This window comes from Acinetobacter sp. ASP199 (assembly GCF_022700675.1).
Classification (GTDB): Bacteria; Pseudomonadota; Gammaproteobacteria; order Pseudomonadales; family Moraxellaceae; genus Acinetobacter.
The window spans coordinates 2133310-2248652 of record NZ_CP062182.1 but is presented as its reverse complement, the minus strand read 5'-3'; the positions used below and the strand labels follow the sequence as shown (position 1 = coordinate 2248652).

The 115343-nt window shown below is 43.8% G+C and carries 110 protein-coding genes, 8 tRNA genes, 1 other RNA gene and 1 riboswitch (2 of these 120 only partly in view); of the genes, 54 read left to right on the top strand and 65 right to left on the bottom strand.

Going from position 1 to position 115343, the window contains the following annotated elements:
• The 6 genes from IHE35_RS10705 to sdsA all read right to left on the bottom strand — a co-directional run.
• Positions 1–90 carry the 5' end (the start) of a YbjQ family protein gene (locus tag IHE35_RS10705; protein ID WP_242787356.1) on the bottom strand. It extends 267 nt beyond the left edge of the window, so the window shows 90 of its 357 coding nt (coding positions 1–90); the start codon lies at positions 88–90; its stop codon lies off the left edge, out of view.
• A 110-nt stretch (positions 91–200) separates the two neighbouring features.
• A complete protein-coding gene (gene adeK / locus IHE35_RS10700; RefSeq protein ID WP_242789997.1) occupies positions 201–1661 on the bottom strand; it encodes a multidrug efflux RND transporter AdeIJK outer membrane channel subunit AdeK in 1461 nt (486 codons plus the stop codon).
• Entirely contained in the window at positions 1661–4840 is a 3180-nt protein-coding gene (locus IHE35_RS10695) for an efflux RND transporter permease subunit (RefSeq protein WP_242787355.1), read from the bottom strand. Before IHE35_RS10695 ends, adeK begins: the two co-directional genes overlap by 1 nt.
• A 12-nt stretch (positions 4841–4852) precedes the next feature.
• The gene (locus IHE35_RS10690) at positions 4853–6121 is read right to left on the bottom strand and encodes an efflux RND transporter periplasmic adaptor subunit (protein ID WP_242787354.1); all 1269 of its coding nucleotides are present in this window, start codon (positions 6119–6121) and stop codon (positions 4853–4855) included.
• Positions 6122–6864: 743 nt separating this feature from the next.
• On the bottom strand, positions 6865–8907 hold the full coding sequence (locus tag IHE35_RS10685; protein WP_242787353.1) for a site-specific recombinase: 2043 nt from the start codon (positions 8905–8907) through the stop codon (positions 6865–6867).
• Positions 8908–8922: 15 nt separating this feature from the next.
• Positions 8923–9900 carry an All-trans-nonaprenyl-diphosphate synthase gene (gene sdsA, locus IHE35_RS10680; RefSeq protein WP_242787352.1) on the bottom strand — a complete coding sequence of 326 codons (978 nt, stop codon included), beginning with the start codon at positions 9898–9900 and terminating at the stop codon, positions 8923–8925.
• Positions 9901–10356: 456 nt separating this feature from the next.
• Between sdsA and rplU the strand changes: the two genes are divergently transcribed.
• The 8 genes from rplU (at position 10357) to IHE35_RS10640 (ending at position 16694) form a co-directional block, all read left to right on the top strand.
• Positions 10357–10668 carry a 50S ribosomal protein L21 gene (gene rplU, locus IHE35_RS10675; protein ID WP_004814860.1) on the top strand — a complete coding sequence of 104 codons (312 nt, stop codon included), beginning with the start codon at positions 10357–10359 and terminating at the stop codon, positions 10666–10668.
• Between the two features lie 19 nt (positions 10669–10687).
• Positions 10688–10942, top strand: a complete 255-nt coding sequence (gene rpmA, locus IHE35_RS10670; RefSeq protein WP_004814861.1) for a 50S ribosomal protein L27 — start codon at positions 10688–10690, stop codon at positions 10940–10942.
• 240 nt (positions 10943–11182) lie between these two features.
• Entirely contained in the window at positions 11183–11878 is a 696-nt protein-coding gene (lolA, locus tag IHE35_RS10665) for an outer membrane lipoprotein chaperone LolA (protein ID WP_242787351.1), read from the top strand.
• 167 nt (positions 11879–12045) lie between these two features.
• Entirely contained in the window at positions 12046–12801 is a 756-nt protein-coding gene (locus IHE35_RS10660; RefSeq protein ID WP_242787350.1) for a DUF3298 domain-containing protein, read from the top strand.
• A 100-nt stretch (positions 12802–12901) separates the two neighbouring features.
• The gene (gene serS / locus IHE35_RS10655; RefSeq protein ID WP_242787349.1) at positions 12902–14173 is read left to right on the top strand and encodes a serine--tRNA ligase; all 1272 of its coding nucleotides are present in this window, start codon (positions 12902–12904) and stop codon (positions 14171–14173) included.
• 71 nt (positions 14174–14244) lie between these two features.
• Entirely contained in the window at positions 14245–15618 is a 1374-nt protein-coding gene (gene cysG, locus IHE35_RS10650) for a siroheme synthase CysG (RefSeq protein WP_242787348.1), read from the top strand.
• Between the two features lie 34 nt (positions 15619–15652).
• Positions 15653–16129, top strand: a complete 477-nt coding sequence (locus IHE35_RS10645) for a tRNA (cytidine(34)-2'-O)-methyltransferase (RefSeq protein ID WP_242787347.1) — start codon at positions 15653–15655, stop codon at positions 16127–16129.
• 133 nt (positions 16130–16262) lie between these two features.
• Complete coding sequence (locus IHE35_RS10640; protein WP_242787346.1) at positions 16263–16694, top strand: hypothetical protein; 432 nt, start codon at positions 16263–16265, stop codon at positions 16692–16694.
• An 81-nt stretch (positions 16695–16775) separates the two neighbouring features.
• Here the strand turns inward: IHE35_RS10640 and IHE35_RS10635 are convergent, their stop codons facing one another.
• The 6 genes from IHE35_RS10635 to rpoD form a co-directional block, all read right to left on the bottom strand.
• Positions 16776–18170 (bottom strand): APC family permease, encoded by a 1395-nt coding sequence (locus tag IHE35_RS10635; protein WP_242787344.1) that lies wholly within the window; start codon positions 18168–18170, stop codon positions 16776–16778.
• Between the two features lie 272 nt (positions 18171–18442).
• Positions 18443–19627, bottom strand: coding sequence for an iron-containing alcohol dehydrogenase (locus IHE35_RS10630; protein ID WP_242787342.1), 1185 nt, complete (start codon positions 19625–19627; stop codon positions 18443–18445).
• A 1-nt stretch (position 19628) separates the two neighbouring features.
• Complete coding sequence (locus tag IHE35_RS10625) at positions 19629–20162, bottom strand: hypothetical protein (RefSeq protein ID WP_242787341.1); 534 nt, start codon at positions 20160–20162, stop codon at positions 19629–19631.
• 75 nt (positions 20163–20237) lie between these two features.
• The gene (gene lipB / locus IHE35_RS10620) at positions 20238–20897 is read right to left on the bottom strand and encodes a lipoyl(octanoyl) transferase LipB (RefSeq protein WP_242787339.1); all 660 of its coding nucleotides are present in this window, start codon (positions 20895–20897) and stop codon (positions 20238–20240) included.
• 156 nt (positions 20898–21053) lie between these two features.
• The gene (locus IHE35_RS10615; RefSeq protein ID WP_180184736.1) at positions 21054–21341 is read right to left on the bottom strand and encodes a DUF493 domain-containing protein; all 288 of its coding nucleotides are present in this window, start codon (positions 21339–21341) and stop codon (positions 21054–21056) included.
• A gap of 110 nt (positions 21342–21451) precedes the next feature.
• Complete coding sequence (rpoD, locus tag IHE35_RS10610) at positions 21452–23338, bottom strand: RNA polymerase sigma factor RpoD (protein WP_242787337.1); 1887 nt, start codon at positions 23336–23338, stop codon at positions 21452–21454.
• 399 nt (positions 23339–23737) lie between these two features.
• Here rpoD and IHE35_RS10605 point away from each other — a divergent pair, with 399 nt between their 5' ends.
• Positions 23738–23944: a hypothetical protein gene (locus IHE35_RS10605; RefSeq protein ID WP_004814888.1), complete on the top strand. Its 207-nt coding sequence runs from the start codon at positions 23738–23740 to the stop codon at positions 23942–23944.
• A gap of 72 nt (positions 23945–24016) precedes the next feature.
• Positions 24017–24541, top strand: a complete 525-nt coding sequence (locus IHE35_RS10600; protein ID WP_004814890.1) for a YecA family protein — start codon at positions 24017–24019, stop codon at positions 24539–24541.
• 91 nt (positions 24542–24632) lie between these two features.
• Here the strand turns inward: IHE35_RS10600 and IHE35_RS10595 are convergent, their stop codons facing one another.
• The 5 genes from IHE35_RS10595 to IHE35_RS10575 all read right to left on the bottom strand — a co-directional run bounded on the left by IHE35_RS10595 (position 24633) and on the right by IHE35_RS10575 (position 27837).
• Positions 24633–25073 (bottom strand): ABZJ_00895 family protein, encoded by a 441-nt coding sequence (locus IHE35_RS10595; protein ID WP_242787336.1) that lies wholly within the window; start codon positions 25071–25073, stop codon positions 24633–24635.
• A 185-nt stretch (positions 25074–25258) separates the two neighbouring features.
• Entirely contained in the window at positions 25259–25681 is a 423-nt protein-coding gene (locus IHE35_RS10590) for an ABZJ_00895 family protein (protein ID WP_242787334.1), read from the bottom strand.
• 29 nt (positions 25682–25710) lie between these two features.
• Entirely contained in the window at positions 25711–26328 is a 618-nt protein-coding gene (locus tag IHE35_RS10585) for a DedA family protein (protein ID WP_242787333.1), read from the bottom strand.
• 92 nt (positions 26329–26420) lie between these two features.
• Positions 26421–26699 carry an FUSC family protein gene (locus tag IHE35_RS10580; protein WP_242787332.1) on the bottom strand — a complete coding sequence of 93 codons (279 nt, stop codon included), beginning with the start codon at positions 26697–26699 and terminating at the stop codon, positions 26421–26423.
• A 205-nt stretch (positions 26700–26904) separates the two neighbouring features.
• On the bottom strand, positions 26905–27837 hold the full coding sequence (locus IHE35_RS10575; RefSeq protein WP_242787331.1) for a rhodanese-related sulfurtransferase: 933 nt from the start codon (positions 27835–27837) through the stop codon (positions 26905–26907).
• A 188-nt stretch (positions 27838–28025) separates the two neighbouring features.
• Here IHE35_RS10575 and IHE35_RS10570 point away from each other — a divergent pair, with 188 nt between their 5' ends.
• Both IHE35_RS10570 and IHE35_RS10565 read left to right on the top strand, forming a co-directional pair.
• Positions 28026–28514 carry a DUF1289 domain-containing protein gene (locus tag IHE35_RS10570; RefSeq protein WP_242787330.1) on the top strand — a complete coding sequence of 163 codons (489 nt, stop codon included), beginning with the start codon at positions 28026–28028 and terminating at the stop codon, positions 28512–28514.
• A gap of 43 nt (positions 28515–28557) precedes the next feature.
• Complete coding sequence (locus tag IHE35_RS10565; RefSeq protein ID WP_242787329.1) at positions 28558–29169, top strand: LysE family translocator; 612 nt, start codon at positions 28558–28560, stop codon at positions 29167–29169.
• Between the two features lie 65 nt (positions 29170–29234).
• Here the strand turns inward: IHE35_RS10565 and ribB are convergent, their stop codons facing one another.
• Positions 29235–29894 carry a 3,4-dihydroxy-2-butanone-4-phosphate synthase gene (gene ribB, locus IHE35_RS10560; RefSeq protein WP_242787328.1) on the bottom strand — a complete coding sequence of 220 codons (660 nt, stop codon included), beginning with the start codon at positions 29892–29894 and terminating at the stop codon, positions 29235–29237.
• 106 nt (positions 29895–30000) lie between these two features.
• Positions 30001–30155, bottom strand: a riboswitch (FMN riboswitch).
• A gap of 170 nt (positions 30156–30325) precedes the next feature.
• Between ribB and IHE35_RS10555 the strand changes: the two genes are divergently transcribed.
• Together IHE35_RS10555 and IHE35_RS10550 are read left to right on the top strand one after the other, a co-directional pair.
• Entirely contained in the window at positions 30326–32131 is a 1806-nt protein-coding gene (locus tag IHE35_RS10555; protein WP_242787327.1) for a DUF2157 domain-containing protein, read from the top strand.
• Positions 32128–32712, top strand: a complete 585-nt coding sequence (locus tag IHE35_RS10550; protein ID WP_242787326.1) for a GDYXXLXY domain-containing protein — start codon at positions 32128–32130, stop codon at positions 32710–32712. Before IHE35_RS10555 ends, IHE35_RS10550 begins: the two co-directional genes overlap by 4 nt.
• Before the next feature lie 72 nt (positions 32713–32784).
• On the opposite strand, the gene panD is transcribed toward IHE35_RS10550, so the two are convergent.
• The 11 genes from panD to IHE35_RS10495 all read right to left on the bottom strand — a co-directional run bounded on the left by panD (position 32785) and on the right by IHE35_RS10495 (position 38883).
• Complete coding sequence (gene panD / locus IHE35_RS10545; protein ID WP_099338479.1) at positions 32785–33165, bottom strand: aspartate 1-decarboxylase; 381 nt, start codon at positions 33163–33165, stop codon at positions 32785–32787.
• Positions 33166–33308: 143 nt separating this feature from the next.
• Complete coding sequence (pth, locus tag IHE35_RS10540) at positions 33309–33890, bottom strand: aminoacyl-tRNA hydrolase (protein ID WP_242787325.1); 582 nt, start codon at positions 33888–33890, stop codon at positions 33309–33311.
• Positions 33891–33909: 19 nt separating this feature from the next.
• Positions 33910–34206 carry a 50S ribosomal protein L25 gene (gene rplY, locus IHE35_RS10535; protein WP_004891957.1) on the bottom strand — a complete coding sequence of 99 codons (297 nt, stop codon included), beginning with the start codon at positions 34204–34206 and terminating at the stop codon, positions 33910–33912.
• A gap of 98 nt (positions 34207–34304) precedes the next feature.
• Positions 34305–35258: a ribose-phosphate pyrophosphokinase gene (locus IHE35_RS10530; RefSeq protein ID WP_242787324.1), complete on the bottom strand. Its 954-nt coding sequence runs from the start codon at positions 35256–35258 to the stop codon at positions 34305–34307.
• Between the two features lie 36 nt (positions 35259–35294).
• Positions 35295–35369: transfer RNA gene (locus IHE35_RS10525), tRNA-Gln, on the bottom strand.
• A gap of 92 nt (positions 35370–35461) precedes the next feature.
• Positions 35462–35536, bottom strand: a tRNA-Gln gene (locus IHE35_RS10520).
• A gap of 18 nt (positions 35537–35554) precedes the next feature.
• Positions 35555–35629, bottom strand: a tRNA-Gln gene (locus IHE35_RS10515).
• Positions 35630–35655: 26 nt separating this feature from the next.
• Positions 35656–35730: transfer RNA gene (locus IHE35_RS10510), tRNA-Gln, on the bottom strand.
• Complete coding sequence (gene ispE / locus IHE35_RS10505) at positions 35729–36559, bottom strand: 4-(cytidine 5'-diphospho)-2-C-methyl-D-erythritol kinase (protein ID WP_242787323.1); 831 nt, start codon at positions 36557–36559, stop codon at positions 35729–35731. Before ispE ends, IHE35_RS10510 begins: the two co-directional genes overlap by 2 nt.
• Positions 36560–36581: 22 nt before the next feature.
• Complete coding sequence (gene lolB / locus IHE35_RS10500) at positions 36582–37163, bottom strand: lipoprotein insertase outer membrane protein LolB (protein ID WP_242787322.1); 582 nt, start codon at positions 37161–37163, stop codon at positions 36582–36584.
• A 7-nt stretch (positions 37164–37170) separates the two neighbouring features.
• Positions 37171–38883: a tetratricopeptide repeat protein gene (locus IHE35_RS10495; RefSeq protein WP_242787321.1), complete on the bottom strand. Its 1713-nt coding sequence runs from the start codon at positions 38881–38883 to the stop codon at positions 37171–37173.
• Positions 38884–38962: 79 nt separating this feature from the next.
• Here IHE35_RS10495 and hemA point away from each other — a divergent pair, with 79 nt between their 5' ends.
• Positions 38963–40246, top strand: coding sequence for a glutamyl-tRNA reductase (gene hemA, locus IHE35_RS10490; protein WP_242787320.1), 1284 nt, complete (start codon positions 38963–38965; stop codon positions 40244–40246).
• Between the two features lie 70 nt (positions 40247–40316).
• Here the strand turns inward: hemA and IHE35_RS10485 are convergent, their stop codons facing one another.
• The gene (locus tag IHE35_RS10485) at positions 40317–42251 is read right to left on the bottom strand and encodes a CHC2 zinc finger domain-containing protein (RefSeq protein WP_242787319.1); all 1935 of its coding nucleotides are present in this window, start codon (positions 42249–42251) and stop codon (positions 40317–40319) included.
• Between the two features lie 190 nt (positions 42252–42441).
• Positions 42442–43431, bottom strand: coding sequence for an outer membrane protein assembly factor BamD (locus IHE35_RS10480; protein WP_242787318.1), 990 nt, complete (start codon positions 43429–43431; stop codon positions 42442–42444).
• Positions 43432–43502: 71 nt separating this feature from the next.
• Between IHE35_RS10480 and rluD the strand changes: the two genes are divergently transcribed.
• Genes rluD through IHE35_RS10465 form a run of 3 tightly spaced genes read left to right on the top strand, consistent with a single transcriptional unit; the run spans position 43503 to position 45928 of the window.
• The gene (gene rluD / locus IHE35_RS10475) at positions 43503–44555 is read left to right on the top strand and encodes a 23S rRNA pseudouridine(1911/1915/1917) synthase RluD (protein ID WP_242787317.1); all 1053 of its coding nucleotides are present in this window, start codon (positions 43503–43505) and stop codon (positions 44553–44555) included.
• 40 nt (positions 44556–44595) lie between these two features.
• Positions 44596–45336: a peptidoglycan editing factor PgeF gene (gene pgeF / locus IHE35_RS10470; RefSeq protein ID WP_242787316.1), complete on the top strand. Its 741-nt coding sequence runs from the start codon at positions 44596–44598 to the stop codon at positions 45334–45336.
• 40 nt (positions 45337–45376) lie between these two features.
• The gene (locus IHE35_RS10465; protein WP_242787315.1) at positions 45377–45928 is read left to right on the top strand and encodes a flavodoxin family protein; all 552 of its coding nucleotides are present in this window, start codon (positions 45377–45379) and stop codon (positions 45926–45928) included.
• 58 nt (positions 45929–45986) lie between these two features.
• Here IHE35_RS10465 and smpB read toward each other — a convergent pair whose 3' ends face one another.
• Positions 45987–46466: an SsrA-binding protein SmpB gene (smpB, locus tag IHE35_RS10460; RefSeq protein WP_242787314.1), complete on the bottom strand. Its 480-nt coding sequence runs from the start codon at positions 46464–46466 to the stop codon at positions 45987–45989.
• 138 nt (positions 46467–46604) lie between these two features.
• Between smpB and coaD the strand changes: the two genes are divergently transcribed.
• The 4 genes from coaD to IHE35_RS10440 all read left to right on the top strand — a co-directional run bounded on the left by coaD (position 46605) and on the right by IHE35_RS10440 (position 47914).
• Positions 46605–47096 (top strand): pantetheine-phosphate adenylyltransferase, encoded by a 492-nt coding sequence (coaD, locus tag IHE35_RS10455; protein ID WP_004814921.1) that lies wholly within the window; start codon positions 46605–46607, stop codon positions 47094–47096.
• A 1-nt stretch (position 47097) separates the two neighbouring features.
• Positions 47098–47361 (top strand): YfhL family 4Fe-4S dicluster ferredoxin, encoded by a 264-nt coding sequence (locus tag IHE35_RS10450; RefSeq protein WP_034434081.1) that lies wholly within the window; start codon positions 47098–47100, stop codon positions 47359–47361.
• Positions 47362–47387: 26 nt separating this feature from the next.
• An RNA gene (rnpB, locus tag IHE35_RS10445) (RNase P RNA component class A) lies at positions 47388–47765 on the top strand.
• Between the two features lie 72 nt (positions 47766–47837).
• Positions 47838–47914 (top strand) — tRNA-Met (locus IHE35_RS10440).
• Positions 47915–47951: 37 nt separating this feature from the next.
• Here IHE35_RS10440 and IHE35_RS10435 read toward each other — a convergent pair.
• The 3 genes from IHE35_RS10435 to IHE35_RS10425 form a co-directional block, all read right to left on the bottom strand.
• On the bottom strand, positions 47952–48824 hold the full coding sequence (locus IHE35_RS10435; protein ID WP_242787313.1) for a hypothetical protein: 873 nt from the start codon (positions 48822–48824) through the stop codon (positions 47952–47954).
• Positions 48825–48861: 37 nt separating this feature from the next.
• A complete protein-coding gene (locus tag IHE35_RS10430) occupies positions 48862–49488 on the bottom strand; it encodes a CatB-related O-acetyltransferase (protein ID WP_242787312.1) in 627 nt (208 codons plus the stop codon).
• 100 nt (positions 49489–49588) lie between these two features.
• Positions 49589–49993, bottom strand: a complete 405-nt coding sequence (locus IHE35_RS10425; protein WP_242787311.1) for a RidA family protein — start codon at positions 49991–49993, stop codon at positions 49589–49591.
• 140 nt (positions 49994–50133) lie between these two features.
• On the opposite strand from IHE35_RS10425, the gene IHE35_RS10420 reads away from it, so the two are divergent.
• Positions 50134–50715 (top strand): TetR/AcrR family transcriptional regulator, encoded by a 582-nt coding sequence (locus IHE35_RS10420; RefSeq protein ID WP_242787310.1) that lies wholly within the window; start codon positions 50134–50136, stop codon positions 50713–50715.
• Between the two features lie 78 nt (positions 50716–50793).
• Here the strand turns inward: IHE35_RS10420 and greA are convergent, their stop codons facing one another.
• The 3 genes from greA to carA form a co-directional block, all read right to left on the bottom strand.
• Complete coding sequence (gene greA, locus IHE35_RS10415) at positions 50794–51270, bottom strand: transcription elongation factor GreA (RefSeq protein ID WP_242787309.1); 477 nt, start codon at positions 51268–51270, stop codon at positions 50794–50796.
• A gap of 97 nt (positions 51271–51367) precedes the next feature.
• Positions 51368–54598: a carbamoyl-phosphate synthase large subunit gene (gene carB, locus IHE35_RS10410; RefSeq protein ID WP_242787308.1), complete on the bottom strand. Its 3231-nt coding sequence runs from the start codon at positions 54596–54598 to the stop codon at positions 51368–51370.
• Between the two features lie 13 nt (positions 54599–54611).
• A complete protein-coding gene (carA, locus tag IHE35_RS10405; RefSeq protein ID WP_242787307.1) occupies positions 54612–55754 on the bottom strand; it encodes a glutamine-hydrolyzing carbamoyl-phosphate synthase small subunit in 1143 nt (380 codons plus the stop codon).
• Positions 55755–56062: 308 nt separating this feature from the next.
• On the opposite strand from carA, the gene IHE35_RS10400 reads away from it, so the two are divergent.
• Entirely contained in the window at positions 56063–56554 is a 492-nt protein-coding gene (locus tag IHE35_RS10400) for a hypothetical protein (RefSeq protein ID WP_242787306.1), read from the top strand.
• 424 nt (positions 56555–56978) lie between these two features.
• On the opposite strand, the gene IHE35_RS10395 is transcribed toward IHE35_RS10400, so the two are convergent.
• Positions 56979–57518: a DOMON-like domain-containing protein gene (locus IHE35_RS10395; protein WP_242787305.1), complete on the bottom strand. Its 540-nt coding sequence runs from the start codon at positions 57516–57518 to the stop codon at positions 56979–56981.
• A gap of 11 nt (positions 57519–57529) precedes the next feature.
• On the bottom strand, positions 57530–57853 hold the full coding sequence (yhbY, locus tag IHE35_RS10390) for a ribosome assembly RNA-binding protein YhbY (RefSeq protein ID WP_004814942.1): 324 nt from the start codon (positions 57851–57853) through the stop codon (positions 57530–57532).
• Positions 57854–58049: 196 nt separating this feature from the next.
• On the opposite strand from yhbY, the gene rlmE reads away from it, so the two are divergent.
• The 5 genes from rlmE to IHE35_RS10365 all read left to right on the top strand — a co-directional run bounded on the left by rlmE (position 58050) and on the right by IHE35_RS10365 (position 62792).
• Positions 58050–58700 carry a 23S rRNA (uridine(2552)-2'-O)-methyltransferase RlmE gene (gene rlmE / locus IHE35_RS10385; protein WP_048882412.1) on the top strand — a complete coding sequence of 217 codons (651 nt, stop codon included), beginning with the start codon at positions 58050–58052 and terminating at the stop codon, positions 58698–58700.
• 129 nt (positions 58701–58829) lie between these two features.
• Positions 58830–60719: an ATP-dependent zinc metalloprotease FtsH gene (ftsH, locus tag IHE35_RS10380; RefSeq protein WP_242787304.1), complete on the top strand. Its 1890-nt coding sequence runs from the start codon at positions 58830–58832 to the stop codon at positions 60717–60719.
• 110 nt (positions 60720–60829) lie between these two features.
• Positions 60830–61444 (top strand): GNAT family protein, encoded by a 615-nt coding sequence (locus tag IHE35_RS10375; protein WP_242787303.1) that lies wholly within the window; start codon positions 60830–60832, stop codon positions 61442–61444.
• 76 nt (positions 61445–61520) lie between these two features.
• Complete coding sequence (gene folP, locus IHE35_RS10370; RefSeq protein ID WP_242787302.1) at positions 61521–62375, top strand: dihydropteroate synthase; 855 nt, start codon at positions 61521–61523, stop codon at positions 62373–62375.
• 102 nt (positions 62376–62477) lie between these two features.
• Positions 62478–62792, top strand: a complete 315-nt coding sequence (locus IHE35_RS10365) for a DUF5713 family protein (protein WP_242787301.1) — start codon at positions 62478–62480, stop codon at positions 62790–62792.
• Between the two features lie 30 nt (positions 62793–62822).
• Here IHE35_RS10365 and IHE35_RS10360 read toward each other — a convergent pair whose 3' ends face one another.
• From IHE35_RS10360 to IHE35_RS10350, 3 genes are all read right to left on the bottom strand, one after another.
• Positions 62823–63512 (bottom strand): hypothetical protein, encoded by a 690-nt coding sequence (locus tag IHE35_RS10360; protein WP_242787300.1) that lies wholly within the window; start codon positions 63510–63512, stop codon positions 62823–62825.
• Positions 63513–63604: 92 nt separating this feature from the next.
• Positions 63605–63690, bottom strand: a tRNA-Leu gene (locus tag IHE35_RS10355).
• A gap of 146 nt (positions 63691–63836) precedes the next feature.
• Entirely contained in the window at positions 63837–64565 is a 729-nt protein-coding gene (locus tag IHE35_RS10350) for a hypothetical protein (RefSeq protein ID WP_242787299.1), read from the bottom strand.
• Between the two features lie 174 nt (positions 64566–64739).
• On the opposite strand from IHE35_RS10350, the gene IHE35_RS10345 reads away from it, so the two are divergent.
• The gene (locus IHE35_RS10345; RefSeq protein ID WP_242787298.1) at positions 64740–65246 is read left to right on the top strand and encodes a hypothetical protein; all 507 of its coding nucleotides are present in this window, start codon (positions 64740–64742) and stop codon (positions 65244–65246) included.
• A 31-nt stretch (positions 65247–65277) separates the two neighbouring features.
• Here the strand turns inward: IHE35_RS10345 and IHE35_RS10340 are convergent, their stop codons facing one another.
• The 3 genes from IHE35_RS10340 to IHE35_RS10330 form a co-directional block, all read right to left on the bottom strand.
• Complete coding sequence (locus IHE35_RS10340) at positions 65278–65559, bottom strand: hypothetical protein (protein ID WP_242787297.1); 282 nt, start codon at positions 65557–65559, stop codon at positions 65278–65280.
• A 43-nt stretch (positions 65560–65602) separates the two neighbouring features.
• Complete coding sequence (locus IHE35_RS10335) at positions 65603–66928, bottom strand: hemolysin family protein (protein ID WP_242787296.1); 1326 nt, start codon at positions 66926–66928, stop codon at positions 65603–65605.
• A 127-nt stretch (positions 66929–67055) separates the two neighbouring features.
• Entirely contained in the window at positions 67056–68045 is a 990-nt protein-coding gene (locus tag IHE35_RS10330; RefSeq protein ID WP_004814962.1) for a LysR family transcriptional regulator, read from the bottom strand.
• A 675-nt stretch (positions 68046–68720) separates the two neighbouring features.
• On the opposite strand from IHE35_RS10330, the gene IHE35_RS10325 reads away from it, so the two are divergent.
• Positions 68721–70322 (top strand): isocitrate lyase, encoded by a 1602-nt coding sequence (locus tag IHE35_RS10325; protein WP_099338511.1) that lies wholly within the window; start codon positions 68721–68723, stop codon positions 70320–70322.
• 59 nt (positions 70323–70381) lie between these two features.
• On the opposite strand, the gene IHE35_RS10320 is transcribed toward IHE35_RS10325, so the two are convergent.
• The gene (locus IHE35_RS10320; protein WP_242787295.1) at positions 70382–70762 is read right to left on the bottom strand and encodes a diacylglycerol kinase; all 381 of its coding nucleotides are present in this window, start codon (positions 70760–70762) and stop codon (positions 70382–70384) included.
• Between the two features lie 274 nt (positions 70763–71036).
• Here IHE35_RS10320 and IHE35_RS10315 point away from each other — a divergent pair, with 274 nt between their 5' ends.
• From IHE35_RS10315 to IHE35_RS10305, 3 genes are all read left to right on the top strand, one after another.
• Positions 71037–74138 (top strand): multidrug efflux RND transporter permease subunit, encoded by a 3102-nt coding sequence (locus tag IHE35_RS10315; protein ID WP_242787294.1) that lies wholly within the window; start codon positions 71037–71039, stop codon positions 74136–74138.
• Positions 74139–74264: 126 nt separating this feature from the next.
• A complete protein-coding gene (mgtE, locus tag IHE35_RS10310) occupies positions 74265–75593 on the top strand; it encodes a magnesium transporter (RefSeq protein WP_242787293.1) in 1329 nt (442 codons plus the stop codon).
• A 79-nt stretch (positions 75594–75672) separates the two neighbouring features.
• Positions 75673–76266, top strand: a complete 594-nt coding sequence (locus IHE35_RS10305; RefSeq protein WP_242787292.1) for a DUF4112 domain-containing protein — start codon at positions 75673–75675, stop codon at positions 76264–76266.
• 69 nt (positions 76267–76335) lie between these two features.
• On the opposite strand, the gene htpX is transcribed toward IHE35_RS10305, so the two are convergent.
• Both htpX and IHE35_RS10295 read right to left on the bottom strand, forming a co-directional pair.
• A complete protein-coding gene (htpX, locus tag IHE35_RS10300; protein WP_004814968.1) occupies positions 76336–77241 on the bottom strand; it encodes a protease HtpX in 906 nt (301 codons plus the stop codon).
• 172 nt (positions 77242–77413) lie between these two features.
• Entirely contained in the window at positions 77414–78220 is an 807-nt protein-coding gene (locus IHE35_RS10295) for a lytic transglycosylase domain-containing protein (protein ID WP_242789996.1), read from the bottom strand.
• 559 nt (positions 78221–78779) lie between these two features.
• Between IHE35_RS10295 and ttcA the strand changes: the two genes are divergently transcribed.
• Both ttcA and IHE35_RS10285 read left to right on the top strand, forming a co-directional pair.
• Positions 78780–79706, top strand: coding sequence for a tRNA 2-thiocytidine(32) synthetase TtcA (gene ttcA, locus IHE35_RS10290; RefSeq protein WP_242787291.1), 927 nt, complete (start codon positions 78780–78782; stop codon positions 79704–79706).
• 227 nt (positions 79707–79933) lie between these two features.
• Positions 79934–80317 carry an SCP2 sterol-binding domain-containing protein gene (locus IHE35_RS10285; RefSeq protein WP_004814972.1) on the top strand — a complete coding sequence of 128 codons (384 nt, stop codon included), beginning with the start codon at positions 79934–79936 and terminating at the stop codon, positions 80315–80317.
• A 62-nt stretch (positions 80318–80379) separates the two neighbouring features.
• Here the strand turns inward: IHE35_RS10285 and IHE35_RS10280 are convergent, their stop codons facing one another.
• Complete coding sequence (locus tag IHE35_RS10280; protein WP_242787290.1) at positions 80380–81495, bottom strand: transglycosylase SLT domain-containing protein; 1116 nt, start codon at positions 81493–81495, stop codon at positions 80380–80382.
• 367 nt (positions 81496–81862) lie between these two features.
• Between IHE35_RS10280 and greB the strand changes: the two genes are divergently transcribed.
• The 5 genes from greB to epmA all read left to right on the top strand — a co-directional run bounded on the left by greB (position 81863) and on the right by epmA (position 85224).
• On the top strand, positions 81863–82357 hold the full coding sequence (gene greB / locus IHE35_RS10275) for a transcription elongation factor GreB (RefSeq protein ID WP_242787289.1): 495 nt from the start codon (positions 81863–81865) through the stop codon (positions 82355–82357).
• An 88-nt stretch (positions 82358–82445) separates the two neighbouring features.
• Positions 82446–82536: transfer RNA gene (locus IHE35_RS10270), tRNA-Ser, on the top strand.
• Between the two features lie 241 nt (positions 82537–82777).
• Positions 82778–82868, top strand: a tRNA-Ser gene (locus tag IHE35_RS10265).
• Between the two features lie 317 nt (positions 82869–83185).
• Complete coding sequence (locus IHE35_RS10260; protein WP_242787288.1) at positions 83186–84253, top strand: 4-phosphoerythronate dehydrogenase; 1068 nt, start codon at positions 83186–83188, stop codon at positions 84251–84253.
• Positions 84250–85224 carry an EF-P lysine aminoacylase EpmA gene (gene epmA, locus IHE35_RS10255; RefSeq protein WP_242787287.1) on the top strand — a complete coding sequence of 325 codons (975 nt, stop codon included), beginning with the start codon at positions 84250–84252 and terminating at the stop codon, positions 85222–85224. Before IHE35_RS10260 ends, epmA begins: the two co-directional genes overlap by 4 nt.
• A 41-nt stretch (positions 85225–85265) precedes the next feature.
• On the opposite strand, the gene IHE35_RS10250 is transcribed toward epmA, so the two are convergent.
• From IHE35_RS10250 to ahcY, 7 genes are all read right to left on the bottom strand, one after another.
• Complete coding sequence (locus IHE35_RS10250) at positions 85266–85520, bottom strand: GNAT family N-acetyltransferase (RefSeq protein ID WP_242787286.1); 255 nt, start codon at positions 85518–85520, stop codon at positions 85266–85268.
• Between the two features lie 343 nt (positions 85521–85863).
• Positions 85864–87096, bottom strand: coding sequence for a multifunctional CCA addition/repair protein (locus IHE35_RS10245; protein WP_242787285.1), 1233 nt, complete (start codon positions 87094–87096; stop codon positions 85864–85866).
• 83 nt (positions 87097–87179) lie between these two features.
• Positions 87180–89459 carry an NADP-dependent malic enzyme gene (locus tag IHE35_RS10240; protein WP_242787284.1) on the bottom strand — a complete coding sequence of 760 codons (2280 nt, stop codon included), beginning with the start codon at positions 89457–89459 and terminating at the stop codon, positions 87180–87182.
• A gap of 138 nt (positions 89460–89597) precedes the next feature.
• A complete protein-coding gene (locus tag IHE35_RS10235; RefSeq protein WP_242787283.1) occupies positions 89598–92471 on the bottom strand; it encodes an EAL domain-containing protein in 2874 nt (957 codons plus the stop codon).
• A gap of 195 nt (positions 92472–92666) precedes the next feature.
• Positions 92667–93377: a 16S rRNA (uracil(1498)-N(3))-methyltransferase gene (locus IHE35_RS10230; protein ID WP_242787282.1), complete on the bottom strand. Its 711-nt coding sequence runs from the start codon at positions 93375–93377 to the stop codon at positions 92667–92669.
• Positions 93378–93482: 105 nt separating this feature from the next.
• Positions 93483–94319: a methylenetetrahydrofolate reductase [NAD(P)H] gene (gene metF, locus IHE35_RS10225; protein ID WP_242787281.1), complete on the bottom strand. Its 837-nt coding sequence runs from the start codon at positions 94317–94319 to the stop codon at positions 93483–93485.
• Between the two features lie 142 nt (positions 94320–94461).
• Positions 94462–95844 carry an adenosylhomocysteinase gene (ahcY, locus tag IHE35_RS10220; RefSeq protein ID WP_242787280.1) on the bottom strand — a complete coding sequence of 461 codons (1383 nt, stop codon included), beginning with the start codon at positions 95842–95844 and terminating at the stop codon, positions 94462–94464.
• Between the two features lie 226 nt (positions 95845–96070).
• On the opposite strand from ahcY, the gene IHE35_RS10215 reads away from it, so the two are divergent.
• Positions 96071–97093 carry a DUF4917 family protein gene (locus IHE35_RS10215; RefSeq protein ID WP_242787279.1) on the top strand — a complete coding sequence of 341 codons (1023 nt, stop codon included), beginning with the start codon at positions 96071–96073 and terminating at the stop codon, positions 97091–97093.
• A 35-nt stretch (positions 97094–97128) separates the two neighbouring features.
• Here IHE35_RS10215 and IHE35_RS10210 read toward each other — a convergent pair whose 3' ends face one another.
• From IHE35_RS10210 to radA, 6 genes are all read right to left on the bottom strand, one after another.
• On the bottom strand, positions 97129–97653 hold the full coding sequence (locus tag IHE35_RS10210) for a tetratricopeptide repeat protein (RefSeq protein WP_242787278.1): 525 nt from the start codon (positions 97651–97653) through the stop codon (positions 97129–97131).
• 96 nt (positions 97654–97749) lie between these two features.
• Entirely contained in the window at positions 97750–98088 is a 339-nt protein-coding gene (locus IHE35_RS10205; RefSeq protein ID WP_242787277.1) for a DUF3325 family protein, read from the bottom strand.
• Entirely contained in the window at positions 98085–99842 is a 1758-nt protein-coding gene (locus IHE35_RS10200) for a PepSY-associated TM helix domain-containing protein (RefSeq protein ID WP_242787276.1), read from the bottom strand. Before IHE35_RS10200 ends, IHE35_RS10205 begins: the two co-directional genes overlap by 4 nt.
• A gap of 1 nt (position 99843) precedes the next feature.
• Positions 99844–100188, bottom strand: coding sequence for a hypothetical protein (locus tag IHE35_RS10195; RefSeq protein ID WP_242787275.1), 345 nt, complete (start codon positions 100186–100188; stop codon positions 99844–99846).
• A gap of 253 nt (positions 100189–100441) precedes the next feature.
• Positions 100442–101449 (bottom strand): TIM44-like domain-containing protein, encoded by a 1008-nt coding sequence (locus IHE35_RS10190; RefSeq protein ID WP_242787274.1) that lies wholly within the window; start codon positions 101447–101449, stop codon positions 100442–100444.
• A gap of 122 nt (positions 101450–101571) precedes the next feature.
• A complete protein-coding gene (radA, locus tag IHE35_RS10185) occupies positions 101572–102957 on the bottom strand; it encodes a DNA repair protein RadA (protein WP_004815011.1) in 1386 nt (461 codons plus the stop codon).
• 187 nt (positions 102958–103144) lie between these two features.
• On the opposite strand from radA, the gene IHE35_RS10180 reads away from it, so the two are divergent.
• On the top strand, positions 103145–103573 hold the full coding sequence (locus tag IHE35_RS10180; RefSeq protein WP_242787273.1) for a hypothetical protein: 429 nt from the start codon (positions 103145–103147) through the stop codon (positions 103571–103573).
• 72 nt (positions 103574–103645) lie between these two features.
• On the opposite strand, the gene IHE35_RS10175 is transcribed toward IHE35_RS10180, so the two are convergent.
• Positions 103646–104992: a sodium:alanine symporter family protein gene (locus IHE35_RS10175; RefSeq protein ID WP_004815015.1), complete on the bottom strand. Its 1347-nt coding sequence runs from the start codon at positions 104990–104992 to the stop codon at positions 103646–103648.
• A 322-nt stretch (positions 104993–105314) separates the two neighbouring features.
• On the opposite strand from IHE35_RS10175, the gene IHE35_RS10170 reads away from it, so the two are divergent.
• The 7 genes from IHE35_RS10170 to IHE35_RS10140 all read left to right on the top strand — a co-directional run bounded on the left by IHE35_RS10170 (position 105315) and on the right by IHE35_RS10140 (position 111417).
• Positions 105315–106718, top strand: a complete 1404-nt coding sequence (locus tag IHE35_RS10170) for an amino acid permease (protein ID WP_242787272.1) — start codon at positions 105315–105317, stop codon at positions 106716–106718.
• A 132-nt stretch (positions 106719–106850) separates the two neighbouring features.
• Positions 106851–107084, top strand: coding sequence for a lipoprotein (locus IHE35_RS10165; RefSeq protein WP_242789995.1), 234 nt, complete (start codon positions 106851–106853; stop codon positions 107082–107084).
• A 24-nt stretch (positions 107085–107108) separates the two neighbouring features.
• A complete protein-coding gene (lysA, locus tag IHE35_RS10160) occupies positions 107109–108353 on the top strand; it encodes a diaminopimelate decarboxylase (RefSeq protein ID WP_242787271.1) in 1245 nt (414 codons plus the stop codon).
• Positions 108354–108365: 12 nt separating this feature from the next.
• Positions 108366–109211 (top strand): diaminopimelate epimerase, encoded by an 846-nt coding sequence (gene dapF, locus IHE35_RS10155; protein WP_242787270.1) that lies wholly within the window; start codon positions 108366–108368, stop codon positions 109209–109211.
• Positions 109212–109299: 88 nt separating this feature from the next.
• The gene (locus IHE35_RS10150; RefSeq protein ID WP_242787269.1) at positions 109300–109926 is read left to right on the top strand and encodes an alpha/beta hydrolase; all 627 of its coding nucleotides are present in this window, start codon (positions 109300–109302) and stop codon (positions 109924–109926) included.
• Positions 109913–110839 carry a tyrosine recombinase XerC gene (locus IHE35_RS10145; RefSeq protein WP_242787268.1) on the top strand — a complete coding sequence of 309 codons (927 nt, stop codon included), beginning with the start codon at positions 109913–109915 and terminating at the stop codon, positions 110837–110839. Before IHE35_RS10150 ends, IHE35_RS10145 begins: the two co-directional genes overlap by 14 nt.
• Before the next feature lie 197 nt (positions 110840–111036).
• Positions 111037–111417, top strand: a complete 381-nt coding sequence (locus tag IHE35_RS10140) for a hypothetical protein (protein WP_242787267.1) — start codon at positions 111037–111039, stop codon at positions 111415–111417.
• 56 nt (positions 111418–111473) lie between these two features.
• On the opposite strand, the gene IHE35_RS10135 is transcribed toward IHE35_RS10140, so the two are convergent.
• Positions 111474–111968 (bottom strand): Lrp/AsnC family transcriptional regulator, encoded by a 495-nt coding sequence (locus tag IHE35_RS10135; protein WP_242787266.1) that lies wholly within the window; start codon positions 111966–111968, stop codon positions 111474–111476.
• A gap of 114 nt (positions 111969–112082) precedes the next feature.
• On the opposite strand from IHE35_RS10135, the gene IHE35_RS10130 reads away from it, so the two are divergent.
• The 4 genes from IHE35_RS10130 to IHE35_RS10115 form a co-directional block, all read left to right on the top strand.
• Positions 112083–112688 (top strand): LysE family translocator, encoded by a 606-nt coding sequence (locus IHE35_RS10130; RefSeq protein ID WP_242787265.1) that lies wholly within the window; start codon positions 112083–112085, stop codon positions 112686–112688.
• A 492-nt stretch (positions 112689–113180) separates the two neighbouring features.
• Positions 113181–113933 carry an electron transfer flavoprotein subunit beta/FixA family protein gene (locus IHE35_RS10125; RefSeq protein WP_180129911.1) on the top strand — a complete coding sequence of 251 codons (753 nt, stop codon included), beginning with the start codon at positions 113181–113183 and terminating at the stop codon, positions 113931–113933.
• 18 nt (positions 113934–113951) lie between these two features.
• Entirely contained in the window at positions 113952–114884 is a 933-nt protein-coding gene (locus IHE35_RS10120; protein WP_180129914.1) for an FAD-binding protein, read from the top strand.
• Positions 114885–114975: 91 nt separating this feature from the next.
• On the top strand, positions 114976–115343 hold the 5' portion of the coding sequence (locus tag IHE35_RS10115) for a hypothetical protein (protein WP_180129916.1). Its footprint extends 13 nt past the window's final position; only the first 368 of its 381 coding nucleotides appear in the window; it begins with the start codon at positions 114976–114978; its stop codon lies beyond the right edge, outside the window.

Sequence of the window (115343 nt, the reverse complement as noted above, 5' to 3'; positions counted from 1 at the left end):
GTGTTTACTACGTACCGTACTGCCATAGACCACATCGATTTGACGGCTAATAACATGTCCCGGGACGGATTCCAGATTACTAAGTAGCATAAGGGATAGAACACCTGATTCTGATCCTTTGAAGATAAGAAACTCCACGATAAAAAGCAATAAAAAAGCCCACCGAAGTGAGCTTTTTCAATAAGATCGAAAACCGAGATTTACTGCTGATCTGCTTGTTTACGTTCAGCGGTAGATGGCGGATATTGAATCGTATCTGAAGTATTGGTTTTTAAACCACCACCTAGAGATTTGTATAATTCTACCTGGTTATTCAGATTTGCCTGTTCCAGCAATAACAAGCCTTGTTCGGCTGCATACGAAGTACGTTGTGCATCCAAGACGGTTAAATAGCTGTCGATTCCGGCACGGAAGCGGGCATTTGACAGACGATACGTCGTATTCGTCGCATCAACCAGACGACGTTGTGCAGCTAAACGGTCACCAATGTTCTGACGAACTGCCAGGGCATCATTCACTTCACGGAAAGCAGACTGAATCGATTTTTCATAATCAGACAATGCAATTTGCTGGTCTGTTTCTGAAATTTTGATATTTGCTCTACGTGTACCCCAATCGAAGATTGGAATATCCAGGCTAGGACCAAGTGACCAAACGAAACTGCCTGATTTAAACAGATTGCTTAAGTCAGTTGATGCATAACCAGCAGAACCGGTCAGACTGATGGTAGGGAATAAACGGGCGCGTGCAGCACCTATATTGGCGCCTGCAGCAGACAGTTGATATTCCGCAGTACGGATATCTGGGCGGTTAACCAGAAGGTCGCTTGGAAGGCCTGAACCCAAAGCGGATGCTGTGGTAATACGGGTCACTCGATCAGCCGGCAGTAAATTTGCTGGTACAGATTGGCCAACCAGCAGATTTAACAGGTTTTGTGCCTGTGCCACCTGAGTCTTGTAGTTCGCCACATCATTACGTGCAGTTTCTACAGAAATTTGTGCCTGACGAACAGGAACTTCACTGTCGATACCCACATCGAAACGTTTTTTGTTGAGGTTAAAAGACTCAAGCTGGGTCTGTAAGGTCTGATTGGCAAGCTTCAAGTTGGCATTGGCAAATGAATAATTTAACCATGCTTGTGCGACCTGACTGATCAGCGAGATTTGTGTTGCATCACGTGCACTCGCAGTGGCCAGGTAAGTGTCTAAGGCATTGTCTTTCAAACTGCGTACACGACCCCAGAAATCCAGTTCGTAGGCAGTCACGCCTAGACCAACATTATAGGTTGTCGTTGCACCACGGCTTTGTGTACTCATGGTGTCCTGGCGCAATACGCTGCCACTGGCACCAATCGTTGGAAGCTGATTATTTTCAGTGATTTGGTACGCTTGCTGCGCACGCTGAATATTCAGCGCCGCAGTACGTAAATCGCGGTTATTGTTTAAAGCTAAATCAATAACTTGAACCAAGCGTTGATCAGCAAAAAAATCTTTATAACCTTGCTCAGCAACGGAAGTGCCTGAGGCAGAACCGATATAGCTTTGCGGAATGTCGGCTTGTGCCACGGGCTCTGGGCCACGCATGCTTTGACAAGCTGTCAAAGCAAGCGCAAGTGCAGAAACCGCAATGCCACGACCTGAAACAGACCATACTTTATGCATCACGAGGTTTGCTCCTGTTTATTTTGTTGTTTTGGTTTGTACTTGAATATCGTCCGGATCCAGACATAGAAGACTGGAATAAAGAAGATACCCAACAGTGTTGAACTGATTACACCACCGAGTACACCATAACCTACCGAGTGCTGGCTACCTGCACCTGCACCTGAAGACAGAGCTAGTGGAAGTACACCAAAACCAAAGGCTAGAGTTGTCATGATGATTGGACGCAAACGCATTTTTGCGGCATGCATGGTTGCTTCAAACAGTTCTTCGCCTTGTTCCTGAAGTTCTTTCGCGAACTCTACGATTAAGATCGCATTCTTCGCAGCCAAACCAATCACGGCAATAATCGCCACCTGGAAATAAATGTTATTCGACAGGTTCGGATTTTGCAGCAGCACCATTCCACCATAGGTCATGAGCAATGCACCGACAATACCCAATGGCACCACCAGAAGTACCGAGAATGGAATAGACCAGCTTTCATACAATGCAGCAAGACACAGGAACACGATCAGTAATGAAAGGGCATACAGGAACGGTGCTTGAGCACCAGATTCACGCTCTTCCAGAGACAAACCTGTCCATTCGAAGTCGAAACCTTGCAAGCCCATTTCTGGTAACTTCGCTACGATCTCTTCCATGGCCACCATTGCGTCGCCCGAGCTGATACCCGGAGCAGGTGTACCCTGGATGTTCATGGACGATACGCCGTTATAACGCTCAAGACGTGGTGAACCGTAGGTCCATTCGCCTGTGGCAAACGCCGAGAATGGCACCATTTCACCGCGATTATTACGCACATACCATTGGTCCAGATCTTTCGGCATCATCCGTGAGTCAGCTTCACCCTGAACATAGACTTTCTTGACACGGCCGCGATCAATGAAGTCATTGATATACGAACCGCCCCAAGCAATACCCATGGTGTTGTTAATTTCAGCAACACTGACGCCCAGTGCACCGGCTTGTGCATGATCGACGATGACACGGTACTGTGGAGTATCTTCCTGACCATTTGGACGCACACCAGCTAGACGCGAGTCTTGTGCTGCAAGACCCAGAATCGTATTACGTGCTGCCAGAAGTTGCTCATGACTTTGACCACTTGCAGCTTTGAGCTGTAAGTTAAAGCCAGCTGATACACCGAGCTCAGGCATCGCAGGAAGCTGCAATGGCATGATATAAGATGCATCTTTGACAATCATGTTCAGCGCCATACCACGTTGAATAATGGCACCGACTTGAGCTTCCGGACTGTGACGCTCTGACCAGTCTTTCAGTTTAATAAATGCCAGACCTGCGTTTTGACCGACACCCGTGAACGAGAAACCTGCCACACTAAATACGGACTCGACATGCTCTTTCTCATTTTCCAGGAAATAATTCGTCATGGTGTTAACCACGTTGTCAGTACGTTCCAAAGTTGCGTTTGGTGGTAACTGAACCAGCGTCATAACGACCCCCTGGTCTTCATCCGGTAAGAACGAAGAAGGCAGCTTCTGGAATAACAGCACAATAATACCCAGCACTATGGCATACACCACGCCTGAGAAAATCTTGCTGTGAGTCATACGGTTGACGCCGCCCTGATATTTCACAGAAACCTTGTCAAAACTGCGGTTAAACCAACGGAAGAAACGCGCAAAAATACCATTGCTTTCCGGCTTGTTCGGATCATGCTGTTTCAGCAGAGTCGCACACAGGGCAGGGGTAAAGGTTAATGCAACAATCAGTGACAAGATCATCGCTGTGACCAGCGTAATCGAGAACTGGCGATAGATGACCCCGGTAGTTCCACCGAAGAAAGCCATTGGAACGAATACTGCAGAAAGTACTGAAGTAATACCAATCAATGCACCAGAAATCTGTTTCATCGATTTTTCAGTTGCCGTCACCGGATCCAGATGCTCTTCCACCATGACCCGTTCGACATTCTCGACCACAACAATCGCATCATCAACCAGAAGGCCAATCGCCAGTACCATGGCAAACATGGTCAGGGTATTAATCGAGAAGCCAAAAACGTTAATCACTGCAAAGGTACCCAATACCACGACTGGAACTGCCATGGTTGGAATGATGGTGGCACGCCAGTTCTGCAAGAACAGGAACATGACCAGGAACACCAGAATAATCGCTTCGATCAGCGTTTTAACCACACTCTTGATCGACAGTTCAATAAATGGTGTTGTATCAAATGCCAGTTGGTCAACCATGCCTTGCGGATAGTTTGGACGTAACTGCTTTAAACGCTCTTCAACCGCTTGTGCTGTATCTAGGGCATTGGCACCAGTCGCAAGCTTAATTGCTACACCACCAGCCGGTTTGCCGTTAAACTTTGAATCAAACTGATAGTTATCTGCACCAAGTTCAACCCGCGCAACATCACCCAGACGGACTTGTGCACCCGAAGTGGTATTTTTCAGGAAGATATTGCTGAACTGTTCTGGAGTTTGCAGCAGGCTTTGTGCGGTGACAGTGGCATTCAGGACTTGTCCTCCAACAGCAGGTGCGCCACCGAGCTGACCCACAGCGACCTGAGCATTCTGGGTACGAATGGCAGTCGCAATATCACTTGGCGTAACTTGTAGGCTCGCCATTTTGGCTGGATCAAGCCAGATGCGCATGGCATAAGAACCACCAAAGACCTGAACTTCACCGACCCCAGCCACACGGCTTAAAGGTTCAGAAATGTTCGAATTCACATAGTCTTTGATGTCATCGGCGGTCAGGCTGCCATCAGGTGAATAGAAAGCCAATACCTGCAGGAAACTGGCCCCTGATTTGGTGACACGCACACCCTGACGCTGTACATCTTCGGGAAGAAGTGCAGTCGCAGATTGTAATTTGTTCTGAACCTGAACCTGTGCGATATCAGGATCGACACCCTGTTCAAAGTTCAAGGAAATAGACGAAGAACCATTACCCGCACTGTTAGATGAAATATAACGCAGACCATCCAGACCATTCATTTGCTGCTCGATGATCTGGGTTACAGTATTTTCGACCGTTTCAGCAGATGCACCTGGATAAGTCGCAGAAATCGTGACTGTAGGCGGTGCAATGGTTGGATACTGGGCAATTGGCATTTTGGTCAGGGTCAAAATACCTGCCAGCATGATGACCAGTGCAATCACCCAGGCAAAGATAGGACGATGAATAAAGAATTGAGCCATAAACCTTACTCCTTATGCTTTAGCAGCAGGTTTTTGTTCAGATTGTTCTTTTGCATCATCCGCTTTTTGCACTGCGCCAGGTTGTTGGGCAGCTGGTTGTGCAGCACCCTGTGGTGCAGCAGCTTGAGGCTGGTAAGGTTTAGCCACGACCTGTTGTTCCGGTTTTACTTTCGCAATACCATCTACAATCACTTTATCACCTGGGTTTAAACCTTCAGTCACAATCCAGTTTTGGCCTTGTGTACCCGCAGTAGTGACTGGGCGTGGAGTTACCTTATTATCAGCACCCACTAACATCGCCATAGCTTGACCAGTAGGTGTACGTGTTAATGCAGCCTGAGGAATCAGGTAAGCATTTGGTACTTCACCCTGAACGATTTGCGCAGTCGCAAACATACCTGGTAGTAACAGGTGATTTTTGTTCGGGAATACTGCACGCAGTGTCACTGTACCAGTTTCAGGATTCACGCTGGCATCAGAGAATGCTAAACGGCCTTCAACAGGGTAGATGCTGCCATCTTCCAGTTTTAATTTCACACGTGTGTTATTAGAGCTGTTTAGGTCACCTTTACTCAGTTGCTGACGCAGACGCAGCAATTCTGCACTTGACTGGTTAATGTCTACATAGATTGGATCCAGACGCTGAATGGTTACCAGCGGATCTGGCTGGTTTGCAGTTACTAGCGCGCCTGCAGTGATTGAAGAACGGTTAGTCTGACCAGAAATTGGCGCACGTACAGTTGAATAGCCTAAGTTGATTTCAGCATTACGCAAGGTTGCACGATTCGCATTCAAATCAGCTTCAGCCAGTTTGACCTGCGCTACGATGTCATCATATTCCTGCTTGGAAATCGCGTTAGTACCCACCAGTTGACGGTAACGGCCTTCTTTAACACGTAACACGCCCAGATTCGCTTCAGCACGTGCAATGGCTGCACGAGCGTTATCTACTGTAGCGCGGTTCGTACTAGAATCGATTTCATAGAGTGCCTGACCTTCACGGACATAGCTACCTTCGCTGAATAAGCGTTTTAGCACAACGCCAGTCGCCTGTGGGCGTACTTCTGAAATCTCAAATGCTGTTGTGCGACCTGAGAGTTCAACAGACTGCTCAATGCTTTGTGGCTGTGCAACGAGCACACCAACTTCAGTCGGTGGCATTTGCTGTTGAGCACCAGCTTGCTGGCCCTCTTTAGGATCTTTGCTACAGCCAACAAGCGCGATACTTGTTGCTAATGCGCAAGCAGTCAGGGCAGGCGCCCAAAGCTTTGCAGACATCATTGTTCCACCTCGATTAGATTTTTATCTAAATTTTTTATTCGTTAACGTATTGTATTTAATGAAAGTTAAACACAATGACGAGATCCAAATAAAACTTATACTCCGGTCGGCGATTACTTCTGGAGGAAATTGTACGCACCAAAGGTTTTTAAAATTCTTATGCCCATCACACCATCAGTTTATGAGGGAGATATTGCTGGCTGATGTAAATCACCGAGCGACATAGCTAGAATGGGTAATCTGTATTGTTCAATTTATGAAAATCCAGAAAGCCATACCAGGCAATGAATACTTAAATCACCATTTGAGGACAATTCCTCCAATAATTCCGATACATATAAAATTAAGTTTGTATACTTTTTATACCAAATGGGAGCAATACACCAGCATGCGGCTAAAAGTAATACAAATGGCATGCCATCCAGGCACTTTATGGCTACGGTCATTTAATCCAGACAGATCTTTGTGCAGCACGTTATTTATTCAGCAAGCAGCAATTTAAACTTGCCATAGACTGAACCAGGATGAGCAAACACACTGAAAATCAAATAAAAAAACCGACAAAAAGCAACAAGTAGGGCACGCCAGATATCCTTGTTCTTTCTAACCGACATGATACCGGTTAACCGTCTGTCCTGAAGTGTACTTGTCAGTACACTTTTTTTCAAGTGTGCGTAATTTATACAAAATCCATATTTTTATTAGGTGATTTTGTTGATAAATCAACGAGAATTGTCGCAGTTTCAACCTTTGCTGGTTGTATGATTTTCGTCAATATCAACATCTTGCTTGGGTGGCCAGAAGAAATCGCTCGGTCGAGTCAGGAAATGGGTCATGACCAGTTTCGCCAGAGGCTTCCATTGTTCGAAACGCACCCGACGTGCACGTAATGCCACAATAATGGTCAGGCTAAAGCTGACGAACAGGTTAGTCAGACCAATCAGTAACACACCCAGAAAAGACACTACAACCAAGCCAATATCAGGACCGTTAATATTGATTAGGCCTTGAATAAAGTTGGCCGAAGCAAAGGCAATATGACGAATATCTAACGGCAGCCCAAGGATATAACCAATTGTACCCATACTGCCGAGCATGATCCCGAAAATAAAGTTACCGCCTAAGGCACCTAAATTACGTTCCATATATTCGGCAAATTTATTTAAGCGTTCTTGTCCCATCAGGGCAGCCAGACGGGCATGGGCTTTCAGGCGTGGCCCGACCTTACGATATACAGCCATATTGTCAAAATAACCGGCTAGCAGGCCTGATAGAAACAGGCAAACCCCGGCAATTGCAGCGTGTGGAACCGCAAGTGAAGTAAACGGATTCAGATCATGTAAGGTCTTGGCTGCTTTGGCATGATTCATTAAAGGTTCATGCAGGGCTGCATCCCACATAAAGGTTAGCAAGGCAGCAACGGGAATAGCAATGGAGATATTCCCCAGAATTGCGACAAACTGGGTCCGGATAATATTTACGATTAACGCAGCCAATTCAGCAATCTGTGCTGTTTTGGAGCCTTTACGCTGCTGTACCGTAGAAGCCAGTGCAGCTGCGGTCATCGCGGGCTGTTTGGTGGCAACAGTAAAATGCAGCACATGGATGAGCATAAAACCCAGTGAGTAATTCATGCTGTAGCTAAAGGCTTGCATGAGCGGCGCCATGGTCACGCGTGCCATCAGGATTTTTAGGGTTGCCATAATGGCAATAATGGCTCCGGCACCCGCTGCCGCCTTATACATGGCCAGGAAGCCCTGCTTATCGCTACTTACATAATGCTCTCCAGTTTTGGAGGCATTCTCCGTCACCTGTAAAGCCAGTAATTCACTGTTGGTCGCCAGCAGGGAGCGGACACTGCGTTCACTATAAAGTGCTTCAGTAATATCCACCAGAAAATACCCCATAGACTGATAACGCAACTGGTCATCATCCATGATCATATTTAATAGAATTTCAATCCGTTCCAGACATTGTTCCAGCAGAGCCAGCATGTAGGTCAGGCTCACACTCACCCCAATGCGTTTGGTCGAGCGGCGAATCTTCGCGACGACATCATGACACTGCTCCAGCATCACCATCGCCTGAGAAGCATCTGGTGGCAGGATCGAATCAACCAGTTCTACCGTGTTAAAGCGCTTTTTATATTCCTGAATAAACTCATTGATCTCACGGTTCTGAATCAGAAAAGGTGATTCATATTCCATCAGTTCAGGCTGGGCGTTGATAAATTCAGGATGCAGGGCAATACCACTGACGCGGTATGACAGGATGGTCAGTGCCTTGATCAGTTCATCTTTAATCCGGATTTTTTCAGGCTGATTGGAATGCCCTTGATTCATCACGCTAAACAGTCGCAGCCAGTCTTCATCTGCCAGATAGTCGAGCCAGTAGCGGTCACTACGTTCATGAAAGACCCGGCGCATCAGTTCCTGCAGGCTTTTATCATCCGGAATCATGGGTAAAATGTGCGCGCCAATACGCTGGTTGAGCTGATTCCAGAAACCGTCTAGAGATAAAATGCCGGTATCAGAAAACAGGCTGGTCTGTTTATAGCGGTTAATCACACGCAGCACAAAGGTCTGCAAGGTAGAAACCGCATTGGGGGTGAGCAGTAAGGACTGTAAAAACGCCTGAAATTTTTCTTCGATTTCTTCAGTATTTTTGCTGTCTATTGGTCGTATACGATTAACGAGTTCAATTAACAGGTTTTCATCCAGCTTGGCTTGAGGCTGCTCAAGCTGTTGCTGCATGCTTTGGAAAATATCGAGAAACTTAATATGCATAGGCGAGGTAGATATCTATTGGATGCGATGAAGTGCAAGTTTGGCCAGGTTAATCAGCGCCTGACGGTATTCCGAATCCGGAAGTAGATCCAGTGCCGCGATCGCAGCTTCGGTTTCTTCAGTCGCACGCTGACGGCAGTAATCCAGAGCACCGGATGCGTTGACAATACGAATCACCTGTTCAAGGTGGTCAGTACCGCCTGTTGCAATGCTCTTACGCACAATCTCGAAGTCATCCCCAGAGGTATTTTTCAGTGCAGCAATCAATGGCAAGGTTGGTTTACCTTCCATCAGGTCATCCCCGATGTTCTTGCCCAGTGTTTCTGCATCTGAGGTGTAATCCAGAATATCGTCAATGATCTGGAAAGCATTCCCGAAGTGACCGGCAAAAGTTCGTAGCGGTGCACGGAACTCTTCTTTGCCAGTCAGGATGGCAGCACCTTCAGTCGCCAGCTCGAACAGGCGAGATGTCTTGCCATGAATAATATTTAAATACGTTTCTTCAGTCGTTTCAGGCTGATGTTGAGATTGCAACTGCAACACTTCACCCTCGGCAATTTCACAGGTACCGGTTGAGAAGTCCTTGAGTAATACCATATTGTTGAGATCAACCAGCAGGTCAAAGGCACGTGAGATCAGGAAGTCACCAACCAGTACGGCAGTCTGGTTATTCCAGGTTGCATTGGCAGTTGGACGGCCACGGCGCAGGCCAGACTCATCTACGACGTCATCATGTACTAACGTGGCGGTATGCAGCATTTCAATAATCGCTGCAAGTTTACGAGACTGCTCCAGATCATCTGCGCCACAGGCTTTAGCGGCAAGTAAGCACATAATCGGGCGCATACGCTTGCCACCGGCTTCAACCACATGCTTGCTGACTGCCATGACTAAGGCAACTTTTGAAGTAATCCCTTCATTAATGAATGTGTCCATCGCAGCAAAGTCGTGTGCCACAGGAGCGAGAATATCTTGCTTAAAGTCGATGGTCATGTGAAAGGAAACCTCTAGTTTGGTAAATCTCAAGTTGGTAGTTTAACAATTTATAACATCCATGAAACATAAGAAACGTACAAACTCCACTAAAAATCAGCTTTTTATGATGAATATACTCCATCCAGCCGATTTCAGGTGGCTGACTGTACTTGATCGATTTACCTCTACGGATCATGTATTCCGAAATTTGTGGCTCAGTATACTACTTAAAAATAGCCGTCCGGCTCTGTTGATTTTTGTAGCAAAAAATTGCATGAGTGTCTGATTTTACTAAAATTAGCATAATCTCAAAGAGATGGATAAATGTCTTCATCAATATTTCTATAAAATGGCTTGTTGTTTATTCGAATATCCCTTAAAATCTTTGCCCTTGTATAACCCCCAGTGGCGTACGTTTTAAGACCGGTATATCCCTTTATCGGCACGACGACACGGGCATATTTGGAGTACATTATGTACGCAGTAATCCAAAGCGGTGGTAAACAGCACCGTGTAGTTGAGGGCGAAACCCTTAAAGTTGAATTATTGAAAGCTGAAACTGGCGCAACTGTTACTTTTGATGACGTGTTGATGCTTGTAAACGGTGAAAGCATTCAAATCGGTGCTCCAGTGGTAGCTGGCGCTAAAGTAACTGCAGAAGTAGTTAGCCATGGTCGTCACGACAAAATCCGCATCATCAAAATGCGTCGTCGTAAGCACTACCGTAAACAACAAGGTCACCGTCAATGGTTCACCGAGTTGAAAATTACTAGCATTTCAGGCTAATTACTAGGAGTAATGAGACATGGCAACTAAAAAAGCCGGTGGTTCGACTAAGAACGGTCGTGATTCGAATCCTAAGATGTTAGGTGTTAAAGTTTACGGTGGTCAAACTGTAACTGCAGGTAACATCATCGTTCGTCAACGTGGTACTGAATTCCACGCTGGTGTTAACGTAGGTATGGGCCGTGACCATACTTTATTTGCTACTGCTGATGGCGTAGTAAAATTCGAAGTGAAAGGCCAATTCGGTCGTCGCTACGTATCTGTTGAAGCATAATCTGCTGAAATAGAAAAAAACCCACAGATTCTGTGGGTTTTTTTATGCTTGAAGATTGATGAGTCAGTTTGAAAATATGGCTGGAGAATAAGCAACCATCTTCATCATGATGAACAAAAGCAGGGATTTTGCATTAATAACAATACAAAACTTCTTATTTTCTATCATCTTAGTTTTTGAAATTCGTTTAAGATGAGTCATTAGATAAATAGCGATATGCAAATACAAAAAGGTGAGAATATGAATATGCTTCGTAAAACCGTCTGTGCGATTACCTTAGGTGCCGCAACAATTGCCCCGGTGATGAGTACAACTGTGTTTGCCGCACCTGCGGCAGCGACGGAGCAGCAAGCCACTGCGAATCTGGTTAAACAGCTGAGTAATATCCGTAGCTTAACGGCAAACTTTGAGCAAAGTACCAAGATTACCAATCCTAAAGCGACTCAGAAAAAAGGTTTGAGCGCCCAGCACATGAACCAGACCTTTCGTGGTGTGATGAAAGTGCAGCGTCCGGGTAAATTCTATTGGGAAACCACGGCACCTTCAAAACAGACAATTGCCACAACTGGCAAAACCGTCTGGATTTATGACCCAGACTTGCAGCAAGCGGTCCGTCAGAACCTGGATGAACAGGTCTCCAATACACCAGCATTATTGCTCTCTGGCAATACCAACCAGATCATGCAGTCTTATCGTGTGACTCAGCCAAATAAAGGCAAGACTTATTATAAGCTGTATCCAAAAGCTAGTGATGGCGTGTTTGAAAGCCTGACCATCAGCTTTGGCGCGAATAAGGCACCAAGTCTGATGATTCTGGAAGATTCCTTGGGTCAAACCACTTATATCAACTTTAGCAATGTGAAAGTGAATGCCAGTATTCCGGCATCGACCTTTAATTTCACACCGCCTAAAGGAACAGACATTATTGATCAATAAGTATCAATATCAGCTCAATAAAAAAGCAACCTCCGGGTTGCTTTTTTATTGCCAATGATCGAGATGGATGTGGAGACATTACAAGGTTCGCATATATCTGGAGATTCGGGCGTTTTAAAATAAACAAAAGTTAAGTCAATGAAATCGCAAAATTTCAGGTGCTTAGGATGAAAATAACTTCATTTAAAACAGGCTGGATCGTCTGTATTTTATGTCTGAATGTCGGGCTGTTTGCCTGCCAGCCTCAAACGTCTTCAGTCAATGCATCAGCGCAAACAGAAGAAGCAGGGCAAATACAGTCTAAAACTATTCCGGTTAAAGGTTCTAATGAGATTGTGTGCGAAGCGGAAGCGTGTGTGCGTTTTGATCTGCAAACCGTGGATACCAATATAAGCTGGATTGATCAGTATTTTATCGAGCGTATCCAGCGTACCGAGCCAGTTGTCTTTAACAAAGTAACCAGTCATAAAGCAAAGGATCAGCCGAAATTTTTTGAGCAGCGTTCCATTCAGGTCAGCTATTTGAATCAGTATGGTCATCTGGCGACTTTTATATTTAAAACTGTTCATCAGCCTGAACGCGCAGCACAGCCACAATCTCATATTGAATATGTCAATCTGGACCTCAAGCAAAAGAAACGTTTGGCTCTTTATCAAATTATGCGGGGCAATACTGAAGAAAAGCTAATACAGGCTTTATATCGAGAAAACCAAGACTGGCTGGATCGTGCACAAGTCACATCAAAGCAATTGGGGTTAAGTGACAATTATTATTTTGACAGTCAAGGCTTGGTGCTGGTCTATCCAGCAGGTGAGTTGAGCAAGTCGACAAGTGCCATGGCGGAATTAAAAGTGCCTTATACGGCATTAAGCGAGATCATCCGACCTGAATATTTATCAGTATTGCCAAAAACAACCCCTTAAATATTGTGCTAATAAGGCGCAGCCATCCACCAGGTCACTGTATTTTTTGCCGTTAAGAGCTTACACTATAGCCAGTTTTTTTCTTATCTAAAGATTGGCTATGATCGACCCGAAATTACTCAGAAATAATATTGAGGCTGTAAATTTAGCCTTGGCAAAACGTGGTGTTCAACTGAATGTCGAAGAGTGGGCCTCCCTTGAAGCTCGCCGTAAAGAAATTCAGTCCAAAACTGAATCGCTACAAGCTGAGCGTAATGCGGGTGCGAAACAAGTTGGCCAAATCAAAAAAGCTGGTGGTGATGCCTCTGAAATCATGGCACGCATGTCAGCGATTGGCGATGAAATTAAAGCAGCAGAAGCAGCACTGGCTGAACTGCAAGCTGAACTTGAAGAAAAATCCCTGTCTATTCCTAACTTGCCAGATGAATCTGTTCCTGAAGGTAAGGATGAATCTGACAACGTGGAAATCCTGAAATGGGGTACACCACGTGAATTTGATTTTGAAATCAAAGACCATACTGACCTGGGTGAAATGATGGGCGGTCTGGAATTTGAAACTGCGACCAAATTGACTGGTTCACGTTTCAGCGTTCTTAAAGGTCCTTTAGCACGTCTGCAACGTGCCATCACTCAGTTTATGCTGGACACGCATACCACTAAGAATGGTTATACCGAAGCCTATGTGCCGTATCTGGTGAATGCTGATTCTCTACGTGGTACGGGTCAGTTACCAAAATTCGAAGAAGACTTGTTCAAGCTGCAAGGCGAAAAAGAATTCTATTTGATTCCAACGGCTGAAGTGCCAGTAACGAACTTCGTGCGTGATGAAATCATTGATGCCGACCGTCTGCCGCTAAAATATGCTGCACATACGCCATGTTTCCGTAGTGAAGCGGGTTCTTATGGCCGTGATACCCGTGGTCTGATCCGTCAGCATCAGTTTGATAAAGTTGAAATGGTTCAGATCGTAAAACCTGAAGATTCTATGCGGGCGCTGGAAGACTTAACTGGTCATGCAGAAGGTATCTTACAAGCTTTAGGCCTGCCATACCGTAAGATTATTTTGTGTGGCGGTGACATGGGCTTTGGTTCAACCAAAACTTATGATCTTGAAGTTTGGGTGCCAAGCCAAAACACTTATCGTGAAATCTCTTCATGTTCAAACATGGGTGATTTCCAGGCACGCCGTATGAAAGCGCGCTACCGTGCTGACCAGAAGAAAACTGAATTCGTGCATACCTTGAATGGTTCAGGTCTGGCAGTGGGTCGTACTTTGCTTGCAGTCATGGAAAATTACCAACGTGCTGATGGTTCAATTGAGATCCCTGAAGTATTGCGTCCGTACATGGGGGGTGCAACTTACATCGACTAAATATCGGTGTGTGCACCAAAATGTGCATGAAAATTGCTTAGACAGTCAGATCTAAATATTTGAGGCTTTTCGTGGATATTTTCCCAATCTCGTTAAAGTTGCAGCAGCAACCCTGTCTGATTGTCGGTGGTGGACATATTGCGTACCGAAAAGCGGTATTGCTACAGAAAGCAGGTGCAGTTATCTCGGTAATTGCACCTGAAATTGAGGCGGGTTTGCTTGAGATTGTTCTAGCAACTGCTGGTCAATATGTTCAGGCACCTTTCAATTCTGAAATTCCATTACGTTCTTACCGTCTGGTGATTGCAGCGACTGATGAAGCTGAAGTCAACCGTCAGGTCTTTGATGCCTGTGAAGCTGAAAATGTGTTGGTAAATAGTGTAGATGATCCACCGCATTGCCGCTTTATGGTGCCGGCGATTATTGACCGTTCACCGCTGGTTGTTTCTGTAGCCAGTAACGGTACCTCACCGGTACTGTCCCGTCAGATTCGTACCCAGCTAGAAACCACTATTCCGCATGGTATGGGCAAACTGGCTAAATTTTCTGGTAAATGGCGTAGTGCTGTTAAAGCCAAAATTGCTAATCCGGATGAACGCCGTATTTTCTGGGAAGACTTATATGCCAGCCCGCTGAAAGAACAGGTGTTTAACGACAATATCGCAGAAGCAGATCGCCTGATCGAGCAAGCTTTAAATGAATGGCAAAAGCCGAAAGGTGAGGTTTATCTCGTTGGCGCAGGTCCGGGTGATCCAGAGCTATTAACAATAAAAGCCTTACGCCTGATGCAACAGGCAGATGTGGTGATTTATGACCGTCTGGTCTCTGCACCAATCATGGAACTTTGTCGTCGTGATGCGGAGAAGATCTACGTCGGTAAGGCGCGATCTAACCATGCTGTACCACAAGAAGGGATCAATGCTTTGCTGGTGAAATACGCGAGTGAAGGTAAGCGGGTCTGTCGTCTGAAAGGTGGTGATCCGTTTATTTTCGGGCGTGGTGGTGAAGAGATTGAAGAACTGTTCGCTGCGGGTGTGGCTTTCCAGGTTGTTCCCGGTATTACCGCAGCTTCTGGCTGTTCAGCCTATGCCGGTATTCCACTGACGCATCGTGATTATGCGCAAAGTGTGCGTTTCCTGACAGGTCATTTAAAAGAAGGCTCACCTGAGCTGCCTTGGAGTGAACTGGTCTATGAAAACCAGACTTTAGTGCTGTATATGGGCTTAGTTGGACTGGAAAAGATCTGTGCGCAACTGATTGCTCACGGTCAACGTCCAGATATGCCGGTGGCTTTGGTATCTAAAGGCACTACACCTGAGCAAAAAGTGGTAGTCGGTTCGCTCCAGGATATTGCATCTAAAGTATCTGAGCACCATATTCAGGCACCAACCTTGACCATTATTGGTGAAGTGGTGCGTTTACGTGAAAAACTTAAGTGGTCGTAAACGACCACTTGACTCCCCAAAGTAGAGAAAAGCTGTGATCCATGTTGTTTTATATGAGCCTGAAATTCCTGCCAATACAGGTAATATTATTCGCCTATGTGCAAATACGGGAGCACAGTTGCATTTGGTCAAGCCTCTGGGTTTTGAACTGGATGACAAGAAGCTAAAACGTGCAGGTCTAGATTATCATGAATATGCCCATATGCAAATCTGGGAAAATATTGAAGAGTGTCTGACAGATTTGGCTTCTAAAGGCATTGGCACAGATGCAGTCTATCCATTGACGACTAAAGGTTCTGAAACGCCACATACCTCGGACTTAAATCGTCCTGTAGCCTTACTGATGGGACCAGAAACACGTGGTCTGCCAGAAAATGTGCGTATGATGTTCCCGAAAGAACACTGGATCCGTTTGCCGATGGCTGAGAATTCACGTAGTCTGAACCTGTCCAATGCGACAGCAGTGATTGTGTACGAAGCTTGGCGTCAGCAGGAATTTAAAACGCTTTAATTCGTATTTATTTTTTAAGGAAAGCTGCCAATTGGCGGCTTTTTTTGATTTATGTAATATGGCTTGTGCATGGGTTGGTCATTGGGCTGATCTTCGGTATAAATAATTGAGAACATAGAATAAGGAAAAGAACTTGAACAAGGGGTGGACCACAGCAAGTTGTGCAGCTTTACTGCTGCTCAATATATCCGTTCAGGCACAGGAAGAACCACAACAGCCAGTAGAAGAACTAAAACCACTCAGTCAGGAGGAAATCAGGCAGGGTATGGCAAAGATGCAGCAGCAACTGAATGACCGTATTGAAGCCTGGGGTAAAACCCTCACCAAAGATGATTTTGAATGGAGTTGGCGCGGACGGATCCTGAATCAACCCAAGCGTCAGGAAGTGTGTAATATCTTCCAGGGGGTGGTCAATGAAACTTATGGTCTGGCTGTACAGAACAAGGCACGCTTGAGTCCTGAAAGTCAGGATGTTTTAAAAAATCGTAATCTCTTTATCGAGCGGCTGGGTTATAAAGACAATATTGTCGATACCCGCATGGGCTTTAACTGTCGTCTAAAATGATGTTGAACTGAACTAAGAAATAAATTAATCAGAAATAAAAAAGGCGCACTAAGCGCCTTTTTTATTTGAATTAGATCGATATTATTGACCGTCAAATTCATCGTGCTGAGGAGCAGGGTGCTTGAAGCCTTTGGTTTTATAACCTAAGTACAAGATACCGCCAAATGCCCAAATCAGACCGTATTTAAGCGAAGTTTGATCTACTTCGAGCCATAAAGCAAATACCGCAATGAAACCTGCAAGTGGCACCACCACAAAGTTCAGAATCTCTTTGGCTGACTTGGTACGGCCATCACGTAATGCATAACGTGAAATTACTGAAAGGTTTACAAAACTGAATGCAGTCAAGGCACCAAAACTGATCAATGAAATAACAAAGTCTAGGTCCATGAAACCAGCAGTTAAAGCTACAGCACCGACAATCATAATATTATAAGAAGGTGTGTAGTTTCTCGGACTGATATGACCAAAGATTTTCTTGTTGATTACGCCATCACGACCCATCACGTACATCAAACGCGATACACCGGCATGTGCAGAGATCCCTGATGCCATTACGGTAATGATTGCAAAACCGAGTACATAGGCTTGGAATAATGAACCACCCACCAGCATCAAAATTTCAGGCTGAGTTTCAGCAATATTCTCGAAATATGAACCTGGATTGTTCGGGAAGTAAATCTGCATGAAGTAGGTACTGATAATGAAAATGATACCTGCAATTAAAGCGGTCAAGAAAATCGCTTTAGGTAAAGTTTTCTCAGTATCCTTGGTTTCTTCTGCAAGTGAGCTTAGTGAGTCAAAACCGGTGAATGAGAAGCACAGTAAGGTTGCACCTGTAATTAATGCACCCACCGATGTTAACTCATTCCAGAATGGCTCTAAACTCCAGAGCTGATAGCGTTGCTCAGCTGTGATCGGGCCATCGGCATTAAAGCCAGCTTGTAACTTGGTATAGACCATCCAGGTAAATACTGCAATCACAAGCAACTGCACGAATACGATCATACTGTTGAAGTTAGCAACAAAACGCGCACCACGTAAGTTGATTCCGGTCATAAATGCAGTAAGCACAATCACCCAAACCCAGTGATTCACATCAGGGAACAGAGCTTCTAAGTAAATGACTGCAAGAATGATGTTGACCATTGGCGACAATAAATAATCGAGCCAAGATGACCATCCCACCATGAAACCCACGTTCGGGTGAATTGATTTTTGTGCATAGGTATAAGCCGAACCCGAAGAAGGGTAGCGACGAATCATATGACCATAGCTCAAAGAGGTTAACAAAATTGCAATCAATGCAAAAATGTAAGAGGTAGGAACGTGGAAGTTACTTTCTTCAGATACCAGACCAAAAGTATCAAACAAGGTCATGGGTTGAATATAAGCTAAACCGATAATAATGATGTGCCAGAGTCCCAGCGTTTTTTGCAGTTTAGCTGCCGATTGAGTCCCAGAGAAATTTGTCAACGGCGTTATCCTCTTAATCGTTGATCAAGGATCAGTCATATTTATAAGGATCGTTTGAGACGAACGATCCCCCCTACAAATTAAGCAAAAGCGCGCCAATCTACTCTAGAATGAACATTTTTGCTAGCAATTTTTTTGAGATAATTACAGCATGAAATGTGCCAAAATTATCATGAATGATAATTTTGGCACATTTCATGCAAGATAAAAGCCCGATGCTTAAAAAAACATCAGGCTCTAAATTTTCGCTATATTCGCTTATTTTTCAGGAATTACCAAGCTTTTTTTAAGATGGTTTTCAAATCTTCTAGTGTGGCTTCTCTCGGGTTATAAATGATGGAACCATCATTTAATGCTTTCTCGGCAACTTCATCTAGTTGTGCCTCAGAAACCTTACCTGTTTCACTTAATGTGCGTGGTAATTTAGTCAGAGTATAAATACGGTCACGCATCGCTTGAATGGTCGCAATCGCTTTATTGGCACGCAGATGACCAGGGGTTTGGGCATAGATATCTGGACCAGCCAGTGGTAGAAGTAGCTCTGCAATCTTGCCACCATTGACGTCCTTGTTGTATTCCAGCACATAAGGCAGGAACAGGTTCATACAAAGACCATGCGGCAAATGAGCCACCGCACCGAGCGCATGACCAAGGGAATGTACAAGTCCAACCATTGAGTTCGAGAAAGCGATCCCAGCCATGGTAGAAGCTTGCGCCAGTTCCAGACGACCTTGAGCATCAGACGGATTATCCAGCACCTTAAACAGGTTATCGCTGACTTTCTTCACTGCTGCTGTGGCGTAGGCGTCAGAAATTGGATTGGCTGCCATACAGGTATAGGCTTCAACCGCATGCGTCATTGCGTCCATTGCTGTCATTGCGGTTAAATGTGGTGGCAGGGTTTGGGTCATACGTGGATCAAGAATCGCAGCATGCGGCATCAGGTAATAAGACGCGAACGGCATTTTCAGGTTCTTTTCAGTATCTGACACCACGGCAACCATAGTCACTTCAGAGCCTGTACCTGAAGTCGTCGGAATCACGAAAAATGGTTTTAACGGCTTTGGCAGGTTATGCGCACCAGAATATTTGAGTAAGTCATCGCCACCTTCAGATACCAGAATATTGGTCGCTTTCGAGGTGTCGATGACTGAACCGCCACCGATGGCAATAATCGCATCGCAGTTATTGTCACGATATAGCTGTGCAGCACGACGTACTGTACCTAAGCTCGAATCGGGTGGGACATCATCAAAAATCGCTGCAATCTCTGCATCCGTCGATTCAAAAGCAGCTTCAATCGGTGCAAGCAGGTTATTGGCACGTACACCTTTATCGGTAATGATAAGTGGACGTTTAGCACCTAAAGTCGAGAGTTCAAACGGAATATGTTCGAGAGCAGCATGACCGGCAATGACCTTGACTGGACAGAAAAATTCATAATAAGGCTTGGTCATGTTAGGCACTCCGTTTCAAATAAGATTGAGCAATTTTTAAATAGATGCTGCTTGCTTCAGTTAATTTTTCTTTCAGGCTGAGATTGCTTGGATATTCTTTTACTGCCAGTTGCGCGACCAGTTTCGGCAAAATCAAGGATTCCATTTTATTCAGGCAACGTACCAGACGGATGGCATAAGAAATATCACCATCGGCAATCATGCGGTCATGGGCAAAGGCCTGCGAGGTACTTTCCTGGAAAGAAAATACCAAAAAGGCATGATGCAGATGCTTAAAGGTAATCGTAAGGTCAGGCGCAGTGTCCATGGACTTTACGAGTTCTAGTTGCTTATCTTCAGTAACCCGGGCAATAAATGCCGGGCCGTGGGGGAATACTTTCATGGAAAGACTGAAATTCGCCGGAAACTGGGCAACTTCCTTTTTGATTTCCTCATCGACCTGGCTTGCCATGACCAAGCCTCTGCCAATCACATCCATCATGAGTTTGACATAGGCTTGTTGCAAAGCAGGTTTAACGGATTTAGTTGCAATCACGTGATGATCCCTACCTGAAATATTATTGGTTTAGAGTAATTACTCTAATTTATTTATTATTGAAATGCAAAGGCTTTATCTTTGCTCGACGCTAACGTCCTTAAAGTAACCGCTGTGGGTTAAAGTTTCAATAATTTCGACACACAAGTCAGCAAATTTTGGCGGGTTGCTGACCAAGTCGTTAATGCGGACCATTTCCAGTCCTGCATAGCCACATGGATTGATGGTGTGGAAACCTGTCAGGTCACAGTCAATATTCAAGGCAAGCCCATGATAGCTGCGACCTTTGCGAATCTTGAAGCCGAGAGAACCGATCTTGCGTTCATTGACATATACACCTGGTGCATCCGGTTTGGCATAGGCTTCAATAGCATGCTTCTTGAGTAGTTCAATCATCAGGTTTTCGGCATAAGACACCAGTGTACGGACATTCCAGCCAAGACGGTTCAGGTCAAACATAAAATACGCCACCAACTGGCCCGGACCATGCCAGGTCACTTGACCACCGCGATCGGTCTGAATGACCGGGATATTGGATGACATCAGAATATGTTCCGGCTTGCCGGCCTGGCCCTGAGTCAGGACATCATGGTGCTGCAAAATCCACAACTCATCCGGGGTGTTTTCATCACGGTTTTCAGTCAGGGCTTTCATTTCCAGAAAGCGGTCTTCATAGGGAGTCAGGTCATTATATTGACGAATAATCAGGCAGGGTTTTTGAACCGCATCAGTCACAGTGTGCGTCCTTGGAAAGATTGAAAAATACTGCCAATAATTATAATGATTTCAGACCGGGATGGGGGAGTGATTCACAGTAATTCTCAATTACCAATTCACAGTTATAAAAAAAACACGCCCTAAAGCGTGTTTCTTATTGCGGCCTGAGCTGTCTTAAAGCGCAGTTTTGATCAATGGGCAAGCAGCCAGATCAGCATAAACAGCATGCACCTGTTCAAGCTCAAGGAAACGGAGCTGCGCAGTAATCGAATGATATTTACCTGTACGAGATGGTGTAATCGTTACACTGTCACCTTCAAAGTCAGGAAAGTGTTTGCTAAAAATCTCAACTACAGCATTCAGCAGCTCTTCACCAGCAAGGCCAATGAGCTTGATCGGGTAGTCCATAGGGAAAACCCAAAGATGTTCTTGTAGTTCGCGAGATGGTGTACGGTCTAACATGTAGTCCCCCTATTCGAAACGCCTGCATGAGTGCAGGCGTTTGGGTCTGTCTGGATACATAAATGGAGACTGTCGAGTGAATTTCAAGTCTCCATCAATTGTATCAAATCTTAGTCATTTTCCAGGAATGAACGCAGGTGTTCAGAGCGGGAAGGGTGACGTAGCTTACGTAAGGCTTTCGCTTCAATCTGACGGATACGCTCACGAGTTACGTCGAACTGCTTACCTACTTCTTCCAAGGTATGATCCGTTGGCATATCGATACCGAAACGCATTTTCAGGACTTTCGCTTCACGTTCAGTCAGATTCTCTAATACTTCACGAGTCGCTTCTTTCAGGCCTTCTGAAGTTGCAGCATCCACCGGAGAAGTGATGTTGCTGTCTTCAATGAAGTCACCCAAATGCGAATCTTCATCATCACCGATCGGTGTTTCCATCGAAATCGGTTCTTTGGCGATTTTCAGTACTTTACGAACCTTGACTTCGTCCATTTCCAGACGTTCGCCCAGTTCTTCCGGAGTCGGTTCACGACCCATTTCCTGAAGCAATTGACGAGATACACGGTTGATCTTGTTAATGGTTTCGATCATGTGTACTGGAATACGGATGGTACGTGCCTGATCCGCGATTGAACGGGTAATCGCCTGACGAATCCACCAGGTGGCATAAGTCGAGAACTTGTAACCACGACGGTATTCAAACTTATCAACCGCTTTCATCAGACCGATGTTACCTTCCTGAATCAGATCCAGGAACTGCAAGCCACGGTTGGTATATTTTTTCGCAATCGAAATTACCAGACGTAAGTTCGCTTCAACCATTTCTTTCTTGGCACGGCGTGCTTTCGCTTCACCCACAGCCATACGTTTGGCGATATCCTTGATATCACGAACTTTAAGATCAAGATCTTTTTCAATGTCGGCAATCTTTTGCTGGAATGCCAATACGTCAGGACGTACTTTTTCCAGATAGCCTTTTTGATCAGCAGGCGCTTTCGCAATTTGCTCATCTAACCAGGCTGGATTAGATTCCTGACCCGGGAAAGAAGTACGGAACTGGGTACGGTCCATACGGCCACGACGAACTGCATAACGCATTATTTCACGTTCTGCACCACGGATCTGGTCGTGTGTACCACGAATCATTTCAGAAATGATATCGAACAGACGCGGTGTGAACTTGAACATCATGAACACAGTTGCTAAAGCTTGCAGCGCTTCTTCTGCTTCTTTGCTATTGCGGCCATGCTTTTCAATTACTGCTTTGGTGTTGATCCAGGCATCTGACAGTTCAGCAAAACGTACTTTGGCAATTTCTGGATCTGGACCTGAGTCACCTTCAGAGTCATCATCACTGTCAGACTCTTCATCCTCTTCCTCATCATCCAGTTTTACATCTTTGGCTGACTTGGTAGTTGCTTCTTTGTCTTCTTCGATCTCAGCGACTTCTTCCAGTACTTCTGGAATGTCATCATCAGTTTCAGGATCTAAATAACCTGAAAGAAGGTCAGCCAGGCGGCGTTCGCCAGCTTCATAATCTTTGTATTCTTGGAGTACAACTTCTACGGCATTTGGCCAGTAAGCAATTGAGTGAAGAACGTCACGAATACCTTCTTCAATACGTTTGGCAATGCTAATTTCGCCTTCACGCGTTAAAAGTTCAACGGTACCCATTTCACGCATATACATGCGTACAGGGTCAGTTGTACGACCTGGCTCATTTTCTACAGATGCAAGTACTGCTGCAGCTTCTTCTTCTGCAACTTCATCGGCAGCTTCTGCAGTATCCTCGAACATCGCATCATCAGATTCAGGCGCGCGATCATGTACCGGAATGCCGACGTCATTCAGCATTTGAATGATATCTTCAATCTGTTCACTTTCTGTGATTGAGTCCGGGAGATGATCGTTAACCTCAGCGAAGGTTAAATAACCTTGTTCTTTGCCTCGGCTAATCAGAGCCGCTACTTGCGAAGTAGGGGAAGTCATATCGCTCATCTTTGCTTACTCTTCGTTGAATCTGTGACAGTAAAAAAATCGTACAACTATGCACGACTTAAGCTCATTAAATTTAGTGAATAGCCTACATATTTCATCAGAGTATTCAGCGTTAAGGCTGTCTGATAAAATATTTAAAATGAAATTCAGTAATTTAAGATGGGGATGAATTTGTTATTTTCAAGTCCAGCCCCCGGCGTATCTGTATTTGACCAAAAATATATAGTCAAAAAATATAAGGACGCAGGGTGGATTATATCATGCCACACAATGTACGTAGAAAAAAAGCCCTATTTACAAATTTAAGATACTAAAATTTAAATAAAACTTGACAAGTATTTTTAGGCAAGATAAATAGCGCCTAGGACCCTTTACATTTTTCACAATGAGGTAGTTTTAGTGTCTTCTACAGATTTTGAACTAGATGATAACTACGGTGATGATGATGTTAGCTTCGATGAGGCTTCCAGCAAGCTCAGCGCAAAAGAGTCGTTGGAAAAACGTCGTCTGATTGATGACCTGTTGACTCAACGCCGCCTCGAGCGCGAACTCAAAGATTTTGACTACGACTTCGACGATGACGATGACTTCGACGATGAAGATTAAGCAATTCGGATTTAGCATGGCCTGAATAAATGCTATGCTAGGCCTTTCGGAATTTCTAAGTTTGGATATTAGATGAGTGCTTTAGATTTAGACCTGTTGAGTGACTATCTGGATGGCGACCAAAATGAGTATGGTCTGGATTTCGCGGCAACTCACGGTTTCCTGTGTGCGATTGCAGTAGGTCCGCAGTTTGACAGATGGCTGGATGAGCTTTTTGATAACAATCAGAAAAAAGTTCCAGCAGCAATCATCGAACAGGTTAAAGTATGGCTGGAGTCTATCCGTCAAAGCTTGGCCAATGAAGAAGGCATCACTTTCCCGTTTGAAATCGAGGAAGCAGATACCGAATCAAGTCTTGGTGACTGGAGCGTGGGCTTTGTTGATGCCATGTTCCTGAACGAAGAAGCATGGTTTGCAGAAGAATTTGAAGAACAACTGGTAGATTTAACCCTGCCAATCATGGTCTTCAGCGGGATTGATGAAGAAGACCCACAAATGGAAACTTTCCGTCGTAACGGCCAGTTAATGGACGAGCTTGCGGAAGAGATTCCAGAAAACCTGAACGAATTGTACCTGATGTATCACACACCAGATTAATTCTCCCTAATGAAAAAAGCACCTCCGGGTGCTTTTTTTATATCTGCTTTTTATCTCTACGTTTTATAATCTATAGTTTTGAGCGGAGCAGCTATTCCTTAGCCTGCTTTTTAGCTTGCAGACCTTTCAGGGCGCTTTTACTCATCCAGCCGAAACATAAGGCAAGGACGACATACTGAATTGCCAAGCCTACCAGCAATACGATCACCCAGATACCAACAGGTAAAGATTCCAGCATACCCAGGATAATTTCCCGTTGCTCTGAAATACCCAATATTGACAGCGATAAGATCAAGCCAATCAGCACGCTAATGCCCAGACAGCCCCCAATTAACTGTTTTTTTTCTGTAGCACTTGGCAGGCGCTGGTGATCCTGAACAAATTTAATTGCTGCCGCTGCACCTGCACCAAATAATGCAGGAATGGCAGTGCTGCTACCAGGTAGGTCAATCAACATATTTAAGCCAGCGACAATCAGAATCGCGACCAGATAAACTATGGTGAAATAACTCAAATATTTTTTAATCATCATTCTTATCTCGAATATAGTGTTCTTATTGTTGTTGCTTGTATGGTTGAAAAATGGGGAATACTGTTTCAACAAGTTGTTTATTCTAATAATTTGCTTGAATATTCAGCAAGATAAATTAAAACAATACGATGAATGTCACGTGAAGCATGGAAGGATCACGTGACTTGAGTTGAATTATATTGAAATTAAGCGTGTTTCTTTGGCAGTTTAGTTAAGCTATAGCGGGTATAGCCATGATAGGCGACATGAAAAAGGGCAGCATGCAAGGCAATCAAGGCGGCAACAATAAATGAATTCGGGCCTCGGCCTGTATAGTTCATTCGGCGCAGGATTTCCTCGGTATAAGGATGCAGCCAGATCATTACAAAGATAAAAATAAAGCCCAGGCTCATGGCAATAATGGTAGAGCCCCAGACCAAGGTATTTTTTTCCTTTGCGTCAGGGACACGTAGTTCCTTATGCACAAAATGCCGGGCACTTAAGAATGCAGCTGCAATTAATGCAGGAATGAAAATAATGGCACCTAAGTTTAACCAGTACACAATCATGCCGACCAAAACCAGCAAGGCAAGATAAATGGCTGCAAAATATTTAAGATAATGCGACATCGTTCTGGCCTCCTTAACAGGACATATGCTCAGGATGGACGATTTTTACGTTGCTGTCTACGGTATAGAACCCAGCCGATAAGAATCACTACAATTGCAATAATGATGTAACTGACCTTGCTAAAAATCTGATGCATCAAGTCCTGATTCTCACCGAAATAAAATCCGACACAGGCCAGGAAAGTCGTCCAGATGATGGTTCCTAAGCTGCTATAGAACATGAATTTCCAGAAGGGCATATGACTCATTCCGGCAGGAATACTAATCAGGGAGCGCACTGCGGGGATCATACGCCCAGCAAAAACAATGCGGTGACCGTACTGCTCGAACCATTGCAATGATTTTTTTACATCATCAGACTTAATAAACAGATATTTGCCATAGCGGTCGACAAATCTGAAAATCGATTCATGACTGAATTTATAACCAATCCAGTAAAGTAGGGCGGCAGCCAGCAGAGAACCGATGCAACCCGCAATGATCACGCCGACCAGCACTAATTGACCCTGGGAAGCGGAATAGCCTGCAGATGGCATAATGATTTCAGAGGGAATAGGAGGGAAGACATTGTCAAGGAACATGAGCAGGGCAATACCCCAATAGCCCAGCTGTTCCATAATAGAAATAATCCAGTCAGTCAGATTCATAAGCAGCAGTTGATTGAAAATCCTGCTTTTATCCTACGGAGTATTCCAGAATGGGTAAAGTAGATAAGTAGAAAAACTGTACATGACTCATATTAGCTATGCGTGAGTGTATAGATATAAACTCGACGCAACAGATAAGCACTTGATACTGGCAATATGCTTAATAGTAAAAATTGCACGATGCCAGTATTAATGTGATAGCCAATAAATAACGCCAGGATTGCACCAATAACAGTTCCCAGCACAACAATAAAAAGATGTGATTCATGTTCCAGCTGGTCCATGATTTCAGCAGTCTGCTGTACTTTTACCTGCTCCTTGCGTTGAAAATGAACAATATTATCTTCATATTTTGCGTAGGACTTTGCCATTTTGTGTTCCTTTTCATATAAAAAATATATTTAATAATTAAACACTTAGGTTGAAAATGATTACTGCATATAGATTATCAAGACTTTTTCTTTTTAAACGGGATTCTTGGTAAAAGCGTGTTGAGATTTTTATTTCGATTGTGAAGTTTGTGTAAAAAAAAGCCCTCAAATGAGGGCTTTTATACATCTAGTTACATTCTACACATTATAAACGTTTACGTTTTGCAGCCAGGATTTGTGACTGACGCATACGGAAGCCTTCTTTTTGCTTCTCAGTTGTTTTGTCAATACAGTACACACAAGACACACCGTGTTCATAGCTTGGTAATGCTACTTCTTCAGGTGTTAGTGGCCAGCCACATGCGTGACATTTGGTATTTTGACCTTCTTCCATACCATGAGTCACGGCAGTACGACCATCAAATACGAAACATTCACCTTCCCACATGCTTTCTTCAGGTGGTGTTTCTTCCAGGTATTTTAAAATACCACCTTTCAGGTGATAAACTTCAGTGAAGCCTTCTTGAAGAAGTAAAGAGGTTGATTTTTCACAGCGGATCCCGCCAGTACAGAACATGGCAATTTTCTTGTCTTTGTGCTGTTCCAGATTTTGTTTTACATAGTCTGGGAATTCGCGGAAAGTTTCAGTTTTCGGGTCAATCGCACCCTTAAACGTACCGGCTTTGTATTCGTAGTCATTACGGGTATCGACCAGAATCACGTCATCACGCGCAATTAGCTCATTCCATTCTTTAGGATCAAGATAGTGACCCACTAAATCACGTGGTTTTACTTCTACGCCTAAGGTTACAATTTCTTTTTTCAGTTTGATCTTCATTTTACGGAATGGCTTGTCAGAGCTATGAGACTCTTTGTATTCCATTTCGTTGAAGCCTTCGTCTAGAAGGAATTGATGCACTTTGTCGATGGCTTCACGGTTACCTGCAACGGTACCGTTGATGCCTTCGCCTGCCACAATTAGAGTACCGCAAAGGTCGATGGTTTTTACCAAATCAAGAAGACGTTGCTGAAGACCTGCAGGGTCTTGAACTTCTTTGAATTGATAAAGTGCGGCAACAACCCAACCAGTCGTCGCTTGCTGTTCTACAGGTGCAAGCTGTTCTACAGTAGCGTTCATGGAATACTCCAACGTAGCATGATATTTGAAAGGCGCACATTTTAGCGTGATTTGCATGATTATGCGAGTAAAACCCATAGCATTTATAGGGACTTCAATTCATGGGGGAGAGCGTGTATAGTCTTGCCCGACCCGGTATTATTGCAGACCTGCCTATGCTGAAGTGATCAGCAATGTTGGAGTAAGTTTTGAGTTCAGATCGTCGTATTGCATCTTTAACCCCATGTGCAGGGCGTTGCTCGACCGTATTTGGTGATGCGGTATGTCGCGGTTGTCGCCGTTTTAACCATGAAGTGATTCAGTGGAATACCTATACAGCTGAACAGCATAATGCAGTATGGCAACGTCTGGATGCCCAACTTGATCAAATATTGGTACCAATGCTGCCTCTGGCGGATGTGGCCCATGTCGAAAAATTTGTATTGTCCAAGCGAGTGCGGTTGCGTGGTGATGCAAGTAAAGGCCGTAAGCTTTACCATGCATTAAAACTCTGTGAAAAGAACCGGCATTTTACTGATGAGAGTGGCCTAGGCATTCATTACAAACAGGTGCGTCCGCTTTGGGATGAGTTTGAACGTCGGGTATTGGCATTGGCGAAGGCCAGTTATGATCTGGCATTCTTGCGTGCCGATGGGATCAGCCAGCATCTGATTCAGATGGAAGAAGAGGACGAATAGGTCCTCTTTTTTTATACTTGATATTTAGACGAGGAGGGGTTAGGTGAATATTACCGAGTATCTGCTGTACTGTCTGGCGGTGGTGATCATGATCGCGACGCCAGGACCAGTGGTGTTGCTGGTTGCCAGTGCTGGACTCAAAGGTGGCTACAAGCATGCCTTGCAGACTATTTTCGGGACTAACTTTGCCTCACTGGTTCTGATTAGCTTATCCATTCTCAGTTTAAAAGGCTTATTGGTTGTTAACGAGAACTGGCTGAATGGCATTAAGCTGCTTGGCTGTCTGTATATTGCCTGGCTGGGAATTCAGATTTGCAGGGAAGTCTGGCAAGGGAGGGGTTCAACTGGACCTCAATGCCTGCAGCCAGTACAGGGTGGCTTTCGTACCGGTTTTCTGGTGGGTATTTCTAATCCTAAGGATATTATTTTCTTTGCGGCATTTTTCCCGCAGTTTATTGGTATTACACCAAATCTGGATTTAAGCCTGATCATTCTTACAATCAGCTGGATTGTTCTGGATTTTCTAACGCTATCATTGGTCTATCTGGGTTTTCAGCGATTATCCCGGTCTCAGTTTTATCCGCATTTACTGGGCTTATGTGGCTTGATCTTATTATCGGTTGCACTGTATGGGATTTACTCTGTCTTCATTTAAATCAGCTAACATATCAAGCACAAAGAAATCCCGGACTAAATGCCGGGATTTTTTATTTTTAAACTTCAGACATTGTGCTGCTGGCGATACTGTACCAGTTCATCAATAGTAATGACGGTCAGATGATGGGTCTGCGCATAGGAAAGAACCTGAATACCAGAAGCCATGGTGCCATCCGGATTGGTCAGCTCACATAGCACCCCGGCAGGCTTTAAACCAGCCAGACGCGCAAGATCAATAGTGCCTTCCGTATGACCACGACGGGTCAATACACCACCTTCGCGGGCACGTAGCGGGAATACATGACCAGGACGATGCAGATCACTGGCGACTGCGCCGTCTTTAATTGCAGCCTTAATCGTAGTCGTGCGGTCTTTGGCAGAAACACCGGTGGTCACACCTTCTGCTGCTTCAATGCTTACAGTAAAGGCAGTTTTAAATTGGCTAGAGTTATCTTGCACCATTGGTGGCAACTCTAAATGATTTGCCAGCTCATCAGTCAGGCATAGGCAAACGATACCGGAACCATCACGAATCATACGTGCCATGGTTTCGATGGTTAAGGTCTCTGCGGCAACAATCAGATCAGCCTCATTTTCACGATCAAAATCATCCATGACCAAAACAGGTTTGCCTTGGCGGAGATCTTCGAGTGCCTGAAGGATACGTTGTTCAGCAGGGGCTAAAGCAGAAAAGAAAATTTCGGGTTGAATCAAACTTGACATTGAAATGCTCACCTAAAGTAAAAGTACGATTGAACATTTCAGGACATGGTAGAAAATAGGCTTATGGCAAAACAGGTGTATGCATAGCATACAGCCTTGGTGCTGCTTTCGTCTTCTTTCATCCGGACTATACCGTCGGCTCTGGATTTGCACCAGATCTGCAGATCAATCGAAATTGACCGCTCGTGGGCTGATTCAAGCCTTATTCTAAAAGCCTGAAATTACCACCGGTGGGGAATCACACCCCGCCCTGAAGCGATGTGGGTTCATTATAGTCCTGATTTTAAAAAGATGGGATGGTTGAAATGGAAAGTAATTTGCAGAATTTTAGATAAGCAAAACAGATAATCTGATTTGCCCAGGTTTTTAGCAAAATACTGGAAACATGCTATGGTGTGAAGAAGACTAGAAATCCTTCAATCATTCTAACAATGCATAAAACTAAGCTGATTCAAAACAATCAATTTTCGCCGTTACTGTTCTGCAACGCAGAAGTGCTACGTTATTTAAAAGTCTTAGGGTTAGCACTCATCACAGTCAGTCTTTTGTATTTAATTGCAGCGAATTGGTGGATGCTGCCGGATCCGGTTCAGCTGGTAATCCCGATGCTGATTTTACTGTGTAGTGCTGCAGCAAGTGTCTACTTAAACCAGCAGGAATGGGTCAGACAGAGTCTGGATACGGTATCTGGTCTCATGCTGGGTTTAAGTCTGGCGGTAATTGGGCAGACATATCAAACTGGTGCAGATAGTTATCTATTATTCTTACTCTGGTCAGCATTGCTTTTACCATGGCTTTATCGCTCCAATATTGGCATTTTTGTTATGCTTTGCGTCGTGAGCCAGCTGACGCTGTATCTGTATTTTAAACAAAGCTTCTGGATGGGCAGTGCAGAAGGGCTGTATTTACTCGGTCTAAATGTGCTGACAGCATTTAGCTTTGCCTATGCCATGCGCTATTATCCGCTACTACGTTTTTTGTTTATCGCATTAATGAGCGTGATTTCGATCAGCAGCATGATACAGTTTACCCATCATTTTAAGCTGATCTATTTAGCTTCTTCCATTGTTTTACCGGCAGGTGCCGCATTTTATTTTTATAAAAAACATCAGGCGCTAGAAACCATTCTTCTTATTGCAGGTTTGGCTGCCAGTTTGAGCTTATGGATGTTTGAACAGGTTGAAGAGCAATTGGCCAATTCTGCTGCAGGACTATTTGTGCTGGCTGTGCTAGTTTTTGGCTGGTTTGCTGCAATCAGTTTTGCTTTAAAAAGAATTTTTCCACAAACCAGATTTTCTGTGATTCCTTTGGCACTCGGTGCCTGGATTGCCGGAATTATTCTTGCAGTTCTATTGCTAACCTATTGGAAAGCATTTTCGATCTTAATGGGGATTCTCTTTATAGGTATCGCCTGGAAGCTACTCAGTAAGCAGCCTTCAGTTTTTCTGCGTCAGTTTGCCTATTGTTTGTGGGTGTGTGGTCAGGTCGCGGTTTTAATTCATACGGAGCTGCTTACCGACAGTCTATTGGTAGTCTGGCTGTTGCAATTAATAATGTTAGCTCTGACTATGATTACACGGATGCACTGGTTTATTCTGACCTTACAGCTGCTAATTACCCATGCCTTAGCAATTGTAGTTTTGGCCTTAGAGAATTCTTTTAAACATGATGATATAGTGATCACGCTTACTTTGAGTCTGAACTATGTCATTTTTATCGGATTATTTCTGACAGCTCGTTATTGGCAATCTTCGAATTATCAAAAAAGTATTTTTCTCTGGATCATCGCCATGCTGACAGGTTCAGCAGTGATCCAGGCTGTGACTGTATTAGAGCACTGGCAGAGCATCGGACAGATCAGCTTTGACCAAATCCTGCTGTTTTATATTCTTCCGAGCATATTGTTGCTCAGTTTGATTTGGCAAAACTGGCAGCAATTTTCTGAAAAATGGCTCTGGCTGATTCCAGCCTTGGGGATTTTATTAATCCTGCTGGGCTATTTTGAAATTTTTATCATTATGCTGCTCATGGCGTGGGCTGTAGCCTATCAACAACGACTGATTCAAGCCCTGTCGATTTTATTGCTGATCTTGTGGTTATGGATGCTGTATTACAATCTGGGACTGAGTTTCCTTATAAAAAGCCTAACGATTTTTATCTCCGGTCTCATGGTTTGGCTCATGGTCTATGGCTTAAAGCAGGTAAGCATTCGACCTAGTCAGGAGGAAACAGTATGAGAAAGTTTTTTCCTCTGATTCTGGCTGGATTCAGTACGCTGATTTTTATGGGTTTGATCTTGAAACATGAACATCATTTAGCGAACAGCCAGTCTATCTTTGTCGAGCTTGCTCCGGTTGATCCGCGTTCAATCTTGCAAGGCGATTATATGGCACTGAATTATGAGCTGCATTTCGAGGGTGATGCTGAAGCCAACCGTGGAGAAGAGGATGGCTCACCGGATAAGAAAATTGCAGCCTTAGAAAAGCGCATTCATGATCAGGCACATCTTTTAAGTTATGTACAGCTAGATCGTCAGCGTCGTGTGATTCAAACCAGCCTGGATGAAAATCTTTTAAAAACTCATCCGCAAACTTCTGCGCGTTTGCTGCTAAAAAATCCTTCCAATCGATTAGCCAATTTATATCCGGCAGCGAACAGCTTTATGTTTGCGGAAGGATTGGAGCCATGTTATCGCAATGCAAAATATGCCGAGATTAAAGTCAAAGACAATGGACAGGTTCTATTGGCGGATCTGGTTGACCAAAATCTGCAAGCTTTAAATTGTGAAAGCCAAAATGACTGGGTGCAGGGCAGTTAATCAAGATCTATTTTTAGAAGTATTTTTCAATAAAAAAGCCCGCATCATTGCGAGCTTTTTAGAATCTTGGGCTTAAGCCACTTGCACAGGAATACAGTTCGCTGTGTGGTTCACAGTGTTGTCTGGATTTGCATAGACAAGGCGTGGTTTGTGGGCATTGGCTTCAGCTTCAGTGAAATCACCGAAAGTCGCGATAATCATCAGATCACCGACATCTGCTTGCAACGCAGCGCCACCATTTACAGAAATGATGCCTGAACCTTCTTCACCGCGGATTGCATAAGTGGTAAAACGCTTACCATTCGTCACGTTCCACATATGAATTTCTTCATATTCGCGGATGCCTGCCAAATCCAGAAGAATACCGTCAATAGCACAAGAACCTTCATAATGTAATTCTGCTTGTGTTACGACACAACGGTGGATTTTAGCTTTTAATAAACGAGATAGCATGTAGCGTCTCCTTGGTGGACCTAAGAGTTTAATCTTATGGTTAAATCAATCTAACTTGATATATTGTGAACAATCAAGCAACCGCATTTTGCTCTGAAATACGCAAGATGGCAAGAAGGATTGTTCAACAATTTATAGAATGATCAGTTTGGTTTATAGGCATTGATTTGGTTCATCGCCTGTTGTACTTCACCATTGACCAGCATCTTGATGCGATTCATGGCATGTACAATCGCATCATCCATTAAAGTCTGCTCACTGCTCGGTGCTTTACTAAGCACATGACCGGACACGCGTTCTTTAGAACCTGGGTGACCAATACCGATACGTAAGCGATGGAAGTTTGGACCGATGTGCGGCACGATATCGCGTAAACCATTGTGACCACCGTGACCACCGCCAGTTTTCAGGCGAATGATTCCTGGATTCATATCCAGTTCATCATGTGCGATCAGGATTGACTCAGGGGCGATGTTATAGAATTTGGCAAAGGGAACAACACTTTTACCAGAAAGGTTCATGAATGTTGTAGGAAGAAGTAGACGGACGTCTTGACCTTCGATATTGCCTCGACCGCTAAATCCATTGAATTTTGGGTCTTTTTTGAGGGAAATGCCATATTGATCTGCAAGGCGTTCAACGAACCAGAAGCCTGCATTATGGCGGGTTTGGGCATACTCAGAACCTGGGTTGCCCAAACCTACAATCAGTGAAATATTTGACACTAATTTACACCATTAACACTTATGCGCGTTTGAAGTCAGCGTGCATTGGAGTGTTTTTAGCTGGGTGACGTTGAAGCGCTTGGATTTTAACGCTTTCAGTTTTGCCGTCGATGTTGATTTCAACAACTTCTTCAAAGAAAGCGTTGCTTTCTAAAGCTTTAACAAGCTCACGAAGTTCAAGAGTAACAGCTACAGGAGCAGCTTCGCCACCGTAGATGATTGCAGGTACTTTGTTTTGAAGACGAAGGCGGCGGCTCGCACCTTTCCCTTGTACTGCTTCTTCACGTGCTGCTGCGTTTAATACGAAGTTTGCCATGATAGACATCCTATTTAAGTTTAATTGACTAGATCTGCGACCAATCTAGTGAGTAAAAGCCCCGCCAAATGGCAGGGCTTTGGAATTTCAGCGCACTATTATAGATAAGAATCGAACATTGCGCTAATAGATTCTTCGTTGTTAATACGACGAATTGTTTCAGCAACCATACTTGCTACTGAAACCTGGCGAATCTTACCAAGAGCTAGAGCTTCTTCAGAAAGAGGAATGGTGTCAGTAACAACCAATTCATCAATCACAGAATTCTTGAGATTTTCAATCGCTTTGCCAGACAATACTGGGTGAGTTGCATAAGCAACAACCTTACGAGCACCGAAAGTTTTCAAGGCATCCGCTGCTTTGCAAAGTGTACCAGCAGTATCTACCATGTCATCAACGATGACACAGTCACGATCTTTAACATCACCAATCAAATGCATCACTTGTGATTCATTTGCTTTTTGACGACGTTTATCAATGATCGCTAGGTCGATATCGCCCATTTGCTTAGCAACAGCACGTGCACGTACTACGCCACCAACGTCAGGCGAAACAACCATCAGGTTGTGATGCGACTGTTGACGAAGATCAGCAAGAAGAGCAGGTGTACCGTAGATGTTATCTACTGGGATATCGAAGAAACCTTGGATCTGGTCGGCGTGAAGGTCAATCATCACAACGCGGTCAACGCCTACAGTTGTTAGCATATCTGCTACAACTTTTGCAGTAATTGGAACACGAGCTGAACGAGGACGACGATCTTGACGAGCATAGCCAAAGTAAGGAATCACAGCAGTAATACGACCAGCACTTGCACGACGTAATGCGTCAGCCATCACTAAGATTTCCATCAGGTTATCGTTAGTTGGGGCACAAGTAGGTTGCACGATGAATACGTCTTTACCACGTACATTCTCAGTAATTTCTACAGCGATTTCACCATCAGAAAAGGTAGAAACAGATGCAGCACCTAGAGGAATGTGTAAGTGGCTTACGACTTTTTGAGCGAATTGTGGATGCGCGGTTCCACTAAAAACGACAAGATTGGGCATGAAGCACCCTTGGCGGTTAGGAAATATAGGAATAGATGGCAGGGGTAGCTGGATTCGAACCAACGGATGCCGAGATCAAAACCCGGTGCCTTACCACTTGGCGATACCCCTAATGCGGCAGAACTTTAATATTTTTGCGGTAAAGTGTCAAGGTAAATTAACAGTCTTACAGCAAATGAGTGCTCTGTCTTTTTTCGAGAAAATGGCAGGGGCGGCTGGATTCGAACCAACGGATGCCGAGATCAAAACCCGGTGCCTTACCACTTGGCGACGCCCCTAATTCGATGACTGTAAGATGGCAGGGGTAGCTGGATTCGAACCAACGGATGCCGAGATCAAAACCCGGTGCCTTACCACTTGGCGATACCCCTAATACAGTACATCTACAGGTGAAAAATGGCAGGGGTAGCTGGATTCGAACCAACGGATGCCGAGATCAAAACCCGGTGCCTTACCACTTGGCGATACCCCTATGAAACTTTAAACTGAAGCAGTGGAGATTCTTTTAAACTGTTGACCAGGTAAGATTTACATGGTGCATTTTCCAGAATTTCGCTGACATTCAAGTTATCAGTTACTTCGATAAACACGCAGGCACCTGTACCTGTAAGCTTTGCAGTTCCGAACTGGTCGAGATATTGCATTGCTTCATCGACTTCAGGATATAAGCTTCTTGCCAGTGGCTCAAAGTTATTTCCGAAATCAGATGGCGTTATCTGATAGGCGCAAAATTTAGAGCTCTTCGTGTCTCTTGTCAACGTTTTTTGTGAAAAAAGCAGTTGAGTGCTGATAAAACAGTCAGGTTTGAGCACAATGAATTGTTTTTGATCTAAGTTAATGAATGTTAAGTGTTCACCGATCCCTTCTGCCCATGCATTTCGGCCATGTACGAAAATCGGCACATCGGCACCAAGCTTCACACCCAGTTCAGCTAACTGCTCAATTGTTAAACCACATTGCCATAATTGATTCACTACGATGAGTGTTGTAGCAGCATTGGATGAACCACCACCGAGTCCAGCACCCATCGGAATGTTCTTTTCCAGACGGATTTTTAGGCCGAAATAACTTTTTGCATAAGGTTTAAGCACCTGGGTCGCACGATAGATCAGATTTTGTTCCAGATCCACAGAGGCCAGTCCTTCAATCTGAATCTGCTGATCTGTGGTCTGCTCAAACTCTAGCCAGTCACACAAATCAATCAGCTGAAAAATACTTTGCAGCTCATGATAACCATTTGGTCGACGGCCAGTGATGTGGAGGAACAAATTCAGTTTGGAAGGCGAGGGAACACGAATCATGGATGAACTTCAGTCAAATACATTAACGATTTTGAATGACCATTGTAATACGGTTTTCACCGCCATTCCCAAGTGTCTGTTTTAAAATCAGACGGTTTGGCAGTCGTGCCTGTTCTGCATAACTGAGATCCACGATCCAGCCATCTTCAATAATCTGGCTGATGCGTTGAGTGTCGTCTTTTTGCAGTTTGGCGCTGGTAGTGGCAGGACGGGCCTGTACCCAATCGATCAGATGGGTAATTGGGGCTTGCCAGCCAGTTGCACGTTGCAGTAGTTCTTCTGGTGTTGCAGCTTGAATCAGACCTGTTTTGGCGCTATTTAGGGTGACTTGGCCAGGCTGACCAGAAATCTGGGTTTTGCCTACACCAAGAATGCCTGTCAGTTCGATATCAAACTGTTCCTGCTGCTGTGCCCAGGTAAAGAAGGCACTGCCAGTTTGCTGTGGCGTGCGCACACCAATTTTACCCTGGAGCTGGAATTCATTTTCAGCAGTCGGGATTGATGCAGTGGCAGGTAGTTTAGGTTGAGCGATCTGCTGACAACCGGTCAGAATCAAAGTGCCTGATGCAATCAAGCAGCAGGCCAGCTGGCTAAACTTAAGCATAATAGAATTAACTCGTTTTCATCGGTGGTGATAACAATAACGAATGAAGCTGCTTTAATTCAGGATCATTCGGATAATTTTGTTGTAATTGTTTAAAGACTTGTTGGAATTGTTCAATATCACCGTTCATGTACAGTGAGCGAGCCAGTCGTACGCCAATTTTTGCGCTCGGGTTCAAGTTATAAGCTTTTTCCCAAGCGAGAGCAGCGGTAGCAAAGTCATTTTGCTGATAACAGATAAAACCAAAGGTATCTAAAATTGAAGCCTGTTCCGGAGCATATTCCAGTGCCTGCTCGACATAACGGCGAGCTTCTTCCAGACGACGGTTCTGGATTGCCAGTGTATAGGCATAGGCATTCAAATAGGCGGGGTTGTTCGGTTCAATATCTAATAGGCGTTTCAGCAACTGATCGAGCAGCAGGCGATCCTGATGCGGATCTAACAGCAACACCTGGGCATAAACCAGTTCTGGATCATCTGGCAGGTTGTTGCTGGCTTCTTCAAGCAGGCGCAGGGCGGCTTTCTTGTTGTTCATCTTCTTTAAGATGTCTGCCTGAGCCAGATACAGGAAGCTGGCATGTTGCGGATAATTGACCCGTTCCTGGGTCAGGAAACGCAAGGCATCCGTCAGTTTTTCCTGCTTGCTGAAGATCGTGATCATGTTACGCCTGGAAACGGTATACAGACTGCCATCCACCAGACGGTAATAGGCCTTGGCAGTTTCATAATGCTGCTTACGCTCGGCATTAATCGCCAGATAGTAGTAGGCTTCATTCTGATACTGATCTGAATAGCGCAGTTCGACCAGATATTTTTCTGCTTTGTCGTACTCTTCCAGGTCAATACTGGTCAGGCCTGCAATAAACAAAGCTTCTTCATGTGTAGGCCATTTTTTTAGAATGCTTTCCAGTTTTTGCAGGGCCAATTTAGTTTCATTCAGCTTGATCAGGTATTTGACTTCAGCCAGGCGCACTTCAATATTATTGCGGTTTTTGCTGCTGGCTTTTTCATACCATTTTAAGGTCTGTTCCTGGTTGTCTAAAGCCTGTAACAGATTGGCTTTCAGCAGAATATAGCCTGTAGATTTAGGGCGCTTCTTTAACGCGCGGTTAATGGTAGCCAGTGCCTGTTCAAACTGGCCATTCTGAGCTTCCAGTCCTGCGACCAAGACAAGAATGGAAGGGTTGTTTTTGGCTTTGCTGGAACTGAGTGCCTGTATCAGATAATTTCGATCTTCGGCATCTGTTGGGACGATTCCTGCCAGAATTTCTTCCAGATCTGCACTGTCATCAATCTGTAGAATTTTATCTAAAGTTTCGGCTGCCAGTTCATATTCATGCGCTTTTAAAGCAATATGCGCCAAATAGAACATTGCTGGAACATCTTGAGGTTCTTGAACTACCCAATGCGTAGAGATATCAAGAGCTGCACGCAGGTCATCATGTTCTAAAGCAATATTCAATGCCCGCTGTTTAACGGTGGTGGAATTGCTCTTGATCGCCAGCACAGTATAGTTATGTAGGGCAGTTGGGATGTCTTTGGAAGCTAAAGCAAATTCGGCAATCATGCTCTGTTTTATTGCTTCATAATTTGGGTTGGCATGGTAAACTGTTCCTGCTGCCTGAAGCTGGGCTGTGGAAGCCATGCTACCTACAAGTAAGAATGTGGTAGAATATTGCTTAATTGTATGGCCGTGACCACGGCTGTTGATATATCGCAATTTTTTCTTGATCCAAGTAATGCTTTTTATGACACCGATGTTGCACAATAGCATAAATTTAGCGAAATGATGACCTGATATGTCTTTCTTTGCATTAGGTGTCAACCATCAAACTGCCTCTGTAGAACTTCGTGAACAAGTCGCTTTTAATCCTGAAAAATTAAGTGCCTTGCTTGCTGAACAAAGCCAGCACCCTGAGCTGAATGACATGGTGGTGGTGTCTACATGTAACCGAACTGAAATCTACGCGATGTCTGACAATGTCGACATGGTGCTGAACTGGCTCGCCCAAAAAAATGGAGTGGATGTCAAGCAGCTGCAAAACCATGTTTATCGCTATGAGGATGCTCAGGCAGTCACTCATCTGATGCGTGTTGCCAGTGGTCTGGATTCGCTAATGCTGGGTGAGCCGCAGATTCTGGGGCAGGTAAAAACAGCTTTATCCCTTGCTAAAGAAGCGCATACCGTTTCGCAAAATCTGAACCGTATCTTTGAATATGCTTTCTATGCAGCCAAACGTGTACGTTCGGAAACTGCAGTCGGTAGTCATGCCGTATCAATGGGGTATGCGGTAGCACAGCTGGCGATCCAGGTTTTTTCCAAACCGGAAAAGCTGACCGTCATGATGGTGGCGGCAGGTGAAATGAATAGCCTGGTGGCCAAGCACCTGGCAGAGATGGGTGTTGGTAAAGTCATTATCTGCAACCGGACTCGCGCACGTGCTGAAAGTCTGGCACAGGAAATCGCGCATCGTGTGGATGTTGAGATTATTGATTTTGATCAGCTGGCAGCGAACCTGTATCGTGCTGATGTGATTTCCAGTTGTACCGGTAGTCTGCATCAGGTGATTCATTTTGCTGATGTCAAAGCTGCGTTAAAGAAACGTCGTTACCAGCAAATGCTGCTGGTTGATCTGGCTGTACCACGTGATATTGATGCCAAGGTTGAAAAGCTGGATGGCGTCTATCTCTATGGTGTCGATGATCTGCAAAGCGTCATTGAGGAAAACCTGGCACAACGCCGTCAGGCAGCAGTTGAAGCGGAAGTCATGGTTAATCAGCTGGCAACTGAACTGGTTACCCAGCAGAAAGTAAATCTGGCAGGTAACACTATTCATACCTATCGTGACTATGGTGAACAGTTGCGTGAAGAGGAACTGGCACATGCCATGCAGCGTGTAGCTAAAGGTGAGAAAGCAGAAACCGTGATGGCTGAATTTGCACATCGCCTCACGCAAAAATTACTGCATCCGACGTCTATTGTGTTACGTGAAGCTGCCAAGGCTGAAGACCCGAGCTGTTTTGAGATGGTGCAGAATACCTTGCATGAGGTCATGGTAAAACGCCGTAAACCAAAGCACTAAGCATTTTCGATCCAATAAAAAATGGAGATCTATACGGATCTCCATCATTCATCTTAAAAAAATAAGAAAATTATTCTTCAAGCAGTGTCATGGTACGCTTGCGGTCAATTTCAAAAATTTGCAACTTCAGATTCTTCATTTCTTCAATACTGCTAAATTTCTTCGACTTAATTTTGTGCTTTAAGCATTGATACTGCAGCTTGGTCGAGAAATCGGCTGCCAGCTTGTCTGCCTGTTCAGGAGAAGAGGTATAGTCACTGACATTGGCATGTTGCAGGATGTGCTGTAACTCATGGTGATGTGCGGCACAAGCGCCGAGTACATAGTAAGTCGATAACTCAGGGTCATCCGGCAGATCATCAAAAACCACATTCAGGATGTTTAGAATCTTGTAAAGTAGTTGATCCGGTGCAACCAGAGCACGCAATGGTTCAAAATGAATATACAGATAAGGATGATTCAGCAGGATTGCAATTACATATTCTTCAGCATCAATCTTGGTACTAAAGCTTAAACTGGCATCATTGTTAACCTTGGGTTGCCATTTGCGGTTAAAACCCAGTTTTTCCCGGAAGAACTGTTGCAGCAGATAGCGATAAGAACCCTGCTTCGGCAATAGCTCGGTCAGTTGACGCAACTCGGCCATGACCTGGCTTTTACCCTCTGGGGTTGTTACATCATGGTTTTGAGCCAGATGAGCAAACACAAAGTCGGATAAGAGCGGAGCCTGATCTAAGAGACGGCGAAAGTTTTCAATGCCTTCTCGACGGATCAAGGAGTCCGGATCGTGGTCATTGGGCAGTACGAAGAATTTCAGCTCACGGCCATCATTGAGTAACGGCAGGGCAATCTCAAGAGTACGACGTGCCGCTTTCTGACCCGCAGCATCACCATCAAAAGCAATGGTGATACGTTGATTCTGCTTGAACAGGATATTCAGATGTTCGGTATTACTGGCAGTACCCAGCGTTGCCACAGCGCCATGAATGCCATATTGCTGCAAGGCAATCACATCCATGTAGCCTTCGACCATCAACCAGTCTTGTGCTTTATGCTTACGACCTTCATACAGGCCATACAGCAACTGATTCTTATGGAAGACTTCCGAATCTGGCGAGTTGATGTATTTCGGCTTGATCTCGTCATTCAGTGCACGACCACCAAAGCCGACCACGCGACCTTTCGCATCCCGAATCGGGAAAATCACCCGGTCACGGAGCAGATCGAAGTCACGACCATTGTCACTGGTACGAATCAGACCTAAGAGCTTGAGACCTTCGATATCCTGCGGGAACGCTTTTTCCAGGTGCTGCCAGTCTTCCGGTGCATAGCCTAAGCGCCAATAGGCAATTGTTTCAGCACTGAGGCCACGTTGGCGGAAATACTGCTGTGCACTGGCACTATTGGGTAACTGGCGCTCATAGAATTGTGCAATATTTTCCAGCAGGTCAAACAGGTTGCCTTCCTGCGGCGCGTCCTGCATTGGCATTTGCTCAAAAGAAGCAAATGGATCGCTGTAGTAATCCTGTTCAGGATTCTGAAATTCTGCAAAAGGGTCAAAGCTGGAAACAGATGTAGTATCACTGACAGCTGAAGGCGCCTGATTCTGATTATTGGAGATATTGCTTGCTGGTTTCGGCGCAGAAGGTTTTATTGCGGCTTTAGGCTTGGCTGCTTCACGTTTGTATTTCAGTTTATTGGAATCGTGATTGTCTTTTGGTAGTTCGATACCTGTTTGGCTCGAAAGATCCTTCATTACATCGACAAAATTACGGTTGCCAATATCCATTAAAAAGCGGATGGCATTACCATTGGCTTGACAGCCGAAACAGTGGAAATACTGCTTGTCACGGTAAACGTGGAAAGAAGGCGATTTTTCCTGATGGAAAGGGCAACAGCCCGAATAGGTACGGCCAGTTTTTTTTAATTTCACGAATTGACCAATCACATCGACAATGTCGGTGCGATCGAGAATCTGATCAATCGTATGTTGAGGAATGGCCATAGTCTGCTGAGCTTCTCGTGCTGCGTTTATAAGGTGTAAATCATTGAAAAATTTAGAGTAGGAATTAAGCCGGCTCTATATAAATTCCTTTGTATACCTTTTGCGCGATTTGTTCAAGCACTGCTCAGAAATGGCAAAAGGGCAAGTATGATACCTTGCCCTTTGCAAAATTGCACCTGTAACAGTCGGCTTATTCAGCAGTCGGCTCAGGCTGTTCAGTTTCAGTGTTTTGAGGACGATCTAACAAACCAAATGACATACGGTTGGTCAGGCTGCGTTCCTGTTTGGGTTCTGGAATATTGTCAGAACCTGAGTAGGTACGTGCTTCCTTACCGAAGATTCCTAGCGTTGCACGGTTGAAGAAACTGCCTTCACTGCGCGCTGAACTTAAGTTCACCGTACCATCGGCATTCACCAGATTTGGATAGTTCAGTTTCAGTACTTCGATATATTGCTGTGAAGTGGCTTTATCACCGAGCTTGTCATAGCCATAGGCAATGGTTGCCAGAGCTTCTGGCGTTTGTGGCACTTGTGGGTAGTGTTCAATTACCCATTGCGCACGCTCAACTGCCGCAAGGTAGGCTTTACGCTTGATGTTAAAACGTGCCGCATTCATTTCATGTTCAGCCAGTTCCTGACCGATAAACTTCATACGTTGTGCAGCATCAACTGCATATTCGCTTGAAGGATAACGACGAATGAAATCAACGAAGTTCTGATACGCCACTTTCAGATAGCTGACATCGCGGTGTGACTGTTTCAGTTTGGTATAGCGCAGCAGACCGTTATAGTTTTGTTCCATATTGGCTACACCACGTACATAGTAGGCATAGTCCACATTTGGATGTTGCGGGTTTAGACGGATGAAGCGTTCAGCCAATGCCACTGCACCTTCAAAATCCTTTTGCTGGAATTTGACATAGATCAGATCCAGTTGCGCCTGAGCTGCATATTGACTGGTAGGGAAATAGGTTTCCAGACCTTCAAGCTGACGTGCAGCATCACTGTATTGCTTACGATCAAGCGCTTTTTGTGCTTTTTGAATATAAACTTGTTCGCTGGTTTCAGGGCCTTTATCCACGACGTCTTTTTTTGTTGGATTACTGCTACAGCCTACCATTGCCGATGCAACGCCTAACGTAATTGCAAGCATTGTCATTTTATAATGTGGTAGCGACATAAAAATTCCTCTGTTAATACGGGCAATGAGCTACAATTGCACTATTAAACCACTTTTGTCTGAATGAGCAAATGAGTCAAGCACAATCTTCCAATTCTAATTTCCCTGAAACTGATTTTAATTTACTTGAAGATTCTGAGGATGCAGATAACCATACTTCAGACACAACTGCAACACGTTTAGCGTTGCAATTTCAAGTGGATGAAACCTATCTGGGCCAGCGTATCGATCAGGTTGCCGCGATCGTATGGAGCGATTTTTCCCGCGAAAAGCTGAAACAGTGGATCAAGGACGGTAATTTATTGGTCAATGGTCAGCCTGTAAAGCCTAAATATAAATGTGATGGTTTTGAAACACTTACATTAAATGTTGAGCTTGAAGCACAGACCCGCAGCCTTCCTGAAGATATTCCACTGGATATCATCTACGAAGATGATGACATTATTGTGGTCAATAAACCAGTTGGCATGGTAGTACATCCGGGTGCGGGCAATAGTTCTGGTACTTTGGTCAATGCCTTATTGCATCATTACCCAAAATCAGCAGAACTGGCGCGTGCCGGTCTGGTGCACCGTATCGATAAAGATACATCGGGTTTACTGGTTGTTGCGAAAAACCTTGAAGCACAGTTCTCGTTAAGTCGTCAGCTTGAGAAAAAATCGGTGTACCGTGTTTATGACCTGATTGTATATGGCAACATCATTGCGGGTGGAACTATTGACGAGCCAATCAAACGTCATCCTGTCGATCGTGTCAAAATGACCGTATTGCCGGGCGGTAAAGATGCTGTGACCCATTACAATGTGAAAGAACGCTTCCAGCACTTTACCCGTGTTCAGGCGCGTCTAGAAACTGGTCGTACCCATCAGATCCGTGTGCACTTTAGCTATATCGGTTATGGTCTGGTCGGTGATCAGGTATATATGCCGCGTGTCCGTATGCCAGCAGGTGCTTCGCAATTGCTTGAAGATACCTTACGTGGCTTTAAACGTCAGGCATTGCATGCAGCAACCTTAGGTTTGAAGCATCCACGGACCAAAGAAGAAATGATCTTTAACGCGCCGTGGCCAGAAGACTTCACCAATCTGGTTGAAGTGCTGCGTAGCGAAAACAAGGCTTATTAATTTCTTCATTTCCAGCATTTGTCATTAAAAGGGAAGAGACATGCAATTTGTACAAGGTTTGCCTCGAGGCGTTTATGTGGGGCAGACCCGTGTTCATCATGAGCAGGTACAGCCATCAGAGCAGCCAGAACTGGCAGGCTTTAACCTGGCATTGCATGTCAATGACCATCCGGCGCGTGTGCAAAAACATCGCATGCAGTTGCTAAAAGATTTCCAGCCTTTTGGTGTAGATAAAATCACCTGGATGACCCAAACCCATAGCACCATTTGTCATAACATCAATGAGCAGATGCCATTTGAGGCACTGATCGGCGATGGTCTGGTCACGCAGCGCAAAGCACATGCCTTGATGATGATGACCGCGGACTGTCTGCCTGTGGTACTGGGCAATGCAGATGGCACAGAGGTCGCCAATCTGCATGCAGGCTGGCGTGGGCTGGCAGGTGGGATTGTGGAAAATACCATTGCTGCGATGCAGACTCAGTCGACCTGGGCATGGCTCGGTGCGGCGATTAGCCAGCCCTGTTTTGAAATTGGTGTAGAAGTAAAAGAAGCATTTTGTTCTAAATATCCTGAGCTGGACAGTGCCTTTCAGGCAGGCGAACAGGCAGGCAAGCACTATGCCGATCTGTATGCGATTGCCCGTTATATCCTGAATCAACATGGTGTTCAAACTGTGCTGGGTGGTGATCAGTGCTCTTATCGTCAGGCCGATGAGTATTTCTCTTACCGCCGTGAAGCCAAGACTGGACGCATGGCAACATTCGTGTTTATGGCTTGAAAATGTTAAACTTCACTGAAACCTTTGGCTTTTAATTGTTATGTCCCTATCTTCCAAAACTCTCGCGATTGTTTATCACAGTCCTTATGGACACACTGCCAAAGTAGCCCATTATATTGAACAGGGTGCACAGCAGGCAGGCGTTCAGGTTGCTTTGATGAATGTAGAACAAGTCGACTGGGATGTGCTGGATGCCGCAGATGCCATCATCTTTGGCTGTCCGACCTATATGGGCAGTATCAGTGCTGCAATGAAGCTGTTTATGGAACAGTCTTCGAAACGCTGGCTGGCACGTGCATGGGAGGGCAAGCTGGCAGCAGCCTTTACCAATGGCGGTGGTCTCAGTGGTGACAAGCTGGCGGTATTGCAGCAGATCAATCTGTTTGCCATGCAGCATGGCATGTTGTGGGCAGGTTTACCGTTAATGCCAACAGGGCGTAGCGTGACTGATCTGAACCGTATGTCGAGCTTCCTGGGGTTAATGACCCAATCCGATAATGCACCGGTGGATGTCACGCCTCCTGAAGGTGATTTGCAAACCGCGGTATTATTCGGTGAGCACGTTGCCCAGACATTGCACCGTTTGCATTAATTGAAGATTTTGAAATAAAAAACCTCCGCATGACGGAGGTTTTTTACTTGTGCATATTTTATCTGTGCATAATGCGCGCTTTATCACGCTGCCAGTCGCGGTCTTTCTCGGTGGCACGTTTGTCATGCAGCTGTTTACCTTTTACCAAAGCAATTTCCAGCTTGGCATGAGGACCTTTCCAATAACAGGCTAAAGGCACGCATGAATAACCCTTCTGGTTAATTGCACCTAACAGCTTGTCAATTTCACGGCGATTCAATAACAACTTACGTGTACGCGTTGCTTCTGGTACCACGTGGGTAGAAGCGCTCAATAGCGGCTGAATCTGGGCACCAAACAGGAAAGCTTCACCATTTTTAAAGGTGATATAGCTCTCTACAATGGTCATACGACCAGCACGCAAGGATTTTACTTCCCAGCCTTGTAAGGAAAGTCCAGCTTCAAATTTTTCTTCAATAAAATAATCGTGACGGGCACGTTTGTTTAGCGCAATCGTTCCGCCGTTATTTTTTTTAACTACAATACTTGCTTTCGCCATAATCTGATACTTCCAAACTTGCTGCTATTGTACCGCAACTTTAATTGAGTTGAAGTTTTTAAATTGATGGAGTTTCTTCGCCAAAAAATCAAGATTTTGTTAAAATGGAAACTTACACAATAAACAGAGTACAAATGGATGACTAAAACTCGTGTAATTTATCCGGGTACCTTTGATCCGATCACCAATGGCCATATTGACCTGGTGACTCGTGCAGCAAAGATGTTCGATGAAGTTGTGGTTGCGATTGCAATCGGACATCACAAAAACCCGGTATTTAGTCTGGAAGAGCGAGTTGAGCTGGCCCAAGCGTCGTTGAGCCATTTGAACAATGTTGAATTTGTAGGATTTGACGGCCTGCTGGTGAATTTTTTCCGTGAGCAGAATGCTACAGCAGTCCTGCGCGGTCTGCGTGCAGTGTCAGATTTTGAGTATGAATTTCAGTTGGCCAACATGAATCGCCAACTTGATTCACATTTTGAAGCGGTATTTTTAACCCCTTCAGAACAGTATTCCTTTATTTCATCCACTCTGGTGCGTGAAATTGCCCGCTTGCGAGGGGATGTAACCAAGTTTGTTCCACCAAACGTGGTTGCTGCCTTCGAGCGTAAACTTCAACAAGGTTGGTAGCGTGTCTTTATATATCACCGATGAATGCATCAACTGTGATGTCTGTGAACCTGTATGCCCGAATGAGGCAATTTATATGGGGGAACTCATTTATGAGATTAACCCGGACTTATGTACAGAGTGCGTCGGACATCATGACAAACCGCAGTGCCAGTTATTCTGTCCTGTAGACTGTATCCCGCTTGATCCAAACCATGCAGAGACGCAGGAACAGCTTCAGGCCAAGTATGAAAAACTGACTGCTCAAAAAACATCAAGCAATTAGTTGCCAGATTTGATACTATGCGGCTCGAAGTGAGCCAGACGATCGCTGCTGTGGAGATCTCCGTGATTGAAGCAGGGGAGGAAAGTCCGGGCTTCATAGGGCAAGGTGCCAGGTAACGCCTGGGCGGCGCGAGCCGACGGAAAGTGCAGCAGAGAGTAGACCGCCTTCATTATGGTTCTGAGCAATCGGAATCGGAGGTAAGGGTGAAAGGGTGCGGTAAGAGCGCACCGCATGACTGGTAACAGTTCATGGCATGGTAAACCCCACCGGAAGCAAGACCAAATAGGGATCCTTTAGGCATGGCCCATGCTGGATCCGGGTAGGTCGCTTGAGCGTATGAGTGATTGTACGCCTAGAGGAATGATCGTTCTCGACAGAACCCGGCTTATCGGCTCACTTCACCAAATTTTGATCAATCAGCACAATATGGGCTTGACGTTCTAAACAGAAAAACCCATAATGCGCGCACAGTTTAAGGCTATGTAGCTCAGTTGGTTAGAGCACCGCACTCATAATGCGGGGGTCACAAGTTCAAGTCTCGTCATAGCCACCATATTCTGAAAAAACCCACTCCGATTGAGTGGGTTTTTTTATGCCCTAATTTTATTCTGATTGGTTTGAATATCAGAGATAGCAGATTTCAAAACTTGTAGGCAAATTTTAGCTGTCTGTTCTCTAGGCGTGAATTTTTCATTCATTTGTTGAAATGGGTGTATATAGTTTCTAAAGTCTCTTAATTCTTTGCTAAATCGATATGTATCTTTTTCAATTAAATTAATTGAATGAGATACTTCAATGAAATTATGAAGTGTCCATTGATCGAAGTTTTTTACTTTGCCATCTTTTTTAGGGCTACAGTTTGAAGTATTAAAAACTCTTGGATTTAAAGAAGCAATATTTAAGAATATTCCCTCTAATGTACTACCAGCTAATAACACAACGGAAAGGTATGCTTCAGCTTTAAAAGCTTTTTCAATTTCTATTATTCTACTTTTGATTACAGGCATTAAAGTTGGGATGAGATTTAACTGAGAGTAATCAAACTTAAATTCATGTTTTATAAAATTATTTTCAATATTTTCATTATCTGATTGGAATTGTTCATCAAGATTGATTTTTGTAATAGGTGTAAGGTTAATTTCAGTGTTGGTTCTAGTAATTTGATATTTGTCGAATTGTAGATATTTATTGAACTCTTTAATTAAATTATCTAGTCGATTTAAGTCTTCAATATAATTTATAGGATTAAATAAGTTTTTAATACATATATCTAATTTTGGTGTGCCATTTATTTGAGAAAGTCGTAGATCTGTGTACATCCATCTAGATGGAAAACCTTGCCCATATACATCTTGATAATCGAACATACCAAAAAAATCGATAATTTTTGGCCCTGATCGGTATTCGGTGATTTCATTGATTAAGTCACGAAGTTTTTCAAGTGTCTTAGTTGATAGATGCATATTTATTCAAAATAATGGGTTGAATTAAATATAATGTTTAGATCAAACTTTGTACATAATTAAGCAGTGATTTCACATCATCCGTCTGCAACTGTTCACGCATCTTTAAAAACTGCTTTTCATCTAAGTCATAGAGCTTAAGTGAAAGCAGTTTTTCTATATCTTCTTCAGGGAAACGATATTTAATAATTTTCGCAGGTACGCCACCGACAACAGCATAAGGTGGCACATCTTTCGTTACTACAGCACCTGTTGCCACCACAGCACCTTCGCCAAGCGTTACACCTTGCATGATCATGGCACGAGAGCCAATCCAGCAACCATCACCAATAACAGTATCACCCGCAGGCATAAAACTGCGTGTATCGAATGGAAACGCAGAAATCCAGTCGGTACGGTGTAACTGGTTGCCACCCATCATAATCACGCATTCTGCACCAAAGCAGACAAAATTACCGATATAAAGCTGGTCAATCGGTTTCTCTGGTGTGGCTGGCTTGTCATGCAGATAACGCACGACACAACGCTCAAAACCCTGATCCCAGTAAGCCGAGTAATAGCTATAATTCCCCTTGATATGAATATTCGGATTCTTCACCGTTTTTGAGATGAACTCGAACTCACACCAATGCTTTACAGGAGAATTAATTAACTTTTCAGCCATAAGGAAGATACAAAAATAAGGAATAAGAAATTATACCTAATCGGCGTCTAAACTTGCTGAATAATATCTAAAAGACATTCGCGCACGCATAAAACAATGATTAAGCTGTGGTAGATGCTGTAGGAATACGGGCAATTACTTTAATTTCAAAATCAAAACCAGCCAGCCAGGTCACGCCTACAGCCGTCCAGTTTGGGTAAGGCTTTTGATTAAACACTTGCTGCTTAACTTTCATAATACTTTCAAACTGCTGTTCAGGATCGGTATGAAAAGTGGTGACATCGACAATATCATCAAAAGTACAACCAGCTGCTGCCAATGTCGCAGCTAAATTTTCAAAAGCCCGTTCTACCTGTTTTTCGAAATTTGGTTCAGGTGAACCATCCTCACGGCTACCAACCTGACCAGAAACGAAGAGTAAATCTTGCGATTTAATTGCAGCAGAATAACCATGTTGCTCATACAGGGCATGGCGGTCTTGAGGAAATATTGCAGTTCTAGTCATGGCTATTCTCTTTAAAAAGTTACGATGAAAATTTTTTCTTAAAGCGTTTGATAGTTTCACATACGCTTCGTATGTAAACATAATTGACATACGGGGCGTATGTCAATTAAAATTTTTGCAATGCTGAAGTGGGAATAGAAATGTCTGTTCGTGAATTAAAAATGGCCGAAACCCGTAAAAAACTGATTCAAGTGGCACGCCGTGCATTTGGGGAATATGGTTATGCAGATACTTCAATGGATAAACTCACGGCAGAAGCAGGGCTGACCCGTGGAGCGCTGTATCATCATTTTGGTGATAAAAAGGGCTTATTTGCTGCGGTGGTTGATCAAATTGATTCAGAGATGGCTTTATCTGCCCAGCAATATCTGGAGCAGCCTGATGATCTATGGGATGGATTGATGCTGGAAGGGCGCACCTATATCGAACATGCATTAAATGCTGAGTTTCAACGCATTGTGCTACGCGATGGCCCGGCAGTATTGGGTGATCCAGCACATTGGCCAAGTCAGAATAAATGCCTGCAGTCAACACGTGAATGCGTAGAACAGTTACTGGCTGAAGGTCGATTAAAACCAGTCGATGCGCTTGCTACCGCGGTCTTGCTAAATGGCGCAGCCATGAATGCAGCACTGTGGGTGGCATCCAGCGATGATCCTGCACAGGTTTTACCTCAGGCTTTACAGGCATTTGAAGCATTGGCTTCTGGCTTTTTAAAATAAAACCGATAGAAATTTTCAGGATTAATAAAAAACCCCTCAAGCGAGGGGTTTTACAGCCTAAAAATATCTAAATAAAAATTAGATATATTCAACCTTGGAAATTTCGTATTCTACTTCACCTTGTGGTGTCACGATTTTCACTTCGTCGCCTTCGTTTTTACCTAAAAGGCCACGTGCGATCGGAGAGTTCACAGAGATCTTGTTGATCTTAAAGTCTGCTTCGTCATCACCCACAATTTTGTAAGTTTTTTGTTCTTCAGTGTCCAGATTTTCAATGGTCACTGTCACGCCAAATACAACACGACCGTTTTGTTCCAGCGCTTTAACATCAATCACCTGGCAAGCGCCAAGTTTACCTTCGATGTCCTGAATACGACCTTCACAGAAGCCCTGTTGTTCACGTGCAGCATGATACTCTGCATTTTCCTTTAGATCTCCATGTTCACGCGCTTCAGCAATTGCTGCTGTAATACGTGGGCGATCAACAGTTTTCAATTGATGTAATTCTTTCTCTAAGGCGATTTTGCCTTCAGGAGTCATAGGATAACGTTGCATAGTTGTCCCTCAAAATTAGGTATGTAAGTAAAATACAAAGTGTATAAATGAAAAAAAGCCCGCCACCGAGAAGGTGGCGGGACTTCTCAGTAACGAATTAACCTACTGTTAAATCTTGCAAACGATATACATCCATCGGCAATTTAATCGCTAAAGCTTGGCATACTGCATCCGCACCATTCAAGGTAGTTGTGTTATACACTTTACCTTGAAGCGCTGAACGACGGATCGAGAATGAATCCTCTTGCGCTTTTTTACCTTCAGTCGTGTTAATCACAAGGTGGATTTCGCCGTTTTTAATACGGTCCACGATGTTTGGACGACCTTCAGCTACTTTGTTCACGCGTTCACATTCCAGACCAGCTTCGCTAATGACCTTAAATGTACCATCAGTTGCTAGAATCTTGAAGCCTAGGTCGATCAATTGTTTTGCAATACCTGCTGCACGAGCTTTATCTGAGTCACGTACAGAGATGAATGCGCGTTTCACTTCACCTTCTGTTGGTAGACCAGGTAAACGCTCATTCGCACCAAGTACAGCTTTGTAGAATGCTTCACCGAATGTTTTACCAACACCCATTACTTCGCCTGTTGATTTCATTTCAGGGCCAAGGATTGGGTCAACACCAGGGAATTTGTTGAATGGGAACACTGCTTCTTTTACAGAGAAGTGTTCAGGAATAATCTCTGAAGTGAAGCCTTGCGACTCAAGAGATTGACCTGCCATACAACGTGCAGCCACTTTCGCTAAAGATTCACCGATACACTTAGAAACGAACGGTACAGTACGTGATGCACGCGGGTTCACTTCCAGGATGTAAACGTCAGTACCTTTCACAGCAAACTGTACGTTCATCAAACCGATTACGCCAAGCTCTTTTGCCATTGCGATGGTTTGACGACGCATTTCGTCCTGTACTTCTTGAGATAGAGAGTACGGAGGAATCGAACATGCTGAGTCACCTGAGTGAATACCCGCTTGTTCAATGTGCTGCATGATACCGCCGATCACAACGTCTTTACCGTCAGATACGCAGTCTACGTCAACCTCGATTGCGTCATCTAGGAAGCGGTCAAGAAGAACTGGTGCTTCGTTAGATGCTTGAACTGCATCACGTAAGTAGCGTTTTAATTCTTCGTCGTTGTAAACGATTTCCATCGCACGACCACCAAGTACGTAAGATGGACGTACCACAAGTGGGTAGCCAACTTTCGCAGCTTCAGACATGCCTTCTTCAGCAGATTTAACGATGCTGTTGTTTGGCTGACGAAGTTGTAAACGTTGAATCATTTGCTGGAAACGTTCTCGGTCTTCTGCACGGTCAATCGCGTCTGGAGATGTACCAATGATTGGCGCACCAGCTTCTTCTAAAGCACGTGCCAGTTTCAATGGAGTTTGACCACCGTACTGAACGATAATGCCTTTAGGCTTCTCGATACGCACGATTTCAAGCACATCTTCCAAAGTGATTGGTTCGAAGTACAAACGATCTGATGTGTCGTAGTCGGTAGAAACAGTTTCAGGGTTACAGTTCACCATGATAGTTTCATAGCCGTCTTCACGCATTGCAAGGGCAGCGTGTACACAGCAGTAATCGAATTCGATACCTTGACCAATACGGTTAGGACCACCACCGATCACCATGATCTTGTCTTTAGCAGACGGGTTCGCTTCACACTCTTCATCGTAAGTTGAGTACATGTATGCTGTATCAGATTCGAATTCTGCAGCACATGTATCCACACGTTTATAAACTGGAGTTACGCCCAGATTCCAACGGTGTTTACGGAATTGCTTTTGTGAAATACCCATCAAGTTCGCAATGCGAAGATCTGATAAACCTTTACGTTTGAATGCACGGATGTTGTCCGCATTCAAGTCACCAAAACCTAAAGTTTTGATTTGGTTTTCAGTTTTGATGATGTCTTCGATTTGGATCAAGAACCAACGGTCAATGTTTGTCGCAGCGAATACTTCGTCTAGTGTGAAACCGTGACGGAATGCATCGCCCACGTACCAAATACGCTCTGGACCTGGAACTTTAAGCTCTTGTAAGATTTTCTCACGTGCGCCTTCAGTACCCACTTCGATTTTTTCGTCAAAACCACAAGCGCCCACTTCAAGACCACGAAGGGCTTTTTGCATAGACTCTTGGAAGTTACGACCAATTGCCATTACTTCACCCACAGATTTCATCTGTGTAGTTAAAGTTGCGTCAGCTTGTGGGAATTTCTCGAAGTTGAAACGAGGAATCTTGGTAACTACATAGTCAATTGCAGGTTCGAATGATGCAGGAGTCGTACCGCCAGTGATGTCGTTTTTCAACTCATCAAGCGTGTAACCTACAGCCAATTTCGCCGCAATTTTCGCAATTGGGAAACCAGTTGCTTTAGATGCAAGGGCAGAAGAACGAGAAACACGTGGGTTCATCTCGATCACGACCATACGACCAGTTTTCGGGCAAATACCGAACTGAACGTTAGAACCACCCGTTTCTACACCAATTTCACGAAGTACAGCTAAAGATGCATTACGAAGTAACTGGAATTCTTTGTCTGTAAGCGTTTGAGCAGGCGCAACAGTGATTGAGTCACCTGTGTGCACGCCCATTGGGTCGAAGTTTTCAATAGTACATACAATGATACAGTTGTCGTTTTTGTCACGAACAACTTCCATCTCGTATTCTTTCCAACCAATTAAAGATTCATCGATCAATAATTGTTTGGTTGGAGAAAGATCGAAACCGCGTTCACAGATTTCAATGAATTCTTCTTTGTTGTAAGCGATACCACCGCCTGAACCACCCATGGTGAATGAAGGGCGGATAATTACAGGGAAGCCAAAGCGTGCTTGAATTTCTAAAGCTTCTTCCATTGACTCGGCAATGTCAGCTTTTGGACATTCAAGACCAATTTTACGCATTGCTTCGTCAAACAGTTTACGGTCTTCAGCTTTTTCAATCGCTTCTTTAGTCGCACCGATCAGTTCAACATTGTATTTTTCTAAAATGCCGTGCTCATCAAGGGCAAGGGCACAGTTCAATGCAGTTTGACCACCCATTGTAGGAAGAACTGCGTCTGGACGTTCTTTCTCAATGATTGCTGCAACAGTCTGCCAAGTAATCGGTTCGATATACGTTGCATCTGCCATTGCAGGGTCAGTCATAATGGTTGCCGGGTTAGAGTTGACCAAAATAACACGGTAGCCTTCTTCACGAAGCGCTTTACACGCTTGCGCGCCTGAATAGTCAAACTCACACGCCTGACCAATCACAATAGGACCAGCACCGATAATTAAGATGCTTTTAATGTCTGTACGTTTAGCCATGATGCTTCCTTAATTACTTCTTAGATGCTTCGATAAGTTCGATGAAATGATCGAACAATGGTGCGCAGTCATGTGGACCAGGGCTTGCTTCAGGGTGACCCTGGAAGCTGAATGCAGGTTTGTCTGTGCGATGGATACCCTGGTTGGTACCATCAAACAGTGAACGATGAGTCACACGCAATGCCGCAGGCAAGGTGCTTTCATCCACTGCGAAGCCGTGGTTTTGAGAAGTAATCATCACTGTACCAGTTTCAATGTTCTGTACAGGATGGTTGGCACCGTGGTGACCATGAGGCATTTTCACAGTCTTAGCACCGCTTGCAAGCGCAAGAATCTGGTGACCCAGGCAAATACCAAATACTGGTACGTTGCGGGCATCTTCTACAATTGTTTTTACAGCTTCAATTGCGTAGTCACATGCAGCTGGATCGCCAGGGCCGTTCGATAAGAATACGCCATCTGGATTCAGTGCAAGTACGTCAGCAGCAGGAGTTTGCGCAGGTACCACAGTCAATTTACAACCGCGGTCTGCAAGCATACGTAGGATGTTGGTTTTGACACCGTAATCGTATGCAACAACATGGAATTTAAATTCTGGTTGAGCGAAGCCTTTACCTAAAGTCCATGAACCTTCAGTCCATTCAAAACCTTCAGGATCACAGCATTCTTTTGCAAGGTCTAAACCATTCAGACCACCGAATGCACGTGCTTTTTCAAGTGCTTCTTCTTCAGTGATGTTTTCGCCTGCAAGGATACAACCGTTTTGTGCACCTTTATCACGCAAAATTCGAGTGAGTCGTCGCGTGTCGATGTCAGCAATAGCCACTACATTGTGCTGTTCTAGATATTCACCTAGTGATTGTTCAGCACGGAAGTTACTGTGTAATAAAGGAAGGTCACGGATAATTAAACCGTTTGCCCATACTTTATGAATACGACCTGATTCTGCGTCTTCTTCGTTGCAACCCGTATTACCGATATGTGGGTAAGTTAAAGTTACAAGCTGCTGTGCATAACTTGGATCAGTCAAAATTTCTTGATAGCCAGTCATGGCAGTGTTGAAAACGACTTCACCAGTCGTACAACCCGATGCGCCAATCGAAGTACCTTTAAAGATAGTTCCGTCGGCAAGGGCTAAAATTGCTGGGGTGCTCAAACCAAAGCTCCTGAAATTTAGGCTGTAAAAAAGCGAGTAGACGAAAAAAAAGGAAGGTTAATTTTTAAACCTACCCTCCTATGTCTGCTCGCTTGAACTTAACACGGCATTATACGCAGTAACACCTGCTAAGTCCAATAGCTTTGCTGCAAAAGTATGAGATAAATGGCTTGCTTTTTGCTTGAAAGTCTGTTTCATGATCAATGTTGAAAAATGTAACCATTTAATAATTGTCAGACAAATCAAGTCTTAAATTTTATCGAATTTACTAATATGAAATCGTCAAAACATAACTAAAGGCAAAAGACATGGCTACCACAACTAAAACTACAACATCTAAAAAAAATCTGAATGTCGTTGTCACTGAATCTGCCGAGCAGCTTGAAAAAGCAGCAATAGAGGCGAAAGAGCAGGCAGTGGAAACGCTTGGCGAAAGCAAAGAAAATATTGAAGCTGAAGTAAAAAAACTCAGCAATACTGTGACTGATCAGCTGACCCAGTTTAAGCAGGATTTGCTACAGCGCATTGACACCCTGAAAGAGCAGTTATTTGGTTCACAAAAAGAGTTGAATGAACTGACCAGCTTTATAAAAACCGAATTTAATGCGGTGATTGATGATCTATCGAAACTTGGTAAAGAATTAAAAGAAGATGTTACCCAGATTTCGACCAAGCATAAGGATCATCTGGCAGATACCCTAAAACGCTCTAAAGACAGTACGATTGAAGTTTTGAAAAAAGTTAAACCCGTCGTTGTAAAAGGAGAAAACGAAGAAAAAGAAACTGATCTAAAAAGTTAAATAAGCAACAAAACAAAAAAAAGCAGCCAATGGGGAACAGATCAGTTCTCCTTTTGCGTTGGGCGCAACACTGACTCATAAAACAAAAATAGGGGGTCATGATGTAACATCATCTTATTGCGGCAATATTGCTAATCGCCTTGATCATGGTTCTGAATCTTGAGACCTGGAAAAGCCGTCTAGCCTATCTTGCTATGGTAATACTGAGTTTAAGTTATCTCAGTGTTTTACAGGCCGCAATTTCCATTATTACGATTACTATGATTCTGATCTTTTATGCTGCTGTGACAGCAGTACAGAGAAATGCAAAACTACATCACTAATCCATTTACCCTTAATTAAGGCAAAATAAAAACGTGAGACCGATGGGCCTCACGTTTTTTATATTTTCGTTACCTGTATGTTACAGGATAGGATTTAAATCCTAGAACACATGCAACCAGTCACGCTTGTTATGGAAGTCTGCCTCTGGACTACTGTGATGCATGGCATAGTATTGATCGCCTTGAGAAGTTTTCAATACAGCAGACAGACCAAGGAACAGATCAGCCCATTTTAGCTTGTTCAGTGCCATGAAATCGGTTAGATCCAGACTGACGTTAAGTCCATAATGGGTTCGCTTGAGCTGGTTCAGGTCGATATCATAAGCCGCTTGAGGAGGCATTTCTTCCGGATAACGGTATTCTTCAAACTGATAGGCCTGCCAGGCCTGAGAAGGAGAGAGATTAATCTCGCGATAAAAATCTTCGTCCTTTACCCCAATAAAAATTTCAAAACACGTCTGTTCCCAGAGGAAATCCTGACGGGGGTGTGCTGCGACCAGTTCAGGCCAAAGCACATACTGGTTCGGATCGCGGAGCCAAAAACCCACATTCAATGTAGATGGGCCTTGTTGTTCAATCGCGCCAACCAGCGAGATCGCCTGAAAACGACGATCAAATGCATTCAGTTCGTAACTAGCCATAGATCCTGAACTTAGTTAGACAAGTGCGCAAAGCGAACAAGGTTAGACAGTTTTTGGTTCTGTTTCGGCGCTTTCTTGTAAAGCAACGCAATTTTACCAATGGTTTGTACGATTTCAGCACCTGTTGCTTCAACGATTTCAGTAATGAGAACAGCACGTGCTTCACGATCTTCAGCCACAACTTTCACTTTAATCAGTTCGTGGTCGTTCAGCGCACGCTCAAGTTCTTCGATCACGTTTTCAGTCAGGCCTTTGTCACCAAGCATTACCACTGGGTTTAATGCATGTCCGATTTGACGTAAACGTTTACGTTCCTGAATAGATAAAGACGCCATGAGAGATAACCTGATTTTTAAAACGGCTTAGTATAGCAAAAGCAAAAAACAAACGCTTTAAATTCTCAGGAAATAATCGGCGCCATCACATAAAAAATCCAACCAACTGACTTAGATTTAGATACAGATCAATACTGCAAATCATGTGTTTTTCACGTACAATTAATAATTGGAAGTTTTTTTTATTTAGAGAGTTATGGCAACACGCATTACCAACCAGAAGTTATCCAAAAGTAGTCGTGCGTGGATGAGAGAGCATCTCGATGACTTTTATGTGAAGAAAGCGCAAAAAGAAGGTTATCGGGCACGTGCTGCATATAAACTTCTTGAGATTCAGGAAAAATACGGCATCATCAAGCCAGGCATGACGGTTGTCGATCTGGGGGCAGCACCAGGAAGCTGGTCGCAAATCGCCGGTAAACTGGTCGGTTCCAAAGGTCTGGTGATCGCATCGGATATCCTGGAAATGGATGCACTGCCAGATGTGACCTTCCTGCAAGGTGACTTCCGTGAGCAGGAAGTGTTCGATAAATTGTTAAATATTTTAGATGGACGTACGGTAGACGTTGTAATTTCCGATATGGCCCCCAATACATCAGGTAATAAGGCTGTAGATCAACCGCGTCAGATCTATCTCTGTGAACTGGCCCTCGACTTTGCCAATAAGGTTTTAGGTCCTAAAGGTCAGTTTATTGTTAAAGTCTTCCAGGGCACTGGCTTTGATGAATTCCGTAAGGAAGTGGTCAATAGTTTTGATGTTCTGAAAACCGTAAAACCAGCTGCATCGCGTGCTCGCTCGAAAGAAGTCTTTCTGGTGGGGCAGGGGCGCAAGAAGGCTTCGAAATAAAGTCTACTTGCCAACACGCTAAAAATTGTGCATTTTGTACGTTTTTAATAATTGCAAGTTGAACAAACTTGGAAATTAAGGTCACCCGCGAGGGCATGATCAAATTAGATTGGAAATGGGAATAAAGCTTTGAGCGATCTTTTTAAGAATGCCGTATTGTGGCTCGTGATACTGGGTGTGCTGGTGCTCATCTTCAGCAACGTCAGTGATCGCAATCAGCCGACAACAATGAACTATTCAGAGTTCGTTGCAGCGGTGAATGACGGCCAGATTAAGCAAGTGACAATAGATGGCGAAAGAATTCGTGGTGAGAAATCAAATGGTTCCGAGTTTGAAAGTATTCGCCCGGCAGTTCAGGATCCTGAACTGATGCCAAATCTCATCAAGAACAACGTGGTTGTTGAAGGTACTGCACCACAACGCCAAGGCTTGTTGATGCAGTTGCTTATCGCAAGTTTCCCTGTGCTCTTAATCATTTTGTTATTCATGTTCTTTATGCGCAACATGGGTGGCGGTGCAGGCGGCAAGAATGGCCCGATGAGCTTCGGTAAGTCGAAGGCAAAAATGCTGTCTGAAGACCAGATTAAAGTGACTTTTACTGACGTTGCGGGTTGTGATGAAGCAAAACAGGAAGTGGTCGAAATTGTTGACTTCCTGAAAGATCCAGCAAAATTCAAACGTCTGGGTGCGACTATTCCTAAGGGTGTCCTGATGGTGGGCCCTCCAGGTACAGGTAAAACCCTGCTTGCAAAAGCGATTGCAGGTGAAGCAAAAGTCCCATTCTTCAGTATTTCCGGTTCTGACTTCGTAGAAATGTTCGTGGGTGTCGGTGCATCTCGTGTACGTGACATGTTTGAACAGGCGAAACGCCATGCACCATGTATCATCTTCATCGATGAGATTGATGCTGTTGGTCGTCACCGTGGTTCAGGTACTGGTGGTGGTCATGATGAGCGTGAGCAGACACTGAACCAGATGCTGGTAGAAATGGACGGTTTCGAAGGCAATGAAGGCATTATCGTGATCGCGGCAACTAACCGTGCCGATGTACTGGATAAAGCTTTACTTCGTCCAGGCCGTTTTGACCGTCAAGTCATGGTGGGCTTGCCAGACATCAAAGGTCGTGAACAAATCTTGAATGTTCACTTGAAGAAACTGCCTTCTACAACGGGCGTAGATATTAAAGTCCTGGCTCGTGGTACACCTGGTTTCTCTGGTGCCCAGTTGGCGAACCTTGTAAACGAAGCAGCATTATTTGCAGCACGTCGTAACAAGAATACTGTCGATATGCACGACTTTGAAGATGCGAAAGACAAGCTGTACATGGGTCCTGAACGTAAATCGATGGTGCTTCGTGAAGAAGAGCGTCGTGCAACGGCTTACCATGAAGCGGGTCATGCGATTGTTGCTGAAATGCTGCCAGGTACAGACCCTGTGCATAAGGTAACCATCATGCCGCGTGGTTGGGCATTGGGTGTAACATGGCAGTTGCCTGAACACGACCAAACCAGTCATTACAAAGACAAGATGTTGAATGATCTTTCTATCTTGTTTGGGGGCCGTATTGCTGAAGAAGTCTTCATTAACCAGATGTCGACAGGTGCTTCAAACGACTTTGAACGTGCAACCAAACTTGCGCGTGCGATGGTGACCAAATACGGTATGTCTGACAAATTGGGTGTCATGGTCTATGAAGAGGACTCTCAACAGTCATTCATGGGCAGCATCGGTAGCCGTAGTATTTCAGAAGCAACGCAGCAACAAGTCGATGCTGAAGTTCGTCGTATTATTGATGAGCAATACCGTGTTGCACGCGATATCCTTGAAAATAACAAAGATATTGCCCATGCAATGGTGAAAGCATTACTTGAGTGGGAAACCATTGATCGCGAACAAATTCGTGACATCATGGAAGGTCGTGAGCCTAAGCCACCAAAGGTATATGTTGCTGAAAATCCTGTGATTGATGTAACACCGAAGGATGGTCCATTGACTCCTCCGCCATTACCAGCGAACTAAACTGAAAATATAAAAAAACCACCTTCGGGTGGTTTTTTTATATCCATAATTTGGATTGTTTTAGCTGAATGTTATATTGAACTAATAAAAGCCAATGAGCAAATATAAAAATGAAGCTGCCAGTTTTAGAATCCAGTATTTATCAGCTACGTTTAGAGCCGCTGACTTGGGAACATTTTGCAGATTTAGAAGCAGCTTGTGCTGAAGGAAACCTAGGTGATGTGCTTTATAATTCTGTACCTTACTTGAGCAAGTTAAAACAATATGTACAGCTGGCTTTTGATCAACAGGCGCAGGGCACCAGGATGGCTTTTGCTGTGATCGATTTAATATCTGGCCGAACAATTGGCACCACCAGTTATCATGATATCAAACCTGAAATTCCACGCTTTTATATTGGCTATACCTGGTATGCACAGCGCTATCAGCGTACTTATGTGAATCGGGTCTGTAAATATCTCTTATTGAGTCATGCTTTTGAGCAGCTTAATGCTCAGGTCGTGGGCTTCCGCACTGATCATCTGAATCTAACAAGTCAAAAAGCCATAGAAGCTCTAGGAGCGAAACGGGATGGCGTCATTCGATGTCATATGCTGCGTAAGGATGGTCAGACAGTTCGGGATAGTTATATCTACAGTATTTTGGAAAGTGAATGGGCGGATGTGAAATTGCAACTACAATCCCGACTGATGCAATACTCCAATAAACAGCAGTTTGAAATCTAGTTCTGAATCGATTCAGCTTTGCTTTATAGTGCTATCCATACGACAATACGCGGGTTATTGGATTTAGGATAAAAACATGCAGCTGATGCCGTTATTACCACGCATATGGACATTTGGACACTTAAAACTGGATCTGTCTCAGCCGCATGTGATGGGAATTTTGAATGTCACACCGGATTCATTCAGTGATGGAGGCAAACATAATTCGAAAGATGCCGCAGTCGCCCGCGCATTGGAAATGATGGCTGAAGGTGCAACTGTGATTGATGTCGGTGGTGAGTCGACCCGTCCAGGCGCATCAGCGGTCGAAGTAGAAGAAGAAATTCGCCGTGTGGTGCCAGTAGTTGAAGAGCTGGCCAAGCACAATGTCATCATTTCAATTGATACTTCACAGCCAGAAGTAATTAAAGCTGCAGTCAAGGCTGGGGCACATATCTGGAATGATGTTCGTGCACTGACGCGCCCCAATGCTTTGGCAACAGCTGCTGAGCTGGATATTCCTGTGATCATTATGCATATGCGTGGTGAACCTACGACGATGAATAATCTGGATCAGTATGAAGATGTCACGCTTGATGTCATTGCAGAATTAAAACAGCGGGTGCAGGATGCTTTAGATGCAGGGGTAAAACCTGAGCATATTATGATTGATCCCGGTTTTGGATTTGCCAAAAATGCCGAACAGAATCTTAAGCTACTGAATGAATTGTACAAACTGAATCAACTCGGCTATCCAATGTTGTCTGCACTGTCACGTAAACGCTTTATTGGACAGGTACTGAACGGGGCAGAAGCTGTAGAGCGCGCAGTGGGATCAGTGGCAGCACATTTGCTGAGTATTCAACAAGGTGCCTGCATGGTACGGGCACACGATGTGAAAGCAACTGCAGATGCGATTAAAGTCTGGAAGGCCATGCAAGCCGCAGTTTAATGAGCTGCTGATTATAGCCAGGCGGTGCGCTGTTTGGCTTTTAAGTGGCAATGTGGTATATAGGGCACGCTTAATTTTTAATATGGTTTTAGAGTGCCTGTAATGTTTGCAGATTTACTTCTCCCAATGTTCGATGATGAATATTATCCCGATATTCTGGTTGCTGAAGTAAAGCAGCACATCGAACGCTTTGCCAAAAAGGTGACAAAATCTGGTTTATCTGAATACGAGATTTATCAGTTTGCCAATGCGACTGTGGCAGAAATTAATGAAATGAAGCCACAGTTTGAAGACCTGGATTCCTCTTTAGATGATACCGCAGCAGATTATATTGCTGAAGCCATGATGATGGTGGTACAGGAACAGGGATACTTTCAAATTGAAATGGAAGAGCTGGTCGCCACCCGTGAATGGTAAGAAAAAAGCCCTGTTTTTACAGGGCTTTTTTTAATGATCTAAAAATGCTTCTTTAAAATTTTTATAATGAATTTCATCTAGCAGTTTCTGTTCTTCCTGCATGCAGCGTTGATGTAATTCCAGATAATATTTTTTTAAATCCTTTTGCAGTGGCCCAGGTTCCGGTTCTTTGCTTTGCGACTGTTGATAAGACCAGTAAGCTAATTGGCGGATGTGCTGCAAACGTACCAGCTGGGTACTGCGCGTAGAGTTTCTAAAGCCTGGCTCAATTAAAACTGCGATAAAACTGCTGAAAGCCAGTAGGCCCAGGCAAGGTAAAGCTATGAGCGCTGAATGGAAATACTGATAATTGATAATTGATAGAACAACAATCAAGGTTTGAATATATAAACAGGATTGCAGGCGCTTTGCGTAGCGTACAGAGCTGTACTTGGCCTGAAACTGGGCACGCCAGATATAAGGATAGAGCATACCGATGAGTACGATCGTACCCGCACTAATGGCCTGATTCTTTGAATCCATAAAGTCCGGATAAAAAGGCAGGGAAAAGCACAGAACACAAAATCCGGTAATCAGCATCAAAATACCAATACGTAAATATAAATATGGATCAATAGTTTGATTAAAATATTTATAGCGGCTGTAGCTGAGTCTGCAAAAGAATGCATCAGGATGGCGTAACTGTAATTTGGCTAGATCGAAAGAGCGGGGTGCGGACATAAGGAGGCACACTCTATTTTTGAATTTCAGGCACAAAAAAACCAGCGGATTGCTGGGTTTCTGCATTTGCACCATTTTAAGCTGAATCAAAATGGTGCCCGAGGCCAGACTCGAACTGGCACGCTTTGTGGGCGGGGGATTTTAAATCCCCTGTGTCTACCGATTTCACCACTCGGGCATGCGCGCCATCATAGATGAGCAGAGAGAACTTGGCAAGATGATTTCTTATTATTTGTTTTATTTTCAGTCAATTTGGCCATTAAAATTAAAAAGAAAGCAAAGCTGATCTTATTTAAAGCTTTAAATTTCAATAAATTTACAGATTTACAGTACTTCGTCCAGATAGCTGTCCACATCAATATGTTTAATGCGTTTACAGTACTGGTGCTCAGTTTTGAATAACTGGCTATACAGATCTGCATAGCGGTTCAGCTGACGCTTGAGTACTTCATATTCGGGGTTGTTTGCCGAAGTCATATAGAGTTTTAATCGGGTTTTCAGACTTTGTTTGTATGCCCAGAAACAGACACGACGCAGTTGATGCAGCTGATAATATTCACTGTCCTGACTATTTTGGCGAAACAGATTTTCCTTATAAAAACGCACGAAGCCAAAACTGACACCAAAGAACAGGAGCGCCCACATCACAAACTGACTTTGTAAAAATTCAATATTCAGGGCAGACAGAATTACGACTACAGCAAGTTTGACCGGACTATGTCTTAATAGTTGATAAAGTGAATGCGAAGAATGTCGAATCTGTTTAATGACCAATGGAACAATCAGCATGAGAAACAGCAAAATTGCCAGAATGGCATAGGCATGTGCCTGAAAGTTGCTAAGCTCTGTAAAATTACTCAGGAAAATATCTTTCAGTACCAAACTGATTGGCACGAAAATCATGCTTGCCAAGAGCCAGGGAATAAATTCACGACGGTCATCCAGTACGCCTCTGGTCTTGATCTGGCTATAAAACAGGTAATTGTGCTTAAACGCCGCCGGGTAGAGCAGCTGAAGTTGCTGAAGCAGCACATTGACTTGTTGGTTTTGCATGTAGAGGTCGGGCAGGAGGATAGATGAGTCAGATTACTATAAAGTAAATTGCTGAATTTTTCAGAAAAATTGTAAGGCGCAATTAAATCATCTCACTTACAGCAGGATTTTATCTTTTTGCCCGGGAATTATGCGAAAATAGTCCATTGTAGATATTATTTGTAAGGGCAGTTCATGACTGATCAATCTCCTGAGACTTTAAGTGACATCGAAATTCTTGACCTGTTACAGGCAATGAAAAATGATGAATTAGATACCGAAGCGAAAGAAGCTATTCGTCAGGGTGGTAAAGCGGGTCGTCAGGAAGCGCATAAGCAGGCGCTGGTTAAATTAAATCAGTCATTTGAAGAAAAATTTGTTGAAGCAGTGTCTATCGCGCTGCATTTGAATGAAGCTCAGATCAAAAAGATTCGTTATAAGAAAGACCGTATTCGTATTTTAAAAGCGCGTGGTATTGACTACCTGGCGATTGATGGTGCGGAAACTGCATTTGTATTGGCACAGATCGCACAGGCCATTGTGCGTGAAGATGCAATCGTGACACATGACCTGCATAATATTTTCCCATTCTGGAAAGAAGGCTGGCCAATGGTGCAGTTCGATAATGCTTATAAAATTCTGGAAGATGATATCCGTATTCACTACCAAGCCGTATTAGATGCCTTAATTAGCAAATACTAATTCAAATAAAAAAGCACCTTAGGGTGCTTTTTTAATGGTCGTAAATCCAGCGAAGTAGACCTCGTACAGGCCAAATAAATAAACGCCACCATGTGATTAAAGGATAAATAACCCAAAAAGGTTCAAATAGCATGGTGTTATCGTAACTTTTTCGACGTCTTTCATAACCGTAAGGGGTGATCATGCAGGCGAAAATCAATAATCCCACCGCTAAAAATAAAAATAATGGATTTTGTACTTTTGAAAAAAAGTAATAAATCAAATATAGGGCGGAATAAAAACTGAAACATGCAACGATTGCAGTAATACTCATATTTAACCTTTCTTTTTATCGTTTTAATTCAAGAAGAATCAGATTAATCTGATTCTTCTTCGGTAGTATTTTTATTAGGCCCTAATAGGCGAGTCACCAGCAGCTGGTCAATTTTGAAATGATCGACATCGACAACTTCAAATTTATAACCTGCATGAATCACAATATCCGCCGGACGTGGAATCTTGCGCAGCTTGTACATCATGAAGCCAGCCAGGGTTTCATAATTTTCTTCTTCAGGCATTTCATCAATGCCTAAGGCATGCTTCATGTCTTCAATTGGTGTACTGCCTTCAATCAGCCATGAATCAGCATCGCGTTTGAAGATCTGCTGATCTTCTTCCATTGGGGTCACCCAGTCACCCATTACAGTAATCATAATGTCAGACAGGGTAATTACACCGACAACCAGTGCATATTCATTGATCACCACTGCAAACTTTTCTTTGCTAGAGCGGAAACGGTCGAGCAGCTCAGATAAGGTCAGGGTATCTGGAATCATTAACACATTACGAATGGTTGATTCATTCAGCTGATTGATTTTCTGGTTATTTAGAATACGAACTAAAATATCCTTGGCATCGACGTAACCAATGACCTGGTCGATATTTTCATTACACACCAGGAATTTGGAATAAGGATATTGCGCTAGTTTTTGACGAATACTATCTTCGGCTTCAGTCAGGGTAAAGAAGATGACATTTTCACGTGTAGTCATACTGGAAGGGACGTTACGTTCTTCAAGTTCAAACACGTTTTCAATAAAGTGATGTTCCTGCTTTTGCAGTACGCCGGCTTGAGCACCCGCATCCATCACCGCAGAGATATCTGCAAAGGTAATATTGTCGTCACGGATTGTGTTGACTTTAAATAAGCGGAACAGCAAATTTGCAATGGCATTAATTACCCAAGCCAATGGCTTGCAGATTTTAATAAAAACTTGAATCGGGTTGATGACAGAAACTGAAATTTTTTCCGGTGCAATCATAGCCAGACGTTTCGGCATCAGATCGGCAAATAGAATAAATAACGAAGTTACCAATGTGAAGGACAGAGCAAAACTGATGTTCTGGGTCCAAGGACCATCATGTACACGAGATACAAATGCAGCGATATAAGGACGAAAGGCGCCTTCACCTAGAATACCACCGAGAATAGCGACAGCATTTAAGCCAATTTGGGAGGCAGCAAAAAAGTCTGCTGAGTTTTCCTGTAAATCCAGCACTTTCTGGGCACGGAGGTCGCCTGACTCAGCCAAAATTTTAAGTTTGACCTTGCGGGCACCTGCAAGTGCGATTTCAGTCAGTGATAAAAAACCAGCCCCCGCGATGAGTATTAAGATAATCACGATGTTTTGAAAGAGGCTCACGTAATCCACCTGTGGATTGATATTATCTTGGAATATTTTTAACACAAAAAAGGACTTGAGGTGTAAAAACAGATCTCAAGTCCTTACAGTATAAGCTTAAAAAATAAGAATTTATTCGAAATTCAAATTAATAGGGTGAAAATTGCGAATTATTCTGCATAAATTCACGATTCTCTTCTTCAATCATCTGACGCGCCACATACAGAATTAGCTGACGTAACCAGCGATGCGCCGGATGATGATGCAGCAATGGACACCAAGCCATCTTCAATTCAAATTCTGGAATATAGAACGGTGGATCTTTTAGCAGCAAGTTATGGTTCTTGGCCTGTAAGCGGGCGATACGGGTTGGCAACGTAGCAACCAGATCCACATTCGATGCAAGAAGTCCCGGCATTTGATAATGTCGGGTAAACACCGAAATCTTACGCTTTTGACCAATACGTTCCAGTGCCTGATCAATCCAGCCGAGCCCAGCCTGTTTCTCAGGATTAACCCCGAAACCTACGCCCATGCCGGTTTTAGATACCCAGATATGCTGTGCATCTAGATAGCTTTTCAGGTTCAGATTGCCAGCAGCAGGGTGCTTATTATTTAGCAGACAAGAAAAGCTGTCACGCCAAACCAGGACCTGGTGGAAACTTTGTGGAATTTCATTGAACCGGTTGATTGCCAGGTCGACCTTACCTTGTTCCATGTCGCGATACGACACATCACTTGGGGTCAGGAAATCCAGAACCACATTCGGCGCTTCCGAACGGAGTGCTTTTACTAGGCGTGGTACCAGTGTGGCTTCAGCATAATCTGAAGTCATGATGCGAAAGACGCGATTGGAGGTATAAGGACGGAACTCGGTACGGGGTTCCAGAATCATGGATAGATCAGACAGAGCATCGCGAATACGTGGTTGCAGTTCCAGTGCGCGTTCAGTCGGTGTCATTCCTTCAGAAGAACGGATCAAGAGGGGATCATTAAATAAATTGCGCAGACGACGCAAAATGTTACTCATGGCCGGCTGGGTAACGCCCAGTTGCTCAGCTGCACGTGTAACATTTTTTTCGCGAAGAAGTACATCAAGATAAATTAATAGATTGAGATCGACCCGCTCCAGATTCATAAAAAAAATACCGAAAATAAAATCATGAAATTATAGTGATTATGCCATAAGTACTGCGGCTTGTGTATGTGGCTGATGAAAAAAAAGCCACCGATTTTGCAGCAATTTTTATTCATTTTTAGCAGAGGGAGCTCATAAATCAAGTCTGGATTTTGTCTGTCAATTCGGTCAATTACAGGGTCAAACTGGATGCCTATTTTTAGCTAAAATCAGGTAGGTGAAGAAGGAGGTCAGACTAAGAAGTAGGTTAGGAATAAATGGTGGATAAATTGTGTGAATTATAAAGTTATGCGTGAATTTGGTTTTCCCAAAATATAGTAAAAGATTGGCAAAAAAGATCAAAAAAACCAGCTTACCAAGCGAGTCAAGACTTAAGTCTAATGAATATTTTATGTCCAGATTGCCGAAGTTTTAGACAGAAATAAATTTCGAAAATTTAAAAATAAAATATTAAATACAGTAACTTATAGAAACTTGATTAATATATAATTAGACTTTCATCTACATATTTTTTAAATAAATAATGATAATTCGTTCAGAATATTGGATTAATTTTTTTATTGCATCTAATCTCTAACCATCGCAACGAGCTGACTAAAATCTAAACAAAGTTTTGAGGGTCTGGTTTTAGAACAACGTTGCAGAAAAATCCTAATATTATTACAGGAATATATCATGACTACATATCAAACAGCGATTGATGCAATCCGCGAATTAAAAGCGAAGTTCGGCAACACTTGGGCAGACATCAGTCCTGAAGATGCTGCGCGTATGCAACTTCAGAACCGTTTCAAAACAGGTTTAGACATTGCAAAATACACAGCAGCGATTATGCGTCGTGATATGGCTGCTTATGATGCTGACTCTAGCAAATACACTCAATCACTAGGCTGCTGGCACGGTTTTATCGCACAGCAAAAAATGATTGCGAACAAAAAATATTTCGGTACTACTGAACGTCGCTACATTTACCTTTCTGGTTGGATGGTTGCAGCTCTTCGCTCAGAATTCGGTCCACTTCCTGACCAATCTATGCACGAAAAAACTTCTGTTCCTGCATTGATCGAAGAAATCTACACTTTCTTACGTCAAGCTGACGCGAAAGAATTGAACGATCTTTTCCGTTCACTTAAAAAAGCTCAAGAAGCTGGTGACACTGCTAAAGCTGCTGAAATCACTTCACAAATCGACAACTTCCAAACTCACGTCGTGCCAATCATTGCGGACATCGACGCTGGTTTCGGTAACGAAGAAGCTACTTACTTACTAGCTAAGAAAATGATCGAAGCGGGTGCTTGTGCACTTCAAATCGAAAACCAGGTTTCTGACGCGAAACAATGTGGTCACCAAGCTGGTAAAGTAACTGTTCCACACGAAGACTTCATCGCGAAAATCCACGCGCTTCGCTATGCATTCCTTGAAATGGGTCTTGACGACGGTATCATCGTTGCACGTACTGACTCTGAAGGCGCTGACTTGACTCAAAAAATCCCAGTGGTTAAAGAGCCAGGTGACATCGCTTCTCAATACATCAGCTACTTAGACACTCAAGAAATTGACATCTCTGAAGCGACTGAAGACGAAATCCTGATCAAACGTGATGGTAAACTTCACCGTCCAAAACGTCTTGCTTCTGGCTTGTACCAGTTCCGTGAAGGCACTCAAATCGACCGCGTTGTACTTGACTGTGTAACTAGCCTGCAAAACGGTGCTGACCTTCTTTGGATCGAAACTGCGACTCCAAACGTAGCTGAAATCGCTCACATGGTTAACCGTGTACGTGAAGTTGTGCCAAATGCGAAACTTGTTTACAACAACTCTCCATCGTTCAACTGGACTTTAAACTTCCGTCAACAAGCGTACGACCGTTGGGTTGCTGAAGGTAAAGACGTATCTGCATACGACCGTGCTAAACTCATGAGCGCTGAGTACGACAACACTGAATTAGCTGCTGAAGCTGACGAAAAAGTTCGTACATTCCAAGCAGATGCTTCTCGTGAAGCGGGTGTATTCCACCACTTGATCACTCTGCCTACTTACCACACAGCTGCTCTTTCTACTCACGAGCTTGCTCAAGGTTACTTCGGTTCTGAAGGTATGTTGGCTTATGTTGCTGGCGTTCAACGTAAAGAAATCCGCGGCGGTATCGCTTGTGTGAAACACCAAGCAATGGCTGGTTCTGACATTGGTGATGACCACAAAGAAATCTTCGCTGGTGACAACGCTCTTAAAGCGGGTGACGATGCGAAAAACACAATGAATCAATTCTCTGCATAAGCACTGAATCGATTCTAAAAAACCCTGCGCAAGCAGGGTTTTTTATTTTTGTAATTAAATTAATGTAAAAGAATAATTGTCCAAGTAAAGAAGATGATTGCTAAAGCAACAAACTGAGCTGCACTGCCCATATCTTTGGCATTTTTAGAAAGTTCATGTCTTTCTAAAGAAATTCGATCAACTACAGCTTCAATCGCTGAATTAAATAGTTCTACGATCAAAGCGAGTAAACATACAGCAATCATTAATGCTTGTTCAAATGCATTCACGTCTAAGAAAAATGAGACAGGAATGAGAATGCTATTAATCAGTACAATTTGCCGAAATGCTGCTTCGTTGAGATAGGCAGCTTTAAAGCCGGATAAGGAATATCCAGTGGCATTGGTAATACGTTTAAAACCGCTTTTACCCTTAAAGGGTGATAATGGAGATTGAGTCATAGTTTTCTTTTAATTATAACTAGAGCCAGTAAGGCATTTTTTATTATATGGAAGATTATTGTACGTTAAAAAAATACATTTGAGAGTAAAAAACGATCATTCAACAAATTCATGCTTTTACTTCAGCCTACATATTTTCTTCACGAATTATATTTGTACGTATTTTTATGTGAGAATGACTTGTGTTTAGGTACTATCTCAATGAATATCCATACAGCTGATTCAGTTGTAAAACTCAACCTAAAATTCATCAAATTCAAAGTGATTCAGACCTATGCTGTCTAAGTTTTTTATTCATCGACCGATTTTTGCAGGCGTACTGGCCATTGTAGTGATGGCGATCGGATTGTTTGCGGTCATGAATTTACCAGTAGAACGTTATCCAGATATTGCTCCACCACGTGTGACGGTATCCGCAACCTATTCCGGGGCATCTGCCGAAACGGTAGAGGAGAGCGTGACTCAGGTATTGGAACAGCAGATTAAAGGTATTGATCACTTACTATATTTTAGCTCAAGCAGTGATTCCTCTGGACGTAGCCGGATCAATATCAGCTTTGAAAATGGTACTGATCCGGATACAGCTCAGGTACAGGTACAGAATGCCATTAATGGCGTACTGAACCGTCTACCGGAAGATGTGCAGCGACAAGGTGTAAATGTCTTTAAATCTCTAGGCGATACCCATATGGTGATCAGCCTATACGATGAATCTGGGCGCAGTGACAATATCGCCTTGTCAGATTATCTGATGACCCATCTGGAGCAGGACATCTCCCGGATTGAAGGTATTGGTGAAGTCGATGTATTTGGCTCGCAATATGCCATGCGCATCTGGCTGAATCCGCTGAAGCTGAAACAGTACAACCTGATGCCAAGCGATGTGCGTGCCTCGATTGAAGCACAGAATACTCAGGTCGCAGCTGGGGCAGTAGGCGATCTGCCTACAGTCGATGATCAATACCTAAATGCTAAAGTAACTTCAGGGACACGACTTAGAACCGTAGAAGAATTTGAAAATATTATTGTGAAGTCTGCCCGGGATGGCAGCTTTATCTATTTAAAAGATGTGGCGCGTGTCGAACTCGGTGCGGAAAATTATCAGTCTTATAGTACCAATAATGGCTATGCATCTGTCGGTCTCGCAATCTCGCTGGCTTCCGGTGCCAATGCCATCGCAACTTCACAACGGATCAAAGCTGAAATTGCACGTCTATCTAATCAATTGCCCGATGGCTATAAGATTGCCTATCCACGTGATAACACACCATTCGTTCAGGAATCGATTAAGGAAGTGGTTAAAACACTGATTGAAGCGATTATTCTGGTGATTGTGGTGATGTTTATCTTCCTGCAAAACTGGCGTGCGACCCTGATTCCAGCAGTGACGGTGCCGGTGGTTCTGCTCGGTACCATGGCGATCCTGTATGTGATTGGCATGAGTATTAATACCTTAACCCTATTCGCTTTGGTATTAGCTATTGGTTTGCTGGTCGATGATGCGATTGTGGTGGTCGAAAACGTCGAGCGTTTAATGCATGAAAAACAGCTAACTGCCAAAGAAGCAGCGCTGGAATCGATGCAGGAAATTAGCGGGGCACTGGTCGGGATTACGCTGGTGCTGACAGCAGTATTTATCCCCATGGCATTTTTTGGTGGCTCCACCGGAGTCATTTACCGCCAGTTTTCGATCACGCTGGTTGCAGCCATGTCATTATCATTGATGGTGGCTCTCATCCTGACACCAGCATTGTGTGCCTTGATTCTCAAATCGAATCCGAATCCAGCTCGCTGGGCCCAATGGTTTAACCATAAGCTAGAGAATATTAAACAGCGTTATTTGAAACTGTCTCAAGTCACCTTGCAACATAAAGCAGTCTGCTTAATCTTATTTGTTGGCTTAATTGGGGTATTTGGCCTGTTCTATAAAGCCTTACCTACCAGTTTCCTACCGAGTGAGGACCAGGGGACGCTGAGTATTCAGGTACGCTTGCAGGAAGGTGCGCCACTGAAAAATACCGTTGCTACTGGGGAAAAGATTCGTGAATATTTCCTAGAGCAGGAAAAAGACAATATTAATCTAGTGATGATGCGTTATGGCCGTAACTTCTCAGGTACCGGTCAGAACCTGGCGACTGGCTTTGTCGCACTCAAACATTGGGATGATCGTCCGGGTGAGGAAAATACGGCACAAGCCATTCGTGAACGTGCGTTAAAGCATTTCCGGGGTTTTAAAGATGCACAGGTTAATATCAATATGCCGGCTTCAGTCAGTGGTCTGGGGCAAACTGATGGATTAGATTTCTGGATCCGCGATGTAGAAGGTAATGGCCGACAATATCTGGAACAGCAGTTTAAAGAACTAGAAGAACGAACCAAGGAATATTCAACTTTTGAAAATCTGGGTAAGCGCTCCAATCCTGAAAAGGCTGAACTCAAGGTTAATATTGACCAGAAACAGGCCATGGCCAATGGTCTAACCCAATCAGCGATCAACAGTACGCTTTCAGCCGCGTGGGGCGGTAACTATGTGAATGACTTCATTGACCATGGTCGGATTAAACGAGTAATGATGCAGGGTGATGCCGAATTCCGTTCCAAACCTGAAGATCTGGCAATGTGGCATGTGCGTAATGACCAGAATCAGATGGTGCCATTTAGTAACTTCTCAACAGTCGACTGGAGTGGCGGCCCGGAAGTGGTAAATCGCTTCATGGGCTATACCGCGCTACAAATGGAAGCCGATGTGACCAAAGATACCAGCACCGGTGAAGCGATGCAGGATGTAGAAGCACTCGTTGCGGATCAAAAGGGTATTGATGTGACCTGGAGTGGATTGTCTTTTGAAGAAAAACAATCCAGTAATCAGGCGATCTGGCTATATACCATTTCCATTGGTTTTATTTTCCTGTGTCTGGCTGCATTGTATGAAAGCTGGACGATTCCGACTGCGGTCATGTCCGCAATTCCACTGGGTATCGGCGGGAATATCATCTTTAGCTATTTCACGGGTTTCCCTAATGATATTTATTTCCAGATCGCCTTGCTGACGACGATTGGTTTATCTTGTAAGAATGCGATTCTGATTGTCGAATTTGCAGCATTGGCAGAGCAGCATGGTAAATCCGTGATCGCGGCAGCATTGGAAGGTGCAAGCTTGCGTCTACGCCCAATTTTGATGACCTCTTTGGCCTTTGGCGCCGGGATTCTGCCACTGGTTTTTGCCTTTGGTGCCGGAGCAGTCAGCCGTCAGGAAATTGGCGTGAGTGTATTGGGTGGGGTGATCTTTGGAACAGTGCTAGTGCTGATTTTTATTCCATTTATGTATGTGATGATCCGTAGCCTGTTTCAAAAGAAAAAGCAGGAACTGAATTAAGATGTGAATCATTTAACTTTAAATATAAAAATCAAATGAATTAAGGCCATGCTTCACTCAGCTGAGGCATGGTGAATCAAATTAGAATATAAAAATACATGATAACAAGAGGGCAGCAGCGCGCAGATGGATCAGCAAGTTGAACGGGTACGGGAATTATTAAAATTGCATCAGGTAGATGCAGATCAGCAACTGGCACAATTGAATATTGCCGATCAGGCAAGGCTATTAGCCGAACTGAAACAAGCAGAACGACAGCACCACTTTGAGCAGCTGCAACGCCCGGCAGAAGTCTTTGAATACTTGCCTTTGCATCAGCAGCTTCAGCTGACAGCCTCATTTTCCCTTGACGAACTGGTGACTTTACTGGATGCAATGCATTCGGATGACTTTATCGACCTGTATAAGCAGCTACCTCTTTCTGTGCAGCAACAATTGTTGAGTAAGCTTTCAGCGCAGTCATGTCAGGTATTGAAAGCACTACATGCCTATCCGGAAGAAACTGCCGGTGCGCTAATGAGTTCAGACTATTTGACGCTGCCTCCTGAACTCAACATGAATGAGGCGATTGAAACGCTACGTGATATCGCTGGAAATCATGACACGCTGTATCTGATTTATATTGTAGATGCACAGCAACATCTTCTGGGGGTAATTTCTTTACGTCAAATTATTCAGGCAACGCCTACTGCCACCATTGCCGAAGTCATGACGAAAGATGTGATTTATGGCACGGTAGATGAAGATCAAGAAGAGATTGCACGTACTCTGGCTTATTATGACTTTATTGCCTTGCCGATCGTCGATGCTTCTCAAAAGCTGGTCGGAATTGTGACTTATGACGATGCCATGGATATTGCCGAGGCGGAGAGCACAGAAGACTTCCTGAAAGCAGGTGCGGTAGCTCCACTGGATCAACACAGTATTAAAACTGCCCCGATTTTATCGCTGTATAAAAAGCGGGTGTTCTGGCTGGTACTGCTGGTGTTTGGCAGTTTGCTATCCAGTTTTGGGATTGCCAAATATGAGGACATCATTGCGGAACATATCGTATTGGTGTTTTTCCTGCCGCTACTGGTGGGAAGTGGCGGGAATGCCGGTTCGCAGTCGTCGACTTTGATGGTTCGCGCATTGGCAACTGGAGATGTGCGGTTTAAGGACTGGTTTCACTTGATTGGACGCGAATCTCTGGTCGCGCTGTGTCTCGGTTTAACCATGGCCTGCGCCGTTTCGATTCTGGGTTATATCCGCGGTGATCTGATGGTTGCCGTAGTACTTGCCATCAGTATGACCGGAATTGTCTTGCTTGGTTGTCTGATTGGCATGAGCCTGCCATTTATTTTGAATAAACTGAAACTGGATCCTGCCAGTGCTTCAGCGCCATTGGTGACATCGATCTGTGATGCCAGTGGCGTGGTGGTGTATTTGTTCGTGGCATCCAGACTTTTGTTTTAAGTTAATAAAATTACGCTATATTCTTGACAAGAAATTGGGTTAGGCTGAATCATTAGAGAATTATAAACGGGTTGTTCCGATGATTGAGACAGACAATAGCAACTCAGCAAAATTGACACAACAGGAAGTCATTCGCCTGGAACGTGATCTGGCCAAGTTTGCCAATATGATGGACTCCGTAGTCCGGATTCCTTTTACCAAGCAGGGCGTTGGTGCTGATGCTGCACTAAGTACCGTACCTGTGGCAGGAGATTTGGCCGGTTTTGCCTTGACCTGCTATGCCATTTATAAGGCCCGTCAGATCGGAGTGCCACAGTCCAAACTGAATCCGGTCATCAAACTGGCAGCCATGGACGCCGTAGTCGGTTTTATTCCCGTGGCTGGAACTATCTTCGATATTTTTATCCGTCCGAGTCGTAAGGCCCTGGATATTGTGCATGAGCATATCCGTGAGGAATATCAGATCCACACTGACCGGCATGTAGTACATCCTTTTCTGCATGAAAAACTGGAACAAAAACAGCAGCAGTCTGCATTCTGGCGCAATCCTGTGGTTGCCTGGATCTGGATTCATATCCCGGATATTCTGGGCACCATCTTCCTGATTGTGTTTGTACTGGCAATAGGCTGGGGTGGAATGGCCCTGTATCAGTGGATCACTCAAGCCGTTTAAACACAGAAGTATAGATAAAAGAAAAGCCTCCATCAGGAGGCTTTTCGGTATAGCGTTGTGCTCAGTAGATTAAGGACAATCAAGCTGATGCAAAGCGGCTACACGTTGTTCAATCGTTGGGTGAGTCTGGAACAATGCAGCCAGGCTGAAACCTTGTTCTTGACCTGCCGAAATTGCAAAGGCTTTCATTTCTTTCGGCATGGCATCTGGCATTTCAGATTCGGCCTGTAAGCGTAATAGCGCAGAAATCATGGCCTGTTTACCCGCTAAACGTGCACCAGCTTCATCAGCACGGTATTCACGATGACGCGAGAACCACATCACGATGGCAGATGCCAGGATACCGAATACGATATCAAGCACAATAGTAATCACGAAGAATGCAATTCCTGGTGCTTCACCATCTTCACGACCGAATACATTACGGTCGATGAAATCACCCGCAACACGGGCAAAGAACATCACGAAGGCGTTGACTACACCCTGAATCAGAGCAAGTGTGACCATGTCACCATTGGCAACGTGACCAATTTCATGGGCAAGTACTGCACGTAGCTCATCTTTGTTCATGCGTTCTAGCAAGCCTGTAGAGACAGACACCAGCGCATCGTTTTTGTTCCAGCCGGTCGCGAAAGCATTTGACTGGTAAGATGGGAAAATACCCACTTCTGGCATTTTAATACCAGCGCGCTGAGATAGCTGTGCTACTTCCTGCAATAACCATGCTTCTGCCTGGTTACGAGGAGCATTCGGATCAATCAGTTCAGTACCAGTAGTTTTCTTCGCCATCCATTTAGACATGAACAGTGAGATTAAAGAACCCACCATACCGAACACAAAACAGATCACTAGCAGGTTGCCTAGATTCAAGCCACCCGCGCCATGGTAACTACCGACACCGAAGAGTGACAAGATAATGCCAGCTACAACCAGTACCGCGAGGTTGGTTAGCAAAAACAAACCAATCCGCATCATTGAGAAATCCTCTTATTATAGAAAAATAATCTGATTAGCAAATTACAATCATTACCCTCAATATGAGGTGAAATGACTCAGATTTCAAGAAAAAAAATAGTAAATTACTCAGAATTTACCCTCTCACCATGATCCGCAAAAAATTAGGATGAATGATGGAGAGAAGGGGTATTTAATCGTTGATATATATTCTGGCAGATGCGGTGGCATGTGCGGTGGCATAAGAACCAGCAGGCGCATCAGTGAAGCTGCCATCTGCATTGGCAATGATCTGACGCTGATAGTTGTTGGCTTTTAGAGTAGGTGCTGCCGACGCATTATAATTGGCAGAGCTGGCCAGAATCTTGGCTGTTTCAACCGGTGCCGCAGCGGCGGTCAGATTAACGCCACTCGAATATAGATTGTGATAGCGGCTGGTCACCCGACGTACATAGTCTTGTGTCTCACGGAAAGGCGGGATGCCACCATATTTGCTGACATTGCCTTCACCGGCATTATAACCTGCCAGTGCTAAAGAGGTATTGCCATTAAAGCGTTTCATTAACCAGGCTAGATATTTGGCACCTGCCATAATGTTTTGATACGGATCATAAGCATTGGAAACATTAAAGCGGCGTGCGGTGGCTGGCATCAGCTGCATCAGACCCTGTGCACCGACTGGTGAGCGGGCATTTACATTAAAGCCGGATTCGGTATGCATGACTGCCTTGATCAGACCTTCAGAAATACCATGCTTTTGTGCAGCCTCACGAATAATCGAATCAAAGGCATTCTTGTTTTTGCTATAGCTCGGCAACACCGAAGCTTCACTTGAGCCCCAGTTGCTATAGCTATGAATGTTACTGTCCGGGTAATAGGTCTTTTTTTCTACTTTTAGATTGCTGTAGCGACTTTTATTATTCGTCAGCAGGGTGACACCATTGCTATCTTTCATTTGATAGATCGTCTGACCTGCATGCGAAAAAGCAGCAGTTCCCATCAAAATATAAAGACAACTTAGTACCGAAGTCCCCTTAAACCACAAATTTTTCTTCATTATAAGTATATGTATTGAACATTTGTCCCCAAAACTTACTACAGAGTTTAACAAAATTTACTCGAATGAAAAGTGATGAGCGACACATTTATAAACAAGTTTGTAAATGCAAGTCCCTAATGTTGAAGAACTAACCAAAAAAAATATTTATTTTTTTTTAATATGACGTTCTTGACACGCTCAAGGCATTGATTTTAAATGAAAAATAAATTGGTTAAAAAATGATCAATTTAAATAGAACCCTTATTTTTGGGGACGATAAAGCTGTCAAGTCATTTTAAATCCACAAAGTTATCCACAGGTTTTGTGGACAACTGTGGAAAAGTCCAAAACATAAGCATCCTGGATAAAAAATGAACTGTTTCGTTCAATTTATCAATCTAAATAAAACATGAAGTTTGGAGTATTACTTCAATAACAGGAAAATAAATTCTTTTGATGCGAGAAGCACCCGAATCGGATAAAATTGCGCGGTATTTTTATTTATGGGTTATTCTCGTCTATGTACTCGCCAGTTGAATCCGAGCAAGGATTTAATTTCAAACCGGAATTGCCAACAAGCTCTGCCTATTACCGTTTGTTGAAAAAGCTTCGCCGTCAGGTCGGACATGCTATTCGTGACTTTAAAATGATCGAAGATGGCGACAAGGTCATGGTGTGTATTTCTGGTGGTAAAGACAGTTATACCTTGTTAGATATCATGTTGCAGTTCAAGCGTATCGCACCGATCAATTTTGATGTAGTTGCGGTAAACCTGGACCAGAAACAGCCAGGCTTCCCTGAAGATGTACTGCCACGTTATCTTGAAGAAAATAACATTCCGTATTACATCCTGGAAAAAGATACTTACAGCATTACCAAGAAGCTGACGCCTGAAGGCAAAACTTACTGTGCCGTATGTTCTCGTCTGCGCCGTGGCTCACTTTATGGTTTTGCACAAGAAATCGGTGCGACCAAGGTTGCATTGGGTCACCACCGTGATGACATCCTGGCAACGTTCTTCCTAAACCTGTTCCATGGCGGCAGCTTAAAAGCGATGCCACCAAAACTGTTGTCTTCAGACAAGAAGAACATCCTGATCCGTCCACTGGCTTATGTGGAAGAGAAGGACATCATCAAATATGCCGAGATGCGTCAGTTCCCGATTATTCCATGTAACCTGTGTGGTTCTCAGGAAAACCTGCAACGTGCCATTATTAATGACATGCTGCGTGACTGGGACAAAGCTCATCCGAAACGTCTGCACAGCATTTTCGGTGCGCTGCAAAATGTTTCTCCGTCACAGCTGGCTGACCGTGAACTGTTTGACTTCGAAGCACTCGACAGCCAACGTGAATTCGACTTTAAGGGTTCATGCTCAACTGAAGAAGCAGTAGAAGGCGAAAGCAAGCGCATTAATATGGTCAATCTCGGTTTTGCCGCAGATTAAGACTATTCTGACGGGCATTCACTCCAAGTTGAGTGCTCGTCAAGCCTTATGCATCAAGGCTTTGTATATAAAAACAGAAAGATAATGACAAAAATTGAACGCTGCGTACAAAATTCGTTAGCCATTCTGCAAATGATCATGTTATAACAATCTGCAAGCGCAATAGCGTAAACAATGATGTTGTCTGGATAGACGACACACACGAACTAATAAATTGAGGAAAGATCATGCCTGCTTTTTTAACTGATGATTGGTTTTCAACTGTAGAAACTTTGACTGCTCAAGCAGGTGACTTAAACCTGGCGCCAGCGCTTGCGAATCTTGCAATCAATCTGGTTGTGGCGGACGCTACAGGTAATACTGAATTATCTTTAGATGGTGGAGCGATCAAGAAAGGTTTGTCTTCAAATGCGAAGACTACACTGAACATGGACGCAGAAACCCTGCGTAAAGTATTCCTTGAGTTTGACATGGCTGCTGCAATGCAGGCATTCATGACCGGTAAGATCAAGGTTCAAGGTGATATGTCTCAGTTGATGGCGTTGCAAACTGCAAAACCAAGCCAAGAGCAAAAAGATCTGTTCAAGAAAGTACTTGAGCAAACAACCTGATCAGTAGTAGCTGAATAAAAAAAGCTTACCCAAGGGTAAGCTTTTTTTATGGCTTGAACAAATTAGATATTCACAAGCTCTGAACTTTTAATCTGTTCCAGATAAGAACGCACACGGGTCACGTACTGTAATGCCTGGCGGTAACGGCCATTGCTGGCTTTGTTACGCTCTAGATAGCTATACAGGTTCACCCAGTTATCTGGATCTTTACCCTGGTTGCGGATACTGTTCTGGATTTTCTGAACAGCGCCCGGGCCCATGTTATAAGCAACCAATGCATACCAGTTACGGTCTGGCATTGGAATATGATCAAAACGTGACAGCATCTGGTCATAGTATTTAGCACCGCCTGCGATACTTTGAGCAGGATCGGTACGGTTATTCACGCCCATTGCTTTTGCGGTCGAGCTTGTCAGCATCATCAGACCACGGACACCGGTCGGGGACACGGAGTTTGGCTTGAGATAAGATTCCTGGTAGCCGATTGCGGCGAGCAGATGCCAGTCCAGGCCGTACTGCTGTGCAGATCTCTGGAAGCTGGCCTTGTAAATGGGGAGGCGCTGGCTAAGATCCTGATGAATATTATCCTTGAAATGCTCTTCGACTACATTCTGATTGTAAAAGGAAGCGAGCTGATTGATTGCGCCGCTTTGCTTGCTGTTACATACGAAATTACTTGCAGTCTGACTCAATGGATCATTGGCTGATTTGAAGACCCAGTTCAGGTTGGCATTCAGGCCTTTAGCCGACAGGGCACTGCCATCTCCACAGGTCGCAGAGAATGAGGTCAGTTTACGTGCTTCAATGCTGCTGATACTGGTCGTCGTCATTGCCATGTTGGCTTTGCCATGAGCAACCATTTGCAGTGCAGTAGCATCATCATTAACTGTTTTGAAGTCCAGTTTTACATTCATGTTTTTGGCATAGTTACGAACCAGGTCATAACCAAAACCATGCAGGTGACCACCATCTTCGAACACTGTGGTCGGGCTCTTCACAGCAACAACAGTAAGCTTATTGCTGTTGACGACATTATCAAACTGATGTGCCGATGTTTTACTTGCATTGATGGCGTGGAATGGAACAAACGCAGTGCTCAATACAAGAATTTTTACAGGGAGAGAGGAAAATAAAGATCTTAGGCAAAGCCTCGACCCAGAAGATGAACTACTGTGCATGTTGTCTCCGCTACAAGTAATTTATGCCCTCGAAAGTTTTAGGCAAAAGAAACCACAGAACTTTCTTAAAGTTGATAAATTCAATTAGGGTTGGGCAGTCATGACGTCATTCAAAATGACTTGGGATTAAACAATAGTGTGTAGAAAAACTACACAGAATAAAAAATGAACAAAGTTAATCAGATGTGCGCATGTTAATGAGCAAAAAATAGATTGTCAAATTTTGTACGCAAAAATGTTTAAAAATGTAATTTAAGTGTTTAAAATTATTAAGAAAATTTTTTAGTATTATTTTTATTTAAGAAAATAGCCAATAAAATAGAGCAGTTAGCAAGGAAAATGTTGTCATGAGTGGTGGAAGAAAGCGATGAAATCCAATTTAATTACCCGTGGTGGGCATGACAAATTAGTGGCAGAACTTAAATATTTGTGGCATGAAGAACGACCGGAAATCACCAAAAAAGTGAACTGGGCAGCCAGCCTCGGTGACCGTTCGGAGAATGCTGATTACCAGTACAACAAGCAGCTGTTACGCAAGATTGACCGTCGTGTCCGTTATCTGGGCAAACGTCTGGAAGAGCTACGCATCATTGACTTTTCACCTGAGCAGGAAGGCAAGGTTTACTTTGGCGCTTGGGTCGAAATTGAAAATGAAGCCGGAGAGAAGAAGACTTTACGCATTGTGGGAGTTGATGAAATTTATGACCATCACCCGCAGCATATTTCGATTGATTCGCCGATGGCACGTGCGCTGCTTGGTAAACAGGTTGATGATGAAGCAGAAGTGATGACCCCCTCGGGTAAGAAAGCCTGGTTCATCAATAGCATTCGTTATGAAAAGCCTGAAAATTCAGCAAATTGATGTAATTGATTTTATTTTGTGCATTTGAAAGCGAAATTTTAGAAAAATATTTGCCAAGCTGGATTTTTATTTATATTATGGCGCCCATGGAAGCGTGGCAGAGCGGTTTAATGCACCGGTCTTGAAAACCGACGAGGGCTTATACCCCTCCGTGAGTTCGAATCTCACCGCTTCCGCCAGATTTTAAAAACCCCAATCGAAAGATTGGGGTTTTTTTATACCTATAATTTTTCAAGATAGTGATTCAATTTTAACCAGCATCATGAATTTATTGGGTTTAATTTTTATTTTGAATCTGTGTCTAAGGACTTTGTCTCAGAAATAAATCCGGCTGAAATTTAGCTGATCGAACGGATTTTTTAATAAGTTTTGCGAAAATTTATTGCCAAGGAACAGAAATATTTATATGATGGCGCCCATGGAAGCGTGGCAGAGCGGTTTAATGCACCGGTCTTGAAAACCGACGAGGGCTTATACCCCTCCGTGAGTTCGAATCTCACCGCTTCCGCCAGATTTGCAAAACCCCGATCGAAAGATTGGGGTTTTTTTTATGGAGCTTTAAGCTGAGTCTGAATGGGTTCTTGCAGAAGCTCCTTTTTCTCAGCAAATTCTGTCTTAGTTCCGTAGTTTTGAAGAAATTGCTGTGCTTAATGTGCAAGGTATAATGATCACATCGTGTCCACAGCTTTCTAAGCACTGTTTTTTTCCTTAAACCGAAGCCAGTCTTCGGTTTTTTTAATGACTTAAGAAAATACAAGTCGGTATAACTGAATGGTCATCAGCAGCATCACGCGTTAAGATAACGGCATTATGTTGTTGGAAGGCATTATGAAAATTGTCGCAGATGAAAATCTGGCATTTACCGATTATTTCTTCGCAGAATTTGCCGAGATTCAGCATCGTGCAGGCCGTACGCTCACTGCAGCGGATGTACAGGATGCAGATGCCTTATTGGTTCGTTCAGTAACTAAAGTGAATTCCACGCTTCTCAAAGACAGTCAGGTCAAATTTGTCGGCAGTGCTACCATTGGTACGGATCATCTGGATATTGCTGCACTCGAGCAGCAGGGGATTACCTGGAGTAATGCCGCAGGCTGTAATGCCCAAGCTGTAGCTGAGTATGTGATTACTGCTTTATTAAAACTGCGTCCAGCATTATTGGAAGTGGGTCAAGACTTTACCTTAGGTATTATTGGGCTCGGCAACGTGGGTACGCGACTGGCTTATATGGCAGGATTGCTAGGCTGGCGTGTAATCGGTTGTGATCCTTTTGTACAACCAGAAAATATTGAACAGGTGGATCTGCAAAGCTTATTGGTGCAAGCCGATGCGATCAGTATTCATGTGCCATTAGATAAATATGGTGAACATCCAACGTATCACATGATCAATGCTGATGCTTTTGCACAGATGAAGCCAGAAACCATCCTGATCAATTCAGCGCGTGGACCAGTAGTGGAAGAAGCAGCATTAATTGCTGACATCAAGGCAACTCAGCGTCAGGTGGTACTGGATGTATTTGAACATGAACCGGTGATTTCAGCCGAAGTGCTGGATCTGGTCAGCTTGGTAACGCCACATATTGCCGGTTATAGCTTAGAAGGTAAGGCGCGTGGTACACAAATGATCTATGAGGCTTTCTGCCGTTATTTTGGCTTTGAGATCAATAAACAGTTTGAAAGCCAGTTGCCGGAAGGCGCACAATATTTTGCAGGGCTGGATTTAAAAACAGCTCTGAAACAGAACCTTGCTGAAATCTATGATATTCAGCGTGATGATGCCAATCTGCGTGCCTGCTTAAAAGATGGCAAAGTCGATCAGCAAGCTTTTGACCATTTACGTAAGACCTATCCATTACGTCGTGAATGGGCGGCACATGGAGGGCCGAAAGCATGACAATTGCATATCAACCGACCTGTGATTTAAATGCAATGCGCGCACGCGCTCATTTATATGCACAGCTGCGCCAGTTCTTTGCTGAACGTGATGTTCTTGAAGTTGAAACCCCAATTTTGTCTCAAGCTGGTGTAACTGATGTGCATCTTGCTTCTGTACAGGCACAGCGTCATGTACAGGGGAAGCTGAGTACCCATTATCTGCAAACTTCGCCTGAATTTGCGATGAAACGCCTGCTGGCGAGTGGTAGTGGTCCGATTTATCAGATTTGTAAGGTATTTCGTGATGACGAACATGGGCGCAAGCACAACAGCGAATTCACCATGCTGGAATGGTATCGTCCGGGCTTTAGCCTGAAAGACCTAATGTTCGAAGTTTCAGATCTGTTGAATGTGGTGCTAAAAGCCCGTTTTGGTGAAATTCGCCCAACAGTACTGAGCTATAAGCATGCCTTTATGGATCGACTGGATTTAAATCCCTTACAGGCGACTTTGCAGGAGTTGAAAGACTGCTGCCGTCGGGTTGGCTTAAATCTGGATCTGGGGCAGGATCGTCTGGGGTATATTGACCTGTTGTTCTCACATATGGTGGAACCAAGTCTGGGTTTTGATACAGCGGTATTTCTGACCGATTTCCCGCCTGAATTGGCATCATTGGCAAAAACCAAAGTTGATGAAGATGGGGAACTGGTCGCGGCACGTTTCGAACTTTATATCGAAGGCCTGGAACTGGCGAATGCCTATGACGAGCTGGTGGATGCCGAAGTGTTACGCTCGCGCTTTGCAGCGGATAATGCAGAACGTGCCTCACTCGGTTTGCATATCATGCCGATTGATGAATATCTGTTAGCCGCTTTACCGAATATACCAGAATGTTCCGGGATTGCACTCGGAGTGGACCGTCTGTTGATGATTGCCACCAATCAGATGAAGCTGGAAAAGGTAATTACCTTCCCGGCAGATATTTCCTGATCCTTCTTTCATCTAATCAGCCTGCTACCTGAGTAGGCTGATTAAGCCAGATATTTTCGAAAACCGATACTATAAGCATCGAAACCCAAATTTTGATAAAAAGCATGTGCAGTTAAACGTTCCTCACGATTGCTGCTATTTACTTTTATCAGTTTTAAATCTCGCTGTTTATCTAAATCTGAAATCGCTGCAATTAACCTTTTACCTACATCTTGCTCGCGATGAGGCTGATCAATTACCAAAACCTGAATCCGCAAATATCCAGCATCAAATTCCCAGCTGTATTCATGAATCAAACCTGCATAGCCAATCCACCTTGTTCATATTCTATGACCAGCGTCAGATAATTTGAATCTGATGAATGCATTGCCAGTGCTGCTGAATATTTTCTAATGTTGTGGGATAGCCAAGGTGTAGTGAGTGCATGGATTGCATGCAAGTTCTGTTCAAGTTGCAAAGGACGAATCAGAAAATTCCTAGGTTTTTATGAAGATAAAAGCTAGAAGAGGGTTAGCCCGATTTTAGGTGGAAGATGCGATAGAGAAATTCTAATAATTTTGAATATGGATAGAGGTGAGCAGAATAAAAGTATTTTAGATATCCATATGTATAAAGAAGAAAGCTCCCGAAGGAGCTTTCTTAAATTAAGGCGGTATAGCGTTCTTTTAGCTCGGCTAAGGCATGGATACGACGTTCAATCAGCATCTCGCCAATATCAGGGCCTTGAATATCTGCTGGTAAATCCTGAGCTTTGATACCACGAACCACTTGTATCGCTTCCCGTACATATTCCGCTTGTGGATAGGCACGGTCTTCCAGACCTAAACGGCCACGGGAATCACATTCACAGGCTTGTACAAACGCTTCTACACGCTCCGGGCGACGTAATACATCCAGACGCTGCAATAGACGCCATAAAGTACCTGGTTTCAGATTGAGTGCCTGATGGCATTTTAAATGTTCTTTGCAGACCGCAATTGCCAGCTGTTTGGTATAAGTCGGCACTTTGAAACGCTCGCATAGCTCAGTCACCGGCTGTACACCACGTTCCTCATGCATGATATGACGTGGCAATTCCTCGGCCGGCGTTAAGGCTTTACCTAAGTCATGAACGAGAACAGCAAAACGTACATCCAAATCATAGTTCTGGCGGCAGGCCTGTTGTAGCGACATCATGGTATGAATACCGCAGTCAATTTCTGGATGATATTCCGGACGTTGCGGGACGCCGAACAGGGCATCAATTTCTGGAAACAGTACTTTTAATGCACCACAGCTGCGTAATACTTCAAAATAAATATCCGCATGTGATTCCATCAGGGCACGAGATGTTTCTTTCCAGACCCGTTCAGGTGTTAGGGCATTTAACTCGTCAGATTCGGTCAGTTGACGCATTAAATCGAGTGTTTCTTCGGCAACACGAAAGCCCATTGCATGATAACGCGCAGCAAAGCGTGCTACACGTAATACGCGGAGTGGATCTTCAATAAAGGCATCAGAAACATGACGTAAAACGCGGTCGGCAAGATCCTGCTGACCATTATAGGGATCATGCACATGACCAGCTTCATCCATGGCCATGGCATTGATCGTCAGATCACGACGGATCAGGTCCTGTTCAAGTGTCACGCTGGTATCGGTATGGAATTCAAAACCATGATAACCCGTGCCGGATTTCCGTTCAGTACGTGCTAATGCATATTCTTCTTTTGTTTCAGGATGCAAAAATACAGGGAAATCCTTCCCAACCGGCTGATAGCCCAGGTTGAGCATTTGATTGGGACTCGCGCCCACAACCACATAATCTTTTTCGTGATAGGGGTGTCCGAGCAAATGATCCCGAACTGCGCCGCCTACTAAATAAACTTGCATGAAAAAACCTCTATTCTTAGAAGCATCATGCTACAGAATAGAGGTTTTCTCAAGTCAAGAAACTCGGCGTTCGCCGCGTTTGCTTACAGGGCGTCTTGTTCCGCTTGTTGGATTTCTGCAACAGTCAAAGCAGTCATATTCACGACACGACGTGTGGTCGCTGTTGGTGTTAAAATATGAACTGGTTTCGCTGAACCAAGCAGAATCGGGCCAATGGTCACATTGTTACCAGAGGTTGCTTTTAACAGGTTAAACGAAATGTTCGCTGCATCCAGATTTGGCATGATCAACAGGTTCGCTGCACCTTTGAAGCGTGAGTTCGGGTAAGCAAACTGGCGGATATTTTCATCCAGTGCCGCATCACCATGCATTTCACCTTCAACTTCCAGTTCAGGCGCAATCTCAGACAGAATATCGTAGACCTTACGCATTTTCTGTGCGCTTGCATCGTTCTGGTCAGAACCGAAGCTAGAGTGTGACAGCAGGGCAATACGTGGTGTCATACCGAAACGACGCACTTCTTCAGCAGCTAGAATGGTCATCTCAGCGAGCTGTTCAGCGCTTGGATTACGGTTGATATAGGTATCTGCGATGAACAGGTTACGGTCTTCCAGCATCAAGGCATTCAGGGTGAAGAAAGTGTTATGACCGTCTTTCTTACCAATGATGTTGCTGACGAAGTCGAGGTGAATGTCGTAGCTTGAGTAGGTACCACACAACATACCATCTGCAAGGCCGTGTTTAACCAGCATAGCTGCGATGAGTGTTGAGCGACGACGTGCTTCACGCTGTGCGTATTCTGGTGTCACACCTTTACGCTGCATGATGCTGTAGTAGTCATCGGCAAATTTTTCGTAATCAGGGTTCTTTTCTTGATCAACGATGGTGATATTCACACCGTTTTCTAAGCGTAAGCCCAATTTCTTAATGTTTGCTTCAATGACTGCTGTACGACCCACAAGGATTGGCTTCGCCATGCCTTCATCCACTGCAATTTGTACAGCACGAAGTACACGAAGATCTTCACCTTCCGCATATGCAATACGCTTAGGATCTGATTTTGCTTGAGCGAAAATCGGTTTCATCATAAATGCTGAGTTATAAACAAACTCAGACAAACGTTGATGATACACAGAGAAGTCTTGAATTGGACGTGTTGCCACGCCAGAATCCATCGCTGCTTTAGCAACTGCTGGCGCAATTTCTAAAATCAAACGTTGATCAAGTGGACGAGGGATTAAGTAATCACGACCAAATGATGCTGATTTTTCACCATAAGATGCCGCATCTGCTTCGACATGTGCCATACGCGCAATCGCGTGTACACACGCAATCTTCATTTCTTCGTTAATGGTGGTTGCACCAACGTCGAGTGCACCACGGAAGATGTACGGGAAGCAAAGTGCGTTGTTCACCTGATTAGGATAGTCAGAGCGACCTGTGGCCATAATCACATCTGGACGTGCTTCATGGGCATGTTCAGGTAGAATCTCAGGATCTGGGTTTGCTAAAGCGAAGATAATTGGATCTTTCGCCATTTTCTTGACCATGTCTTGAGTCAAAATGCCTGCAGCAGACAAACCCAAGAACATATCCGCGCCTTCCATCACATCTTCAAGCTGTGTGCCTTCGATGTCTTGTACATACGCTTTTTTCGATTCATCTAAGCCTTCACGTTTTGTGGTCAATAAACCACGTGAGTCAGCAACGATGATATTTTCTTTCTTCGCACCGAGTGCACAAAGCAGATTCAGGCATGACAATGCAGCAGCGCCTGCACCAGATGCTACGATCTTGATATCTTCAATTTTTTTACCATTGATGATTAAAGCATTGAGTAATGCTGAACCTACAATGATTGATGTACCGTGTTGGTCATCGTGGAACACCGGAATATTCATGCGTTCACGAAGTTTCTGTTCAATATAGAAACATTCGGGAGCTTTAATATCTTCGAGGTTAATACCACCAAAAGTCGGTTCTAATGCTGCAACGATGTCGACAATTTTGTCTGGATCATTTTCAGAAATTTCGATATCGAATACGTCAACGCCTGCGAATTTTTTAAACAGAACGCCTTTACCTTCCATAACCGGTTTAGATGCTAAAGGACCAATGTTACCAAGGCCTAACACTGCAGTACCGTTACTCACAACCGCAACAAGGTTACCACGTGCTGTATACAGCGCTGCTTTAGATGGGTCTTTTTCAATTTCCAGACACGGCGCTGCAACACCTGGAGAGTAAGCCAGTGCTAAATCATGTTGGTTAACGAGTTGCTTGCTTGGGGTGACGCTGATTTTGCCGGGGGTAGGAAATTCGTGGTAGTACAGTGCCTGTTGTTTTAAAGATTGTTCGTCCATTAGTCTCTCGATGTATCAATGATTACCCAATTGCAGGTAACATAACCGCGGAATACATGAGAATATATCACTAGTTGTGCGCTTAGCCCAGCCAAACGCCCCCGTTTTTTGAAGAAATAATTGATCTTTGGTCTAGACTTATACCTGATAGGTATAAGTCTCAGGTGTCATATTTTGTTCAAGAAATTCGGTTGCTTGCTGTTCAGGAAGTGGTTTGGAAAACAGATAGCCCTGTGCAATATCACACTCTAGTTGACGCAGGAAATTTAGCTGCTGCTCTGTCTCAATCCCCTCAGCCACAACTTTCATTCCCATGGCTTTGCCCATCGCGACCATCGCACTGACAATTGCATCCTGTTTGGCTTCACCAATTTTAGATACAAAGCTGCGGTCAATCTTCATGATATCGATTGGGAATTCAGCCAGATAAGAGAGGGAAGAATAGCCTGTACCAAAGTCATCCAGAGAAATGTTGATGTCACGTTCCTTGATCTGATTCAGCACATTCTTCACAGTTTCAGAATTTTCTACCAATGAAGATTCGGTAATTTCCAGTTCCAGATTTGAACCTGAAATACAGTTCAGTTTGATTGCTTCATCCAGATCATCCAGTAACTGGCCACGGCGGAGTTGCTGCGCCACAATATTCACAGAAACACAGATATTATGGAAGCCTTGGTCATTCCATTTACGGATCTGTTTTGCCGTCTGTTGAATCACCAGTTGGCCAATTTCTGAAATCATACTGGTCTGTTCTGCCAATGGAATGAACATGCCTGGTGGAATAGTGCCTTTTTCCGGATGTTTCCAACGGATTAATGCTTCAAAACCATAGATATGCTGGTCATTCAAATTGATCTTTGGCTGATAATAGACCACCAGCTCACCATTCTGGATGGCTTTACGCAGATCGCGTTCAATGAAAATCCCTTGTTCCAGCAGGGCAGTATTCTCATTAGAGTAGAAGCGGATGGTATTACCACCTAGGTTTTTAGCTTCACTGAGTGCTTGTTCAGCACAGTTGTTCAGGTAGTCCAGTTGGCGACCATGGTCAGGGTAGAAAGCAATACCCATCGAGAGTGTAATAACATAGTCCTGACCAAAGATATTAAACGGTACGCTAAAAGCCTTGCTGATGCGGTCACAGTGTTCTTGTACAGACGGACGAATATGTGAGATTTCATATAGGATTGCGAAATCATCACCATTCAAATGTGCAACAAATAGTGCTTCGGCATTGGTTAAGCGTAAACGTTGTGCCACTTGGCGAAGCAGTTCATCACCACCATTGTTGGTTAAGTATTCATTCAATGGACGGAAACGGTCAATGTTGAGACGAATCACCGCCATCTGCTTGATGGAGTCTTTCTGTGTCATCAGATACTTGTGTAACTGATAGTTGTAATAGAAACGATTTGGCAAATCGGTCAGGGTGTCATAATTTTCCAGATAAGACAGACGTTGTTCCTGAAGCTTACGTTCAGTCAGGTCTGACACAATCCCGATATAGTGGGTAATACGGCCTTCATCATCCATAATGGCATTGATGTGTAGCCATAGCGGCAACTCTTTACCAGACAGGAATTTCTCATGAAGTTCACCATCAAAGGAGCCAATCTTCATCACCTGCTTGATGATATTGGTATGGATACTACGCTGCTGAGATTTAGAGTTTACGGTAATATCAAACAGGTGCTTGCCAAGAATTTGCTGACGTTCAAAACCGGAAAGCTGCTCGAAGAAAGGATTGACTTCGATATAGTGCAACTCTTCATTGAGAATAAAGATACCCTCAGCAGCTTGCTCTAGTACGCTGGCTGCAAGTTTTAGGCCTTCCTGCGAATTACGTTCCTGTTGAATATCCCGGCGAATACCGACCATGCGTAGTGGTTTATTGGTTTTTGGATCACGGCTGATAACACGACCAATATCCTGAACCCAGCTCCATACCCCTTGGGTATTCTGGATACGATAGGTGGCTTCATAGCGTCCTACCTGACCGCGCAAGTGCTGTTTCAGCATATCTTTAAAATGTTTCAGGTCATCCGGATGGATCAGGTGATGCAGTTGTGCCTGATGACGACCAGAACTACGCTGGATTTTTTCTTGTGTGTGCGTAGTTAGCGTAATGGTCCGGTCTTTAATATTCCAGTCCCAAGGACGGATTCCAGCAATTTCATGTGCCAGTTCCAGATTTTGATGCTGATCCTGTAAAGCAAGATTGATCTGCTCAATATCATAAGTACGTTCCCGTACTTTCTGTTCCAGCAGCTGATTGTTAAGCTGTAACTGAAGTTCAATATCTTTCGATTTGTTCACTTCAGTTTGTAACTGTTTGCACAGTTCATCGGTCCAGGCAACTTGTTGTTCAGCATTTGCCACCAGCAGATTATTCTCTGCATATAGGCGCGAAGTACGTTGATGAATACGGTAAGTACTATTGGCACACAGCAAAATTACAATGACAGAAAAGTTCAGCGCCAGACTGAAAAACGGATTGAGTGAAGAATCTGTAGCTTGCAGGAATAAGAAAGGGACCAATGACGGCAAGAATATCAGACAGAAATAACTCAGTTTTTGCGTGAGATAAGTGAGGCCAAAAGCCTGAGTCACCATAATCAGCAAGCCCGTCAGGGTTAGCGCTTCAATCAGTTCAAAAGATGGATTCACACGTGGCAAATGAACATACAGGGTGAAAATCCCGGCTGAAATACAGGTACCTACTAGTAGGCACTGGATCTGTAGCCAGCGGTGTGCAGTTTCTAGCTTGAACTCGTTCGGTTTAAAGTAGAGGGTACTGATTAGCCAGCACATGCAGACTACCATCTCGGTAAGAATGAACCAGAGATTCAGGTAGCCGTCCGACGGATGATAATATAATTGGTAAATACAGAAGATATAAAGACATACCAGCAGGATACTAATTAAAAAATATCGACTGTGACGAATCGTATTCACGATTTGTGCACTGTTTAGATGCTGCTGAATATAATCATCCTGATTATGAATCATTATTCAAATGCCTTTAATCTAGATAAGGGTGATACTGCATTGTTTTTATTAAGTCCCTTTAAAACGTAACTTTTATCATTTGATAGGTCATTCATTTTTATCTTATTAAGACTAAAGTGCCTGTATATAAAAATCAATCAAAAGCACCACAAATTTTTACAAATGCGATGAAGTAAAATTGATTATCGAGAGAGATTAAAATTTGTAATTTAAAATAGATAAGGCTACGACAGGCGCAGTTTCGGTACGCAGCACACGTTCACCAATACACCAGTTCACAAATCCCTGAGTGTTGGCAGCAGAGATTTCAGCTTCACTGAGTCCACCCTCTGGACCAATAAGGAGTGCCAAGTCGAGCGTTGCATTTTGAAGAACATCGGCTTCATCTTTATTCGGTGCCAATACCAGTTTGGTTTGAGGAAGTGTACTTTGCAGCCAGTTTTCTAGTGACATCGGAGGGAGAATTTTTGGAACAATATTCAGACCACATTGTTCACAGGCTGCAATCGCCACACCTTGCCAGTGATCCAGCTTTTTTTGGTCACGGTCGTATTTAAGGCGCATTTCACAGCGTTCAGATGTCAGTAACTGAATTTCTGAAACACCGAGTTCAACCGCTTTTTGAATGGCATAATCCATGCGGTCACCTTTACTCATCACTTGACCGAGTAAAGCTTTGAATTTTGGAGTGCGATTGCTTAGGTTAAAGCTATTTATACGTACAGTAGCTGATTTTTTAGCGACGTCTACAAGCTCAACAAAATATTCGCCACCTTGACCATTAAAGAGGGTTGCAGTTTCGCCCACTTGAGCACGTAATACCTTCACCCAATGATGAAAAACGGTTTCAGTTAACTCAACCGTAGAATCAACATTTAAGTCTGCTTCAATAAAAAAACGTGGCATTTAAGGATTACTCTCAAGTGGAACAAAACAAGACTGCATTGTTATTTTCATCCTCTTTGTGTTTATCTCAGAGGGAAAAAAGTAGAGACAATACCGTCTAAAAACTTATGCGAGACCTAAGTCTTTTACAAGTTGACGTGTAGGATCAGTGGTATTCATAGTATAGAAGTGCAGGCTTGGTGCACCACCAGCAATCACGCGTTCGCATAGTTTTACAATCACTTCATGACCAAATGCTTTGATAGATGCAGTATCGTCACCATAAGCTGCTAATTGCTTGCGGATCCAACGTGGAATCTCTGCACCTGTACCATCAGCAAAACGAACCAAATTGCTGGCATTGGTAATTGGCATGATGCCCGGAGCCACAGGAATATTCACACCTTCTTTTTGAATGCGTTCTACAAAGTAGAAGTAAGCATCCGGATTAAAGAAGAACTGTGTTAATGCTGCATTGGCACCGGCATTGGCTTTTTCACAGAAACGTTTGATGTCACCATCGAAACTGTCTGCTTGTGGGTGCATTTCAGGATATGCCGCCACTTCAATATGGAAGTGATCACCTGAATGTTCACGGATAAAGCGAACCAAATCTTGTGCGTATGGTAGTTCACCTAAACCAACTTGGCCTGAAGGTAAGTCACCACGCAGCGCAACGATACGATTAATACCCTGAGATTTATATAAATCCAGTAATTCGGCAATACGTTCTTTGCTATCACCGATACAAGAAAGGTGGGGGGCAACAGGTGTACCTTTACCGTTGAAATCAGCCAATGTAGACAAAGTGCGTTCACGGGTAGAACCGCCTGCACCATAGGTCACAGAGAAAAATTCTGGGTTTAACAGTTGTAGTTCTTGATGAACCACTTTGAGTTTTTCCGCACCTGCATCAGTCTTGGTCGGGAAGAACTCAAAAGAAATCGGAATCTGTTTAGACATGATTAAATCCTATTTTTATAAATACTTTTTATGTTTGCCCTCATCCCAGCCTTCTCCCAGAGGGAGGAGGGGGTTCATTACTCCATCGAGAGAAGTAATGAAGTCCCTCTCCTAACAGGAGAGGTTAGGAGAGGTGAAAAACTTAGTATTTATAAGCGTCAGATTTGAACGGACCTTCAACTTGAACGCCAAGGTAATCCGCTTGCTCTTGAGTCAATGTTGTTAATACACCACCGAAACCTGCAACCATCGCAGCCGCTACTTCTTCGTCTAATTTCTTAGGAATCAGTTCTACGCGAATCGCTGCTTGTTTTTGATCTTCAGGAAGATCAGCAAATTTCTCAGCGAATAAGTGCATTTGACCTAAAACTTGGTTGGCAAATGAACCATCCATAATACGTGATGGGTGACCAGTCGCATTACCAAGGTTTACAAGACGGCCTTCAGAAAGAAGGATTAAGTAATCGTTTTCGTTTTCTGAACGGTATACTTGGTGAACTTGTGGCTTCACTTCAACCCATTTGTAACCACGTAAGTAAGCTGTGTCGATTTCAGTGTCGAAGTGACCGATGTTACATACCACAGCACCTGCTTTTAATGTGTCTAACATTGCAGCGTCACATACGTGATAGTTACCTGTTGTTGTTACGATCAGGTCAGTATTTTGAAGAAGGTCAAGATTGATGTCTTCTTTCTTACCTGTTTGTACGCCATTTTTGTATGGTGCAACAACTTCAAAACCGTCCATACATGCTTGCATTGCACAGATTGGATCGATTTCAGAAACGCGTACGATCATGCCTTCTTGACGAAGCGATTGTGCAGAACCTTTACCTACGTCACCGTAACCAATGACAAGTGCACGACGGCCAGATAAAAGCATATCTGTTGCACGTTTGATCGCATCATTTAGCGAGTGACGGCAACCGTATTTGTTGTCATTTTTAGACTTTGTTACTGAGTCATTTACGTTGATTGCAGGAACTTTCAACGTACCGTCACGGTGCATTTCGTAAAGACGTTGCACACCTGTTGTGGTTTCTTCAGTAATACCGTGGATTTTAGCAATCACTTCAGGATATTTTTCGTGAACAAGTGCAGTTAAATCACCGCCATCGTCCAGAATCATATTGGCATCCCAAGGCGTGCCATTTACATTAATTTGTTGCTCTAAGCACCATACGTATTCTTCTTCAGTTTCGCCTTTCCAAGCAAATACTGGAATACCCGCAGCAGCGATGGCAGCAGCAGCATGGTCTTGAGTAGAGAAGATGTTACAAGACGTCCAACGTACTTCAGCGCCAAGTTCTACCAAAGTTTCGATCAGAACCGCAGTTTGGATTGTCATGTGGATACAACCCAGGATTTTTGCGCCAGCAAGTGGTTTAGCAGCAGCATAACGCTTACGCAGGCCCATTAGGGCTGGCATTTCAGCTTCTGCAAGTTTGATTTCTTTACGGCCGTAGTCAGCCAGTGAAATATCGGCAACTTTATAATCTGTAAATGAAGCATTAACCGCGTTCATCACGATCTCCTTATAAAAAACAATAATTGATCATTCAGTTCGCGGATGCCGTTGTTGGTCTGTCTAGAAAAAGTTGGACCGATCGTCGAGCCTGGCGCTTTTACATTTCGTACCTGTAAAACGTCGCAGCATCCCTCGACTAGCGCAGTATTGTACTTGGAAATTAATTTGGTTCCAATCTGAAATTGTTTAATATCTGACTAATAAGAAAATTTGAGACTAAACTATGGCAGACAGCTTCGAATATCCAATTAAGGAATGGGCTGAAATTAAGGATGATTATGAGAATGGCAATTTAATTATTGGGAATGGGGCTAGTGTTGCTCTGCATCAAAAATTTCGTTTTGACTCTTTAAAAGAAGAAGCTGAAAAATTAAAACTTTTTAATGAGGATATATCTAAACTTTTTATCGAGTTTGGTACATGTGATTTTGAGTTAATTTTGAGATTAGTTTGGCATGCGAAGCTAGTAAATAAGCATTTAGGAATAATAGATGTAAAAATTGATTCAGCTTACGATAATATTAAAAATGCTTTAATCGAAGTTGTTAAAGAAGTTCATTGTGAACATGCTGAAATACTTGATCAATTACCTCAGTTATATCAATTTACAAGACGATTTAGAACAATAGTTTCTCTTAATTATGACTTAATCCTGTATTGGATTCTAATGTACGGAAATAGACATGAAGATGGGCATAAATTTAAAGATTGTTTTCAAGCAAACGGATTATTTAGGAATAATTGGCAAGATTTAAGAAATCCTATTCGTAGAGAAAGAGAAGTTACTTTAGCTTTTTATCAGCACGGCAACTTATCTATTTTTAGAAATGCAAAAAATATTGAAAACAAACTCCAGAGAGGAGATTTTGAAAGTTTATTGGAGGTTATTACTTCACAATGGAATGATGAAAAAATACCATTATTTGTAGCAGAAGGTACGGGTATTAAGAAATTAGAATCGATAAAAAGTAGCCCATATTTAAGTACAATCTTTTATGAAGTACTATCTAGCTTAATTACCAAAAAATCCAATTTGGTTATTTATGGGTGGGGCTTAGGTGAACAAGAGTGTCATTTAATCCAGCAAATTTTTAAACATGACACTGTGGGTAAAGTTGCTATCTCAACTTATTCTAAAGATCAAAATGAATGTCATCGTATCTTTTCTAGGCTAAAAGGTATTTCGGATAAAATAGAAGTAGAGTTTTTTGACAGTCAAAGTTCAGGTTGTTGGAATAACGCTTAATAAATAAAAAGCCCATCATATGATGGGCTTTTTATTTATTCTATTTCTTGCTCAATCTCATCTGCTTTCTGTGTCCAGTAATCTGCCTGGATGTCATCCGCTACGACACCAAGACCATTGGCATAAATAAAGGCAAGGTCACGCATGGCTTGAACTTCACCCCATTCAGCGGCCTGTTTTACCAGTGAAATAGACTTTTCGACATCTTTTTCAACGACATCACCACGACGGTAAAAACCAGCCAGTTCCAAGGTCGCCGCTGGATGTTTTTCAAAATTGGCTTTGCTGAGCCAGTAATAGGCTAACTCAAAATGAGCTTTGGAGTCTTCAGGATCTTCTTCCGCAATTTCCTTGGCATAAACTGTATAACCTTCACCGAGCCAGTACATGGCTTCAACCAAGCCACCATTGGCTGCTTTCAGCGCCCATTCTTCAGCCAGAATGATGTCATCTTCATGCTCGCTGTGCATATAAAGTTCAGCCAGTTCGAATTGTGCTTCGGCATTGCCTGCCAGTGCGCGGTTTGCCAGAGTGGCAGGGGGAGAAACACGCTCGGTCATGTCAAAATCTCAAAAATCTTTGCACGTAGATTAAAAGGTTCAAAATAAAAAAGCCAATCCGAAGACGGGCTTTTTATAAAAGAAATTGAATTAAACTTAGAAAAAACTAATCAAACCAGAAATGAGCGCAATGATAACAAAGCCGATGCTGATAACTGTGATCTTGGACTCCAGAAAAGTCAGGCTTAAACCCACAGCCAGAGCAGAAAATGTCAATGCTCCTAGCCAGTAACTCAGCATATTACCCACCGTACCCATCAACAGGCATAGAATCAGTGCAATAATGAGCAATACCCAGCCAACCAAGGTGGCTAGTCGGGTTTTAGCTATATCTAGCTCTTTGCCAAATATCTTTTTTTGATGTTTGGACATAGAACTGGCCAAGGCGTTAAGGCCGAGGGCAGTCAGGGACCAAATCAATAAAAAGAAACTCATGACTCAGTCTCCACATTGGAAGCTCTGCCTTTTTTAACGGGTAAAACTTTATGGTTTTTCACTTTTTTCCAGGCAAGCCAGAACACAACAGCTAGTAGCCACATGGCCAGATCAAAGCTCGCAATGACCCATTGACCATTGGCAATGGTATTCCAGATTGGCTGACCACCGGTCAGGAAATTAATCACTGGCAACAGAGAAAATAAAGTAGTTGCCAATACTAGTAACTCTAACCAAGCCTGACGATGAGTCCGGATCATGGCATAGCAGAAAGTCAGGGCCCATACTATAAAAAAGGTACGGATTTCCCAGTTGGCACGCATTTCCAGTTCCACCGGAATAAAACGATTGGCATAGAAGTAAGCGGCACAGGCAATAGGCAGACCGATAATTGCTGCGATATTGGTCACTTCCACCGTACGATAACCAAAGGATTTATAGCCCTGTTTCTGCTGTTGCGGTGCACGTTTCACACACCATAGAATCAGACCAGTAGCGATCATTAGTGTGCCGACAATACCAGAAAGAAACAGTAACCAGCGCAGGGCGAGATCCACACCGCGTGCTTCATGCAGTGAAGTCACCACGTTATAGATGCCATTCGCGACTGAAGGTGTTTTTAGTTCGGTTTGATCCGGTTTGAGCGCACCAGTTACGCCGTTGAATTCCAGACTTGGGTACACGCTACGATAGGCAACACTAACACCATTCAGAGCACGTAATTCAATTTCAGCTTGGCTGGTATTTGGCCGAATAATGGTGATGGTACCAATCGGATTGTTATTCCATTCTTTTTCCGCAGCTGCCAGAACCGGTGTTAGATTAGTTAAAGGCGCTGGATGGGCAGGGCGATCTTCATCACGGGATCGACGACCTGCACCGCGTTTCCCACGTGCTTCACCATCGCTTCGAGGACGATGTTGTTCACCTTCAGTACGGCTTTCACCACGTCCAGCCCTTTCGCCATCACCTTCACCACGCCCTTCACGAGATTCAGTTGCTGTACTATTATCCTGAACTAAAATTTTACGCTGATCTTGCAGGAAGGCACCACGATTTTCATAAATCTGGTTCACCCCCCAAGGCATGATGGTAAATAACAGCAGCAATAAGCCACTGAAAGTAATCATAATATGGAAGGGTAATGCAAATACTGCGGTTGCATTGTGTGCATCTAACCATGAACGTTGCCCTTTACCCGGACGGAAAGTAAAGAAATCCTTAAAGATTTTCTTATGAGTAATAATTCCGCTGATGATTGCAACGAGCATCAGTAGGGTGGCTATGCCGACAATCCAGCGCGCCCACATACGTGGCATACCATATAAATCAAAATGAAAACGGTACAGGAAACCACCACCACGGGTTTCGCGTGCTTCTAGTACGTCACCGGTTGCACTGTCCAAAGTAATTCGTGTTCCGCCGCGGCGTGCACGAGGATCTTCATCCGCGCCACGGATATTGATCGTGGTGTAGTTCTGACGAGTATGTGGCAGCTGAATGGCCCAGCTGCCCGCATCAGGATGATTTTTTTGTAAATAGTCTAGAGCTACCCGAGTTTGTTCAATCTGTGTGGCTTGTGGAACAGACTGATGTAACTCTGGTTTCATCCAGATGGTAATTTCATTCTGGAAAAAACTTAATGTTCCTGTCAGGAAAATTGCATAAAGCAACCAGCCCAAGATTAAACTGGCCCAAGTATGCAGCCATGACATCGACTGGCGTGGACCTTCATGTTTGGCGTCTGGTCTCATCTTATTTCCCTAAAAAATGATAGGCGATATAGAACAGTAGGGTAGGAATCAAAATGCCCAGCGTCGCTTTTAGGGTTTTATTGACCATAAACACCCAGATGAAAGCACCTGTTTGTAACAGAAAGCCGATTAGAGTGGCAGACATGGCGGCACTGCTTTGATAATCACTAAAGTATTTGGCAATAGCCATGGCTGCAAAGGATGCCAAAGCATATCCTCCCAATGCAGCCAGCATAAAACGGTAGAAAATCATAAAGCGATAAGCTATGAGTTGAGACTGTGCTTTCTTTTTAGGTCTGTTGACTCGATTCGGTACAGCTAAATTTTCAGTAGCTGTAAGCTCCATATGAGGACTGTTCATCATTGAAAATATTGTCGATTGGATAGAAATAATTTAATGATGCGAATGATAACAATTATTATTTGTATTTTAAATAATAATTTCCCAAAGAATCTTTGATAGCAGAATTAATCCAGGGGGAAGTGCTTTTGGATAGCTCAACAAGTTCTAGTTAAATCGAGAATGAATGTGTAGGTTTTAAGTCTATAAAACAAAACAGCGGCTCGAGGGCCGCTGTTTTATTGAAGACAATAAGGTGTTAGCTTTCTTGCTGAATACCAGCAACCAACCAATCTTGTTGAGAACCAGCCGGTTTTACAAAGTGCCAAATTTCAGCAAATGGCTGTGGCAGACTGTTCAGGTCTTCACTCACAGTACCGGTAAAGCGTACGCTCACAATGTATTGACCATTTTCTGTAGATGACTCAGCCACCATTGCATTCAGGTTAGAGAACTCAGCAACGTCTTGATCCTGATTCGCCATAATGTCGTTATACATAGACTGATACAGGTCAGGCGTCAGGTAACGTTGAATTTCGGAAATATTACTTGCCGTATTCATTGACTGAATGTGATTGAAACGCTGACGCGCAACACGCAAGAATGCAGCAGGTTCAGTCCCATCAGGAAGCTGGTTACCACTGTTGGTAGATGCTGAACCAAACGGTGCGCTCGCTGGTGCTGAACCAAATGGTGCATTGTTGGCCGGTGCATTACCACCTACATTCTGACCAAAGATATTGGTGTTATCACCACCGCGAGATGCAGCAGGGGTTTGACCAAATGGTGCTGATTGACCAGCACCACTGTTTGGCGCGAATGGATTGCTAGAAGCTACTTTTTTTTTTGCGCCCATCTTACGGAAAATGAAGAAGGCGCCAGCTGCAGCAAGTAAGATCCAGATCCAGCCTGGGATGCCGCCTTGTTCTTCTTCTTGAACAGCTTCAACTTGTGCTTGAGATGCCGCATTGTTGTCATCTGCCAAAGCATTTGCAGCAACCGCACCAATCGCAGCACCCGCTACACCCGCAGCAACCATACCACCCACACCAGGGCCAGATTTTTGCTGAGTTGCAGCACCCGCTGTCGGCGCTTGTTGAGCAGGCGCTGTTTGACGAGGCTGTTGATAAGACTGAGTCGGTGCAGCAGAACGTTGCATACCATGGCTTTTACCACCACCGGCACGTTTTGCTTCAGCCGCTAAAGGCACAACCAATAGTGCAGCAGTTAAGAAACCTGCGATCAAACCACGCTGTCGAACTTCCATTCAATTTTCCTATGCTAAAAAATATATTTGAACACTCTATTTATATAGGCTTTACATGGAATTTCAATCAAAAAACTGTATTTTTTTACCGAAATTCCAAATTTAGTAGTACCAGCTAAATCTTACAGTTCATCACTCAATGTCATGGCTTCGCTAAGGGCTTCATGCAGACGGGCAACCGCAATAAAGCGTACACCGGGTATTTCTTTTTGCGGGGCATTGGCACGTGGCAGGATAATGTATTTAAAACCATGCTTGATGGCTTCTTTCAGACGTTCCTGACCATTGGGTACCGGACGGATTTCCCCAGACAAGCCCACTTCCCCAAACACAGCCAGTTGCTGCGGCAGGGCTTTACCACGAATACTCGATGCACAAGCGAGGAGAACGGCCAAGTCAGAACCCGTCTCGGTAATTTTTAAACCACCCACAATATTGACATAGACATCCTGACCAGAGGTTTGCACGCCGCCATGACGATGCATTACCGCTAACAGCATATTCAGGCGGTTTTGTTCCAGACCTAAGGCCACACGACGCGGTTGACCATGTGCATCATCGACCAATGCCTGAACTTCAACCAGCAGTGGTCGGGTACCTTCACGGCTGATCATCACAATTGAACCGGGAATGGCTTCATCATAACGACTCAGAAAAATCGCAGATGGGTTGGATACTTCACGCAAACCTTTGTCGGTCATGCCGAATACACCAAGTTCATTCACTGCACCAAAACGGTTTTTTACTGCGCGGATCATGCGGTAACGTGAATCAGACTGACCTTCAAAATAGAGAACGCAGTCCACCATATGTTCCAGTACGCGTGGACCTGCCAGTGCACCTTCTTTGGTCACGTGACCAACAATAAATAGGGCAGTTCCGCTGTTTTTGGCAAAGCGGGTCAGCAGGGCTGCGGACTCACGAATCTGAGATACGCCACCCGGTGCAGACTGCAAGGTTTCAGTATAAAGCGTTTGAATCGAGTCGAGGATTGCAACCGCAGGACGTTCCTGAGCAAGTACTTCACAAATGCGTTCGACACAGGTTTCTGCCATGACTTTGAGATGTTCAGTTGGCAAGTCCAGACGCTGGGCACGCAATGCTACCTGAGATAAGGATTCTTCACCTGTCACATAAAGTGCTGAACTATTACCCGCTGCCATATGTGTGGCAGTTTGTAGCAGGATAGTGGATTTACCAATCCCCGGATCACCACCAATCAGAACTACGGAACCTGTCACCAGACCACCGCCCAGAACCCGGTCGAATTCTCCAATTCCTGTCGGCATGCGACTTTCATGTGAAACAGAAACTTTATTCAGCGTGGTAATCGCAGCGGCCTGACCAGCATAACCGCCAATTTTAGGCTGGGCACGATGAGTTACCGCAGGAGCAATGTTGACTTCCAGCAAGCTGTTCCACTCACCACATTCAGCGCACTGACCAGACCATTTAGGATGGTCTGCACCACATTGCTCACAACGATAGACACTTTTTGCTTTAGCCATAGTTTCCGAAAAACAAGATTGGGAATAGGGCTACAGCATAGCGGTGAATGCGACTGAAAACCAAGATCTTTGCCTGAAAAATTCGCTGTTTTACGTCAGCATGTGACGTCCCTGCATCTGCTACTCTACATGAGTATCCAATACACCCTATAATGAGCTGAATCATCACGGAAACAGGAAACCGGACATGCCACAACTTATGCAACATATTGATGCAATCGCACGTGAAAAAGACCGTGATGTATTATTTGTACATTTTGAAGATTATGAACATGAAAATGTAGATGCAGAATCTTATCATTTGCGCCAGAATTTGATGGAATGGCTGGAGCAACGACAAATTGGTTTTGCAGCATGTATGGGAATTGAACAGCCCGGCGTGATTGAAAGCTATTCAGGTGATCTTTATATCGATGTGCCATTTGATGAAGCCAACCCGACCTATCAAATGCTGAGTGACCATCTGGAAGATGCCGAAGGGGAAATGAAAATTCCTGGTGTACTATTTTTTGTATTGTCTCTAGAAACTGCGCTTGAGATTGAAGCGGACCGAGAGGAATTTCTAAATCTCAATCAGAAGCATGATGAAGATGAATTTTCTGGCCGTCTGAACTGATTTTATTTAGAGCATTAAGATATAAAAAAGCCACTATAAAGGTGGCTTTTTTATTGAGGACTTTAGATTGTATTAATACAGCTCACCAGACTTGCGTCGTGCAATGAAGTCTTTCGATTCTTTGGCAATCACACCTGAAAGCAGTAACAAGCCGATCAAGTTCGGAATCGCCATCAGACCGTTGAAGGTATCGGCAAATAGCCAGACCAGATCCAGGGTAGCTATACAGCCAATGAATACTGTCGCAATGTAAATAATCCGGTAAGGCAGAACGAATTTTTCACCGAGCAGGTAGGTTGCACATTTTTCGCCGTAGTAGCTCCAGCCTAGAATCGTGGAGTAGGCAAAGAAGATAATGCCGAAAGTCACGACCCAACCACCAACGCCCGGTAGCAGTTTGTCGAATACACCGATGGTCAGTACCGCACCAGTTTGACCACCAAAGTCATTGCCAGCCATGATAAAGCCCATCACCAGCACAATACCGGTAATCGAACAGACAATAATGGTATCAATAAAGGTACCTGTCATCGATACCAGACCCTGACGAGCCGGGTGATCCGTTTTTGCTGCTGCAGCAGCAATCGGTGCTGAACCCATACCGGCTTCATTCGAGAATACACCACGTGCCACACCGTAGCGAATCGCTGCACCAATAGCGCCACCAACTGCTGCTTCACCGGTGAATGCATAGGTAAAGATCATTTTCAGGGCAGGGCCAACCAGCTCCAGATTGTTAAAAATAATGATCAGACCGCCCGCGACATAACCAATCGCCATGATCGGTACAATAAAGGAAGAAGCTCTGGCAATGGATTTAATCCCGCCTAGAATCACCAGTGCAGAAAAAGCTGTGATGATCACGCCTGTAATCCAGGTTTCCAGACCAAAACCATTTTCAACGGCCAGTGCTACAGTATTAGACTGTACCGAGCTGCCGATCCCGAAAGAGGCAACAGCACCAAAAAATGCGAAAATTAAGGCTAGCCATTTCCATTTCAGGCCGCGTTCGATGTAATACATCGGACCGCCAGACATTTCACCTTTCTCATTTTTTACCCGGTATTTTACCGCCAGAACGCCTTCGCCATATTTGGTCGCCATACCGAACAGGGCAGTCATCCACATCCAGAAAACTGCACCTGGGCCACCCAAGACACAGGCAGTTGCCACGCCTGCAATATTACCGGTACCAATGGTGGCAGAAAGGGCGGTCATGAGTGAGCTAAACTGGGAAATATCGCCTTCGTGGGAAGGGTGTTTGCCAAAAACCTGTTTAAAGGCCAGTGGCAACATACGGAATTGCCAGAAAAGTAATCGGAAAGTAAGGAATACGCCAGTACCGACAATCAGTACCAGCATATATGGACCCCAGACCCAACCACTGAGGGTTTCCATGATGCTTTGTAAATTTTGCATAAAGTTCTTCTTATTCGTCCTGAGTATCAGTTTAAAGTTCACTTAATTTTAATCAAGCAAATGACATGCCAGACGTGCTCATCCTCAGCACTATTCACGACATTTTTATAGGTTTATTTTTTACACAGTTTCGGAACTTTTACAACAAATATGCAGGAAATTTATCCAGAGCTTCTACGACTAAAGAGAACCTATTCGTTATATAAGAAAAATAAATTAACTTTTAAGATTAAGTGGAAAATACAAATGATGCGAATTTTCTTTTTGTATTCCCCCTTTTTTGCGTTAATTTGTCGCGATTAGACATCGAAGTTGAAAAATAATGTCAGGTCATCATACTGGTTCGCCGTCCGAAAACGGCGAGCTGCAGCGTAGTTTATCCAATCGACACCTGCAGCTGATTGCGATTGGAGGTGCTATTGGTACCGGCCTATTTATGGGCTCAGGTAAAACCATTAGTCTGGCAGGGCCTTCGATTCTGGTGATCTATATGATCATCGGTTTCATGGTATTTCTCGTGATGCGTGCATTGGGCGAGTTATTACTGTCAAATTTACAATATAAGTCATTTATCGACTTCTCTACGGATCTGATCGGACCATGGGCGGGCTATTTTGTCGGCTGGACCTACTGGTTATGCTGGATTACGATCGGAATCGCCGACCTGTCTGCGATTATTTATTATTTACAGTTTTTTAATAATGGTCTCCCATTTACCCCAGGCGAAGGGGTATTCATCAGTATCGCCTCTATTGTCTTTATCATGGGGCTGAATCTGGCCACCGTGAAGCTCTTTGGTGAAATGGAATTCTGGTTCGCCCTGATCAAAATTATTGCGATTGTAGTACTGATTGCGGTTGGCCTGTGGATGATTTTCACCGGCTTTACCAATGATGCCGGTACGGTCGCATCCTTTGCGCACATCTGGGATCATGGTGGTTTGTTCCCGACGGGTGCTATGGGTTTCTTGGCTGGTTTCCAGATTGCGATTTTTGCCTTTGTGGGTGTTGAGCTTGTAGGTACCACGGCTGCGGAAACCAAAGACCCGGAGCGTAACCTGCCAAAAGCGGTGAACTCGATTCCGATCCGTATCATTATTTTCTATGTGCTTGCTCTGGTTATTGTGATGTCAGTGACGCCGTGGGATCAGATTAATCCAAGCGTTTCTCCGTTTGTGAACCTGTTTAGCCAAGCGGGTATTGCAGCCGCTGCGATCATCATGAATCTGGTGGTGCTGTCATCGGTAATGTCTTCGATGAACAGCGGTGTGTTCTCGACCAGTCGTATGCTGTTCGGTCTGTCGCGTGAAGAACAGGCACCGAAAGCTTTCGGTCGTTTGAACCCGCGTGCAGTGCCTGCCAATGCACTGTATTTCTCTGCAGTCTGCTTATTATTAGGCGCGGCATTACAGTATTTTGTACCGAATACGGTTGAGGCGTTTACATTGGCGACGACATTATCAACCATCCTGTTTATCTGTGTATGGCTGATGATCATCTGGAGTTATATGATCTATTACCGTACCCGTCCAGAGCTGCATGCGAAATCTGTATTCAAGCTGCCTGGTGGTTTGGTGACATGCTGGGTCGTGATCATTTTCTTTATTGGCATGATTGGTGTGCTGGCATTAGAAGATGATACTCGCCGTGCTTTGATGGTCAGTCCGATCTGGTTCATTCTGCTGATTCTGGGCTATTTAGGCTTCTATAAACAGAAACATAAATAATCCATATCAATAAAAACGTCAGCGATCTGCTGGCGTTTTTTTTTGTCTAAAGATACTCTCTAGCGTTTAACGCTTTGGTCATAGCGAATGATCGCGTTATACTTCATCGAAACTATTCAATTAGGTGGTCAGATGCGCCAAGTCATTTGCTACATCAGTATCTTAGCAACAGGTCTTGCTCTTGCAGGTTGTGGTCAGTCAGGTGCCTTGCACTTGCCGAATGATCCGGATTACGACAAGCGTGCCAAGTATTTGTTATATAAAAATGCCGAAACTGAGCCTAAAACTTCCGATGAAGAACGGGATGCACCTGTGCAAAAACAGTTTGCTGCACCCGAATCATCAGATTCAACGACTACACCTTAACGCTTTCAAAGAAAGGATACCTTCATGAGTTTCACCCGCATTAATGGGGTATTGCATGCCGAGCAATGTTCACTGCAACAGCTGGCAGAGCAATTTGGCACACCACTCTATGTTTATTCAAAAGCGACTTTTGAAAAGCATTATCTGGACATGGACCGTGCATTTGACTTTATTGATCATCAGATCTGTTTTGCGGTGAAGTCAAACTCAAATCTTGCGGTATTGAATGTATTGGCAAAGCAAGGTGCAGGTTTTGACATCGTCACAGGCGGAGAGCTGGCACGTGTGCTGAAAGCCGGTGGTGAACCCTCTAAAATTGTATTCTCGGGTCTAGGTAAATCAGAAGCGGACATCAAGAAAGCGCTAGAAGTCGGTATTGCCTGCTTTAACGTAGAATCTTATGCCGAGCTGGATCGTATTCAGAAAGTTGCGGCGGAACTGGGCGTGAAAGCACCAATTTCTCTACGTGTGAATCCAGATGTGGATGCTAAAACCCATCCTTACATTTCAACGGGTCTGAAAGAAAATAAATTCGGCATTCCATCGGATAGCGTATTTGAAACTTATCAGTATGCAGCGTCATTAGCCAACCTTGATGTAGTCGGAATCGACTGCCATATCGGTTCGCAGCTGACTGAAACCCAACCGTTTGTGGATGCACTGGATCGTATCATTGTCATGATCAACCAGTTAAAAGAACTGGGAATCAACCTTAAACACATCGATATCGGTGGTGGTCTGGGTGTGACTTATAAAGATGAGACCCCACCATCTGTTCAAGAATATGCCAATGCGCTGCGTCCGGCTTTAGAAAAGTTGGGCCTAAAAGTGTATATGGAACCAGGCCGTAGTATTTCTGCCAATGCAGGCGTACTACTGACCAAAGTGGATCTACTTAAACCGACCAATCATCGCAATTTCGCAATTATCGATGCAGCAATGAATGACTTGATTCGCCCAGCTTTATATGAAGCTTGGATGGATATTCAGTCTGTGACACCGCGAAACGATGTCGAAGCGAAAGAATGGGATGTGGTGGGCGCAATTTGTGAAACAGGTGATTTCCTGGGTAAAGAGCGTGAGCTTGCCATCAAGGAAAATGACGTACTAGCAGTACTCGGTGCCGGTGCGTATGGTTTTGTGATGAGCTCGAATTACAATAGCCGTGGCCGTGCTGCTGAAGTGATGGTTGATGCTGATCAGGCGCATCTGATTCGCGAACGTGAAACGATTGAATCACTGTGGGAACGTGAGCGTTTATTGCCTTAAGGAGACGGAATAATGTTACTTGAATTTACCAAGATGCATGGTCTGGGCAATGACTTTATGGTGGTTGACCTGATCAGCCAGCGTGCTTATCTGGATACCCTGACCATTCAACGTCTGGCGAATCGCAATTTTGGCATTGGGTTTGATCAGTTACTGATTGTAGAACCGCCTGATGTACCAAGTGCTGACTTTAAATACCGTATTTTCAATGCCGATGGTTCAGAAGTGGAGCAGTGCGGTAATGGCGTGCGCTGTTTTGCCCGTTTTGTGCATGAGCGTCAGCTGACGACAAAAACCAAAATTAAAGTACAGACTAAATCCGGCATTGTGGAACCTGAATTAGGTGCCAATGGCTGGGTGCGTGTAAATATGGGCTATCCAAAATTCTTGCCTCAGGAAATTCCATTCCTGGCAGATGAACTGGATAACCTGTATGACATCGATCTGGCGAATGATGAAAAGCTGACGATTGATGTAGTGAACATGGGTAATCCACATGCAGTAACGGTGGTACCGGATGTGATCAATGCTGATGTAGCTCGTATTGGTCCACAAGTAGAATCGCATGCGCGTTTCCCTGCACGTGTCAATGCTGGCTTTATGCAAATCATTGATGAAAAGCATGCGCGTTTACGTGTGTATGAGCGTGGTGTAGGTGAAACACTAGCATGTGGTACGGGTGCTTGTGCTGCTGCAGTCTCTGGTATGCGCCGTGGTCTACTTGCCAACAATGTCGAGATTGAACTGGCTGGCGGCAAGTTGCAGATTGAATGGAAAGAAGGTGATGTGGTCTGGATGACAGGTCCAACTGCAACCGTATATGAAGGTCGACTAGATCTGCGTTATTTCCAGGGTTAACTCAACCTGAATAGTTAAAAAGCACCATTCCGGAATGGTGCTTTTTTTATGCTAGGATAGATTGCATATTTATTCCAAAATGAATGAAATGAATCAGCTTGTATTTCTGCCCGGGGCATCAGGAAGCCGGAACTTCTGGCAACCCTTGATCACATCTCTAGATCCTGAACATTATCAAGTACTGGCTTATCCTGGCTTTGATGGCGTAGAGACACATCCGGATATCCAGAATTTAGGTGATTTACAGCACTATCTATCAGTTCAGATAGAAGATGACTCGATCTTGATAGCCCAGTCAATGGGTGGTGTTCTTGCAGTTGGCTTGGCATTGAGTCAGCCAGAAAAAGTCAAAGCACTGGTCTTGATTGCCACTTCAGGCGGTCTCAATTTGAAAGATTATGGCTGTGCAGATTGGCGTACAGATTATCGTGAACAGTATCAACATGTACCCGAGTGGTTTGTTGCAGACCAAACAGAATTTTCAGTAAAGCAGTTGGCTCAAATCCAAGTACCGGTATTATTGCTCTGGGGAGATCAGGATCCTTTAAGTACTGTTGCAGTTGGGGAGTATCTGGTAGAGGTTTTCGAGAATGCCCGATTGCATGTAATTAATGGTGGAGATCACCTGTTTGCATCTTCTCATGCTGAACAGGTGGGGAAGCTGATACAACCTTTTCTGAAACAATTAAAGGATGTTGAATATGCATCCTCATGAATTATTACCCATCTGGCTTAAAGAACGTGAAATCCAGAACCAGTCCAAACATACCTTGCAGGCCTATGAACGGGATGTTTCAGACTTTCTGAATTTTTGTCAGCGACATGCTTTAGCACTCGGGGATGTTGAATCTACTGATTTGCGCCAGTTTATGGCAGAAAAAGTCGAGCAACAGGGCCTAAGTTCCAGCAGCTTGCAGCGTCTACTTTCAGCAATTCGCCAGTTTATGAAATGGGCTGAACAGGCACAGCATCTCAGTTTTAATCCCGCAGATGATTTTCAGCTGAAGAGACAATCCAGACCTTTACCGGGGATGGTTGATATTGAAACCATCAATCAGATTCTGGATCAGCCTGAACCTGAGGGTGAGGTTCAGCAGCAGATGTGGAAGCGCGATAAAGCAATTCTGGAATTGCTTTATTCCAGTGGCTTACGTCTGGCTGAGGTACAAAGCCTCAGAATTAAAGATATTGACTTTAACCGTCAACTACTTCGTATTATCGGTAAAGGAAATAAAACCCGTATCGTACCATTTGGTTCCAAAGCCAAAGACAGTGTTATGGCATGGTTACAGATTTATCCTCTATGGCATGGTGATTTTATGCCAGAAGCAAATGTCTTTATTACTCAGAAGGGTAATCCACTAGGGGCAAGACAGATTGAAAATCGGGTCAAGCTTCAGGCACAACGGGCGGGTGTCAATGTTGACCTGCATCCACATCTGCTACGTCACTGTTTTGCCAGTCATATGTTATCCAATAGCCGAGACTTACGTGCAGTCCAAGAAATGCTGGGACATAGTAATCTGACCACAACCCAGATTTATACCCATGTGGATTTTGATCATCTGGCGCAGATTTATGATCAGGCGCATCCACGGGCACAGCATAAACCTGAAAATCTTAAATAATCAGGATTAAAAATATAAGTTGGCATAAAACTTTCATAAAGAATATTTATGCTGAGAGAAATGGAATGACCGTGGAGACTATTTCACCATGGTCTTATTCGTGAACAGCTAAAATTCAGGTATAACAAAAGAACAGAATTTAAGCTGACAAATAGGGTAGGGCTGAAAAGAGTTCAGCCTGACAGGACTGGAAGTATATGGGCACAGAAATTATTGTAGATATACAACAAAAATATGATCAGTTGAGCGAGGCTCAGAAGGAAATTTTTGCAGGTTATGGTTTGCGCCAGATCAAACATTTTGTAGAAATCAGTCTGCCAAATATTGAAGCATCTTTACCTGAAGGTGCTCATGTGCAGGGAATTAATACAGATGGTAAAGTTCAAGCCTACAATCCTGATAGCCATGAATACTATATCTGGATTTCAGACTTGCAATGGCAAGCGACTACACGTGCGACCAAGGCAGTGGACTTAAAAGAAGATGCGATCGAAATCTGGAAGATTTTCGATTTAAAATCTTATGAACTGATTGATCTCAGTCATGTGCACCGTGACTTTCTGGAAAGTCGTGTTTAAAGCTGATGGTTGGTGAAAAAAGGACGATATCAATCGTCCTTTTTATTTTGCCAATTTTAGAGGTCATCCAAAGGTAACTGAAAACTTTGTTTAATAATCTGACTCGGTAAATCGGTCTTCACACTGGTGATGCCATTTTTCTTGGTGAGATGTGTGGACTGGAATTTACGATAGCTTTCCAGATCAGGCACCACGACTTTGAGCATCGCATCACATTCACCCAAAATGATATAGCACTCCATTACTTGGGGCAGTTCCTTCATTGCTTCAATAAAGGTATCAATGGTTTCAGCATCCTGACCCACCAGCCAGATACGCGAAAACAGGATGAGTTGAAAACCAATTTTCTGCTGGTCCACGATCGTAGTGTAATTTTGAATCACACCGGCATCTTCAAGCAGCTTGACCCGACGCAAACACGAAGAAGGAGAAAGGCCAATTTCCCGCGCTAGATCGTTATTCTGAATCCGGCCATTGGCTTGCAGATGCTGAATGATATTTTTATCAATACGATCGAGTTTTACTCGAATAGACTTGGAAGATATTTTCATAAAATAGAATAATATTCTAAAAATAAGACATATTATAAAATAAATTGAAAGCCTATTTTGTAAAAAATCGCAGATACTAATTTCACTTTCCGACATGTACAGAGGAAAAAGGAAATGTCTGTATTTGCACTCTTTGCACTGACTGTGCTTCCCCTAATTTTTACACCTGGACCAGATATGCTGTTTATCCTGTCTCAAGTGATGGGTAAAGATGCAAAAGCAGGCATAATGGCGACTGTAGGTATATGTTGTGGCTATTTAGTGCATTCCATTCTGGTGGCATTGGGTATCGCAGCGATCATTGTATCTTTCCCGATTCTGTTTGAAACCATTCGCTGGTTAGGGATTGCTTATCTATTGTTTTTGGCTTTTAGTTTGATCAAATCGGTATTTGCTAAAAATACACTACGTATTGAAAATAAATCAGCATCTAATCCAATCAAGAAAGGTTTTTTGACTGCGCTTTTAAACCCAAAAGGGATGCTGATTTACTTTGCGATCTTGCCGCAGTTCATCGATGAATCTGGCAATACGGTCAGCCAAGGTTTGATTCTATCTTTTATCTTTATTGGAATGATTTTTGTGGTGTATTGTGGCTTGAGTTTACTTTTTGCCAAACTCACCCAAAAAAGTAAGATTGATGGTCGTAAGCAAAAATGGATTGATGGTGCTTCAGGTGGTTTATTAGGCCTTGCGGCGGCTTGGTTAATTGCAAATTAAATATAAAAGTCGTGATGATATAAAGCATGTCTAGGACATGCTTTTTCAGTATTTATTGGACTCATTTTGTTCAAACCAAGTGTTTGTCAATATTCTAGGGATAACTTAAAAATTTGAATTCTGGAGTTGCCAAAAATGACACTGTACAGAACTAGAACAAAATGTGATTATGGATTAGTCGATAGTGACTAAGCGGTACTATATTTGCTTGATCAATCAGCACAACTGATGTGATTAATCAAATAAAAACATAATATAAATCAATGGTTAAATTTTAAATAAAAATGGCGCTAATTCATCTGTTTAATTGTCAAATGACGATTTGTGAACGCGTCGTTCAGGGAAATTTACCTATTTTTGCAACTCTTTCGGTAATTGTGACTTGACCGAAATGCCGTACGCATTGCAAGATAGGGCACCTAAAAAAATTTAAGTGAAGAGTTATTATAACTTTTCTAAATATTTACATTTGCTAAAACAGCCGAGGATTACATGAAGGCTCTTGTTGCTGTAAAACGTGTGGTTGATGCCAACGTTAAGGTTCGCGTTAAGCCGGACAACAGTGGTGTTGACTTAACAAACGTTAAAATGTCAATTAACCCATTCTGTGAAATCGCAGTGGAAGAGGCGGTTCGTTTAAAAGAAAAAGGAACTGTTTCAGAAATCGTTGTTGTTTCTATTGGCCCTAAAGAAGCTCAAGAACAAATCCGTTCTTCTATGGCTCTTGGTGCTGATCGCGGTATCCTGGTTGAAGCTGATGACAGCCAGTTAGGTGCTCTTGAAGTAGCAAAAATTCTTAAAGGTGTTGTTGATGCTGAACAACCACAATTGATTCTTCTTGGTAAACAGGCGATTGATGACGACTCTAACCAGGTTGGTCAGATGCTTGGAGCGCTTCTAGGTGCAGGCCAAGGTACTTTTGCTTCTGAAGTAAAAGTTGAAGGCGATAAAGTACAAGTGACTCGTGAAATCGACGGTGGTTTACAAACTGTTGAATTGAACCTGCCAGCCATCATTACAACTGACTTGCGTTTGAACGAGCCACGTTATGCTGCGCTTCCAAACATCATGAAAGCGCGTAAAAAACCGCTGGATACCAAGTCACCTGCAGATTTCGGTGTCAGCACTACAACTAAACTGAAAACAGTGAAAGTTGAATCTCCTGCAGAGCGTAAAGCTGGCGTACAGGTGAAGTCTGTAGACGAGCTTGTAGAAAAATTGAAAAACGAAGCGAAAGTGATCTAATACAGAAGGATAAAAATCATGAGTATTTTAGTTATCGCTGAGCACGACAACAAAGCATTAAACGCTGCTACTTTAAACGTTGTTGCTGCGGCGCAAAAAATCGGTGGTGATATCACTGTATTGGTTGCTGGTTCTGGCGCTCAAGCAGTTGCTGATCAGGCAGCTAAAGTTGCTGGCGTAAGCAAAGTATTGCTTGCGGATGACGCGGCTTATGCAAACCAATTGGCTGAAAACGTAGCTAAACTGGTTGCTGAATTGGGCAAAGGCTATAGCCATATCCTTGCTGCTTCTACTACGACTGGTAAAAACATCCTGCCACGTGCAGCTGCGCTACTAGACGTAAGCATGATCACAGACATCATTGCTGTTGATTCTGCAAACACATTCAAGCGTCCGATCTATGCAGGTAACGCGATTGCAACTGTAGAATCTGCTGAATCAGTTGTTGTTGCAACTGTTCGTGGTACTGCATTTGATCCAGTTGCTGCTGAAGGTGGTTCTGCTGCTGTTGAAGCTGCTACAGCGACTGGTGATGCTGGTATTTCTAAGTTCATTAACGAAGAAATCGTTAAATCTGAACGTCCAGAATTAACTGCTGCTCGTATTGTTGTTTCTGGTGGTCGTGGTGTTGGTTCTGGTGAGAACTATCACAAAATCCTTGATCCACTTGCAGACAAGCTGGGTGCAGCTCAAGGTGCATCTCGTGCCGCAGTTGACGCAGGCTTTGTTCCTAACGATATGCAGGTTGGTCAAACAGGTAAGATCGTTGCGCCTGACCTGTACATCGCTGTAGGTATCTCTGGTGCGATTCAGCACTTGGCTGGTATGAAAGAGTCTAAAGTGATCGTTGCGATCAACAAAGACGAAGAAGCACCAATCAATGCAGTTGCTGACTACTGGTTAGTTGGTGACCTGAACACTGTTATTCCAGAATTAGTATCTAAAATCTAATTCTTGCATAATATGAAAAATACCCTGAAGTGAAAACTTTGGGGTATTTTTTTGTGGTTAAATCACATTATCTAAAGAATAAGAATAAAACATGCTGTCATCTTTATATCAGCCTTTAATTGAAAACCCGAGCTTTTATCGACTCTTTTGTGTCGTGCTGATTGGTTTTATAGGCGCGGTATTGGCATATCTTGTCTTTCTGATACAGATTCCAAGTCTTTGGATCGTGTTTGCCTTATGTGTGATCGTGGGGGCTATTTACTGTATTTATCTCTATGCATGTTCAGATCAACAAGTGCTTGATCAGGCTACATCTTGGATTGTTATAAGCAATGAACGTTTTCAAAGCAGCAGTTATGGCATACAAGGCGATGCACTGGTCATGCTGATCATGATTCTCCCTTTTGTATTGTTGACGTGGTGTCTCTACTGGGTGCTCAATATTTTAAGTAAACCCAC

Coding starts and splice junctions, on each gene's coding strand:
- adeK (WP_242789997.1), bottom strand. CDS start 1,661: ATGCATAAAGTATGGTCTGTTTCAGGTCGTGGCATTGCGGTTTCTGCA.
- IHE35_RS10695 (WP_242787355.1), bottom strand. CDS start 4,840: ATGGCTCAATTCTTTATTCATCGTCCTATCTTTGCCTGGGTGATTGCA.
- IHE35_RS10690 (WP_242787354.1), bottom strand. CDS start 6,121: ATGATGTCTGCAAAGCTTTGGGCGCCTGCCCTGACTGCTTGCGCATTA.
- IHE35_RS10685 (WP_242787353.1), bottom strand. CDS start 8,907: ATGCATATTAAGTTTCTCGATATTTTCCAAAGCATGCAGCAACAGCTT.
- sdsA (WP_242787352.1), bottom strand. CDS start 9,900: ATGACCATCGACTTTAAGCAAGATATTCTCGCTCCTGTGGCACACGAC.
- rplU (WP_004814860.1), top strand. CDS start 10,357: ATGTACGCAGTAATCCAAAGCGGTGGTAAACAGCACCGTGTAGTTGAG.
- rpmA (WP_004814861.1), top strand. CDS start 10,688: ATGGCAACTAAAAAAGCCGGTGGTTCGACTAAGAACGGTCGTGATTCG.
- lolA (WP_242787351.1), top strand. CDS start 11,183: ATGAATATGCTTCGTAAAACCGTCTGTGCGATTACCTTAGGTGCCGCA.
- IHE35_RS10660 (WP_242787350.1), top strand. CDS start 12,046: ATGAAAATAACTTCATTTAAAACAGGCTGGATCGTCTGTATTTTATGT.
- serS (WP_242787349.1), top strand. CDS start 12,902: ATGATCGACCCGAAATTACTCAGAAATAATATTGAGGCTGTAAATTTA.
- IHE35_RS10630 (WP_242787342.1), bottom strand. CDS start 19,627: ATGACCAAGCCTTATTATGAATTTTTCTGTCCAGTCAAGGTCATTGCC.
- IHE35_RS10615 (WP_180184736.1), bottom strand. CDS start 21,341: ATGTTAGACCGTACACCATCTCGCGAACTACAAGAACATCTTTGGGTT.
- rpoD (WP_242787337.1), bottom strand. CDS start 23,338: ATGAGCGATATGACTTCCCCTACTTCGCAAGTAGCGGCTCTGATTAGC.
- IHE35_RS10600 (WP_004814890.1), top strand. CDS start 24,017: ATGAGTGCTTTAGATTTAGACCTGTTGAGTGACTATCTGGATGGCGAC.
- IHE35_RS10595 (WP_242787336.1), bottom strand. CDS start 25,073: ATGATGATTAAAAAATATTTGAGTTATTTCACCATAGTTTATCTGGTC.
- IHE35_RS10590 (WP_242787334.1), bottom strand. CDS start 25,681: ATGTCGCATTATCTTAAATATTTTGCAGCCATTTATCTTGCCTTGCTG.
- IHE35_RS10585 (WP_242787333.1), bottom strand. CDS start 26,328: ATGAATCTGACTGACTGGATTATTTCTATTATGGAACAGCTGGGCTAT.
- IHE35_RS10580 (WP_242787332.1), bottom strand. CDS start 26,699: ATGGCAAAGTCCTACGCAAAATATGAAGATAATATTGTTCATTTTCAA.
- IHE35_RS10575 (WP_242787331.1), bottom strand. CDS start 27,837: ATGAACGCTACTGTAGAACAGCTTGCACCTGTAGAACAGCAAGCGACG.
- ribB (WP_242787328.1), bottom strand. CDS start 29,894: ATGTCAAGTTTGATTCAACCCGAAATTTTCTTTTCTGCTTTAGCCCCT.
- IHE35_RS10555 (WP_242787327.1), top strand. CDS start 30,326: ATGCATAAAACTAAGCTGATTCAAAACAATCAATTTTCGCCGTTACTG.
- IHE35_RS10550 (WP_242787326.1), top strand. CDS start 32,128: ATGAGAAAGTTTTTTCCTCTGATTCTGGCTGGATTCAGTACGCTGATT.
- panD (WP_099338479.1), bottom strand. CDS start 33,165: ATGCTATCTCGTTTATTAAAAGCTAAAATCCACCGTTGTGTCGTAACA.
- rplY (WP_004891957.1), bottom strand. CDS start 34,206: ATGGCAAACTTCGTATTAAACGCAGCAGCACGTGAAGAAGCAGTACAA.
- IHE35_RS10530 (WP_242787324.1), bottom strand. CDS start 35,258: ATGCCCAATCTTGTCGTTTTTAGTGGAACCGCGCATCCACAATTCGCT.
- ispE (WP_242787323.1), bottom strand. CDS start 36,559: ATGATTCGTGTTCCCTCGCCTTCCAAACTGAATTTGTTCCTCCACATC.
- lolB (WP_242787322.1), bottom strand. CDS start 37,163: ATGCTTAAGTTTAGCCAGCTGGCCTGCTGCTTGATTGCATCAGGCACT.
- hemA (WP_242787320.1), top strand. CDS start 38,963: ATGTCTTTCTTTGCATTAGGTGTCAACCATCAAACTGCCTCTGTAGAA.
- IHE35_RS10485 (WP_242787319.1), bottom strand. CDS start 42,251: ATGGCCATTCCTCAACATACGATTGATCAGATTCTCGATCGCACCGAC.
- IHE35_RS10480 (WP_242787318.1), bottom strand. CDS start 43,431: ATGTCGCTACCACATTATAAAATGACAATGCTTGCAATTACGTTAGGC.
- rluD (WP_242787317.1), top strand. CDS start 43,503: ATGAGTCAAGCACAATCTTCCAATTCTAATTTCCCTGAAACTGATTTT.
- pgeF (WP_242787316.1), top strand. CDS start 44,596: ATGCAATTTGTACAAGGTTTGCCTCGAGGCGTTTATGTGGGGCAGACC.
- IHE35_RS10465 (WP_242787315.1), top strand. CDS start 45,377: ATGTCCCTATCTTCCAAAACTCTCGCGATTGTTTATCACAGTCCTTAT.
- smpB (WP_242787314.1), bottom strand. CDS start 46,466: ATGGCGAAAGCAAGTATTGTAGTTAAAAAAAATAACGGCGGAACGATT.
- coaD (WP_004814921.1), top strand. CDS start 46,605: ATGACTAAAACTCGTGTAATTTATCCGGGTACCTTTGATCCGATCACC.
- IHE35_RS10435 (WP_242787313.1), bottom strand. CDS start 48,824: ATGCATCTATCAACTAAGACACTTGAAAAACTTCGTGACTTAATCAAT.
- IHE35_RS10430 (WP_242787312.1), bottom strand. CDS start 49,488: ATGGCTGAAAAGTTAATTAATTCTCCTGTAAAGCATTGGTGTGAGTTC.
- IHE35_RS10425 (WP_242787311.1), bottom strand. CDS start 49,993: ATGACTAGAACTGCAATATTTCCTCAAGACCGCCATGCCCTGTATGAG.
- IHE35_RS10420 (WP_242787310.1), top strand. CDS start 50,134: ATGTCTGTTCGTGAATTAAAAATGGCCGAAACCCGTAAAAAACTGATT.
- greA (WP_242787309.1), bottom strand. CDS start 51,270: ATGCAACGTTATCCTATGACTCCTGAAGGCAAAATCGCCTTAGAGAAA.
- carB (WP_242787308.1), bottom strand. CDS start 54,598: ATGGCTAAACGTACAGACATTAAAAGCATCTTAATTATCGGTGCTGGT.
- IHE35_RS10400 (WP_242787306.1), top strand. CDS start 56,063: ATGGCTACCACAACTAAAACTACAACATCTAAAAAAAATCTGAATGTC.
- IHE35_RS10395 (WP_242787305.1), bottom strand. CDS start 57,518: ATGGCTAGTTACGAACTGAATGCATTTGATCGTCGTTTTCAGGCGATC.
- yhbY (WP_004814942.1), bottom strand. CDS start 57,853: ATGGCGTCTTTATCTATTCAGGAACGTAAACGTTTACGTCAAATCGGA.
- rlmE (WP_048882412.1), top strand. CDS start 58,050: ATGGCAACACGCATTACCAACCAGAAGTTATCCAAAAGTAGTCGTGCG.
- IHE35_RS10375 (WP_242787303.1), top strand. CDS start 60,830: ATGAAGCTGCCAGTTTTAGAATCCAGTATTTATCAGCTACGTTTAGAG.
- folP (WP_242787302.1), top strand. CDS start 61,521: ATGCAGCTGATGCCGTTATTACCACGCATATGGACATTTGGACACTTA.
- IHE35_RS10365 (WP_242787301.1), top strand. CDS start 62,478: ATGTTTGCAGATTTACTTCTCCCAATGTTCGATGATGAATATTATCCC.
- IHE35_RS10360 (WP_242787300.1), bottom strand. CDS start 63,512: ATGTCCGCACCCCGCTCTTTCGATCTAGCCAAATTACAGTTACGCCAT.
- IHE35_RS10350 (WP_242787299.1), bottom strand. CDS start 64,565: ATGCAAAACCAACAAGTCAATGTGCTGCTTCAGCAACTTCAGCTGCTC.
- IHE35_RS10345 (WP_242787298.1), top strand. CDS start 64,740: ATGACTGATCAATCTCCTGAGACTTTAAGTGACATCGAAATTCTTGAC.
- IHE35_RS10340 (WP_242787297.1), bottom strand. CDS start 65,559: ATGAGTATTACTGCAATCGTTGCATGTTTCAGTTTTTATTCCGCCCTA.
- IHE35_RS10330 (WP_004814962.1), bottom strand. CDS start 68,045: ATGAATCTGGAGCGGGTCGATCTCAATCTATTAATTTATCTTGATGTA.
- IHE35_RS10325 (WP_099338511.1), top strand. CDS start 68,721: ATGACTACATATCAAACAGCGATTGATGCAATCCGCGAATTAAAAGCG.
- IHE35_RS10320 (WP_242787295.1), bottom strand. CDS start 70,762: ATGACTCAATCTCCATTATCACCCTTTAAGGGTAAAAGCGGTTTTAAA.
- IHE35_RS10315 (WP_242787294.1), top strand. CDS start 71,037: ATGCTGTCTAAGTTTTTTATTCATCGACCGATTTTTGCAGGCGTACTG.
- mgtE (WP_242787293.1), top strand. CDS start 74,265: ATGGATCAGCAAGTTGAACGGGTACGGGAATTATTAAAATTGCATCAG.
- IHE35_RS10305 (WP_242787292.1), top strand. CDS start 75,673: ATGATTGAGACAGACAATAGCAACTCAGCAAAATTGACACAACAGGAA.
- htpX (WP_004814968.1), bottom strand. CDS start 77,241: ATGATGCGGATTGGTTTGTTTTTGCTAACCAACCTCGCGGTACTGGTT.
- IHE35_RS10295 (WP_242789996.1), bottom strand. CDS start 78,220: ATGGGAACTGCTGCTTTTTCGCATGCAGGTCAGACGATCTATCAAATG.
- ttcA (WP_242787291.1), top strand. CDS start 78,780: ATGTACTCGCCAGTTGAATCCGAGCAAGGATTTAATTTCAAACCGGAA.
- IHE35_RS10285 (WP_004814972.1), top strand. CDS start 79,934: ATGCCTGCTTTTTTAACTGATGATTGGTTTTCAACTGTAGAAACTTTG.
- IHE35_RS10280 (WP_242787290.1), bottom strand. CDS start 81,495: ATGCACAGTAGTTCATCTTCTGGGTCGAGGCTTTGCCTAAGATCTTTA.
- greB (WP_242787289.1), top strand. CDS start 81,863: ATGAAATCCAATTTAATTACCCGTGGTGGGCATGACAAATTAGTGGCA.
- IHE35_RS10260 (WP_242787288.1), top strand. CDS start 83,186: ATGAAAATTGTCGCAGATGAAAATCTGGCATTTACCGATTATTTCTTC.
- epmA (WP_242787287.1), top strand. CDS start 84,250: ATGACAATTGCATATCAACCGACCTGTGATTTAAATGCAATGCGCGCA.
- IHE35_RS10245 (WP_242787285.1), bottom strand. CDS start 87,096: ATGCAAGTTTATTTAGTAGGCGGCGCAGTTCGGGATCATTTGCTCGGA.
- IHE35_RS10240 (WP_242787284.1), bottom strand. CDS start 89,459: ATGGACGAACAATCTTTAAAACAACAGGCACTGTACTACCACGAATTT.
- IHE35_RS10235 (WP_242787283.1), bottom strand. CDS start 92,471: ATGATTCATAATCAGGATGATTATATTCAGCAGCATCTAAACAGTGCA.
- IHE35_RS10230 (WP_242787282.1), bottom strand. CDS start 93,377: ATGCCACGTTTTTTTATTGAAGCAGACTTAAATGTTGATTCTACGGTT.
- metF (WP_242787281.1), bottom strand. CDS start 94,319: ATGTCTAAACAGATTCCGATTTCTTTTGAGTTCTTCCCGACCAAGACT.
- ahcY (WP_242787280.1), bottom strand. CDS start 95,844: ATGAACGCGGTTAATGCTTCATTTACAGATTATAAAGTTGCCGATATT.
- IHE35_RS10215 (WP_242787279.1), top strand. CDS start 96,071: ATGGCAGACAGCTTCGAATATCCAATTAAGGAATGGGCTGAAATTAAG.
- IHE35_RS10210 (WP_242787278.1), bottom strand. CDS start 97,653: ATGACCGAGCGTGTTTCTCCCCCTGCCACTCTGGCAAACCGCGCACTG.
- IHE35_RS10205 (WP_242787277.1), bottom strand. CDS start 98,088: ATGAGTTTCTTTTTATTGATTTGGTCCCTGACTGCCCTCGGCCTTAAC.
- IHE35_RS10200 (WP_242787276.1), bottom strand. CDS start 99,842: ATGAGACCAGACGCCAAACATGAAGGTCCACGCCAGTCGATGTCATGG.
- IHE35_RS10195 (WP_242787275.1), bottom strand. CDS start 100,188: ATGGAGCTTACAGCTACTGAAAATTTAGCTGTACCGAATCGAGTCAAC.
- IHE35_RS10190 (WP_242787274.1), bottom strand. CDS start 101,449: ATGGAAGTTCGACAGCGTGGTTTGATCGCAGGTTTCTTAACTGCTGCA.
- radA (WP_004815011.1), bottom strand. CDS start 102,957: ATGGCTAAAGCAAAAAGTGTCTATCGTTGTGAGCAATGTGGTGCAGAC.
- IHE35_RS10180 (WP_242787273.1), top strand. CDS start 103,145: ATGCCACAACTTATGCAACATATTGATGCAATCGCACGTGAAAAAGAC.
- IHE35_RS10175 (WP_004815015.1), bottom strand. CDS start 104,992: ATGCAAAATTTACAAAGCATCATGGAAACCCTCAGTGGTTGGGTCTGG.
- IHE35_RS10170 (WP_242787272.1), top strand. CDS start 105,315: ATGTCAGGTCATCATACTGGTTCGCCGTCCGAAAACGGCGAGCTGCAG.
- IHE35_RS10165 (WP_242789995.1), top strand. CDS start 106,851: ATGCGCCAAGTCATTTGCTACATCAGTATCTTAGCAACAGGTCTTGCT.
- lysA (WP_242787271.1), top strand. CDS start 107,109: ATGAGTTTCACCCGCATTAATGGGGTATTGCATGCCGAGCAATGTTCA.
- dapF (WP_242787270.1), top strand. CDS start 108,366: ATGTTACTTGAATTTACCAAGATGCATGGTCTGGGCAATGACTTTATG.
- IHE35_RS10150 (WP_242787269.1), top strand. CDS start 109,300: ATGAATCAGCTTGTATTTCTGCCCGGGGCATCAGGAAGCCGGAACTTC.
- IHE35_RS10145 (WP_242787268.1), top strand. CDS start 109,913: ATGCATCCTCATGAATTATTACCCATCTGGCTTAAAGAACGTGAAATC.
- IHE35_RS10140 (WP_242787267.1), top strand. CDS start 111,037: ATGGGCACAGAAATTATTGTAGATATACAACAAAAATATGATCAGTTG.
- IHE35_RS10135 (WP_242787266.1), bottom strand. CDS start 111,968: ATGAAAATATCTTCCAAGTCTATTCGAGTAAAACTCGATCGTATTGAT.
- IHE35_RS10130 (WP_242787265.1), top strand. CDS start 112,083: ATGTCTGTATTTGCACTCTTTGCACTGACTGTGCTTCCCCTAATTTTT.
- IHE35_RS10125 (WP_180129911.1), top strand. CDS start 113,181: ATGAAGGCTCTTGTTGCTGTAAAACGTGTGGTTGATGCCAACGTTAAG.
- IHE35_RS10120 (WP_180129914.1), top strand. CDS start 113,952: ATGAGTATTTTAGTTATCGCTGAGCACGACAACAAAGCATTAAACGCT.